The sequence below is a fragment of the Pantoea sp. SGAir0418 genome (assembly GCF_043529865.1).
The window spans coordinates 2,631,349-2,745,302 of sequence record NZ_CP027911.1; the positions used below are offsets into that span (position 1 = coordinate 2,631,349).

Sequence of the window (113,954 nt, forward strand, 5' to 3'; positions counted from 1 at the left end):
GAAAGGCAAGCGTGTGGGCGTGCAGAACGGCACCACGCACCAGAAATATCTCTCTGACAAGCACAGCGACATCACCATCGTGCCTTACGACAGCTACCAGAATGCGGTGCTCGACCTGAAGAATGGCCGTATTGATGCAGTGTTCGGGGATACCGCCGTGGTTAACGAGTGGCTGAAGCAGAACGCCAACCTCGCCGCGCTGGGTGAGAAAGTGACCGACAAAGCCTACTTCGGCACCGGCCTCGGCATCGCCGTGCGTCAGGGCAACAGCGAACTGCAGCAGAAGTTCAACGGCGCGCTGGATAAGATCAAAGCCGACGGCACCTACAAAACCATCTACAACAAATGGTTTCAGCAGTAATTTCTGATGAATGAAATGATTCCACTCGCAAGCGCCGCCGGCATGACCGTCGGCCTTGCCGTTTGTGCCCTGATCGCCGGCCTCGCGCTGGCGATGATTTTTGCTGGCTGGGAATCGCTGCGCTGGAAACCGCTGGCGTGGATCGGTACCGGGCTGGTGACGCTGATTCGCGGCCTGCCGGAAATTCTGGTGGTGCTGTTTATCTATTTCGGTGCCTCGCAGCTGCTGCTGACGCTGTCGGACGGCTTCCAGCTCAATCTGGGCCTGTTCACCTTGCCGGTGCAGATGCAGATTGAGAACTTTGATGTCAGCCCGTTCCTGTGCGGCGTGATTGCGCTGGCGATGCTCTATTCGGCTTACGCTTCTCAAACGCTGCGCGGTGCGCTGAAAGCGGTGCCGTCCGGCCAGTGGGAATCAGGCCAGGCGCTGGGCATGAAAAAGTCAGCGATTTTCTTCCGGCTGATTATGCAGCAGATGTGGCGCCATGCGCTGCCCGGACTCGGCAATCAGTGGCTGGTGCTGCTCAAGGATACGGCGCTGGTGTCGCTGATTAGCGTCAACGATCTCATGCTGCAGACCAAAAGCATTGCGACGCGCACCCAGGAGCCGTTTACCTGGTATCTGGTGGCTGCCGCGATCTATTTAGTGATTACGCTATTCAGTCAGGCGGTGCTGCGCCGTATTGAATCACGTACCACGCGTTTCGAGCGGGGGGCCTGACGCATGCTGGCGTATTTACCTGAGCTACTGAAAGGCCTGCATACCAGCCTGACGCTGACGGCCGCCTCGCTGGTCGCCGCGCTGCTGCTGGCGCTGCTGTGCACCATTGTGCTGGCGCTGAAGCTGCCGCTGCTCAACTGGCTGGTCAAAGGCTATATCACCCTGTTTACCGGCACGCCGCTGCTGGTGCAGATTTTCCTCATCTATTACGGTCCCGGCCAGTTCCCCAGCATTCAGAACGTGCCGTGGCTCTGGCATTTACTGTCGCAGCCGTGGCTGTGTGCCATGCTGGCGCTGTCGCTTAATAGCGCAGCCTACACCACACAGCTGTTCTACGGCGCGGTGCGCGCCATACCGGCCGGGCAGTGGCACTCCTGCGCCGCGCTGGGCATGCGCCGCCGCGATACGCTGCGTATTCTGCTGCCGTACGCGTTTAAGCGCGCCCTCTCCTCTTACTCCAACGAAGTGGTGCTGGTGTTCAAGAGTACTTCGCTGGCCTATACCATTACGCTGATGGAAGTGATGGGCCACGGCCAGCTGCTGTATGGCCGCACCTATGACGTCACCGTATATGCTGCCGCCGGTCTGATTTATCTGGTGGTTAACGGCCTGCTGACGCTGCTGATGCGCCTGGTCGAGAAGCGCGCGCTGGCGTTTGAGCGCCGCAACTGATCGTCTGACGCGGTGCGAAGGAAAGCGCCGCGCCCTTCCTCACTGTATTTGATCATAGCGAAATAAATTTTTAATCATATTTATTGCATACAAATGCATTAACTGGCATCGTGTAAATCGTTTCGCCTCTGGCATGGTTTACAGGAGCCTTATAATGAAAAAATGGATTGTTGCGGCAGTGATGGCAACGCTGGCAATGAATGCTTATGCGGCAGAGAAAATTCGCTTTGCTGCCTCAGCCACCTATCCCCCGTTCGAATCACTCGATCAGAATAACCAGATTGTCGGTTTTGATATCGACCTCGCTAAAGCGCTGTGTCAGCAGATGCAGGCCGAGTGCACTTTCACCAACAATGCCTTTGATAGCCTGATTCCTTCGCTGAAATTCCGTCGCTATGACGCGGTCATTTCCGGCATGGATATCACCGCCGAGCGCAGTAAGCAGGTCGATTTTACCCAGCCCTACTACGCCAATTCGGCAATCGTCATCGCCCATAAAGGTGAATATAGCGACTTTAGCCAGCTGAAAGGCAAACGCATCGGCGTGGAAAACGGCACCACCCATCAAAAATACCTGCTGGAGAAGCATCCGGAAGTAATCGCGGTGGCCTACGATAGCTACCAGAACGCGATCCTCGACCTGAAAAATGGCCGGCTCAACGGCGTATTTGGTGACAGCGCAGTCGTCAATCAGTGGCTGAAGGCCAATGCGGATTTGAGCACGGTCGGCGAGCACATTACCGACAGCGACTACTTCGGCACCGGGCTCGGCATTGCGGTGCGCAAGGGCAACAGCGCGCTGCTGCAACAGCTGAATGGCGCGCTGGCGGCGCTGAAAGCCAACGGTCGCTGGCAGCAGATCAATCAGAAGTGGTTCCCGGAATAAGCATTATGGAGTTGCGTGGCGCCGGGCCTGCCAGGTTCTGCACGTCCTCAGCGCAGCCGGGCGCTACGCGATTCCACCCTTACGACGCAGTAACGTCAGCACCTCGAAATGTGCGGTGTGCGGGAACATATCGAACAGCTGAACGCGGCTGATGTCATAGTCGGCCAGGCGCGCAATGTCCTGCGCCATGCTGGCGGGATTGCAGCTGGAATACAGGATGTAGTCCGGTGCCATGCGGCTCAGCCAGGCGCACAGTTCAGCACCAATACCGCGACGTGGCGGATTGACCAGCACCAGCTGCGGCACGCTCGTATGCCCGGTGGCAAACTGCGTGGAATCCAGCGCGGCAAAACTCACCTGCTCTAACCCCAGCTGTTGCGCCGACTGCTGCGCGCAGGCGATGGCTTCCGCACTGATTTCAATGCCGGTCAGCTGCATCTGCGGCGTGGCGCAGTGCAGGCCAAAGCCGCCAACGCCACAGAACAAATCCCACATGCTGTGCACCGGCAGTTCCGCCACCCAGTCGCGTGCCGTTGCGTACAGCGCAGCCGCCACCTGCGGGTTAGTCTGGAAGAAACTTTGCGGACGGATATACAGCGGCACGCCGTTGAAGCGTTCCGGCAGCGCCTGCTCAGGCGTCAGCGCCATCTCCTCCTCGCCCTCCAGTATCGCCATGTGCACCGGCTGAATATTGGCGGAGATCACCTGCAGCTGCGGCAGCTGCTGTTGCAGCCACGGCAGCGCGGCGCGCAGCTGCGCCAGTTTGCTGTGCGAGCGCAGGACAAAACGCAGCATCATGCCGCCCTGGGTACTCTCCGTCAGCAGCAAAAACTTCAGCTCGCCGCGTTTGCGCGCCACGTTGTACGGCGTCAGACCGGCACGGGCGATAAAGGGTTTCAGCACGTCGAATACCGCCGCGAAGCTGGCGGGATAGAGCGGACAGGCGCAGAGATCCACCGGCTCGCCGTCACGCGCCACCATGCCGAACAGCGGTTTTTCCACGCTGCCGCTCACCACCATCTTGGCTTTATTGCGAAACCCCTGCTGCGCCGAGGTAACCGGCGGCCGCCAGTCGGCGACCGGCATGCCGTCCAGCAGCTGCGTCAACTGCGTCTGCTTGTCGCTCAGCTGTTGCGGATAGGGTTTTTCCAGCCACTGACATGAACGACAGCGACCGGCCTGATAAAGCGCGCAATGCATGGAAAGGCCTGTATTGAGAATCGGGAGCAAAAACGGGGGCCGATTGTATCACCGGCTGCGGAAAAATGCGCGGCTGCTGGCCGGCACAAACAGCAGCAGCAGCACCAGCACATCCGGCAGTTTCTGCAGCAGCGTGTGGTGAATAATCTGCGCGTTATTCTCGCCTGGAATGCTGAAAATCTCCGGATAGATCCAGCCCACCGACGCCATCAGCATGTACAGCAGCACCACGATCTGCGTGGCCACATAGCCCCAGCGCCCGGCATTACTGCCGCGCATCAGGGTAAAGGCACAGCGCAGTTCAAACAGGAAAATTAGCTGGCTGGCGATAAAAATCAGCGTGGAATCCCACGCCTGCGCGCTGCGGTGCACAAAATTGGCGATTTCGTCATAGCCCAGCTCATTGGCCAGCATCAGCACGCTGATACAGCGCGTGGCGATAATGGCGCTGCCGGCAATGGTCACCGGCACGGGCGTGGAGGTTAACACCAGGTTTTTCAACGTTTCCGACATTGCGCGCGCTCCATAAGAAAAGGCTGACAGAGTCAGCCTTGCTTATATTGGCAAATGTTGCGTCACTCAGCCACGTTTTGCTTTCTGAATATCGCGCAATCGCTGTTTTTCTTCGTGCGCCATAAAGCGCCAGGCGATAAAGCCGACCAGCCCGACCACAAACAGAATCAGTGAGGCCAGCGCGTTGATCTCCGGATTGACGCCGCGCCGCACCGTGGCAAAGATCGCCATCGGCAGCGTGGTAGCGCCCGGCCCGGTGACGAAGCTGGCGATCACCAGGTCGTCCAGCGACAGAGTAAACGCCAGCAGCCAGCCGGTAATGATTGCCGGGGCAATCATCGGCACGGTAATCACGAAGAACACCTTCAGCGGCGTGGCGCCGAGGTCCATCGCCGCTTCTTCAATTGAGCGATCCAGCTCGCGCAGCCGCGAGTTGATCACCACCGCCACGTAGGCGGTACAGAACGTGACGTGCGCCAGCCAGATGGTCAGCATGCCGCGATCGCCCGGCCAGCCAAAGGTGTTACCCATCGCCACGAACAGCAGCAGCAGTGACAAACCGGTGATCACGTCGGGCATCACCAGCGGCGCGGTGAGCATGAAAGCAAAGCCGCTGTGGCCGCGAAAACGCCCGAAGCGCACGATAATCACCGCCGCCATGGTGCCGAGCACCACTGCCATGGTGGCCGACAGCGCCGCGATGGTCAGGCTCAGGCCAACCGCATCCAGCATCGCATCATCCTGGAACAGCACGCGATACCAGTGAAACGAGAAGCTCTCCCATACCGTCACCAGCTGCGAGCTGTTGAAGGAGTAAACCACCAGCAGCAGCATCGGCGCGTACAGGAACAGGAAGCACAGCGCCAGAATCGCGGTGCGCCACGGAGAGCGGATTACCGGTAGCTGATTCATCCCTTCTCCCCCATTTCACGGTTTTGATGTTTGTGGAACCAGACGATAGGCAGAATCAGGATCAGCAGGATGATCACCGCCAGCGCCGAGGCCACCGGCCAGTCGCGGTTGTTGAAGAACTCCTGCCACAAAATGCGCCCAATCATGATGCTGTCCGGTCCGCCGAGCAGTTCCGGGATCACGTACTCGCCCACCGCCGGGATAAATACCAGCATTGAGCCAGCAATAATGCCGCCTTTGGTCAGCGGCACGATGACGCTGAAGAAGGTTTTCAGCGGCCGCGCGCCGAGGTCGAGCGACGCTTCCACCAGCGAATAATCAATGCGCGTCAGCGCGGTGTAGATCGGCAGCACCATAAACGGCAGGTAGCAGTAAACGATACCGATATACACTGCCGTGTTGGTGTACAGGATGATCAGCGGATGGTCGATCACGCCAAGCCACATCAGGAAGCGGTTGAGGATCCCGTTGTTGTTCAGCAGTCCCATCCACGCATAGACGCGTACCAGGAACGAGGTCCACGACGGCAGGATCACCAGCAGCAGCAGGATGGTGCGCATGGAGGGCTTGCTGTGCGCCACCGCCCACGCCAGCGGATAACCGATCAGCAGACAGATCACCGTTGAGATCGCCGCCACCTTCAGCGAGGTGAGATAAGCTTCGGCGTACAGCGGATCGTCCGTCAGCGTCAGGTAGTTGCCCAGATTGAGCACCAGGTTGAGCTGGTCGTCCGCCCAGGTCACCAAATCGGTGTACGGCGGAATGGCGCGCGCAATATCGGCGAAACTGATCTTCAGCACGATGAGGAACGGCAGCATAAACAGCAGGATTAGCCACAGATAAGGCAGCGCGATCACCAGCTTGCGACCGTGCTGCATTTTCATGCGCGTGCCCCAGCGCTGCAGCGGTGTGCCCGCTACCTCCGGCTCGCTGCGTTGAGAAATCTGGCTCATAGCGCCTCCTTAAACCGTCAGGACCACACAGCTGTCGGCATCCCAGCACAGGCGCACTTCATCGCCCCAGGTGGGCGCGCCTTTCCGGTAGCGATGCGCATTCTGCAGCTGGGCGCTGATCATCTGGCCGCTGCGCAGCCGTACGTGGTAAATCGACAGATCGCCGAGATAGGCGATGTGCACCACTTCGCCGACGGCAAAGTTGCAGCCGTCGGCCGGCACCTCGTCGCACAGCATGACTTTTTCCGGCCGCAGCGCCACGTGCACCGGCACGTTGTCCACAATCGACACATCAGTCTGCACCTTGAGCGGATGCATCAGTCCCGGACTGTCGATCACCACGCCCTCGTCGCGGCGTTCGCGCAACAGGCCATCAAACACATTCACCGAGCCAATGAATTCGGCGCTGTAGCGGCTGGTCGGGTGCTCGTAAATCTCTTCCGGCTCGCCGATCTGCACAAATTTACCGCGGTTCATGATGGCGATGCGGCCCGCCATGGTCATGGCTTCTTCCTGATCGTGGGTCACCATCACGCAGGTAGCGCCTACGCGCTCCAGAATATCCACCACTTCGTGCTGCATGCGGTCGCGCAGTTTTTTATCCAGCGCGCCCATCGGTTCGTCGAGCAGCAGCAGCTTGGGACGTTTCGCCAGACTCCGCGCCAGCGCCACGCGCTGACGCTGGCCGCCAGAAAGCTGGTGCGGCTTACGTTTGGCGTACTCTTCCATATGCACCAGCGCCAGCATCTCTGCCACGCGGCTGCTGATTTCGCCTTTCGGCAGTTTGTCCTGCTTCAGGCCAAAAGCGATGTTCTGTTCCACCGTCATGTGCGGAAACAGCGCGTACGACTGGAACATCATATTAATGGGCCGCTGATACGGCGGCACATGGGACAGATCCTGACCATCCAGCACAATCTGGCCGCTGCTGGGAATTTCAAAGCCGGCCAGCATCCGCAGCAGCGTGGACTTGCCACAGCCGGAAGCGCCCAGCAGTGCGAAAATTTCGCCTTTGTAAATGGTCAGGCTGACATCATCCACGGCGTGCTGGCCGTCAAACGATTTCGTCAGGTTGCGGATTTCCAGCAGCGGCGTTAACGCCTTAGCCGTTTTATTTTGGGGGCGGGGAATCGCGTCGTTCACTCACATGTCTCCGGCGCTAAGCGGGATAGCGCGGCACAGCCAGCCGCTAAATGACACAACAGAGGCCAGCACCGCGCCTCTGTTGTCGTTTACCGATAAGGGAATCCGTTCAGAACGAATTACTTACCACTTTTTACTTTAGTCCATGCACGGGTACGCGCACGATCCAGTTTCGGATCCTGGACCTTGAGCACAAACAGTTTGGCCATCGCTTCCGGCGTCGGGAAGATACCCGGATTGTTGCGCACATCCGCATTGATCAGCGGCAGCGACGCTTTGTTACCGTTGGCGTAGTTCATCTTGTTGGAGACGTCGGCGATCACTTTCGGATCCATGATGTAGTTCAGCCACTGATAAGCCGCATCCAGGTTTTTCGCGTCTTTTGGAATGGCCATCATGTCGAAGAACGCCAGCGCGCCCTCTTTCGGTACGCTGTAACCGAGATGGACACCGTTGTTGGCTTTCACCGCGCGATCTTTCGCCTGCAGAATATCGCCAGACCAGCCGATGGCGACGCAGATGTTGCCGTTGGCGAGGTCATTGATGTACTGCGAAGAGTGGAAGTAGCGGATATTCGGCCGCAGCTTCAGCAGCAGATCGGTCGCCGCGCCGGTGTAATCTTTCGCGTCAGAGCTGTTTGGATCTTTGCCGAGGTAGTTCAGCACGGTGGCAAAAATCTCTTCTGGCGCATCGAGGAACGAAACGCCGCAGCTCTTCAGTTTTTCCAGGTTCTCCGGCTTCAGCACCAGATCCCAGCTGTTCACCGGCGCATCGGCGCCCAGTGCCGCTTTGACTTTATCGATGTTATAGCCAATACCGGTGGTGCCCCACAGGTAAGGAATGGCGTATTTGTTACCCGGATCGTGCTGGGCCACTTTCGCCATCAGATCGGGATCGAGGTTTTTATAGTTAGGCAGCTTGCTCTTATCCAGCTCCTGGAACACACCAGACTGCAGCTGACGCGCGAGGAAGCTCGACGACGGTACCACCACGTCATAGCCGGTGCTGCCGGCCATCAGTTTGCCTTCCAGCACTTCGTTGGAGTCAAACACGTCGTAGACCACTTTGATGCCGGTCTGCTTTTCAAAATTGGGCACGGTGTCGGCCGAAATATAATCGGACCAGTTATAAACGTGCAGCGTTTTATCCTCTGCCTGAGCGCCCACGGCCGCAGCCATCAGCACACCTGCAACCACACCTGGCAACCATTTTTTTGACTGGTTGATCATGTTTTTCTTCCTCCTGAGCGGGTCATCACAACGCTGCATACACGCGATCCGGTCGTTGCGTTGTCTGTTAAATTACAGCCACACAATGAATCAATATTCAGCGGGAGTTTAATAGCAAAAACCTATAGCTGCGCCGTAGTTGCACGTATCAGACAGCCCCGCAAGAATAGCCCCCCTGATTCCTGCGTGCCAGATCCCAGCTTAAAAAACGCCTTTTTGCGATAAGTTATGCATGTTTCTGCTATGCACTCTGGCACTAGCGGCATAAAGCACGACTAATATCTGGCAATAAAGGGCAAAATGCAGAATAAAAAGTGGTGGGCCTGAAATGAAAACTGCCGCAAAAAGCGGCAGTTAGCAGGAGGGGAAAAATCAGTGCAGCATGCTGTGGCTGCTGACACTCGGCGGACGCTCCTCGTCTTCGCCCATCATCAGCAGATGATTGGCGAACGCTTCCATGATCACCATCGAAATCCCCTCTTCGCTCTGCTTCATGAAGTGGGTGAACTGACCAAAGGTGATGCCGGCGCTTACGCTGATTGACTGGCAGACAATCAGCTTCGGCAGGTTGTCATCCTGTATATCGATAAAGGCTTTCACCGTGAGCGAACTGGCATTGATTTGCGACAGTTCACCAACCAGCGGGATCAGCGCGGTGGGCTTTACTTCTGCCAGCGCCGAGAAGAGGATAACGTTATCCACCAGGTCGATTTTCGCGTCAAACACCCCGTCAAAATTCTGCATATGCGGCAGATGCAAAGCCTGACAGGCGTCGCATTCGAACCAGGTGATATTTTGTTGATCCAGCCAGCGACGCAGCATGTCGATGTCAGGAACGACCAGTGAATCCATCGTTGTATCCTGTGGGGTGAATAAATAAGCGCCTTAGCTTACGGAAAATCAGTCGCAGATGCCACGAAAACCGCGCAAAAGCGCGGTTCAGCCCCCGGTTTTCGGACGATAACCGGGACAGGCGTGCTGCTCTATCCAGCGGATCATCATGGCGGCAATGTCTAAACCGGTGCTGCCTTCAATGCCCTCCAGCCCTGGAGAGGCATTGACCTCCATCACCAGCGGCCCCCGGTTGGCGCGCAGAATATCCACGCCCGCCACGGCTAATCCCAGCGTCGTGGCCGCTTTGACCGCGATCTCGCGCTCCTGATCGGTAATGGTGACGGCGCGGGCGCTGCCGCCGCGGTGCAAATTAGAGCGGAAATCGCCCTCTTTCGCTTCCCGCTCAATCGCCGCCACCACTTCGTCGCCAATCACCAGGCAGCGGATGTCGCGCCCGCGCGCCTCTTTGATGAACTCCTGCACCAGAATATGCGCATTGAGACCGCGAAACGCATCGATCACGCTCTCTGCCGCCTGGCGGGTTTCCGCCAGCACCACGCCGATCCCCTGCGTCCCCTCCACCAGTTTCACCACCAGCGGCGCGCCGCCGACCATGGCGATCACATCCTGCGTGTCATCCGGCGACGAGGCAAAGCCGGTAACCGGCATGTCGATGCCCTCGCGCGCCAGCAACTGCAGCGAGCGCAGCTTGTCGCGTGCACGGGTAATGGCCACTGACTCGTTGAGCGGATAGCTGCCGAGCATCTCGAACTGACGCAGCACCGCCGTACCGTAAAAGGTGGTGGCGGTGCCGATGCGCGGGATCACCGCGTCGAAATGGCCGAGCGCCTCACCGCGATAGTGCACCGCCGGCGAGTCGGAGTTGATATTCATGTAGCAGGAGAGCGGATCGATCATCTGCACCTGATGGCCACGCGCTTCCGCGGCTTCACGCAGGCGTTTACAGGAGTAGAGCGCGCCGTCACGGGTGAGAATGGCCATCTTCATTGCAGCGGTCCCTGTACTTAGCGCGTTGCCCAGCCCTGCTGATGCAGGTAGTCCAGCATAAACGGTCGCGTTTCTTTAATGATCAAACGCTGAATCAGTTCGCTCCAGTTTTCCGAGCGCTGATTGCTGTCGCGCTGCTGATAGTAAGCGGTGATCTGCTGGTCATATTGCGCCAGCACTGCTTTATCCAGCGGCTGGTAGCGGTTTTCGTGCACCAGTATCGCCTGTGGCATGCGCGGCTTGACGTCCGGTGACGCGTCGGGATGGCCGATGCAGAAACCAAACAGCGGCAGCACAAACTTCGGCAGCCCCAGCAGCTCCGTCACCTGCGCGATGCTGTTGCGAATGCCGCCAATAAACACGCCGCCTAAACCGAGCGATTCCGCAGCCACCATGGCGTTCTGCGCCATCAGCGCGGTATCGACACAACCCAGCAGCAGCTGTTCGGCACGGCCCAGCTGGGCCTCAGGGCAGATTTGCTGGTGGCGGTTGAAGTCGGCGCAGAATACCCAAAACTCCGCTGCGGCGCTGACCCACGGCTGGCCGCCGGTGAGCTGCACCAGCTGCTCGCGCAGGGCGCGGTCGGTGATACGGACAATGGAGGAACACTGTAAAAAACTGGAGGTCGAGGCCGCCTGCGCCGCAGCGATAATCGCGCTGCGCTGGGCGTCATCAATCCCCTGCTCAGTAAAGGCGCGAATGGAACGGTGGCTGCAAAGCAAATCAATAGTCGGCGTCATAATCCTCTCCGGTTACTTCTTTTTGTCGGTGTGATTGAACAACTGCGGTGCCATCGCCTTTGCGGTGCGCCACATCATCAGCCACGCTGCCGGCAACATCAGCGCAATGCCGAGGAAAAACAGCAGCGTTGCCAGCGGTTTTTTCGCCATGAATGCCGGTGCCGCCAGCCAGTCGTTGACCAGCAGCAGCGCGCCAATCACTGCCAGCACGCCCAGCGCTTCCAGCAGTAGCACGGGTTTGGGCAATGTCGCCAGATTACGCATGGTTCAGGGCTCCTCAGTGTTCATCTGTTTCTGCTGCAGGTGATACCCGAATACTGTAGTACGGCATTGTGTCCGGGTATAGACAGCGCGCATTAGAGTAACAGGCAATTTCTGCTTTTCTTAAGCAGGATGGGCGGGCATGATGTGACGCATTATTCACGCTGTGATGTGAGACAAGTCACAAAACAGCAGCGGAAGGAGAGAAGCAATGATTGCAGTGATTTTTGGCCGTTCCAGCTGCCCTTACTGCGTACGAGCAAAAGAGTTAGCCACGAAGTTAACCAGCGAGCGCGACGATTTTAATTATCAGTACGTCGATATCCAGGCGACCGGCATCACCAAAGCCGATCTGGAAGCGCGTGCCGGCAAACCGGTTTCTACCGTGCCGCAGATCTTTCTCGACGACCAGCACATCGGTGGTTACACCGAATTTGCTGCGTGGACCAAAGAAAACCTCGGCATCGAAGCCTGACCTGACGGGCCTGCGGGCCCGTCTTCGCTTCACTCAGCTGGTCCGCATCGCCAGCATAATGCGTAACAGGCGCACCAGCAGCGCACCGCACCCCGCCCAGAATAGAGCACTCAGGCTCCACGCCGTCACCAGCAGCAAGCTGTGCGTCATCGGCATCACCAGCCACACCCACATCATGCCCAGCAGCGTCCCGCCCAGCGCGATCCATAGTGTGCCGATCAGCGGACTGTCCGGCTGCAGCAGCGCCATCACGATGCCCGGCAGCAGAAACAGCAGCAGTTCCGGCTGCCCACGCACCGCCTGCGTCGCGGCGGCGGACCAAAAATGATGTGCAAAAATAAACACCAGCGTATAAAGCATCACGCCCAGAACCGATGCTGGCCAGCGATTATTGCGCTGCAACATACCTCTCCTCAACTTTGACGTTAACAATATTGAAACTTTTAACTGCCCTGATGCGCTTACGTGGAAATAAAAAGAAACAGCTGAAGGCAGAAGGAATGAAAACTGCTGATAGCTGAGGGTGTTAATTATGATTAGAATGGCGCCGCTTTATGTGGGTCACAGATTAAGAACATTCGGTGACCGGGCCGTGCGCTGCCATCACAAGATAGCGAAAAAATCCCCTCCCATCAACCCGTTACAGGTAAATAAGAAGTTAAACCGTGAACATTAACGTCGCAGAATTGTTAAGCGGAAATGACGTTCTGTTATTATTTGTCGTATTAGCCCTCGGCCTGTGCCTGGGTAAATTACGCCTTGGCTCCGTACAACTCGGTAATTCTATTGGTGTGCTGGTGGTTTCGCTGATTCTGGGTCAGCAACACTTCGCGATTAATACTGACGCCTTAAGTCTGGGCTTTATGCTGTTTATTTTTTGTGTCGGGGTGGAAGCCGGTCCCAACTTTTTCTCCATCTTTTTCCGCGACGGTAAGAACTATTTCTTTCTGGCGATCGTCATGGTGGTCAGCGCCCTGCTGATTGCGCTGACGCTCGGCAAACTGTTTGGCTGGGATATCGGCCTCACCGCCGGCATGCTGGCCGGCTCGATGACCTCAACGCCGGTGCTGGTGGGCGCAGGCGATACGCTGCGGCAAAGCATCAGCGACACGCAGCTGCTGGGGCGCATGCAGGATAACCTCAGCCTGGGTTACGCCCTCACCTATCTGATTGGGCTGGTCAGCCTGATTTTCGGCGCACGCTACCTGCCGCGCCTGCAGCATCAGGATTTGCCGACCTGCGCCCAGCAAATCGCGCGCGAGCGCGGTCTGGATGCCGACAGCCAGCGTAAAGTGTTCCTGCCGGTGATTCGCGCTTATCGCGTTGGTCCGGAGCTGGTTGAGTGGAGCGGCGGCAAAAACCTGCGCGAGCTGGGGATTCACCGTCAGACCGGCTGCTACATTGAGCGCCTGCGGCGTAACGGCATTCTCGCCAGCCCGGACGGTGATGCCGTGCTGCAGCTCGGCGACGAGATTTCCCTGGTGGGCTATCCGGATGCTCATGCGCGTCTCGACGCCAGTTTCCGTAATGGTAAAGAGGTGTTCGATCGCGATCTGCTCGACATGCGCATTGTCACCGAAGAGATCGTGGTGAAAAACCACAACGCGGTGAATAAACGCCTGAGCCATTTAAAACTGACCGATCACGGCTGCTTCCTCAACCGGGTGATCCGCAGCCAGATTGAGATGCCGATCGACGACAGCATTATGCTCAACAAAGGCGATGTGCTGCAGGTGAGCGGCGAAGCGCGCCGGGTGAAAAGCCTGGCCGATCGCATCGGCTTCATTGCTATTCACAGCCAGATGACCGATCTGCTGGCGTTCTGCGCCTTCTTTATTATCGGCCTGATGATCGGCATGATCACTTTCCAGTTCAGCAACTTCAGCTTTGGCCTGGGCAACGCCGCCGGACTGCTGTTTGCCGGCATCATGCTCGGCTTCCTGCGCGCCAACCACCCGACGTTCGGCTACATCCCGCAGGGCGCACTGACCATGGTGAAAGAGTTTGGCCTGATGGTGTTTATGGCCGGGGTTGGCCTGAGCGCCGGCAGCGGGCTGCAGCACGGTCTCGGCAGTGCAGGCGCGCTGATGCTGCTGAGCGGCCTGCTGGTGAGTCTGTTACCGGTGGTGATTTGCTATCTGTTCGGCGCTTATGTGCTGCGCATGAACCGCGCGCTGCTGTTTGGTGCCATCATGGGCGCGCGCACCTGCGCACCGGCCATGGAGATTATCAGCGATACCGCGCGCAGCAGCATTCCGGCGCTCGGCTATGCCGGCACCTACGCCATTGCCAACGTCTTGCTGACGCTGGCGGGGACGCTGATCGTCATCATCTGGCCGCTTTTGCCTGTTTAAAAATATTTTTACACGCGTCAGAACTAATCGGACGCGATGCAGTCTGAATAAGTGCCACTGCTTTTCTTTGAAATCCCCAAATTGAGGAGCCCGTTAGCCTTCTGCTAGCGGGTTTTTTTATGCCTGCCGCGCGCGCCCTTAAGGTTTCCCTAAGCGTGATTTGCCACCCTGTGACTCTGGCTTCGCTATTTGCAAATATTCATGCAACTTTCATCAAAGTTAAACACTCCAACAACCCGCAGTGAGATTCGGAGCGCGGCTATTTATTCTCTGTCCGCGCGCTTCTACGCTATCAACCTTATTTTGCTGGCAATTCTGGCGCTGGCGTTTCTGTGGTGGTCGCGCCACGAAAGCCTCGACATCGCCATCAGCCAGCGCTGGTTTGATCCGCTCACCCGGCGTTTTCCGTGGCAGCACAACCGCTGGCTGGATCTGATTAACCATCGGCTGATGAAGGATGTGATTATCGCTGGCGCGGTGCTGCTGTTACTGCGCGGCCTGCAACAGCGCGACGCCCGACGTGTGCTGGTGGCCCTGCTGTTTGGCATGGGGCCGCTGGTGGTGGGCATGCTGAAGGCGCACAGCGCGCACTCCTGTCCGTGGGATCTGGCGCTGTTCGGCGGCAATGCCGTGAGCTTTCCGCTGCTGGCGGCGGTACCGGCCAACAGTGGCCCGGGCCAGTGCTTTCCGGGCGGCCATGCTTCCAGCGGCTTTGCGCTGATGGCGCTGTTTTTTTTGTGGTGGCCGGAGCGTCCACGCCGCGCGCTGCTGGCGCTGGCAGTGGGTATCGCCTGTGGCCTGCTGATGGGCTATGGCCAGGTGATGCGTGGTGCGCACTTTTTCTCCCACAATTTGTGGGCGGGCTGGTGGGTGTGGCTCAGCCAGCTGCTGATTTTTGCCGCAATTTCTTTTTGGGTAAACAAGACGAGGACGAGGAAACGTGATGGAAGCTCTTAACCACACCCTCTTTTTATGGATTAACGCCACGCCGGATTCACCCGCGTGGCTGCTCAGCCTGGCGACCTTTATCGCCAAAGATGTGATTGCGATTGTGCCGTTGCTGATTGTCGCCCTGTGGCTGTGGGGACCGCGCGATCAGCTGCAGTCGCAGCGCGCGCTGGTGCTGAAAACCGGCATGGCGCTGATTTATGCGCTGAGCATCTCCTGGTGCGTGGGCCAGCTACTGCCACACCCGCGCCCGTTCGCCATTGGCTTCGGTCACCAGTTCCTGTCACACGCTGCTGATGACTCCTATCCCAGCGATCACGGCACCACGATTTTTACCTTCGCGCTGGCGTTTATTTTCTGGCACCGTCTGTGGTCCGGGGTGGTTTTGCTGGCGATTGGCAGCGCTATTGCCTGGTCACGCGTGTATCTCGGCGTGCACTGGCCGCTGGATATGCTGGGCGGTTTTCTGGTGGGGTTGCTTGGCTGTCTGGCTTCGCATCTGGCGTGGCAGCTGTACGGTCAGCGCATGCTGGCGCTGACGCATCAACTCTACCGCGCCCTGTTCGCGATGCCGATTAAAAAAGGCTGGGTGCGCGGATAAACTGCGCCGGCAGGCGGGTTAGCCACGGGCTGACCCGCCGCCCTGAGATTAACTGAACCACTTACCGAACCAGCCGTTGAATTTCATCATAATGAAATCCCAGATACGGCCAATAAAGCCGGCTTCCGGTACATCCTCCATCGCCACCAGCGGACGCTGCTCAATGGTTTTGCCATCCAGCTGGAAATCGATAGTGCCCACTACCTGATTCTTTTTCAGCGGCGCTTCCAGCTGCGGTGCGTTGAGGGTAAAGCTGGCTTTGAGATTTTTCATCTGCCCTTTCGGGATAGTGATCGCCGCATCCTTCGCCACGCCGAGGTTGACCTGGCTGTTTTCGCCAAACCACACGCGCTGCTGGGCAAACGGTTTATCCGCTTTAATCGGCGTAACGGTTTCATAGAAACGGAAGCCCCACGTCAGCAGCTTCTCACTCTCGCGAAAGCGAATTGCATCGGTCTGCGCGCCCAGTACCACCGAAATCAGGCGCATATCGCCGTCGACTGCTGAAGCAACCAGATTATTGCCCGCCCCCGAGGTATGCCCGGTTTTGATGCCGTCAACCTTGAGGTTGCTGCTCCACAGCAGGCGGTTGCGGTTCATCTGTTTGATATTATTAAAGGTAAATTCTTTTTCGCTGTTCAGCGCATACTCTTCCGGCACATCACCAATCAGGCGCTGGCCGATAATCGCCATATCACGAGCGGTGCTGTACTGGCCTTCGGCGTCCAGACCGTGCACCGTCATGAAGTGGGTGTTTTGCAGGCCAAAGGCTTTAACGTAATTGTTCATCAGGCCAATAAAGGCATCCTGACTGCCGGCGACATAGTCCGCCAGCGCGATACAGGCATCATTCCCCGACTGAATCACCACGCCCTTATTCAGTTCCGAAACCGGGATGCGGTCGCCCGGTTTAAGAAACATCAGCGACGATCCGCGCAGTTTCGGATTGCCGGTGGCCCACGCGTCCTGGCCGATAGTGACCATATCGTTGTTAGTAATTTTGCCGGATTTCAGCGCCTGACCCACCACGTAGCTGGTCATCATTTTGGTCAGACTGGCGGGATCAAGACGCTGGTCGGCATTGGACTCTGCCAGCACTTTGCCGCTGCTGTAGTCCATCAGAATCCAGGCCTTTGCCTCAATCTGCGGTGCCGCCGGTGCCTGCTCGGCCTGAGTGGTGACAGGGACGAAAAGCAACAATAATGAACTGGTCGCCAGTGGCCGCCAGAATGAAGTCAGGGATGTTTTTCTCATGAGCGTGACCCAATTGTCCTTGTAAAATCACGGATTTGTGCAGGTAAGACATGTCTTACCAAACGCTAACGGTTCACGCCGGTGAAAAAAACCGCCAAACCGTAAAGTTTTTTAGAGTTTGTTAGAGTAACCCTGGCATCAAGGCCGCTGCGCTGCCAGTGCGCGGGCGTCAGGGCAGAGGAAAAATTGCGAGAAATTCCGAATTTTCGCAGAACAGTTAAGCCAGTCACAAAATTCCGCTAACCTGATGCCAGTCAGCCCGAGGAGAATCATGATGGACTTAGCCGTTTTCGATCTGGATGAAACCCTGATTTGTGAAGACAGCACCAGCCTCTGGCTGCGCTGGCTGGTTTCGCAGGGGTTTGCACCGGAAGAGATCATTCGTCAGGAGCAGGCGCTGATGGCGCAATACCACGCCGGCAGCCTGTCGATTGAAGAGTACATGCGCACTACGCTCTCACCGCTCACCGGCATGGCGACGCTCACCGTCGCAGGCTGGGTGCGGCGCTTTATTCATCGCGATATCCTGCCGCGCGTCTTTCCCGCCGCGCGCGAACGCATTCAGTGGCATCAGCAGCGTGGCGACACGGTAATGATTATTACCGCCAGCGGCGATCACCTCGCCGTGCCGATTGCGGAACGGCTGGGCGTACACGGTGCGCTGGCGATTGGCGTGGAAGTGGTCGATGAACGCTACAGCGGTGAGATTTACGGCACCGCCACTTACCGAGAAGGCAAAGTTTCACGACTCAGCGACTGGCGAGCGCTGCAGCAGGATCGGCGCTTTGAGCACACCTGGGCGTACAGCGATTCGATGAACGATCTGCCGCTGCTGTCGCATGCCGATCATGCATGGGTGATTAACCCGGACGCGCTGCTGCAGCAGGAAGCGCAGCAGCGCGGCTGGCAGGTGTGTAACTGGGTACGCTGATTAACCGCGCGCGGCGCTGGCGGCCTCCGCCAGCCCGACTTTCAGCAGCTTGCCATTGGCCTCATCGGTCAGCACATACAGATAACCATCCGGCCCCTGACGAACATCGCGGATGCGTTCGCCACGGTCACCCAGCAGCCGCTGCGCCTCTTCGACCTTCTCGCCGTTAATGCGCAGACGGATCAGACTTTTATCTTTCAGCGCACCGATAAACAGCGAGTTTTTCCACTGGGGAAAGCGCGCGCTATTGTAAAACGCCATGCCGCTGATGGCCGGCGATTGCTGCCAGTAAAACAGCGGTTGCTCAGTGCCGGCAACGGCGCTGCCCTGCGCTTCCGGCACTTTCTGCCCGCTGTAATCAATGCCGTATGTCGCCAGCGGCCAGCCATAATTTTTGCCCTTCGCCGCCAGGTTCACCTCATCGCCGCCGCGCGGGCCGTGTTCACTCTCCCACATCTGCTGCGTCCATGGATTGAGCGCCAGCCCCTGCGGGTTGCGTACGCCGTAAGACCAGATCTCCGCGCGTGCGCCCTGACGATGGTTAAACGGATTATCCGCCGGCACCTTGCCGTCCTGCGTCAGGCGGACAATTTTGCCCGACAGTTTGTCCAGCTGCTGCGCGCTACGGCTGGCAAAGTTATCGCCGAACGCGATGTACAGATAGCCCTGGCGATCAAACGCCAGCCGCGTGCCGATGTTGGCACCGCCGGAGAGTTTCGGCGTTTGCTCCAGCACCACCTTAAAATCCTGCAGCTGACGGAGATCTGCGCTGAGCGTGCCGTAACCCACTACGCCGCCCGCGCGGCCGGTGTCATCGGCGGTGGTATAACTTAGCCACACCCGACGGCTTTGCGCGAAGTCCGGCGCCAGCACCACATCCAGCAGACCGCCCTGGCGGTTGGCCCACACGTTGGGTACGCCGCTAATCGGCTGCGATAGCCCCCGGCCCGGCTGCCAGCTGCGCAGCTGTCCGGAACGTTCGGTAATCAGCAGGGTTTGCTGGTCGGGCAGAAACGCCACCGACCACGGATGATCGAGCTTGTCCTGTAACACCTGCACCTGCACATCAGCCGCCAGCGCGGTAAAGGAACCGCTGAGCGCGCCAGCCAGCAGCGCAACACGCCATAAACGCATGGGATTCTCCTTTTCACAGTCTGCCGTTAAGGGTAGTCAGCCAGTAAGAAAGGATGTGCAGGATTTACAAAACATTAAGCCCGGCGCAGTGGCCGGGCTTGTAGCAGGCAGGATTATTCGAAGCAGGTTTCCGGGTTTTCCGACAGTGAAATGAAGGATTCACCGCCTTTGGTCAGGGCAATAATGCCGCCGCTTTCAATATCATAAACCCAGCCGTGCAGGCGCAGCTTGCCTTTACGCAGCGCGACCGAAACGGAAGGATGCGTTTTGATATTGTTGAGCTGGGCAATCACGTTCTCTTTCACCATTTCGTTGAGGCGTTTCTCAACCGATTCGTAGTTGCGCTCTTCCACCACCGCTTTTGCCGCATTGGCGTAGTGCAGCCAGTGATCAACCGCCGGCATGCTCTCGAGATCGGCGTTGGACGCAATCGCGTTCATCGCACCGCAGTTGGAGTGACCACAAATAATAATTTCGGTTACGCCCAGCGCGACCACCGCATACTCGATGGTTGCTGACACGCCACCCGGCTCCGGACCAAACGGCGGGACGATGTTACCGGCGTTACGGATCACAAACAGCTGGCCCGGCTCCGACTGTGTCACCAGCTCTGGCACCAGACGGCTATCCGAACAGGAGATGAATAAAGCTTTAGGATTCTGGTTGGACGCCAGACTCTTGAAAAGATCCTTCCTTTCAGGAAACACATTCTGTTGAAAATTCAGAAAACCTTTGACGATCTCTTGCATTTGTCTGCTCTCACATTATCCACTTCAGCCCCGGCAGAGAAAAACTCACCGCTGGCGCGCTTTAAAATTCTGTAATGTCGATAATAACTTACAATTACCAACCCAATATTTAAGCAAAATCGACCCGCTTGCACAACCCGGATGTCCGCCATGCTCACTAAGCGTACACCAAACAAAATGTTGCGCCAGGTGACCGCCCTGCCCTTATATATAAGATTATTAGATTGACAATATTAGATTTACTCTTTATTTTCTAATTATCCCTTGCAGGGATGGCAGGTGAAAAGAGGTGCATTGTGGTTGAAGTCTCCTGGTCTAAACGTGCCCTGAAACACCTGATGAAGATCGACAAACGCTATCAAAAAAGCATCTTTGAAAAGACATCCCAGCTGATCGCCTTTCCGGCCGTCGCACTGGACATCAGGAAGCTGCAGCAGAGTGATAATCGTTACCGTCTGCGAGTGGGCGATTATCGGGTTATCTTTGCGTTGATAGAGGGAGAGCCTGTCGTTCTTGAGATTGTAGAAGTTGCACGCAGAACCTCTCATACTTACTGATACTCTGCGGGGGAAACCCCGCAGCTATGCACCTGATGACATTGGCCGCGACCTGACGCTACCCGGATAACGTATGTCAAAACAGTATATTTATGATGAAGCAGGCGAACCGCAATTCGTGGTTTTGCCTGTCGCGGAGTATGAAAAGCTGCTTTCAGATGCGGAAAGCAACTGGACAACCCTCGCGATTGAAGCGGATGAACATGATGATGAAACCGTGCCGCATGACGTGGTTGGCATTATGCTCAGCCAGGATATCAGTTTGCAGGCGGCCTGGCGTGTTTACCGTAACCTCTCGCAGCAGTATGTTGCCGAACAATTAGGGACCACGCAAAGCGCAATTTCCCAACTGGAACGCAAAGAGAGTAAACCACAGAAAAAAACGCGCGAGCGCTTAGCCCGACTCTACAGCTGCCGTCCGGAACAATTATTGCTGTAATTCCCCCGGCCACCGTTTGCGTGGCCTTTTTCTCTGATTTCGACAGCGCTTCCCTATACATTTTCCCCGTCAACCTCTGTACAATCGCGCTCCTGTCCACCTTAATTATGATGAATTTTTATCCTTATGAGCCATGTCAAAAATCCGCCGCGTGTAGGCTTCGTCTCTCTCGGCTGCCCAAAAAACCTCGTTGACTCTGAACGCATCCTGACGGAGCTGCGGACAGAAGGCTACGACGTGGTGCCACGCTACGATGATGCGGAGATCGTCATCGTTAACACCTGTGGATTTATTGACAGTGCCGTACAGGAATCACTGGAAGCGATTGGTGAAGCGCTGAACGAGAATGGCAAAGTGATCGTCACTGGCTGCCTCGGCGCCAAAGTGGATCAGATCCGCGAAGTGCATCCGAAAGTGCTGGAGATCACCGGCCCGCACAGCTACGAGCAGGTGCTGTCGCACGTGCACACTTACGTGCCAAAACCCGAGCACAACCCGTTCCTCAGCCTGGTGCCGGAACAGGGCGTGAAGCTGACGCCGCGCCACTACGCTTACCTGAAAATTTCCGAAGGCTGTAACCATCGCTGCACTTTCTGCATCATCCCGTCAATGCGTGGCGATCTGGACAGCCGTCCGATTGGCGCAGTACTCGATGAAGCTAAACGTCTGGTTGAAGCGGGCGTAAAAGAGCTGCTGGTGATCTCGCAGGACACCTCCGCGTATGGCGTCGATGTTAAACACCGCACCGGTTTCTGGAACGGTTCGCCGGTGAAAACCAGCATGGTCAGCCTGTGTGAGCAGCTGGCGAAACTCGGCGTCTGGGTGCGTCTGCACTACGTTTATCCGTATCCGCACGTGGATGATGTGATCCCGCTGATGGCCGAAGGCAAAATCCTGCCTTACCTCGATATTCCACTGCAGCACGCCAGTCCGCGTATCCTGAAGCTGATGAAGCGTCCGGGCGCGGTTGAGCGCACGCTGGAGCGCATCAAACGCTGGCGTGAAATCTGTCCGGAGCTGACGCTGCGTTCCACCTTCATCGTGGGTTTCCCGGGCGAAACCGAAGAAGATTTCCAGATGCTGCTCGACTTCCTGCGTGAAGCACGCCTCGATCGCGTTGGCTGCTTCCAGTACAGCCCGGTTGAAGGCGCCACGGCTAACCAGCTGCCGGATCAGGTCCCGGACGACGTCAAGCAGGCGCGTTTTGACCGCTTCATGCAGCTGCAGCAGCAGATCTCCGCAGAGCGTCTGCAGGAGAAAATCGGTCGCGAGATTCTGGTGATCATCGATGAAGTGGATGAAGAAGGCGCGGTCGGCCGCAGCATGGCCGACGCCCCGGAAATCGACGGTGCGGTGTACCTGAATGGCGATCGCCAGGTGAAGGTCGGCGAGGTGGTGCGGGTCAAAGTCGAACACGCCGACGAATACGACCTGTGGGGCTCGCGCGTTTAACCGTACTTTTGCTGGTGCGCTTTTTTGCGCGCCAGATAATCGTTATCGGCGCGCAGCCGGTCCCAGCACGCTTTGAACACGGCCGCCGCAGCGGCCTTTTCTTTTTCTACCGTCCGCGGCAGCTCTTTGCCGTCGGCACCGTATTTCCGTCCGCCCTGATGATTGCTGTAGCGGCGCGCGCGGGTGTAACCCATCTGAATAAATTTGCGCGCCATATCCATACCGACAAAATCATCCTGCGCGCGATACGCCTCGAACAGCTGCATGATTTTTTCTGATGACTGCTGCGCCAGCTCGACGGTGCGAAAGCGCCAGTGCGGCAGAATTTCGCTCTTATAAGGTTCCACCATCAGCACCCCCTGCTCGCCGCGCCCGACCTGATACAGCTCCGGATGCTGACGGAAGTCGAGCTGTTTAAAATCCTGCTGGTAATTGAAGGGTTTCATCCCCTGGCCTCCTGTCCGTAACCATTACTGCGGTGAATTATTTCGCTGCCGCACTTTAGTGATGCTTTTTTCCACCGATAACATAACTACCGGCTCATTTGCTAAGAGATGCTCACATGTTCAACAAGATGAAAATTGTGACCGCCATTGTGGTTATTCTGGTGGTATTCACAGCCATGCAGGCCATATCCGGCTCGCTCTTTTTCTCCTCGCTGCGCGCGGGACAACATAATTTCACCGCCAGCAATCAGTTGTCTCATCAGCAGCGCGAGCTGGGCGACGGCTGTCAAACGCTGGTGAAAACCCGCGTCACCATCAACCGCGTGGCGATCCGTATTCTGAAAAATCAGACCGACGAGCAGTCGCTGGCGGCGATCAACAAGCTGCTGCTGGCAGCCGGTGCCTCGCTGGAAGCGGCGCAGCAGCACTTCAATCAGTATAGAAGCTATCCGCGCATCGACGGCCAGAGTGCGTCGACCGCCGATCTGATCGACAATAAATTCAAAGCGTTTGCCGCGCTGCTGCAGCAGTCCGCCGTGTTTCTGAAAGCCAATAACTACGCGGCCTACGGCAATCTCGATGCGCAGCAGGCGCAGGATGAACTGGAACAGGCTTATCAGCAGTGGCGCGATGAAAACATGCAGCTGATCAATCAGCGCAGCCTGCAAAATGACAGCAACTATCAGCAGGTGCTGATCATGATTGCCGTCATCGCGCTGGTGGTGGTGCTGATGGTGGCGGCGGTATGGACGCTGGTACGCCGCGTGCTGCTGGCACCGATGCAGCAGGTGCAGCAGCAGATCGAGCGCTTTGCCGAAGGCGATTTGTCAGCCAGCCTGCAGGTGGCAGGCCGCAGTGAAATGGCGGCCATTGCCGCCAGCCTGAATCATATGCAGCAGGCGCTGCTTGGTACCATTAATAACGTGCGCGACAGCGCGGATGCCATATTTGGCAGTGCCAGCGCCATCGCCAACGGTAATAACGATCTCTCAGCGCGGACCGAACAGCAGGCTGCCTCACTGGAAGAGACCGCCGCCAGTATGGAACAACTGACCGCAACCGTGAAGCAGAATGCTGACAACGCGCGTCAGGCTACGCAGCTGGCGAAAACCGCGTCGGACACCGCCGATAAAGGCGGTAACGTGGTGGAAGGCGTGGTGAAAACCATGCGCGACATTGCGGACAGCTCGAAGAAAATCGCCGACATTACCAGCGTTATTGACGGTATCGCTTTCCAGACCAACATTCTGGCGCTCAACGCCGCGGTAGAAGCGGCGCGTGCCGGTGAGCAGGGGCGCGGCTTTGCGGTGGTGGCGGGCGAAGTGCGCAATCTGGCCCAGCGCAGCGCGCAGGCGGCGAAAGAGATCAAACTGCTAATTGAAAACTCCGTGCAGCGCGTGGACCTCGGTTCGCAGCAGGTCAGCAGCGCTGGCGATACCATGCAGGAGATTGTCAGCGCGGTGACGCGCGTCACCGATATCATGGGCGAGATTGCCTCTGCCTCTGATGAGCAGAGCCGCGGTATCGACCAGATTGGCCAGGCGGTGAATGAGATGGATCGCGTGACGCAGCAGAACGCCACGCTGGTGCAGGAATCGGCCAGCGCCTCGGCGTCGCTGGAGCAGCAGGCCAGCCGATTGTCATCGGCGGTGGCGCGTTTCAACACCGGCGCACGCCCGGCCGCTGCGGTAACCGAGCGGGTGGTGAAACCGGTGCTGCCCGCCCCGACCCGCGCCCTGCCCGCGGCGGTGAGCCACGGTAACGACAACTGGGAAACGTTTTGATGCGCTGAAGTGTTAATAAAATCAATGACCTGAATAAGGGTCATGCGCCAGGCATTGCAGTTATCGTAGCGGCGCAATTTATTGCGCGATGAATCGCGCCGCTACAACTGCAATGCGGTGTTCACCCTCAGCTCTTCAGTTTCGGGTCCAGCGCATCGCGCAGGCCGTCACCCAGCAAATTGAACGCCAGCACGGTGAGAAAAATCGCCAGGCTGGGGAAGATCGCCACGTGCGGCGCAATCACCATATCGGCGCGCGCTTCGTTGAGCATCGCGCCCCACTCCGGCGTCGGTGGCTGCGCGCCCAGGCCGAGAAAGGACAGGCTGGCGGCGGTGATGATCGAGGTACCGATACGCATGGTGAAATAGACCACAATCGACGATACCGTACCGGGCAAAATGTGACGCATGATAATGGTCCAGTCGGAGGCACCAATACTGCGCGCCGACTCGATATAGGTCTGATGTTTCAGCACCAGCGTATTGCCACGCACCAGACGGGCAAATGCCGGAATACTGAAAATCGCCACCGCCACAATCACATTGCTCATGCCGCTGCCCATGATCGCCACCACCGCGATCGCCAGCAGGATGCCGGGAAACGCAAACAACACATCGCAGATGCGCATGGTGATGCGATCCCACCAGCCTTCGTAATAGCCCGCCAGCAGCCCCAGCACGGTGCCGATCACCGTGCCAATCGCCACCGAGAAGAAGCCAGCGATCAGCGAAATGCGCGTGCCGACCAGCACCCGACTGAAGATATCGCGTCCAAGGGAATCGACGCCAAACAGATGCATCCACGACGGACCTTCGTTGAGCCGGTCGTAGTCAAAATAGTTTTCCGCATCAAACGGGGCGATCCACGGGGCGATAAACGCCACCACAATCAGCAGCAGTACAAATGCGCCCGCCAGCAGCGCCACATGCTGACGGCGAAAGCGCCGCCAGAATTCACGCCACGGCGTGCGAACCCGGTTTTCCGTCATCAGCGGCAGGGATTTCAGTGCCGCCTCGCGTCGCCAGTTCTTCAATTGCGACTCCTTACCTGTAGCGAATAGCCGGGTTGATCGCCGCGTAAAGCATATCGACGATCAGGTTAATCAGAATGAACTCCAGCGAGAACAGCAGCACCTCGGCCTGAATCACCGGGTAATCGCGCATCTCCACCGAATCCACCAGCAGACGGCCCAGTCCGGGCCAGTTAAACACCACTTCCACCACAATCGAGCCGCCGAGCAGAAAGCCGAACTGCAGCCCCATCATGGTGACCACCGGAATCATGGCATTGCGCAGCCCGTGTTTGACCACCACCAGCGATTCGCGCACCCCTTTGGCACGCGCGGTGCGCATATAATCTTCCTGCATCACCTCAACGAACGAAGCGCGGGTAAAGCGCGCCATCACCGCGGCCACGGCGGCACCGAGCGTAATTGACGGCAGAATGTAGTGCTGCCAGCTGTCGGCGCCCACAGTCGGCAGCCAGCCGAGCTCGACCGAAAAGACCTGCATCAGCAGCATGCCCAGCGCAAACGCCGGAAAAGAGATGCCGGAAACCGCCAGCGTCATGCCGATGCGGTCCGGCCAGCGATTGCGCCATACCGCCGAAACGATGCCGATCGCCATGCCAAACACCACCGCCCACACCATGCTGCTCAGCGTCAGCCACAGAGTAGGAAAAAAGCGCGCGGCAATTTCGGCAGAGACCGGCCGCTTTGACACCATCGACTGACCAAAATCACCCTGCAAGGCATTGAGGATAAAGTGCCAGAACTGCTGAATCAGCGGCTGATCGAGTCCCAGCTCCTGACGCACCAGCGCCACCACTGAGGCATCCGCTTCCGGTCCGGCAATCAGGCGCGCCGGGTCGCCCGGCAGCAGATGCACGAACAGGAACACCAGCACTGCGACAATCAGCAGCGTGGGAATCAGCCCGAGCAGGCGTTTAAGAAAATAGTTGAGCATGCGAAATCCCGCGCAGCATCGGCCAGCCCCGTAAGGCTGGCCGCGTCTGTTACTTCAGATCCGCCTCATCAAAATTGAATGAGGTATCGGGCATGACGTAAAAACCGGTCAGGTTTTTATTGTTCGCAGACAGCAGCTGCTCCACCACCAGCGGAATCCACGGGTGATCGTTCCAGATGCGGTCCTGCGCGTCTTTATACAGTCTGGCTTTCTGGTCGCGATCGGTGGTCTTCAGCGCATCCGCCAGGTCTTTATCCACCTGCGGGTTGCTGTAGAACGCGGTGTTGAAGATCGCCGGTGGCCACGAACTGGTGGCGAACAGCGGCGTCAGCGCCCAGTCGGCTTCGCCGGTGGAGGCTGACCAGCCGGTGTAGAACATGCGCACCCCGCTCTCTTTCTGCCCTTTACTCTCCACTTCCGCCGCGCGCTGGCCGGCATCCATCGCCGTGACTTTCACCTTCACACCCACCTGCGCCAGCTGCTGCTGGGTAAACTGCAGCACTTTCTGCGCGGTGCTGTGGTTATGCGATGACCACAGCGTGGTTTCAAAACCATTCGGGTAGCCCGCTTCCTTCAGCAACTCGCGCGCTTTGGCCGGATCGTATTTGATGGCCGGATAGCTCTGGGCAAAATCAATGCGCGGCGGCACGATGCCGGTGGCTGGCGTGGCGTAACCGGCAAAGGCCACTTTAGCCAGCGCCTGGCGATTGATGGCGTACTCCAGCGCTTCGCGCACTTTCGGGTTATCGAACGGCTTTTGCGTCACGTTGAGGCTAATGTAACGCTGCATGATCGATGGTGTGGTCACCACATCCAGCTTGCTATTGCCCTGCAGCAGTTTGGCCTGCTCTAACGGCACCGGGAAGGCAAAGCTGGCCTCACCGGTTTGCAGCATGGCCGCGCGGGTGTTGTTATCCACCACCGGACGCCAGGTAATGCTGTCGAGTTTCGGATAGCCTGGTTTCCAGTAGCCCGACCACTTTTTCACTTTGACAAAGTCGGTCTGGTTCCAGGTGTCAAAGGTATAAGGTCCGGTGCCTACCGGATGGAAACCGATGTCCTTGCCATATTTTTTCAGCGCGGTTGGTGAGATCATCACCGCAGCCGGGTGCGCCAGATTGTTGATAAACGCTGAGAACGGCTGCTTCAGGGTAATTTTCACCGTGGACGGATCGACCACTTCGGTAGTGGCGATATATTTAAACAGGTTATAACGCTTGAGATGGTTGTCCGGATTGCTGGCGCGGTCGAGGTTGACCTTCACCGCTTCGGCATTGAAATCCGTGCCATCCTGGAATTTCACGCCCGGACGCAGTTTGATGGTGTAAGTCAGCCCATCGCTGCTGGCCTGATAGCTTTCGGCCAGTACGTTGACCAGCTTCATGTCTTTATCGAAGCCGAACAGGCCCTGATAGAAAGACTTGGCCACCGCCTGCGACAGCGTGTCGTTGGCGTCGTACGGATCCAGCGTGGTGAAGGTCGACGCCACGGCAATCACCGCATCTTTGGCCGCCCAGGCGGGCAGCGCCAGCGCCGAACTCAACAACCCGGCAGTGATAACCCCTTTTCGCATGATATGGTGCATCGTTATCGTTCTCCTGTAGTCCCTGTCTTGCGCGCCCTGCACAGAGAGCGCGGTTGGTTGCTGCTCAGGCGCCGCTAATGGCATGGCGGGCGACAAAATGGCCCGGCGCCACTTCCAGTAACGGTGCCACTTCCGGCTCATCACCCAGCGGGCGAATCGGGCTGGGGATCTCATCGACCATCAGCGCCCGCTCGCGATGCCGATGCGCCGGATCGGCCACCGGCACCGCGGCCATCAGTTTTTTGGTATAAGGATGGCGCGGCTGTTCGAATACCGCCTGACGCGGTCCCATCTCCACAATCTGCCCGAGATACATCACCGCAACGCGATGGCTGATGCGCTCCACCACCGCCATGTCGTGCGAAATAAACAGGAAGGCGATGCCAAATTCACGCTGTAAATCCAGCATCAGATTGATGATCTGCGCCTGAATCGACACATCCAGCGCGGAGACGGACTCGTCGGCGATCACCACTTTAGGATTGAGCGCCAGCGCGCGTGCGATGCAGATACGCTGGCGCTGACCGCCAGAAAACTCGTGCGGGTAGCGCTGCGCGTGTTCGGGCAGCAGACCGACGCGTTCCAGAAGCCAGGCGACGCGTTTCTCTGCCTGCGCGCGCCCCATGCTGCGGTGCACCAGCAGCGGCTCCATAATTGAAAAGCCGACGGTAAGGCGGGGATCGAGCGACGCATACGGATCCTGAAAGATAAACTGAATATCTCGGCGCAGCGTGGCCAGCGCCCTGCCCTGCAGTGCATCAATGCGCTGGCCGTCAAAGGTGATGCTGCCGCCCTGGCTGGCGACCAGCCGCAGCAGCGAGCGTCCGGTGGTAGATTTGCCGCAGCCGGACTCGCCCACCAGCGCGAGGGTTTCGCCTGCATAAAGATCGAAACTGACTTTTTCCACCGCGTGGACGCGACGCTTCACCCGATTGAGCAGCCCGCCGCGAATATCAAAGCGCGTAACCAGATCGCGCACCTGTAAAATCGGCGGACGATCGTGACGCACGGTATCCTGCGGCGTGCTGGCCTCTTCGCGGCCGTTGGTATGCAGCAGCGGAAACTTCGCCGGCAGCGGCTGGCCGCTCATCGCCCCGAGCTTTGGCACGGCCGCCAGCAGCGCGCGGGTATACGGCTGCTGCGGCGCATCGAACAGCTGCTGCACCGGCGCGCGCTCAACCACATCGCCGCGATACATCACCTGCACGCGATCGGCCATCTCCGCCACCACGCCCATATCATGCGTAATAAAGATGACGCCCATCTGCATCTCTTTTTGCAGCACGCGAATCAGCTGCAGAATCTGCGCCTGGATGGTGACATCCAGCGCGGTGGTCGGCTCATCGGCAATCAGCAGCGCCGGCTTGCACGACAGCGCCATGGCGATCATCACGCGCTGGCGCATACCGCCAGAGAGCTGATGCGGATAGCGCGACAGCACATTGTGCGCTTCCGGAATGCGCACCAGATCCAGCATGCGTCGCGCTTCGGCCTGCGCCTGCTGGTGACTTTTCCCCTGATGCAAACGAATAGATTCGGCGATCTGTTCACCGACGGTGAACACCGGGTTGAGCGACGTCATCGGCTCCTGAAAGATCATCGCCATGTCCGCACCGCGCACCCGGCGCATCTGGCTGGCGGACGCCCGCATCACATCCAGCACCTCGCCGTTGCGCCGCCGCAGCAGGATTTCACCGCTGACCGCGCCGCCGGCCTGTGCAATCAGACGCATCAGCGCCAGCGACGTCACCGATTTGCCCGAGCCCGATTCGCCCACCAGCGCCAGCGTTTCTCCGCGGTGCAGATCGAGTGAAAGCTGCCGCACGGCGTCCGTCACGCGCCCTTCATGCTCAAAGCGCACGCAGAGATCGCGTACCGCCAGCACCTGCTGCGGCGCAAACTGCTGCTGTAGATCCGTCATGCCTGCTCCTTAGCTGTCGCGGTAAATCGCCACCTCAACTTCGCCGCCCACATAAGCGAATCCGCGGTACATGCCTTCGCTGTTAAACGGCAGCGCCACGTTGCCGTGGGCATCAACGGCAATCAGCCCGCCGCTACCCTCCAGCTCCTGCACTTTGTCATGAATCACGCTGGCGGTGGCCTGTTGCAGCGAACGACCGCCATATTCCATCTGCGCTGAGACATCGTAAGCCGCCAGCGTACGAATAAACACTTCGCCGGTACCGGTACAGGAGACCGCCACGGTGGCGTTGTTGGCATAGCAGCCGGCGCCCGCCAGCGGTGAATCGCCGACGCGGCCCGCCTGCTTGTTGGTCATGCCGCCGGTGGAGGTGGCGGCCGCCAGATTACCCTGCAAATCGAGCGCCACCGCGCCCACGGTGCCAAATTTGCGATCCGGGTCCAGCGGATCGCTCCCCTGCGCCGCGCCATCATGATCCAGCAGCATTTGTTCGCTGCCCAGCGCGCGCTGCAGCTGCTCCCAGCGTTCTGGCGTCGAGAAGAAATCAGGCTCGACTGGCGTCAGCCCCTGTTGCGCGGCAAAGGCTTCCGCCCCGCTGCCAATAAAGAGCACATGCGGACTGGCTTCCAGCACTTTACGCGCGGCAAGAATCGGATTGCGGATACGGCTGACGCCAGCGACGGCGCCGATATCCAGCGTACGGCCATCCATCAGGCTGGCATCCAGTTCATGGGTGCCCTGATGGGTGAACACGGCACCTCTGCCGGCATTGAACAGCGGGCACTCTTCCAGCAGCCGCACCGCTTCGGTCACGGCATCCAGCGCACTACCGCCGCTGGCCAGAATCTGCTGGCCGGCGCTGACAATCGCGGCCAGCTGCTGACGATAGTGCTGCTCTTTTTCGGCGCTCATTGCCGCACGCGTAATCGCGCCGGCGCCGCCGTGAATTGCGATAACTGCTTTAGCCATAACCGTTACCCTGTCAAGGAATCAGAGCCAAAAACACTGATTTAGAATGGTTTTCATCTTTTTTTGGCAATTTTCGACTATAGAAAGCCCCTCCCTGCTTGTAAAGCGGAAAGTGTATCAGCGGTCATAACCTTTTAATGTGGATTATGCTTTTTTGTGAATTAAGGGAGAGAACTCACCAGCTTTAATATTATGGCTGGCGCGCTTACGTCTGGCACCGGCAAGGCAGTGAACAACCTATTTCCCCTTACTTTCTGTGTGCCTTCAGTGCCGGTTAAAAATCGTGCTGACTAAAGCTGGCTGCGTCTTTGTCGGCACTCACAGTCTCGACATGCTTCAGGCCAGCCTGCGCCAGGTATGGACTAGCAGACAGGTCGCTACCGACACGTTTAATTCGGCCGTGGCACTCGCAGAATCGCTCGGCGCTGACCATCAGACCGCCATGAATGTCGGCCTGACGGTAGATATCGCCATTCCGATGGCATTTGCCTTTGCAGCCGGAGCAGAGCGCGTCATCGCGGTGCGTGCCGGGCGGGTCAAAATCGCCGAGCATGAGTCGCTCTCAGGGCGAGCACCCGGTGGGCACACGATTGAGCGACATATCGGCAAAACGCCGGATGAGCTGCGGGAGAGGCTTCGTAACCGGCCTCGTCTCGATGAGGCCAGTAGCTTTAAGTCTCTGAGCGAGGCGGAAGCACTGATCAGTAAGGTGCTGGCAGATAATAAGCATCAAATTCAGATGTGGGTGAAAAATATCCCTCCAGGCTTACAAGCCCGTATGCGCCTGAATCGGCGTTTTTCACATCCGGTTGGTATAGTCGTGAGTAAAGGGCGTGAAGAGGTTGAGACCTGCTACGCCGTTCGCGTCATACTGGATTTTAAGCCCTACAACGGCAAACCTTACTTTATCATTACCGCTTTCCCGGAGTTATGATGGACCGTATCAGTATCAGTGAACTGGATAATTTTATTGGCATCTGGTTTGGGCAGGATTATGACCTGTTTGAACCGGGTGATGAGATCGAGCCCAAAATCGAGGCGTATATCAGAGAAGCGCATAAAGGAAACCTGCACGCCATGCTGGCAGACATCGAGCTGTTTCTGGCAGAGTGCGATGACGTCGAATCTGATTTCCGCGACCGCTATAAAAGAGAGTTTGTTCCGGCCAACTGGGATACCACTGCGGGCGCGTTTCTGTCACTGGTGCATAAGAAAGTATCTGCCGCACTCACATCATAACGTCAGCACCGTTGTTAACATGACTATCACTTTCAGTCTGAACAAAGCATGTTCGTCGGCGGATTCGTCACCGCGCACTAATTTCCATTCCCTTTGATCTCGCATGTGACTCAGCCGACAACAGCCACCATAATAGGCAGCATTCGCCTTTAACCCGACAGAGATGGACATGGAACCTTTTACCGCCGGACTGATTTCCCTTGAAGACGCGCAGCAGAAAATGCTGCAGCAGCTGCAACCGATTAGCGATTGCCTGAGTGTCGCGCTGGCCGATGCCGCCGGGCGCATTACCGCGAAGCCGGTGATTTCGCCGCTGGACGTGCCGCCGTTCGATAACTCTGCGATGGACGGCTACGCGCTGCGCCTGAGCGACCTGTCCGCTGACCGCGTGTTGCCGGTAGCGGGCAAAGCGTTTGCCGGTGCCCCGTTTAATGGCGAGTGGCCAGCCGGCAGCGTGATTCGCATCATGACCGGCGCACCAGTCCCCGCCGGCTGCGACGCCGTGGTGATGCAGGAGCAAACCGAATCGCGTGACGGCGGCATTGTCATCACCGCGCCAGTGCGTGCCGGGCAAAATATTCGCCGCATCGGGGAAGATATTCAGGCCGGTAAGCAGGTACTGGATGCCGGCGTGCGGCTCGGTGCCGCAGAGCTGCCGCTGCTGGCGTCGCTGGGTATTGCGGAGGTCAGCGTGCTGCGTAAGCTGCGCGTGGCCATTTTCTCCACCGGTGACGAACTGCAGGCGGTCGGCCAGCCGCTGGCCGAGGGCCAGATTTATGACACCAACCGCTTCACCGTGGCGCTGATGCTGCGCAAACTTGGCTGCGAGGTGATCGACCTTGGCGTGATCGCTGACAATCCTGCGAAGCTGCGCCAGGCCTTCAGCGAAGCCGATCGCCAGGCCGATGTGGTGATCAGCACCGGCGGTGTGTCAGTGGGCGAGGCGGATTTCACCAAAGCGATGCTCGAAGAGCTGGGCGCGATTACCTTCTGGAAACTGGCGATCAAACCCGGCAAGCCGTTTGCCTTTGGCCGTCTGGCCAACAGCTGGTTCTGCGGGTTGCCTGGCAATCCGGTGTCGGCGGCCGTGACCTTCTATCAGCTGGTGCAGCCGCTGCTGGCCACGCTGACCGGCCAGACCACGCGCATCATGCCGCTGCGCCAGCGCGCGCGCGCAACGCAGCGTCTGAAGAAAGCGCCGGGCCGACTCGATTTTCAGCGCGGCATCCTCAGTCGCGGCGATGATGGCGTACTGGAAGTGCGCAGCACCGGTGCGCAGGGCTCGCACGTGTTCAGTTCCTTTGCGCTGGCCGACTGCTTTATTGTGCTGGAGCGCGATCGCGGTGACGTTGAGCCGGGCGAATGGGTTGATGTCGAGGCCTTCAACAGCCTGCTGGAGGGCTAATGCACACAGAGCTGAGCGATGAAGAGATGCTGCGCTACAACCGGCAGATTGTGCTGCGCGGCTTCGATTTCGACGGCCAGGAACGGCTAAAAGCCTCACGGGTGCTTATCGTTGGCCTGGGCGGACTGGGCTGTGCCGCCGCGCCCTATCTTGCCGCCGCCGGCGTCGGTCATCTGACGCTGCTGGATTTCGATCGCGTCAGCCTGAGTAATCTGCAGCGCCAGATTCTGCACAGCGATGCGCGCATCGGCATGGCAAAAGTCGCCTCGGCCCGTCAGCAGCTGGCGGCGCTCAATCCGCACTGCACGCTGGAGCCGATCGATGCGCAGCTGGATGAAGCCGCGCTCGGCGAACTGATTGCGCGTCACGATGCGGTGCTGGACTGCAGCGACAATGTCACCACGCGCGAACAGGTGAACCGCGGATGTTTTCAGCATCGGGTGCCGCTGATCTCCGGCGCCGCCATTCGTATGGAAGGCCAGCTCAGCGTATTTACCTGGCAGCCCGGCGAGCCCTGCTATCGCTGCATCAGCCGCCTGTTCGGCGAGCAGACGCTGAGCTGTGTCGAAGCCGGCGTAATGGCTCCGCTTGTCGGCGTGGTAGGTGCGATGCAGGCGATGGAAACGCTGAAGGTGCTGAGCGCCTTTGGCCAGCCGGCCAGCGCGCGACTGCTGATGTACGATGCGATGAGCGCCGAGTTTCGCAGCCTGAAAGTGGCGCAGGATGCGCAGTGTGAAGTGTGTGGCCAGCGTGAGGAATAACGTCAGGGCGTGACATAAGCGTCAGGTATTGCTGAGCGGCGCAATTTATCAGGCGATAAGTTGCGCCGCTGATGAGGGCGGCTGCTAAACGGCTACGCCGTTAGACGATGCCCTGGCTGCGCAGGTAATCTTCGTAGTTGCCGGTGAAGTCAACGATGCGATCGCCTTTCATCTCGATGACGCGCGTCGCCAGCGAGCTGACGAACTCACGGTCGTGCGAGACGAAAATCAGCGTGCCTTCGTACATCTCCAGCGCCATGTTCAGTGACTCGATCGACTCCATATCCAGGTGGTTGGTCGGTTCGTCCATCACCAGGATGTTTGGCTTCTGCATCATCAGCTTGCCAAACAGCATGCGGCCCTTCTCACCACCGGACAGCACTTTTGCTGGCTTCTTGATGTCGTCGTGGCTGAACAGCAGACGACCAAGAATACTGCGCACCGCCTGCTCGTCGTCGCCTTCCTGCTTCCACTGGCTCATCCAGTCGAACACGCTCAGGTCGTCAGCAAAATCTTCGGCGTGATCCTGCGCGTAGTAACCAATGCGCGCATTCTCCGACCATTTCACCGTGCCGCTATCCGGCTGCAGTTCGCCAACCAGTGTTTTCAGCAGCGTGGATTTACCAATACCGTTGGCGCCGAGGATGGCAAGTTTCTCACCCACTTCCAGCAGCAGGTTAAGATTTTTAAACAGCGGACCGTTATCAAATCCTTTGGTCAGCGCTTCCACTTCCAGCGCATTACGGAACAGCTTTTTATCCTGCTCGAAACGAATATACGGGTTCTGACGGCTGGAGGCTTTTACCTCATCCAGTTTGATTTTATCAATCTGCTTCGCGCGCGAAGTGGCCTGACGCGATTTTGAGGCGTTGGCGCTAAAGCGGCTAACGAAGGATTGCAAATCGGCAATTTGCGCTTTTTTCTTGGCGTTATCCGCTAATAAACGCTCGCGCGCCTGGGTCGCCGCCGTCATATATTCGTCATAATTGCCGGGATAAACGCGCAGCTCACCGTAATCCAGATCCGCCATGTGCGTACACACCATATTCAGGAAGTGACGGTCATGGGAAATGATGATCATGGTACTGTCGCGTTCGTTCAGCACCTGCTCCAGCCAGCGAATGGTGTCAATATCCAGGTTGTTGGTCGGTTCGTCGAGTAACAAAATATCCGGGTTAGCAAATAAGGCCTGCGCCAGCAGCACACGCAATTTCCAGCCAGGGGCAATTTCACTCATCGGACCGTAATGCTGCTCCACCGGAATGCCCACGCCGAGTAATAATTCTCCGGCGCGTGATTCGGCACTGTAACCGTCCATTTCACCGTAGGCGACCTCAAGGTCGGCGACTTTATAGCCTTCCTCTTCGCTCATTTCCGGCAATGCATATATGCGATCGCGCTCCTGCTTCACCGCCCACAATTCCTGGTGACCCATAATCACGGTATCCAGCACGCTATATTGCTCGAAAGCAAACTGATCCTGGCGAAGCTTACCGATGCGCTCATTGGGGTCGAGGGAAACATTTCCGTTAGTCGGAACCAGGTCGCCGCCCAGTATTTTCATGAAGGTCGATTTACCGCTGCCGTTCGCACCGATTAAACCGTAACGATTACCGCCGCCAAATTTAACGGAGATATTCTCAAACAGTGGCTTACTGCCGAACTGCATAGTGATATTGCTGGAAACTAACACGGCATTGACCTTTGTTACGCAGTGGAGGAAAAAACAGCGGGCATTATGCCAGAAGCGGCCTGGATGAGCCACCTCTGCACCCGGATACGCAGAGGCAAGGCGGAGAACACCTTGTTGCCAGAGGTAAAATAATTGCGACCGTGCCGGACAGGTTATCCACGGCGCGGGAAATGACCCGCCGCCCGTACCCGGAGCGAGGCCAATAAAAAAGCCGGAGACGCTGACGCCTCCGGCTCCCGCTTACAAGGATTGTGCAGATTATTTGATCAGGAAGCTGTCGAGGCTTTTACCTGCATCCAGCGCTTTTTTAATCGCAGCTGGGGTACGGCCCTGACCGGTCCATGATTTCTCTTCACCGTTTTCGTCGGTGTAAGAATATTTCGCCGGACGCGGCGCACGCTTGGCGCGTTTTTTACCGGTTTCCAGTGCACCCAGTAATTCGTTCGGGTCGATACCGTCTGCCAGCAGCATTTCACGGTATTTAGACAGCTTCTCTTCTTTTTCGCGGTTCTGCGCTTCTTCCGCTTCAACTTCGTCGCGGCGCTCAGTCACCACGACGGTTAATTTTTCCAGAATTTCTTCCAGATCGCTCAGTGGCAGTTCACGAGCCTGTGCACGTAATGTGCGAATGTTGTTCAGAACTTTAAATGCGTCACTCATCACAATGTCCTTGCTTAAGGGGGTTAAATAAACTGTAGTGGCAAGATTACCCAATTCAAATAAAAAAATAAATTAATTTTGCAGACCGGATTAATCCGAATGGATTAGCATATTCCTGGCAGGCGCGTTTAAACCCAATGTGCGGCGTGAATTAACGGTGAATTAACATCAGCGGTTCAGTACCACCGGCTGGAACTGGAATCGATTTCATTGCTTATTCACGCGTAGGAAACAAGCGTTTAGCGCTTATTGTGCGCTGAGGCAGTAGTCAGCATAAAGGTAAAAAAACATTAATAGTGTAAGTAAAATCCGTTTTTAACGCGGATGGCATTAGCGTCACAGATGCGAGCAATATCTCATTTTGCCATTAAATAAATAAAAAAAGGCCGGTTGTTCACCGGCCATCATGCAAAAATCGTATGTCTGTGGTTATCCGCTTTTCTTCACTGCCGGTCGCAATAGCTGGGGCACCGACGCATCAGACAGCCGGTCGTGCAAATAATGTTCAATCTGCTCCAGCGAACGATGGCGTGTTTCCGGTACCCAGCGAATAACAAAAATCGCGCCGCCTATGCCAATCAGCGCGAAAATAAAGAACGCGCCGGATAAGCCAACCGACGCCAGCAGAACCGGGAACAGCAGAGAAATAAGAAAATTGGCGATCCACAACGCAAATACCGCGCCGCCCATAAAAATACCGCGTAACCGTGTGGGGAAAATTTCTGACAGCAGCAGCCAGGTGACCGGTGATAACGCGCCCTGCTGGAAACTCAGAAACATCAGCATACCCAGCAGCACCATATAACTGCGCAAGATATCCGGCTGACCGTTAACTGTTTCCGGCATCAGGTAACTGACGGTGCCAATAAACACCAGACAGGCGGTACAACCAAACTGACCTATCATCGTCATGGTGCGGCGACCGATGCGCCCCAGCAGCCAGATCCCCACAAAGGTCATTAATACCGATACCGCGCCATTGGCAATGGTGGCAAACAGCGCAGCGTCATTGCTCATCCCCACCGCTTTCAGCATGGTCGGCGCGTAGTACATGATGGTATTCACGCCGGTCAGTTGCTGGATGGCGGCAATACCGATACCGATCAGAAACAGTTTGATCAGCCATGGCTGGCGCAGTTCCCGCAGACGCGGACGCTGCTGTTGCTCGTCCGATAGCGTCTCTTCGATCTCCATCATCTCCCACTCAACGTCTTCGCGCGCGCGGGTGCGTTCCAGAACCTTGCGCGCCTCAGCGAGACGGCCTTTCATGGCATACCAGCGCGGCGTGTCCGGCATAAACATCATCCCGAACCACAGCAGCACCGCCGGTAGCGTGGCGACCGCCAGCATCCAGCGCCAGGTCGTGTCGCCCCCCCAGGCCGCGTTGAAGCCGGCGTTCGACATATAGGCCAGCATCTGGCCGGAAACGATCATCAGCTCCTGCATGGTCACCAGCTGACCCCGTTTGTTGGCCGGTGCCATTTCGGCGATATACACCGGTACGGTGGCGGACGCACCACCCACGGCCACGCCAAGGACCAGGCGGAAGAAAATCATCCAGCTGACATCGGGTGCCAGTGCTGTACCCAGCGCGCCGAGTGCAAAAATAATCGCCAGTACCAGAATAATTTTTCTCCGCCCGACCGCGGCGGCAAAGTGACCGGAAGCCAGTGCGCCAAACGCCGCGCCAAACAGCAGACTGCTGGTCACCAGCCCGGTGGTAAATGGGGTGAGATGCAGATCGTCGCCCATGAATAACAGTGCGCCGGAGATCACGCCGGTGTCGTAGCCAAACAGCAAACCACCGAGGGTGGCAATCAGCGCAATGACTTTCACAAAAGGCTCGGTGCGCGTGCTGCTGTTTGGCCCTGATGCCGGATTAGGCGTCATCCAGGTTTCGCGGGACATAACCAACTCCTTTCCTGAGATAAGAAGCCTTAAAATAGATTATTTCCACCACAATGAATAAATATGAAATTTAAATTTTGCGCCACGGGTCATTCTCTTTGCCTTTAATTGAGATAACGATCACACAACCTGATTCAGGGCGCAGAGAAGGCAGTGCAAATTTTGCACAACAAACAGAAGGGAGAATATTTATTTCACGGAAGGCGCTGACCGCACGCCGTGGATGCGGTCAGCGATGTCAGATTAATTGACTGCGGTGGCCGGACCAAAAACGTCATAGTCCGGCAGCGTCACCTGCTGATACGGCTCCCAGCCGCCACCCAGCGCTTTATACAGCGCTACCAGGTCCAGCGCGCTTTGCATGCGCGCCTGGGTGAATTGCGCCTGCGACTGTGCCAGCTGACGCTGAGCATCCAGCACCTCAAGGAAGGTAGAGATGCCCTGTTTGTAACTGTCACTGGCGAGGTCAAAGGCGCGCTGCAGTGCGCCAGTGGTCTCATCCAGCGCAGTAACCTGTTGCTGATCGGCGCGGTAGCTGACCAGCGCATTTTCCACATCCTGCAGCGCCGTCAATACCGTCTGGCGATAATCGAGCGCCGCACTCGCCTGCTGCGCGCGCGCCAGTTTCACGCTGGAAACCAGACGTCCGCCCTGAAAAATCGGGATCGACAGCGCCGGGCCGACGCTGAAGAAGTGGCTGCTCCAGTCGTCAAGGTAGCTGGCATCGGTGTTACGCACGCCCAGCTGCCCGGTGAGCGACAGGCTGGGGAACAGGTTCGCGACCGATACGCCGATATTGGCGGTCTGCGCATGCAGATTCGCTTCGGCCTGGCGGATATCCGGGCGACGGCGCGCCAGCGTCGATGGAATGCCCACCGCCACCAGCTTCGGCAACGCCGGCAGCGCTTTGCTGCTCATCAGTTCGTTATCCAGCGCGCCCGGCGTTTTGCCCAGCAGCACTGCCAGCCCGTTCATCGCCTGACGTTCCTGGGCCTGATACTGTGGCAGCTGCGCGTTGAGGGAGGCCAGCTGCGCACGGGCATTCTCAACGTCGGTGAGTGGCGCCAGACCGTTACGCTGCTGGCTCTGCGTCAGCTCCCAGGTTTGCTGCGCCACGTTAATCTGCTGTTGCAGCGTTGCCAGCACCGCCTGCGCGCCGCGCAGCTGCAGATACGCGCGCGCGACCTCGGCTTCCAGCGACACCAGCGCATCGTTACGCTGCTCAATCGCCGCCTGCTGCTGCGCGTCCGCCATCTCCATCTGGCGTCGTACTTTGCCCCATAAATCCAGTTCCCAGCTGGCGTCAAAGCTGCCCTGATACAGCGTGACCGAATGGGTCAGACCGTTGAGCTGATCCGCCACGTCATCATCCACCTGATCGTACACCCCGTTGGATTTCAGCATGCCTTTCAGGCCGAGCTGCTGACGCGTCACTTTGGCGGAACCGTTAAGCGACGGGAACAGCCCGCCACGTGCCTGCGCCAGCTGTTCGCGCGCACCGGCGATGCGCAGCACCGACTGTTGCAGCGTCAGGTTGCCGGCGATGGCGCGCTCAATCAGGCTATCGAGCTGCGGGTCGTTAAAGCTTTTCCACCACGAGGGATTGGTCGCGGACGCCAGCGGTTTTGAGGCTTCCTGAGAGGGCAAATCACGGTAGCTACCGGGCGTGTGCGCCTGCGGCGGCTGATAATCGGGCCCGACGGCACAACCCGCCAGCAGCATGGACAGCGCCAGCAGCGTCAGCGACGGCGTAACGCGCGAAGAGGTGATCATGTTAATGTGCTCCTGCACTGCCTTCGCTCTTGATCGGCGAAAGCAACCAACAAAAAGGAATCAATAGCACGGCGACAATGCTCAGGCCCATGAACACGTCGATGTAAGCCAGAATACGCGCCTGGGCAATCATCTCCTGATAGAGCTGACCGCTGGCCAGCGTCAGCGGATCGCCCACCGCACTGGTAAAGTCACGAATCGCCTGCGCCCAGTGCTGCAGCGTGAGGTTGAACTGCTCATTGAGCGGCGACATGTTGTGCACCATGTGGGCCGATCGCACCTGTTCACGTTCGGTGATGCCAGCAGTGGCCAGCGAAATGCCGATCGAACCGGCCACGTTACGGAACATGGTGAACAGCGCGGAAGCATCCGCATTCAGGCGCTGCGGGACGGTGATAAAGGCAATGGTGGTGAGCGGCACAAACAGGAAGCCGAGGCCAATCGACTGCGCGCTGCGCATCAGCACCAGCGTGGTGAAATCCACGTTGGGCGTCAGGGTGCTGGAATAGAAGAAGGCCAGCGCCAGACAGGTAAAGCCAAAGGCGATGATGTAGCGCGTCTGCACAATCGGCATCAGCTTCAGCACCAGCGGGATGGTAAGCACGATCAGGACCGCGCCGGGCGACAGCACCAGCCCGGACCAGGTGGCGGTATAACCGAGATCCTGCTGCGCCAGCTGCGGTAACACCACCGAGCTGCCATAAAGAATCATCGCCATGCCCGCCATCAGCAGACCGGCCACCCAGAAGTTACGATCCTTCATCACCGTGATATCCACCACCGGCTTGCGTGCATACAGCAGCCAGTAAACCGCACCGACGATGCCGACGGCCGCCAGCATGGCAAACAGGCGAATGAAGTGTGAAGCGAACCAGTCTTCGTCTTCACCGCGATCGAGAAACACCTGCAAACAGCCGAGACCCAGGGTAATCAGGCTGATGCCGATATAGTCGATTTTCAGCCGGCCCTTCTCCCACTTGCGCTCCCACGGCGGATCTTCCAGCAGCTGATAGATCGCCAGCACCGTGAGGATCCCCACCGGAATATTGATAAAGAACACCCAGCGCCAGCTGTAGTTATCAGTGATCCAGCCACCGAGCGTCGGGCCAATGACCGGCGCGACGATAATGGCAATCGATGACAGGCCAAAAGCCTTGCCGCGATCTTCCGGCTTGAAGTAATCCAGCAGCACCGACTGCTGCACCGGTTGCAGCCCGCCGCCGAAGAAGCCCTGCAGCACGCGGAACAGAATGATTTGCCACAGCTCGGTGGCAATGCCGCACAGGAAGGAGCAGATAGTAAACATCACGATGCAGATCAGGAAGAACTGCTTGCGCCCAAACAGGCGGCTGAAAAAGGCCGATATCGGCAACACAATGCCGTTGGCAACCAGATAGGAGGTCAGTACCCAGGTGGATTCATCGTAGCTGGATGACAGCGACCCGGCGATGTGCGGCAGCGCGACGTTAACGATGGTGGTGTCCAGAATTTCCATGAACACCGCCAGCGTTACCGTGATGGCAACCAGCCAGGGATTGCTGGCCGGACGCCAGCTTTCGCTCGCACTCATTCCACCGTCACCTTCGGTTCAACCGACAGGCCAAGCGGCAGCGGATGATTCGGGTCGAGTCCTTTATCAATCACAATTTTCACCGGCACGCGTTGCACAATCTTCACGTAGTTACCGGTGGCGTTCTCGGCCGGGAAGGTAGAAAAGCGCGAGCCGGAGCCCATCTGCACGCTGTCGACGTGCCCTTCCAGCTTCATGTCCGGCCAGGCATCAACGCCAATCTCCACTTTATCGCCCGGATTCATGCGTGCCAGCTGCGACTCTTTGAAGTTGGCGGTGATCCAGATATCCGGCGATACCAGCGAAAACAGCGCGCTGCCGGCCTGTACCAGCGTACCGGGCTGCACGTTGCGTTTGGTGACGAAACCGTCATAAGGCGCGCGGACTTCGGTGTAAGAGAGGTTAAGCTCGGCAGTGTTGAGCTGAGCCCGGGCTTGCTCGACCTGCTGCTGCCGCGCTTCGACATTGGTTTCCTGCTGGCGAATCTGCAACTGCACCTGCGAGGCCACTTCGACCTGCGCTTTGGCGCTTTGCAGCTGCGCTTCAGCCGAGCGTAACTGCGCAGCGGCGGTATCGATATTGCGCTGCGAGGTCGCGCGCGGGTCAACCCCGCGCTGACGACGGTAATCCGCCTGCGCATTGAGTAAATTGGCCTGCGCCCGCGCCTGGTCGGCCAGCGCCTGATCGCGCTGCGCCGGATATTGCACCCGTGCCAGCGCCAGCTGCGCCTGCGCCTGATGCAGCTGCGCCTGCGCCAGACCGAGCTGTGCTTTGGCCTGATCGCGCTGTGCGGCGTTGTCACGCGGATCGATCAGCACCAGCAGATCGCCCTTCTTCACCCGCTGGTTATCTTTTACCAGCAGCTGCACCACGTAGCCCGACGCTTTGGGCGCGATGGTCACGGCATCGCCTTCGGTGAACGCATCGTCGGTGGTTTCAATGTTGCGCGTGCTAAACCAGAACCAGAATCCCACCAGCAGCATAATCACCACCACAATCGCCAGAATGATCAGCGGCTTTTTGCCGGGGCGTTTACGGGGTGATTGCTCGTTATCCTGACTGGAATCTGACGTGTTGTTGTCTTTTTGCTCATCGGCGGATGGCGGATTGTGGTTTTCACTCATAATTTGTCATCACTGGCTGGTAATCCCGATCCCCGGGCGAAACGGTCAACTTAACCTTAGATGGGAAATTGACAAATGCCAGTGTAACTTTACATAAGCTAACATCCGACGCATTTTCTGCCACATCACTTAACGCGCTGATAAATCAGCGCGTCTTGCAAAGGCGGACAGGTTGGTCAGGGTTAGCGCAGCAGCTGTAACAACAGCCAGCCGCACAGCATCGACCAGGCCAGCATCGGCAGGGAAAACAGATGGAAACGCCACCAAACTTTGGCGTCCTGTGCCATGCGCAGCGCAATCAGGTTGGCCAGCGATCCCGGCAGCAGGCCAAAGCCGCCGATATTCACCGCCCAGGCCAGCACTTCGGAAGGCGGGACTTTTTGTAACAGCAGAATAGTGGCCGGCACGTTGCTGATCACCTGCGACAGGCCAATCGCCAGCAAATAGATACCGCCCTCGCCCAGCTGACCGATGGCGGCAAAATGCGGCTGCAGAACTGGCAGGTGCATCAGTAAAAAGACATCAATGAACATCGCCACGAACACCAGCAGCAGGCTCCAGTCGATGGTCGCCAGCACCTGTCGCGCCATCAGCAGAAAACAGCCTGCCACCAGCAGCAGCGCCCAGCCGGTGAGTTTCAGCTCCAGCGCGACGATAAACACCACGTACAGCAGGACGCTGACGATAAACAGCGGTTTCTGCCACTGCTGGTTGCCCGGTGCATCATGCTTCTCAATGCTGCGCGCCGGGAAGCTAAACCACGTCAGCACCACCAGCGTCAGCATCAGCATCGCCGCCAGCGGCGCCATCTGACCGATAAAACCGGCCACGCTGAGCGTGCCGTGGCTCCACAGCAGGATATTTTGCGGGTTGCCGACCGGCGTCAGCAACGAGCCGGCGTTGACCGCCAGCGCTTCAAAGATGATCAGCCGGGAGATGGGCAGGCGCGAGAACTTGCGCAGCGTCAGCGTGAGCGGCACCAGGATAAACAGCGCCACATCATTGGTCAGGAAGGTCGAGAGCAGCGCCGCAGCGCACACCATAAATAGCGCCAGCGTGCGTTCGTGCTGGAAGCCCTGCGCCAGCCGCGCGCCGAGCACATCAAAATAGCCGCTGTTTTCCAGCCCTTTCGTCAGCATCAGCAAACCGGTGAGCGTCATGATGGTATGCCAGTCAACGGCGGCGGGCAGCTGCGGCCAGCGGTAATCCGCCAGCGGCAACAGAATCACGCCCAACAGCAACAGTAAATGCAAAACGCGGTCACGCATTAAGGAACGAAGCACGATGGGCATGATGGCAGAAGGCCTTGTAGGTTAGCGATTCTCGTAAAATTTCTGGAACACGGCGAGGGTTTCATCACTGACGTGATGCTCGAGCCCTTCGGAATCCCGGCGGGCGGTTTCCGGGCTGACGCCTAGCGCCAGCAGAAAGGTTTCAACGATGTGATGGCGCACGCGACTGGCTTCAGCCAGCTTCTCGCCTTCCGGGGTGAGGAACACGCCGCGATACGGCACCTGCTCAACCAGACCGGTGGTACTGAGACGCTTCAGCATTTTGGCCACGGTCGGCTGCGAAACGCCCAGGCGTGCCGCCATGTCGACCTGGCGCGCCTCGCCAAATTCACGAATTAAATCAGAGATTAACTCAACGTAATCATCAATCAGCTCACGGCGATGCGCTTCGCGTACCTGGCGAAATCCTTCGACATGCTCCTCAATATCTTTCAGCGGCCCCTGGGGCATGTGGGTGGCGCTTTTCGCACGACGACTCATTCAGCTTCCTCTTTATTATCTGCCGCACTTTACCTGCGGTGCAGGCTGGCTGCGCTCATTGTAAACCAGGCACAAATAAGCACAAATTTTTCCTGAATAGTGTTGGCTAAAGAGTATAGCCAGTGCTATCTTTGTACATGTTGTAAGCGAATAGCCTACAAAGGAGGCAACGATGAACGAACCCTGGCTGTTGCTGCTCCTTTTCCTGCTGTTTATTGCAGGGCTGTGCTTACTGTTGAGTTACCCGTTTTCCAGGAGGTAAAGATGAGCACGATGAAAAGCTGCCTCGACTGCGGCAAATGCTTCCAGACCGTACAAAGCAAACCGGCTTTTGAGCTCAAGTCGCTGTTGTGTCTGTTTAGCCGCTCGCCTTTTGCCCTGCGCCTGATGCTGCTTGAGAAACTGACCGGCAAAAAAATCGCCGCGCAGCCCTGCCCGAATCTAATCTGGCGCGGCTGAGTTTCCTCAGGGCTTTCCAGACTGACCCGCTGCCTGCAGCGGGTTTTATTTTTCCTGCGAAAAACGCCCTTCACGGCAGTGTTTTCAGGCATAAAAAAACGGCCCGCAAAGGGCCGTTTCTGTGCAACTCTGGTCTAAGCAAAACTTAGAAGCTGTAACCTACGCCAGCAATCCAGGTGCCCACGTCGACGTTACGGATGCGGCTCTGCTCGTAGCCCACGTCCAGAGCAACGTTCTGGATTGGGTTGAACTGCATACCTGCGCCGTAAGAGAAGCCTACGTCGCTGCTGTCGGTTTTAGACTGACCGGCAGTCTGGTTCTGCTGGTATTTGCCGTAGCCGATACCTACTACGCCGTAGATGCTGGCCCAGTCGTTCAGACGGTAAGCCGGACCACCGGTGATGCCGTAGTACTGACCTTTGTTGTACACGCCATCTTCAGTGCGATCTTTTTCGGTGTAGGTGAAAGAACCGATCCAACCCAGTGGGTTAGAACCGTCTTCGTAGCGGTATTTCAGGTTGAAGCCGTTAGCTTTGTTAGCAACGCCCTGATAGTCGCTCTGCGCGTAGCCGGCAGAAACGGTGCTCTGTGCCATGGCGGAACCAGCGGAAACTGCCAGTACACAAGCCAGTGCTGAAAGACATGCAATTTTTTTCATAACCACCTCAAATGTGAATATACTTCTCTCCTGACAACGCTAAAAATATAACAAAACTTAGCAAGAAACTCTGCCCGCATTTTGTTGTCTAACAGATTGTTTGGTGTAACAGAAAGTTAATGAACTTTCGTATGTCATTCATTTTTCTTATAAAAAGCATCATCTTTCTGCAATAATCCTGCGCACAGAAAATTATCGGTTTAAGTAAATTCCTAAACTAACCTGACATTTCTTTACGGAAATGGCCCTGAATATGGCGTTTTTTCAGCCAGTCGCTGGTGCATTTTTTCCACCGTCGCGCTTTATTCGCCGAAATTTCGCCCGAAAAGAGGTGTGAATGAGGCGTCACTGACGCCAGATGATGCGAGGCGGCCGCGCCCGATAAAAAAGCGGCGACAGAAACCCCGCATCATTGCCTCAGCCGCCTCCTTATTTCCCGCCGATTGCTTTACACTGGCTGCCCGTTGCCTGGTTATTCATCATCACAGGAATTGATCACAGGATGTCTGCACCTCTTTCCCACCCCAAACTGGCGCCGGTAGTGCTGCCGGTTGCCGTATTATTGATCGCCATGCTGTCGCTGCAGGGCGGCGCATCGCTGGCGAAATCGCTATTTCCCACCGTAGGTGCGCCTGGCATTACCGCGCTGCGTCTGGGACTGGGCACGCTCATCCTGTGCGCGATTTTCAAACCCTGGCGCCTGCGCTTCAGTGCAAAGCAGCGCAAACCGCTGCTGATGTATGGACTGGCGCTGGGCTGCATGAATTACCTGTTCTATCTCTCGATCCGCACCGTGCCGCTGGGCGTAGCGGTGGGGCTGGAGTTTCTCGGCCCGCTGACGCTGGCGCTGGCCGGCGCACGCCGTCCGCTGGATTTTCTCTGGGTGCTGCTGGCAGTAACCGGCCTGTGGTTCCTGCTGCCGATTGGTCATGGCCTGAGCCATATCGATCCCACCGGCGCGCTGCTGGCCGTGGGTGCCGGTGCCTGCTGGGCGGTCTATATTCTGGCGGGCCAGCGGGCAGGCGCCGAACACGGCCCGGCCACGGTGGCAATGGGCTCGCTGATCGCCTCAGTGATTTTTGTGCCGCTCGGTCTGACCTTTGCCGCGCCCGGTATCTGGCAGTGGGAAATTCTGCCGCTGGCGTTGCTCATCGCCCTGCTCTCCAGCGCCATTCCTTACTCGCTGGAAATGATGGCGCTGACGCGTCTGCCGGCGCGCATTTTCGGTACGCTGATGAGTCTGGAACCGGCGATGGCGGCGCTCTCCGGCATGTTGTTCCTCGGCGAGCTGCTGACGCTGCAGCAATGGCTGGCGCTGCTGGCGATTATCGCGGCGTCTGCCGGCTCGACGCTCACCATGAAACAGAAAGCGGCACATATAAATGAAGTGGATATCAACACGCCGCAATAAGCCGTACAGGTCAGCCGGTTATTTAACCGGCTGTATATAGACACATTCTCATTATCATTTCTTAAATAGCCGCACGGTAAGCTGTTATTATTTTGCAACATGATAGAAAAATAATTAACACATGAAGTAACATATTGATTTTAATGTGTTTTAATAAAGCCGTTATTTTCACGGCTTAACATTAAGCTTTAGCTATTCCTGTCATTGATTTAATCAATCCTGCAGAGTGAAAAACTGCTGCTATACTTATTCCCGTGCTTGATTAGGACAACCATCAATAAGAGGACATTAATGATGAGTACCGCAAAACTGGTTAAAACAAAATCTTCCGATCTGATTTATACCCGCAATGACGTGGCTGATAGCGAGAAGAAAGCTACCATCGAGGTGCTCAACCGTCTGGTCGTGGAATTTATTGACCTGTCGCTGATCACCAAGCAGGCGCACTGGAACATGCGTGGCGCGAATTTCATTGGCGTACATGAAATGCTGGATGGCTTCCGTACCGCGATTACCGATCACCAGGACACCATTGCAGAACGTGTGGTACAGCTGGGCGGCGTTGCGCTGGGCACCACGCAGGTGGTTAACGACAAGTCTCCGCTGAAAAGCTATCCGCTGAATATTCACAGCGTACAGGATCACCTGAAAGCGCTGGCCGATCGTTACGCCGTCGTCGCTAACGATACGCGTAAAGCCATCAGTGAAGTGAAAGACGAAGATACGGCCGATATCTTTACTGCCGCATCACGTGACCTTGATAAGTTCCTGTGGTTTATCGAATCAAATATCGAGTAATGCTCAAACAGGCGGGTTATCCCGCCTTTTTTATGCCTGCTACCCGCCCGGCTTTTTTGACGCCGTTAACAATTCCTTAATCCTTTCTTTCCCTTATTATCACTCTGATGCACACTGTGCCTGCACCACCACAGCACAATGCACCATTTTGGTGATTCATTCTGGTGCAAACTTTTCCCGGCGTGCAGAATCGTGTCAGCCTGCCCCGGCAATCTGTTGATTTCCGCGTTTGAGAAAAGTTGGCATAATTTTTTCATATGATGAGCCGTACATCAGGCCACCAGGCCTGACGGGTAATAAGGAAAAAAATGATGAAGTCGTTGATTAAAGTCTCCGTGGCCGCGCTGGCGCTGGCCTTCTCGCTTTCCTCCACTGCAGCAGACAAAAAACTGGTGGTCGCTACCGACACCGCCTTCGTTCCGTTTGAATTTAAACAGGGCGACAAGTACGTCGGCTTTGATATCGACCTGTGGGACGCTATCGCTAAACAGCTGAAGCTGGATTACACCCTGAAGCCGATGGATTTCAGCGGCATCATTCCGGCGCTGCAAACCAAAAACGTTGACCTGGCGCTGGCCGGCATCACCATTACCGAAGAGCGTAAAAAAGCTATCGAATTCTCTGACGGCTACTACAAAAGCGGCCTGCTGGTGATGGTGCGTAACAACGAAAACGACATCAAAGGCATCGACGATCTGAACGGTAAAGTGGTGGCAGTGAAAAGCGGCACCGGTTCGGTAGATTACGCCAAAGCGCACATCAAAACTAAAGACCTGCGCCAGTTCCCGAACATCGATAACGCGTACATGGAGTTAGGCACTAACCGTGCTGACGCCGTGCTGCACGACACGCCAAACATCCTGTACTTCATCCACACCGCTGGCAAAGGCCGTTTCAAAGCCGTCGGTGACTCCATCGAAGCGCAGCAGTATGGCATCGCTTTCCCGAAAGGCAGCGACGACCTGCGTGAGAAAGTGAATGGCGCGCTGAAAACCCTGCACGACAACGGTACCTACAACACTATCTATAAAAAATGGTTCGGCAGCGAACCTAAATAATTCAGGCCTGACGCCTTTTTATCAGCAGGGAGCTTTGTTCTCCCTGCTTTTTACATTTCCACTGCAACAGATTCTGGAGTCACACCATGGAGTTTGACTGGAGCGTCATCTGGCCCGCCTTACCGATCCTGATCGAAGGCGCCAAAATGACCCTGCTTATCTCGATTCTCGGCCTGATTGGCGGCCTGGTTATCGGCCTGGTGGCCGGTTTCGCCCGCGCCTACGGCGGCTGGATCACCAACAACATCGCGTTAGTGTTCATTGAACTGATTCGCGGCACGCCGATCGTGGTGCAGGTGATGTTCATCTACTTCGCCCTGCCGATGGCCTTCCCGGACCTGCGCATCGACCCGTTCACCGCCGCCGTCGTGACCATCATGATCAACTCCGGTGCCTACATTGCGGAGATCACCCGCGGTGCGGTGCTGTCGATCAACAAAGGCTTCCGTGAAGCCGGTCTGGCGCTTGGCCTGTCGCGCCGCGAAACGCTGCGCTACGTGATCATGCCGCTGGCGCTGCGCCGCATGCTGCCGCCGCTGGGTAACCAGTGGATCGTCAGCATCAAAGACACCTCGCTGTTCATCGTGATTGGCGTGGCGGAACTGACCCGTCAGGGCCAGGAGATCATCGCCGGTAACTTCCGCGCGCTGGAGATCTGGAGTGCCGTTGCCATCATTTACCTGGTTATTACGCTGGTGTTGAGCTTTGTGCTGCGCCGTATTGAGAAAAGGGTGAAAATTCTGTGATTGAATTTAAAAACGTCTCGAAAAACTTCGGCCAGACTCAGGTACTGCACGACATCAACCTGAAAATTAATCAGGGTGAAGTGGTGGTAATCATCGGGCCGTCCGGCTCCGGTAAATCTACCCTGCTACGCTGCATCAACAAGCTGGAAGAGATCAGCAGCGGCGAACTGATTGTCGATGGCATGAAAGTTAACGATCCGAAAGTGGATGAACGCCTGATCCGTCAGGAAGCCGGTATGGTGTTCCAGCAGTTCCATCTGTTCCCGCAGATGAGCGCGCTGGACAACGTAGCCTTTGGACCGATCCGCGTGCGCGGGGCGAAGAAAGACGCCGCACACAAACTGGCGCGTGAGCTGCTGGGCAAGGTCGGCCTCGCCGAGCGTGCGCACCACTTCCCTTCTGAGCTGTCCGGCGGCCAGCAGCAGCGCGTGGCGATTGCCCGTGCGCTGGCGGTGAAGCCGAAGATGATGCTGTTCGATGAGCCAACCTCGGCACTCGATCCCGAGCTGCGTCACGAAGTGCTGAAAGTGATGCAGGATCTGGCGGAAGAAGGCATGACCATGGTGATCGTGACCCATGAAGTGGGCTTCGCACAGAAAGTGGCGTCGCGCCTGATCTTTATCGACAAAGGTACCATCGCGGAAGATGGCAATCCGGACGATCTGATCACTAATCCGCCGAGCGACCGTCTGCGTGAGTTCCTGCAGCACGTCTCTTAATACGGCGTAAAAACAACAAAGCCGCTGCGGATCCCCGTAGCGGCTTTTTTTTTACCTGAGCAGCGCTTAGCGTGCCAGCCGCTGCGCGCGCGTGGCGGGCGGTAAAAATGTCCAGGCGATAAAGCGGCTCTGCTTCTGGCCCTGCGCCATGTCGACGATGCGTACCTGATAAGCGTCGTGCGCCTTCAGCCGGTCGCGCAGTTCAGGCAGATGCTCTTTGCGCGACACCAGCGAGGTAAACCAGACGATGCGATCGCCTAATGCGACGCTTTCATCGATCATCCGGCCGATAAACGCACGCTCACCGCCGTCGCACCACAGCTCGTTATGCTGACCGCCGAAATTAAGCGGCGCCTGCCTGCTCAGGCCGAGATTGCGCACTTTACGCTGACTGCCGGCCGCCGCATCGGCCGCCGAGGCGTGGAACGGCGGATTACACAGTACCGCGTGATAGCGTTCGTTCTTGTGCACCACGCCAGCAAAAATCGCGCTCTCCTGCTTCTGACGGCGCAGGCGAATGGCGCGCTGCAGGCCGGGATTGCTGGCCACAATCTGACTGGCGGCGTTAACGGCGTCCGCGCTGATGTCGGTGCCGGTAAAGCGCCAGCCATACTCCGCGTGACCGATCAGCGGGTAGATGCAGTTGGCGCCGCAGCCAATATCCATCACGTCGAGATCGCGCGGCAGCACGCCACCGTTATCGCTGGCCAGCAGATCCGCCAGCGCATGGATATAGTCAGCGCGGCCTGGTACCGGCGGCGTCAGATAGCCTTCCGGCAGCTGCCAGTTCAGGTTATAAAACAGTTTCAGCAGCGCCTGATTCAGCAGCAGTACCGCGTGCGGATCGGCGAAATCAACCGACAACTCACCGTAACCGTTGGGGCGCACTTTGTCTGCCAGCGGCGGATGCGCGGCAGTCAGGGCAGCAAAATCATAACGGCCCTGATGGCGGTTACGCGGATGAAAGAGCGCGGTAGCGGCAGGCTTGTTCATAGATTCTCCGGACATTAATGCGCGCGTAAGATACGCTGGATGACGGCAGCGCACAATCCGCCAGGAAAATTTAGTGCAACGAATTTAAATCTACTCTCCCTAAAACTGCATCCGCAATACTGCGTCCAGCCGCCAGCGCCGCCGGAACACGCAGTATCCAGGACGAATCAGGAGCGCAAATGCGTCAACGTTACACTTATCAGCCACGCAGTGGACACGGTCTGCCTCACGATCCGCTCAACGCCATCGTCGGCCCGCGCCCGATTGGCTGGGTCAGCTCGCAAAGCGCCAGCGGCCAGCGAAATCTGGCGCCCTATAGTTTCTTTAACTGTTTTAACTACCATCCGCCAATCATTGGTTTTGCCAGCAGCGGCTGGAAAGACAGCGTGCAGAATATCAGTGAAACCGGCGAGTTCGTCTGGAACCTGGCGACGCGTCCGCTGGCAGAAGCCATGAATGAGAGCTCCGCCTCGGTGCCGCCCGATCACGACGAGTTTGCCCTCGCCGGCCTGACGCCGCTGGCCGCTTCCCACGTTAACGTCAGCATGGTAGCGGAGAGCCCGGTCAACTTTGAGTGTCGCCTGACGCAGCTGATTCGCCTGCAGGATGCACAGGGAGGCGAGCTGGAGAGCTGGCTGGTACTGGGCGAAGCGGTGGCGATTCATATCGATGAAGCGCTGCTGGAGAACGGCATCTATCAGACCGCCAAAGCGCAGCCGATTCTGCGCGCCGGCGGTCCTTCCGCCTACTACGCGATCAGCGAAGATCAGCGTTTTGATCTGGTGCGCCCGGACGCGCGCCGCGGTTAAATCAGGACACTGGCGGCGCGTCACCTCGCGCCGCTAGCAGGCCAGCGTCTGTAATACCTTCACCGCCCGGGCTATCTCTGGTGCCAGCCAGCGATCCTCCTGCCAGGTAGCAACCTCAGCACGCAGCGCGCGTAGCGCCCGGCCCGTGCCGCTGGCCAGCTGCGCCTCACCGTGAAAATCCAGCGCCTGCGCCGCCAGCAAGTACTCAATCGCCAGCACCTGCCAGAGATTATTCAGCAGTCTGATCAGCTTGAGCGCCGCGCCGGTACCGAGGCTGAGGTGATCCTCCTGCAGTCCCGAGGTAACGTAATTGTCCAGCACCGCCGGCTGCGCCAGCTGACGATTCTCCGCGCACAGGGAAGCCGCCACGTATTGTGCGATCATCATGCCGGAGTTGACGCCCGGCTGCGCCACCAGAAACGGCGGCAGCCCGCTGACCAGAGGATTGACCAGCCGATCCAGCCGGCGCTCGGCAATGCTACCAATCTCCGCCATGGCAATCGCCAGCAGATCGGCCGCCATGGCAACCGATTCGCCGTGCGGATTGGCCTGCGACACCACGCGCCAGTCGTCCGGCGTGCCCAGCACCAGCGGATTATCGGTGCAGGCATTCAGCTCGATCTCAAGCTGACGCGCCGCGTGGGCGAACTGATCGCGGCTGGCGCCGTGCACCTGCGGCATCGAACGCAGGCTGAGCGCATCCTGGGTGCGTATGCCGCAGCTCGCCGCCAGCAGCGGGCTGTCGCTCAGCAGCGCACGCAGACGCTGGCCGCTGTGCTGCATGCCAGGGCTGGCTTTCAGCGCAATCACCTCGGCATCAAACGCCGCCAGCTGACCGCGCAGCGCTTCGAAGCTCATCGCGCCGGTGACATCCGCGCAATCCAGCAGCCGCGCCGCATCGTCCAGCGCCAGACAGCTCAGCCCGGTCATGCACGGCGTACCGTTGACCAGGCTCAGGCCCTCTTTGGCGCCGGGGCGATACGGCTGCAAGCCAGCCAGCCGCAGCGCCTGCTCCGCCGGCATCACCTGTTGCTGGTACTCAACGTCGCCCACGCCAATCAGCGCCAGCCCGATATGCGCCATGTGGGTGAGATAACCGACTGAACCCTGCGATGGCACCTGCGGCGTGATCTGCTGATTGAGCAGCGCCAGCAGATGCTGCACCAGCGCCACCGAAACGCCGGATTTGCCGTGGCTGTAGTTGGCGATGGCCGCACACAGAATGGCGCGCGTCTGCTCGCGCGTCAGCAGCGGACCGACGCCGCAGGCGTGGCTCAGCAACGTATTGCGTGACAGCTGGCTGAGTTGGTCTTCCGGCAGCGTGATGTTACACAGCGCCCCCAGCCCGGTGTTGATGCCATAGGCAATCTGGCCGCTGGCAACGATCTGTTCGACGATCTCGCGACCGCGCGCAATGCGCTGCCAGGCGGCGGCGCTCAGCGTCAGTTCGGCGTTATGTCGCGCTACCTGTACCAGCGCCTGCCAGGTCAGCGGCGCATCGCCCCAGACGACGGTCATACTGGCTGCTCCGCGTGATGGCTCTGATGGCTGGAGATAAACTGCTTAAAGCGCGATGAACCGCTGGCGCCAAACATCGCTTCCGGCGTGCCCTCGCAATCGATGTTGCCCTGATGCATAAACACCACGCGATTAGAGACGTTGCGCGCGAAGCCCATCTCGTGCGTCACCACCAGCATGGTGCGCCCCTCTTCCGCCAGGCTGCGCATCACCTTCAGCACCTCGCCGACCAGTTCCGGGTCGAGCGCCGAGGTTGGCTCATCAAACAGCATCACTTCCGGATCCATCGCCAGCGCGCGGGCAATCGCCACGCGCTGCTGCTGGCCGCCGGAGAGCTGCGCCGGATAAAAATCCTTGCGGTTAAGCAGCCCGACGCGATCCAGCAACTGCTCTGCCTGGGCGATACAACTCTTTTTGTCGCGCTTCAGCACATAGTGCGGACCTTCAATCACGTTCTGCAGCACCGTCATGTGCGACCACAGATTGAAGCTCTGAAATACCATGCCCAGCCGCGAACGCAGGCGTTCGATCTGCTTAGGATTCGCCGCCAGCTGATGGCCGCGCGCGTGGCGCTTCATTTCAATGGTTTCGCCGCCGACGCTCACCACGCCGGCATCCGGCGTTTCCAGCAGATTGATGCAGCGCAGCAAGGTACTTTTGCCCGAGCCGCTGGCACCAAGAATTGAAATAACATCGCCCTGATGCGCCTGCAGCGAGATGCCTTTGAGCACCTCCATAGCGCCAAAGGATTTATGGATATCAGTGGCGGACAAGGTGACTGGTGAAGTGGAATGCATATTACTCTCCGGCAAGCGGTTTAACGGCGGGCAGCGGCTTTTTTTCAGCGCGGTGCACCGGGGTCAGACGGCGCTCTAGCAGCGCGTACAGCTGGACGATAATAAAGTTGAGAATCAGGTAGATCGCCGCAGCGCAGACAAACACCTCCATGGTGCGATAGGTACGCTGGATGATCTGCTGCGCTACGCCAGTGACATCCCATACCGTGACCAGGCTGGCGAGCGCGGTGGATTTCACCAGCAGAATCGCCTCGGTGGAGTACGCCGGCAGCGCATAGCGCAGCATGATCGGCGCGATGATGCGGCGCAGCAGCAGCCAGCGTGACATGCCGCAGGCCAGACCGGCTTCGACCTGACCTGCCGGCACCGCCAGCAGCGCACCGCGCAGGATCTCAGCGGTGTAAGCGGCGGTACACAGCGACAGCGCCAGCACCGCGCAGATAAACGGCTCGCGCAGAAACGGCCAGACGAAGCTGTGGCGAATCACGCCAAACTGGCCGAGCCCGTAGTAGATGAGAAACAGCTGAATCAGCAGCGGCGAGCCGCGAAACACCAGAATATAGCCGCGGGCAAAACCGCTCAGCAGCCGCCAGTGGCTCATGCGCAGCGCCAGAATGCCCAGCGCCAGCAGCCCGCCGCAGACAAAGGCGCTGATAAACAGCCCGAGCGTCACCGGCAGCGCCGCGCTCAGCTTAAGAAAAGTGTCGGCAAGAAAAGCGAAGTCGATCATGCTGCTGCTCCTTAGTGCTGTGCCGCAGTGCGACTTTGCCATGCGCGGCCGAGGCGCGATTCCGCGCGGCGAAACGCATGGTTCGACAGCAGTGTCAGCAGCAGATAGCAGCCACCGCCAATCAGGTAAAAGGTGAAGTAATCGCGCGTTGACCCGGCCGCCACCTGGCTGGCGCGCATCAGCTCGACGATGCCGGTCACTGACACCAGCGCTGAATCTTTCAGGCTCATCTGCCAGACGTTGGACATCCCCGGCAGCGCGTAGCGCACAATCTGCGGGACGAGGATGCGCTGGGCGATACGCCAGCGCGGCATCCCGATGGCTACCGCCGCTTCGACTTCGCCCTTGGCCAGCGCCAGGCGCGCAGCGCGATACACTTCACCCTGATAGGATCCTGAGATGAGCCCGATAGCCAGCGCGCCAATCAGGAACGGCGGCGCTTCAATAAAGCCGTCAGCACCAAACAGCTGGCCGACCAGCGTGATCAACCCCGATCCACCGAAGTAGAACAGGTAGATCACCAGCAGTTCCGGGATGCCGCGAAACACCACCGAATAGCTTTCACCCAGCCAGCGCAGCCAGCGCTGGTGCGAGAGTTTCGCCGCCGCCACGCCGGAACCGACCACGGCGCCAATCATCAGCGCCGCCAGCGACAGCAGCAGCGTGGTACCGGCGGCGCTCAGAATCAGGCGACCCCAGCCATCTGCACCAAAACTCAGCAGGCTCATCATCTTTCACCTCACTTACGGCGTTACGTCAGTTTTAAACCACTTCTCGCTCAGCTTTTTCACCGTGCCGTCCGCCAGCGCAGCGTGAATGGCGGCATCGAGTTTGGCCTTCAGGTCGTTATCAGCCATGCGCACGCCCATCGCTTCGCCTTCCCCCCAGATCGGACCGCCCAGCTGCGGGCCGCTGAACGTCAGGTTGCTGTTCTCTTTACGCGCCAGCATCGACTGCGCGAAGGTCACGTCATCAAACACCGCATCAATGCGGCCCGCCTGCAGATCGAGAATCGCATCCGCCGAAGCGGTGTATTCGCGCACGTCGGCAACGTCTTTGAAGTATTTATCGATAAACGGCGTATACACGGTGCCGGAGGCAATGCCGATGGTTTTGCCCTTGAGCGCCGCCTTCAGCGGGGCGATGGCCGCATTGATGGCCGCCTCGTCGTCGTGCAGTTTGATGATGTTCTTATCGGCCGGCAGCAGCGGGTTATCTTTGCTGGTGATGAAGGTCGCCGGCGTTGACGCGTACGGCGTGGTGAAGTTGACCACTTTTTTCCGGTCCGGCGTAATCACAATCGCATCCATGATGACGTCATATTTCCCGGCGTTCAGTCCGGCAATCATCCCGTCCCAGTTCTGCACCACCAGCTTGCACTGAATGCTCATGCGCTTGCACAGATCTTCCATCAGTTCAGGTTCGAAGCCGCCCAGCTTGCCGCCCGGCAGCGTCAGGTTCCACGGCTCATAGCTGCCTTCAGTGGCGATGGTGATGGATTTCCACTCTTTAGCCTCGGCAGCCACGCCGGCCAGCATCAGGCTGGCAAACAGCGTGGTAAGGCAAAAACGGCGAAACGGGGCACGGTGTGTCATACGTCTTCTCCTGGTGGTTAACAAATCTGGCTGTCTCTGTTGGCTGATACAGCGCAAATGACATTTCATGTATATACAAGTTAGCTTGCGGCAGATCATTGTCGGCATAAGCTTTTTGTGAGCCAGCCAGAATAAATAGTCATCATTGCCGCGCGGTCTTTACTTGTACATACAAGCTAGCAAGGGCTGTGCCAGATCGGCAAAGACGGTAAACGGAGGGGATCGGCGTCAGACGGAACGCGTCGTGCACCCTTTCAGGGCAGGGGTTGCACAGCATTGGGGAGTGAGGCAGCGGATGTACATCCACCACATGAGAAACGGGGTCACCGTGATGGCGACCCGCATCAATTAAACGGCTTTCCCCGCCTGCAGAAACGCCTGCAGCAGCGGCTTCAGCACGTGCTGCAACCGCGTGGCGCGATTCTGCTGCCAGGCAAACGGCGGCGCCTCATCCATGTAATTCAGCTGCGCCAGCTCCAGCTGCACCGCCTGCACTCCCTGCGCTGGCTGGCCGTAAGCGCGCGTGATGTAGCCGCCTTTGAAGCGTCCATTCACCACCCAGCTGTAGTCGCTTTGCGCGGCGCACACCTGCTCAATCGCCGCGATGCTGGCCGCCGAACAGCTGGCGCCATCGTTGGTGCCGATGTTCAGGTCCGGCAGCTGGCCGTCGAACAGGCGCGGAATCACCGAAGCGATGGAGTGCGCATCAAACAGCAGCGCATAGCCATGTTCGGCTTTTAACCGCGCCAGCTCCTGCTGAATCTGCTGATGATAGGGTTGCCAGATAGTCTCGAGATAGCGCTGGCGCGCCGCGCTGTCCGGCGTCATGCCGGGTTTGAAGGTCGGCGTGCCATCAAACAGCGTCTCCGGATAGAGCCCGGTGGTGGCCGTGCTGTACAGCGGCTGGTTGTCCGGCGGACGGTTGAGATCGATCACGAAGCGCGAGTAGTGCCCAATCAGCACGCTGGCACCGAGGTCGCGCACAAAGTCGTACAGCAGCGGAATATGCCAGTCGGTATCCGGCAGGCCGCGCGCGGCCTCGCTCAGCCCGGCGTCAACCTCCGGCGTCAGTTGGGTACCGGCATGCGGAATACTGACCAGCAGCGGCAGCTTACCGGCGGTGAAATGAAAAGGGGTCATTGCGCTTCTCCACGATAGATAACCTGGCACGGCAGTTCGCCGCCCAGCCAGTAAACCAGCTCAGCCGGGCGAGCCAGCGGCCAGTGGACAAAATTGGCTACTTTGCCTGGCTCCAGCGAGCCGTGCGTGGCCTGCAGGCCAAGCGCCTTCGCGCCCCACAGCGTGACGCCGGCCAGCGCTTCCTCCGGCGTCAGGCCAAACAGCGTACAGCCCATGTTCAGCATCAGCCGCAGCGACAGCGCCGGTGACGTGCCCGGATTGGCATCGCTGGCCAGCGCCATCGGCACGCCGTGCTGGCGGAACAGTTCGACCGGCGGACGCTGCGTCTCGCGCAGCAGATAGAACGCTCCGGGCAGCAGTACCGCCACCGTGCCATGCTCCGCCATCGCGCGCGCATCCTGTTCGGTGGCATATTCGAGGTGATCGGCAGAGAGCGCACCATAGCGCGCCGCCAGTGCGGCACCGCCGAGTGCCGACAACTGTTCAGCGTGCAGCTTTACCGGCAGGCCGAGCGCTGTGGCGGCATCAAATACCGCGCTCACCTGCTGCGGTGACAGCGCCAGGTGTTCGCAAAACGCGTCGACCGCATCCGCCAGCCCCTCCGCTTTCACCCGCGGCAACAGGCGCTGGCAGATAATATCGATCCAGCCCTGCGGGTTATCCCTGAACTCTGGCGGGAAGCCGTGCGCCGCCAGGCAGGTGGCCTGCACATCGGCAGGCACCGACTGCGCCAGCTCGCGGATAGCGCGCAGCAGAGTAAGCTCGCTCTCTTCATCCAGCCCGTAACCGGATTTAATCTCCACCGTGGTCACGCCCTCAGCCAGCAGGCGATCGAGCCGCCAGCGCGCCGACGCCACCAGCTGCTGCTGACTGGCCGCGCGCGTGGCGCGCACCGTCGACAGGATGCCGCCGCCCTGCGCGGCGATCTCCGCGTAGCTCACGCCGTTGAGCCGCTGTTCGAACTCCTGGCTGCGATCGCCGCCAAACACCAGATGCGTGTGGCAATCCACCAGACCGGGCGTAATGATGCCGCCGTCAAACTGCTGCTGCCGGCGCGGGGCAAAGTCCGGTAACGCACTGCGCGGGCCGACCCACACCAGCTCGCCGTTATCCACCGCCACGGCGCCATCCTCAATCAGGTTATAGCGACCGTCACGCATGGTGACCACATCGGCCCCCAGCCACAGGCTGTCGATCTGTTTACTTGCCATCCCACTCCCCTTTTGTCTGGCGATTTACACTGCGCCTCAAAGTATGTATATGTATATACAACTTTCCGCCATTGAGGATCAACCATGGCAGTTTATTTTGCCCCACGCGCACGCCTGGCCGACGGCTGGCAGGAAAACGTGCTGATCGCAACCGACGATCAGGGATCTATTCGCGCCCTTACCGCCGACAGTACGCCCGGTGACGCCGTGCGCCTGGCCGGACCGGTGATTCCGGCGATGGCCAACCTGCATTCCCATGCCTTCCAGCGCGCCATGGCCGGGCTGGCGGAAGTGGCAGGCGATCCGCAGGACAGCTTCTGGACGTGGCGCGATCTGATGTACCGCATGGTGCAACGCCTGTCGCCTGAGCAGGTCGGCGCCATCGCCACCCATCTCTACATTGATATGCTCAAGGGCGGCTACAGCCAGGTGGCGGAATTTCACTATCTGCATCACGATCCGCACGGCCAGCCGTATGCCGACGATGCGATGCTGCAACAGCTGATGCAGGCAGCGCACACCGCCGGTATCGGCCAGACGCTGCTGCCGGTGCTGTACAGCTACAGCGGCTTCGGTGCGCAGCCGGCCAGCGACGGTCAGCGACGCTTCATTCAGCACACCGATGCCTATCTGCAACAGCAGCAGCGCGTCGCGCAGTGGAGCGCGCAGCAGCCGCTGATCAACCACGGCCTGTGTTTCCACTCGCTGCGCGCGGTGAGCGAAGCCCAGATGCATGAGGTGCTGGCCGCCAGCGCTGCGCATCTGCCGGTACACATTCACGTTGCTGAGCAGGAAAAAGAGGTTAATGACAGTCTGGCATGGAGCGGCGAACGGCCGGTGGCGTGGCTGTATAATCGCTTTGCCGTTGATGCGCGCTGGTGCCTGATTCATGCCACCCATCTCGATCAGCAGGAGATGGCGCGCATGGCGGACAGCGGTGCCATTGCCGGGCTGTGTCCCACCACCGAAGCCAATCTCGGCGACGGCATCTTCCCGGCGGTGGAGTACATCTGGCGCGGCGGGCGCTGGGGCATTGGCTCCGACAGCCACGTTTCGCTCAGTGCGCTGGAGGAGCTGCGCTGGCTGGAGTATGGCCAGCGGCTGCGCGATCGTCGCCGCAACCGCATCACGCTAACCGATCAACCCTCGGTCGGCGATCTGCTGTGGCAGCAGGCGGCGCAGGGCGGCGCGCAGGCCTGTGGCATTGCCAGCGGTGAGCTGGCGGTGGGCAAACGCGCCGACTGGCTGGTGCTGGAGGAGGATGCGCTGCTGGCCAGCGTCAGTTCCGCCGCGCTGCTCAATCGCTGGCTGTTTGCCGGCAGCAGCCAGCAGATTCGTGACGTGTTTGTTGCCGGACAGCCGGTGATTCAGCAAGGCCATCACGCGGCGGAAGAAGCGGCCGCCGCTGGCTTTGCCCGGGCGATGCGGGCGCTGCAATGAACGCGCGCTTTGACTACGCGCAGCTGCCGGTCAGCCGCTGGCGCAACGGCGGCGGGGAAACGCGCGAAATTATCAGCTATCCGCCGGGCGCAGCAGAGTTCCAGTGGCGCGCCAGCATCGCCACCATCGACGCCGACGGGCCATTCTCGCCCTTCCCCGGTGTCGATCGGGTGATCACTTTGCTGCATGGCGATAGCGTGCTGCTGCGCTGTGAACAGGCCGAACAGACGTTACTGCCCCATCAGCCGTGGGCCTTTCCCGGCGAATGGGCGATAGAGGCGCAGGTCAGCGGCAGCTGTCAGGACTTCAATATCATGACGCGGCGCGACGCATGGCGCGCGGCGGTAAGCGTGGAGCAGCTGGCGGTCAGCAGCCTGCATGGCGTGGCGTATGTGCTGGCCGGTACATGGCGCAGCAGTGCGGGCGAGACGCTGCAGGCGCAGCAGGGAATGTGGTGGCTGCAGGAGCAGCAGCTGGTGCCGCAAACGGCAGAGGCCAGCCTGCTGTGTATCGCGCTTAGCCGTGTCCCCTGAAGCGGCCCAGCAATTTGTAGCGTGAGCCTGGATAGAGCAGGCGCGCATAGGTGACGATTTTGTTGTCGCTCCACGTCTGGCGACGGATAAGCAGGCACGGCTCGTGCTCGTCCAGCGCCAGATGCTTACGCTGGCGCAAATCCGGCAGTACCGCTTCAACGATATGCTCACCGGCGGTCAGCGGGGCGACGCGCATCAGATAGGTGTACGGCGTCAGGCTGTGGTAATCCTGGCTGAGGTAGTCAGGCGCGACCAGCGGATTGACCAGACGATCTTCCAGCTGCACCGGCAGCTCATTTTCATAGTGCACGATCAGCGAATGATACAGCGTCTGGCCGGTGGAGAGTCCCAGCACCGCCGCCTGTTCCGGATCGGCCTTCATCTGACCTATCGAGAGAATTTTGCAGCTGTGCGTATGGCCGCGCTGGGCAATTTCATCGGCGATGTTATGCACTTCCAGCATTGCGGTGTAGCCCTTCATCTCCGCGACAAAGGTCCCGACGCCCTGCATGCGCACCAGAAATCCTTCGCTGGTGAGTTCGCGCAGCGCGCGGTTGATAGTCATGCGGCTGACGCCCAGTTCATTGACCAGCTCGCTCTCCGACGGCACCCGCTGGTTGGCTTTCCAGTGACCTTCGCGGATCTGGCTGACGATTGCCTGCTTAACGCGCTGGTAAATGGGCGCGGGTTCATCCCCCATCGCTGCCGCCAGCTGTGCGATTGCCGTTTGCTCCGCCATTTCCTGTTCCTTTTCCAAATGATGTGTGAAGTTTACTGTCTCGCCGCCTAAATGTATATACATCCAATGGTGCAAAGCCTGCCCGTGTGGTGCAACCGCCGCCCGATTTTGGTGCAGCGTACCAGGCTGAGGGTTGCCGCGCCCGCATTGCGGCACGTTTCACAGAATACGATCAATCTGGCACAGCGCTTGCTACTTGTATAGACAAGATTAGACACTTATGCTTCACTCACAACACTTATAGCGTCTCTGGCGGATGCCATCGCATCTTGCGCACCGCCACAACGTGGCAGATCACTTGTATAGACAGGAGTAGACTATGTCAGGTTCGGTTCAGGCAATTCGCCTCGTTCCCGGTGAAGTGGACCTCGCCACCTTACGCCGTATTTATCAGGAGAAGGTGACGCTGCAGCTGGCAGAGGAAGCGCGGGCGGATATTGACCGCGCACGTGAAACCGTCGAGGCCATCGTCGCCTCGGGCAAGGTGGTGTACGGCATCAACACCGGCTTCGGCAAGCTGGCGCAAACGCAGATCCCCGCCGAACGCCTGGCGGAACTGCAGCGTAACCTGGTGCTGTCACACAGCGTCGGCCTCGGCGATCTGCTGCCGGACAACGTCACCCGCCTGGTGGTCGCCAGTAAAATCATCAGCCTGGCACGCGGCCACTCGGGCATCCGCATGGAACTGATTGACGCGCTGCTGGCGCTGTTCAACGCCGGCGTGATGCCGTGCATCCCGGCAAAAGGATCGGTTGGCGCGTCCGGCGATCTGGCGCCGCTGGCGCATCTCTCCCTGATGCTGCTCGGTGAAGGCCAGGTGCGCATTGACGGCCAGCTGCTACCGGCCCGCGAAGGACTGGCCCACGTCGGCCTGCAGCCGATTGTGCTGGGACCGAAAGAAGGTCTGGCGTTGCTCAACGGCACCCAGGTCTCTACCGCGCTGGCGCTGCGTGGGCTGTTTGAAGCCGAAAATCTGTTTGCCGCCGGGCTGATGGCCGGCGCGCTGTCGCTGGAAGCAATTAAAGGCTCGGTTAAACCGTTTGATGCGCGCATTCATCAGGCGCGCGGTCAGCACGGGCAGATTGCCGTTGCCGCTGCGGTGGCGACGCTGCTCGAAGGCAGCGAAATTCTCAGTTCGCACAGCAACTGCGGACGCGTGCAGGATCCCTACTCGATCCGCTGCGTGCCGCAGGTGATGGGCGCCTGTCTCGATAACCTCAGCCACGCCGCGCGCGTGCTGCAGATTGAAGCTAACGCCGCTTCTGACAACCCGCTGGTCTTCAGCGACAGCGGCGACGTGATCTCCGGCGGTAACTTCCACGCCGAGCCGGTGGCCTTTGCCGCCGACATCATCGCGCTGGCGATTGCCGAAGTCGGTGCCATCTCCGAACGCCGCCTGGCGCTGCTGCTCGACACCGGTCTCTCCAGCCTGCCGCCCTTCCTGGTGCGCGACGGCGGCGTGAACTCGGGCTTCATGATTGCGCAGGTTACCGCTGCCGCGCTGGCCTCGGAGAACAAATCGCTGGCGCACCCGGGCAGCGTCGACAGCCTGCCGACCTCAGCCAATCAGGAAGATCACGTATCGATGGCCACCTACGCAGCACGGCGTCTGGGCGAGATGTGCTTCAACACCGCTGCCGTGGTCGGCATTGAAGCGATGGCGGCGGCGCAGGGCATCGACTTCCACCGCCCGCTGCAAAGTTCTGCCGCGATCGAACAGGAGATGAGCCGCATTCGTGCGCAGGTCGCCTTCCTCGATCAGGACCGTTTACTGGCGCCGGACATTGATGCCATGCGCCTGTGGGCCAGCAGTTACGTCTGGCCTGAAACCCTTACTGCGCTGCTGCCAAGCCAGCGTTCTACTGCTAATTAAGGAACCGATGATGAGCGAAACTTTGACTCAGGCTGTTGCCCGTGAAATCCGTGCGCCGCGCGGTAATGAACTGCACTGCGCCAACTGGCTGATTGAAGCGGCATACCGCATGATTCAGAACAACCTCGATCCTGACGTGGCCGAACGCCCGGAGGATCTGGTGGTGTATGGCGGAATCGGCAAAGCCGCGCGCAACTGGGCGTGCTTTGAGCAGATTCTGCGCTCGCTGCGTGCGCTGCAGCCGGAAGAGACGCTGCTGATTCAGTCCGGCAAGCCGGTCGGTGTGTTCCGCACCCATGCCGATGCGCCGCGCGTACTGCTGGCCAACTCCAACCTGGTGCCGCACTGGGCAACGTGGGATCACTTCCACGAACTGGATAAGGCCGGGCTGATGATGTATGGCCAGATGACCGCCGGTTCATGGATCTATATCGGCGCGCAGGGCATCGTGCAGGGTACCTTTGAAACCTTCGCCGAAGCCGGTCGCCAGCACTACAACAGTGACCTGACCGGCCGCTGGATCCTCACCGCCGGTCTGGGCGGCATGGGCGGCGCGCAGCCGCTGGCGGGCGTGCTGGCCGGTGCCTGCGTGCTGGCGATTGAGTGCCAGGAGTCGCGCATCGATTTCCGTCTGCGCACCCGCTACCTCGACCATAAAGCCTACAGCCTGGATGAGGCGCTGGCGCTGATCAAAGACGCCACCGAAGCCGGCCAGGCGATCTCCGTGGGCCTGCTGGGCAACGCGGCCGAGCTGGTCCCGGAACTGGTGCAGCGCGCGAAAGCGGGCGGCATGAAGCCTGACATCGTGACCGATCAGACCTCCGCGCACGACCCGATCAATGGCTATCTGCCGGTGGGCTGGGACGTGGCAGGCTGGGAAACCGAGCGCGTCAGCAATCCGAAAGCGGTAGAGAAAGCGGCACGCGCTTCCATGGCGCAGCACGTGCAGGCGATGCTCGACTTCCACCACATGGGTGTGCCGACCGTGGATTACGGCAACAACATTCGTCAGGTGGCACTGGATGAAGGGGTGAAAAACGCCTTTGATTTCCCGGGCTTCGTGCCGGCGTATATCCGTCCGCTGTTCTGCGAAGGCAAAGGCCCGTTCCGCTGGGTGGCGCTGTCTGGCGATGCGGAAGATATCTATAAAACCGACGCCAAACTGAAAGAGCTGTTCCCGGATCACAAAAACCTGCACCGCTGGCTGGATATGGCGCAGGAGCGCATCGCCTTCCAGGGCCTGCCGGCGCGTATTTGCTGGCTGGGGCTGGGCGAGCGTCATAAAGCCGCGCTGGCATTCAATGAGATGGTGCGCAACGGCGAGCTGAAAGCGCCGATCGTGATCGGCCGTGACCACCTCGACTGCGGCTCGGTGGCGTCACCTAACCGTGAAACCGAGGCGATGAAGGATGGCTCGGATGCGGTGTCGGACTGGCCGCTGCTGAACGCGCTGCTGAACACTGCCGGCGGGGCCACCTGGGTGAGCCTGCACCACGGCGGCGGCGTCGGAATGGGCTTCTCGCAGCATTCCGGGGTGGTGATCGTCTGTGACGGTACGGCTGAAGCGGATGCGCGCCTTGGTCGCGTGCTGTGGAACGACCCGGCCACCGGCGTGATGCGTCATGCCGATGCGGGCTACGAGCTGGCGCAGTCCTGCGCAGAGCAGCACGGTCTCAATTTGCCGATGCTGAAGTAGTTCCAGGTGCGCATCAATGCGCACCCTACGGTAGGTTACCCCGGCTGAGCAATGCCGCAATGTGGGTCTGTTAAGCCTTAACACTGTTCCCAAAGGTTGCACTGTACAAGGTCGGCATTGATGCCGACCGCGTGCAGCACCAGCACGGCGGTATCCTATCGCGCCCTGTAGGGTCGGCATGAATGCCGACCGCGTGCAGCGCCAGCACGGCGGTATCCTATCGCGCTCTGTCGGGTCGGCATTGATGCCGACCGCGTGCTGCGCCAGCACGACGGTTTCCCATCGCGCCCTGTAGGGTCGGCATTCATGCCGACCTTGCCCCCATCCGCTTATGCCAATCCGCTATAGCCTATAGCCAAATTATTCCTTTCCACGATAGACGCCCCCTGCGCTTGCCACTACAGTGGACACTTAACTTCCCGCGTCGGAGATTGCGCAGCTGACGCTGCTGATGGAGCCTTACCTTATGAGCCTGCCTGCTGTCCTGCTGGAAAACGCCCTCACCTGGCGTCGTCAGTTACATCAACACCCTGAACTGGGTTACCAGGAGCAGCAGACCAGCGAGCTGGTGGCCCAGGTGCTAACCGATGCCGGACTGCAGGTGTTTCGCGGTCTCGCCGGCACCGGCGTGATCGGCACACTGGAAAACGGTCCCGGTCCGGTCATCGGGCTGCGCGCCGATATGGATGCCCTGCCAATCACCGAAAAAGGCGAGCCGCAGTGGAAATCGAGCCGGCCTGGCGTGATGCACGCCTGCGGTCACGATGGCCACACCGCGATACTGCTGGCCGCAGCCTGTCAGTTGGCTGCCACGCGCAACTTTAAGGGCACCGTACATTTCCTGTTTCAGCCGGCCGAAGAGAATCTTGGTGGTGCGCGCAAAATGGTGGAAGAAGGTCTGTTTCAGCGCTTCCCGATGGATGCCGTGTACGCGATGCACAACTGGCCGGGATTACCGGTGGGATCGCTGGCGGTGAATCCGGGCGCGATGATGGCATCGCTGGATTCGTTTGAGATTACGCTGCACGGCAAAAGCTGCCATGCGGCGATGCCGGAAAGCGGTGCCGACCCGATGGTGGTCGCCGCCGAGCTGATCCTGGCGCTGCAAACCATCCCGTCGCGCCGCCTGTCACCGCTGGCGTCGGCGGTGGTCAGCGTCACCCAGATTCACGGTGGCGAGGCCATTAACGTCATTCCGGAGCAGATCACGCTGCGCGGTACGGTGCGATGTCTGCAGACCGACGTGCGCAATCGCGTGCGCGGTCTGATTGAAGATTTTGTTACCACCCTGCCGCGCCCGTTTGGCGTCAGCGGCGAGATTCACTGGTATCCCGGCTATCCGGTTACCGCCAACCATGTCGCCCCGGCGGAGCAGGTGCGTGACGTGGCGTGCCAGTTGCTGGGCGAACAGCAGGTGCACTGGCAGGTTAACCCGTCGATGGCGTCTGAAGATTTCGCCTGCATGCTGGAAGCCTGTCCCGGCGCCTATTTCTGGCTCGGCGCTGACGGTGCCACGCCTTCAGCCCCGCTGCACAATGCGAACTATGATTTCAACGATGCGCTGCTGCCGATTGGTATTACGTTCTGGCAGCAACTGGTGGAGAGCGTACTGATTAAACGCTGATGGCGCTGCTCAGCAAGCCATTTCAGCTGCGCAGGCGTGCACCCCCTGCGCAACCGCTGCGGTGACCGCCGTCACCGCCCGGTTTTTTCGTGCATGGCCAGCCGGGCAGCCCGGTTAAATTCCCACCTGCTGTAACCGTGTTTCGGCATCGGCCATCGTTGCGGCTTCGCCGGTCGCCACCAGACAGCACGCCAGCTGCAGGCGCAGCGCCTGCGGCACCGCGCGTTCACCGGCCAGCACCTGACGGATCCACGCTGCGGTATCCTGGGCCCCTTTGCTCTCTGCTAACGCCAGCGCGACCTCTGGCTGCCGCTCAACCCACACTTCCGCTTCTGCGCCGGCACCGCGAATATAATTAATCGCCGGGCAGCGCTGCGGATTGGCATAGACCTCACCTTCAGTGCCGTTCAGCAGAATGGCCGGTGCATCGATATCCTGGAAGAATTTCCCCACGCGCGGCACATATTCCGGATGCGACACGCTCGCCAGCCGCAGCGCGGCGCGTTCGGCAAACGGCGTCGCCAGCTTGGCCAGCGTGTGCGCGCTGTTGCGCACGCCCATGCGCCAGCGCAGCGCCAGCTGTTTAGCCATTGGCGCACATAAATTATCGATGGTGATGAACGCCAGCTCGCCAGCGTCGAGTTTCGCCTGCGCCTGCTGTGCACTGGTCACCGGCGCAATATCCAGCGCCGCCAGCACCGCTTCGCTGGTCACGCGGGTTGGGTCGTCGCTGACGCCGTGCAGCAACACCGGAAAACCGAGCTTCACCAGCAGCAGCGCCAGCAGCGGCGTCAGGTTGCCCTGGCGACGCGCGCCGTTATAGCTGGGGATGACGATGGGCATCGGACGCTGTGCCGGGGCCTGCAGCCGCATCATGCGCTGCTGCATCGCGTGGTAGAAACCGCGCATCTCCGCTTCCCCTTCGCCTTTGATGCGCAGTGCAATCAGCACGCCACCCAGTTCGAGATCCGGCACCTCGTCCGCCAGCATCGCGCTGTAAAGCGCCACGGCAGTGTCAAAGTCGATATCGCGTGCGTGATTCTTGCCGCGGCCAATCTCTTTAATGATCTTATTCAGTTCCATCATACTTTCCCGCTTCCAGGGCGCGCCGTCACCCGGCGGCCAACAATCGTGCATCCGGCTGTTGCCGCATACTCAGGATTTCTTGCTGCGCTTCGCCGGTTTGTCCGCTTCCGGCACCGGCGGTTGTTCAATCGGAAACACCGGCAGCGCGGCCAGCAGGCGGCTGCCGTAGGTTTTGCTCAGCAGCCGGCGATCGTAAATGACGATTTCACCAAAACACTGATGGCTGCGGATCAGACGCCCGACCTGCTGGATCAGCGTAAACGATGCGCTGGGTAAACTTTGTACTTCAAACGGGTAGCGTTTGAGGCTCTTCAGCCACTCCCCTTCGGTCAAAATTACCGGACTGTCCACCGGCGGAAAAGCAATTTTATGGATGTGCACTTGCGACAACAGATCGCCTTTCAAATCGAGCCCTTCGGCAAAAGATTGCAGGCCAACCAGAATGCTGCTTTGTCCGGCGGTCACCCGTTGCCGGTGAAGCTCCACCAGCCGTGAACGCGGCTGATCGCCCTGCACCAGCATCGACAGACGCAGCTCCGGCACCAGGCTGACAAACTGCTGCATCGCCCGTCCGCTGGCAAACAGCACCAGCACGCCTTTATGCTGCTGCGCCTGCATTTGCTGGCGGAAGAAGCGCGCCATCTCAGCGATGTGCTCCGCTTCATTGGCCAGCAGCGGCTCATAGCGCATTTGCGGGATGATCAGCTTGCCCTGATCGACATGATTAAACGGCGAGTCGAGTGCCACAAAGCGGTCGCCGGCCTTTTGGTTCAGGCCGGACATCTCCTGCAGGCGATTAAAGCTGTTCAGCGAACGCAGCGTAGCCGAGGTCACCACCACGTGCGGGATTTTGCGCCACAGCAGCTTTTCCAGCTGGTCGCTGACGCGAATCCCGGCGCAGTGAAACAGCAGATGCGCCTGGCCGTCACGAATTTCACGCGTCACCCATTTCGACACCGGCGCGTTGGACGCTTTTTCCATCGCCGCCAGCCGCCACAGTTTGCTGATGGATTCAAACCAGCCGAAGTGGCGATTGAGCTGCAGGATGGCTTTGTGCAGCCGCATGATATCGGCCTTGCCGGTCTGTTCGCCCAGCTCGTTGAGCAGCCCTTCGCTCAGGCCACGCAGCGCATCACTCAGCTTAAACAGCCGCGCGCACAGGGTCAGCAGTTCTGGCGGCAGCTCACCGAGCACAAAGCGAAACTCGCCAGGCTGATTGTCGCGCGGCAGCAGAGGATTGAGCGCGTTGCACAGCGTCTGCAGCTGCTCGCGCATCTCATCACAGTGCCCTTTCAGACGCTCGGGATTGCTCAGCGGCGGCGGGGATTTCGGCCGGAACTGCGCCATGATGGTCTCCACCAGCCGCACAAACAGATCGAGCTGCAGGCTGCTCCAGCCCGGCGTGATCTCCGCGCTCATCTCCAGCGCATCACGCGCCACTTCCGGCAGATGGTGCCCTTCATCCAGTACCAGCATCAGGTGTTTGGCCGGCGGCAGCACCGACTCATTCTCCATTGCCGCCATCACCAGCGCATGGTTCGCTACTACCACATCGGCCTGCTCGATTTCGCGTCGCGCCACAAAGAACGGGCATTCGCGGTACCAGCGGCAGTGGTGTGCCAGGCAGTTCGCTTTATCAGTGGAGAGGCGCTGCCACAGGCTGTCGTCAATCGCCACGTCGCTGTGATCGCGCAGGCCATCCCACTTATAGCTGCTGAGGTCTTTCTCCAGACGCGCGCATAATTTCTGCTCCTCTTTCGAACCGGTCACCGCCTGTTCGTCGAGATACAGCAGCAGATCGCCCTGCTGATCGTCCGTGGCTGCCAGCGCGGTCAGGTTGCGCGGACAGACATAGCGCCCGCGACCAAAAGCCGCGGTGAAGGTGAGGTCAGGAATAATTTTCTTTAATAGCGGCAGATCTTTGCTGAAGATCTGATCCTGCAGCGCCACGTTGGCGGTGCTGATGACTAAACGTTTCTCTTCGGCGCGGCTGACCGCAATGCCGGGAATCAGGTAGGACAGGGTTTTGCCGACGCCGGTGGGCGCCTCAATGGCCAGATGGCGACCCTCGTCACCGGCCAGACTCTTCGCCACTTCGGCGATCATCTGGCGCTGCGGCGCGCGTGGGATAAAGTCAGGAACCTGCTGCTGCAGCGCCTTATACCATTGCGCAATCTGGCTTTTTATCGCTGCTGTCAGGGCCATAGTAAATACTGTTGGTTAAACCGGCCTGTATTTTTACACAGTATTGCCGCAGCGTCAGCTTTCGCGCTCAGTTTTTCGCGCTGGATTCAGAATTTCGCGCATCGCGCGGATCAGCGGCTCGCGCGCGCGGCCGCGCCGGAAGGCAAACGAAAACGGCGCACGAAAGTGAAAATGGTGGGGCAGCAGGCGCAGCAACTGGCCCTGCTGCTCGCGGCTGCGCGCGTAATGCTCGGGCAAAAAGCCGATATAGCGCCCGGAGAGAATCAGCGTCAGCTGCGCTTCAATGCTCTCCACCGAGGCGGTGCTATGGCGGAAACCGCGCTTGTTCAGCTCCTGCTGGTTCCAGTAGCGCCGCGTTACCATACCGGTCTGCTGCACGCGACGCACATCCGCATCGCCCTGCGCCAGCGCATGTTGCAGACTGCAGTACAGCCACTGCTGCTCCTCGTAGAGCGACAGCGTCACCAGATTGCTGGCGCGCAGCGGAAAGTGTCCGATGGCCAGGTCGAGCCGATCTTCCAGCACCTGCTGCTGCAGTTCGTTGGGCTCGCACACGCTAAGGGTGAGAAACACCGCCGGAAAGCGCTGGTTAAAACGGGCGATAACCGCCGGCAGATCCAGCGTGCTGTCGGTGACGGTGGCGTCGACCACGCCGAGCGCAAACGTGCCGCCCTGCGCGCTTTTCAGCGTCTCCACCTGCGACTGCCAGCCGCTCAGGGTGGCCAGCATTTCCCGGGTATAGGCGTAGAACTGTTCGCCTTTGCTGGTCAGCGCAAAGCCTGCGCGCCCGCGCTGGCACAGGATAAAGCCCAGCTGACTTTCCAGTTCACTCATGTAGGCGCTGATGGCCGGTGTGGTCATGTTCAGCGCCTGCTGCGCACGCGAATAGCCGTGGTTTTCCACCACGCTGGCGAACACCTGCAGCAGTTTCAGATTGGGTAAGGTTGGCACCGCACTTCCTTCAGGGATTGCTGACAATAGTTAACGAATCGCTGAAGTGATTATCGGCTGACAGGGATTTTTTCTGCAAGCCGCTTTGGTGATGATGCAGTCATTCCCTGAAAAAGAGAGCTTTCGCTATGTCGCAACAAAATTTGCTGTTCCCGGCGCGCGTGCTGCGTGGTGCGGGTGTGATTAACCAGCTGGGGGCCATCTGCGCCGGGCTGGGCCAGCGCGCACTGCTGATTGGCGGCCAGCGCGCGATGCAGGCGGTGGCGACGCAGGTGAAGACCCAACTCGACGCCGCTGGCGTCACGCTGCTGGCACCGGTGTGGTTTGGTGGCGAAACCTCGCTTAACCATATCGAACGGCTGGCGGCGTTAGCGATTGAACAACAGGCAGAGGTGCTGATCGGTGCGGGCGGCGGCAAGGCGCTGGACACGGTTAAAGCGGTGGGCGCACAGCTCGGGCTGCCGGTGATAACCGTCCCGACAATTGCCGCCACCTGCGCTGCGGTGACCCCGCTGACCATTCGCTACGACGATAACGGCAACTTCTTTGATATTTTCCCGCTGCCACAGGCGCCGGCGGCGGTGATCATCGACAGTGAACTGCTGGCAGCCGCCCCTGCCCGCTGGCTGGCCGCGGGTCTCGGCGATACGCTGGCTAAATGGTATGAGTTCCGCGCGGTAAGCACGCGCCATCCGGCACGCACCGGCAATGCGCTGTCATCGCTGGCGCACAGCCAGATCTGCTATGAGGTGATCGCAGAGCACGGTCCGGCGGCTTACGCAGCGGTGTTGCGCGGTGAGAGCGGCACTTCGCTCGATCAGGTGCTGGACGCGATTTTTACCTGGGCCGGTCTGACCTCGCTGATGAGCAATGGCGCCCACGCCGCCGCTGCGCATGCCATTTACGAAGGTTTCACCTTCTGCGACAAAACGCGCGAGTTTGGTCACGGCCTGCTGGTGGGTTACGGCAATTTGTGCCTGCTGGCGCTGGAGGATCGCAGCGACGAAGAGCTGGTGGATGAGATGCGCCTGGCGCGCGACTGCGGCGTACCGTTGACGCTGGCCGAGATTGCCGCGCTGGAGGAGAGCGAGCTGGCGTTGATTATACGTGAATCTGCCCACGCGCCGGATATGGCCAACATGGCCGAACCGGTCAACGAAGCGCGGTTGCGGGCGGCGATGGCGCGGATTGAAGGGCTGGCGGAACGGGTTTGATTAAGGAAACCGCGAATCGCACCCTGGTCGTAGCGGCGCGATTCATCGCGCAATAAATTGCGCCGCTACGAAAAGTGCCCTTGTTTTGAATGTATTTAAACGTTAACAGACACGCATTACGCCATGACTGGCGCCCCACTGTTACCTGGTCGCCAGCATCGCCGCGACTTGCCGCACATCCGCCACGTTATCCAGCGTCAGACACAGCGTTTCCAGCTGCTGCACCTGTGCCGCCGGCAAGACGCGCGCGGCGAGGCTGCGGTATTTGGCGTGCAGCGCCGCGTCGCTCAGCGGATTCGCCGGCGATCCGGACGGCACCGCGACGTGCTGCTGCCACTGCTGGCCCTGCACCGTTTCCAGCCGGACCCACGGCTCATCATCGCGCCCCTGCTGGTGGTCAATCTCCAGCTCAATACGCGCCATCAGCGCGGCAGCTTCCGCACTCAGGCGACGGCTGTCGTCATAACTCGCCAGCTCCGCAGAGCCGAACAGCGCTCGCGCCGTCAGCGCATACGGCAGGCTCATTTGCGCGGCGGCGAGGCTGGTGAGCTCACGCGTGCCGCACATCTCCAGCAGGAACGGATTGAGCCCGACCACAATGCGCGCGATGTCCCCGGTCGCCACCGCATGCTGCTCAAGCAGCAGACCCAGCGCATCGATCGCCGCATGCGTACCGCGACAGGCGGCGTACGGCTTGATGGAACAGCGCGCCAGTTTCCACACCTCGCCCAGTTGGGCCGTGAGCGCGGCGGGCTGTTGCGTTTCACCGGCCAGCGTTTGCAGAAAGCCGCCCCAGCGCGCCTCAAATACCGCGGCCGGTCCGCTGATGCCGCGCTGTGCCAGCAGCGCCGCCTGTACGCCCCCTTCCGCCGCGCGCGCCGCGTGCAGCTTTTTGGTGTGTGAGCCATCATGAATAAAGCCCCACAGGCCACCACTGAAGCTGGCAGCGATGCCCAGCGCTGAGGCACACTGCGCGGCCGACAGCCGCAGTAAACAACTGACGGCGGCCGCCGCGCCAAAAACGCCACAGCTGGCAGTTGAGTGCCAGCCCGCACCGTTGTGCGCCGCATACCCCCCGCAGGCTTCCAGCACGCGGCGGCCGATGTCATAACCGACGACCATCGCGGTGAGAAACCCCCGGCCGTCGACCGGCTGCGTCGCCAGCGGCAGTGCCGCCAGCAGCGCCGGTAACACCACGGCACCGGAGTGATCGCAGCCGCCGGTGTCGTCCAGTTCATACATGTGCGCCGCCACGCCGTTGAGCCACGCCGCCTGGCGCGGGGAAGCTTGCTGCGCACAGCCCCACAGCTGCGCCACGGCGCTGCCGCCCTCTTCGGCCACCAGCGCCCGGCATTCGCGCCAGATCGGGCTGTCACAGCCCGCCAGCGCCGCGCCGAGCGTATCCAGCAGATGGCGCTTCGCCTGCGCTACCAGCGGTTCCGGCAGCTGGGCAAAGCGGGTGGCCGCGATGAAGTCCGCCAGCCGATCAAGCGTGGTGTCCATGTTCGCCTCCGCTGAGCCGGGCAAACACCTCTGCCGGATGATCGGCATCATTATCCGGCTGCGTCTGCCAGTGCGCGGCCACCTGGCCGGCAGTAGCGATCCACACGTCATGCTGCTGCAGCGTCTCCAGCAGCTGACGCAGCAGGCCAATGCGTCCGGCGGTGCCGATAATTTCCGGGTGCAGCCGCAACAGGTAGCACAGGCCGAAACGGTGAAAACCGTGGAAATCCTGCGTCAGGTTAGCCAGCGTTTCGCCATAGGGCGCGATGCGCGACTGTCCGGGCGGAATCGCCGGGCTGAGGTTGAAGGCAAAATAGGGCGCATCCTCCAGCGTGTAGTGCATGGGCAGCTCCACCAGTCGGGTGCCGGGGTGAAAATAGGGTAAGTCATCACCGCGCCAGCTGGAGGACCAGCGGATGCCGTGCGTTGCCAGCGCCGCAGCAAGGCCCGGTTTCCACTGGCCGGCCGGCGTGCGAAACCCTGCAATCGGCTGGCCGGTCAGCTGCGCCAGCCGCTCGCAGCCGCGCTTTACGCTGGCAATCTGCTGCGCCAGCGTCAGCGCCGAGAAGTCTTCGTGTCGCTCACCGCTGCAGGCGATCTCATGCCCGGCGGCGACAATACGCTGCAGCACCTGCGGCTGCTCTTCGGCGACGATGGCCGGCAAGCACCAGCTGGCCAGCAGCTGTTTCTCCGCCAGCAGATCCAGCAGACGATCAACGCCGCGCAGCGTGCCATAGCGCCACACCGACAGGGTTTTATCGCGCCCGGCGACCGCAGGCGCCTGCGTCAGGATGCCGTGAATATCGTGATAGTCGATGGTAATGATGGCCGCCGATTGTTTGCCCGACGGCCAGCGTGAATGTTCAGTCATGTTGCTGCTCCTGCAAATACCACGCGGCCACCGCATCACAGCGCGCAAACCACACATCGTCGCGCGCCGTCATGTGGGCAAACAGCTGCTCCAGCAACAGCAAACGGCCGGGCTGCCCGGATATTTTCGGGTGGAACAGCGTGGTCAGGCACAGTCCTTCGGCCATCGCGCCGTCAAATTCGCGCTGCCAGTTATCACCGGTGTGCGCATAGCTGGCGATGCGATCGCCGCCCTGTGGAAAATCCGGCTGGCGCGTGTAGGCCAGCGAGGCGTAATCATCCATCTCCCATTTGCCGGGAATCTCCACCAGCGGCGTATGCCCGGCGACGGCAATGCTGTACGGCCGATCGTCACCACGCATGCTGCTGGAGTAAATCACCCCGGCTTCCCGCAGAATCTGCGGCGTTTCGGCGTGCCAGTCGCCGGAAGGAGTGCGGAAACCGCAAGCGCGGATACCAAGATGTTGCTGAAAGATGGCGGCAGAGCGCGCCATCACGGCGCGCTGTTCATCTGGCGTAATCGCCCAGAACGATTCGTGGCGATAACCGTGATAGGCCACTTCGTGGCCCTGTTCGATAATCGCCTGGCACTGCCGCGGCCACTGCTCCACCACCCACGCCGGGACAAAAAACGTGGCCGGCAGTTGAAAGGCGCGCAGCAGATCCAGCAGCCGACCGAGCGCGCGAAACGGCCCGTAGGCGCCAAAGGTGAAATACTCTGGTGTTGACCACAGGCTGCCATTGAGCATGGCATCGCCAGTGGGACCATCAAGATCAAACGCCAGCGCCATACAGCCACGCTTGCCCTGCGGCCAGCGCACTGCGCCCGGTTGTTGCATACGCCCGCTCCTTAGCCCTGATTTACCGTGGCTTCGGCAATGCCGTTGTCGCTCAGGCCCCATTTGCTGAGGATTTTCTGGTAGCTGCCATCGGCAATCATGGCATTGATAGCTGCCTGAATCGCCGTGGTCAGCTCACCGGCATCTTTACCCAGCGCCATGCCGGTGTACTGGAAGGAGAAGGCTTTATCCAGCGGCTTAAAGGTGCCTTTTTCCAGGTTCATGATGTACGGCAGGGTTTCGCTGCCCTGTACCGCGCCATCCAGACGACGCTGACGCAGCTGCGTGCGCGCATCGGCGGTGCCTTCCGCGCCCACCACGATAATCGCGGGTTTACCGGCCGCTTCGCAGTGCGCTTTTGACCAGGTCGCAATCTCCTGCGGGAAGGTGGTGCGGCGGCTGGTACCTACTTTTTTGCCGCACAGATCGGTGGCGCTGTTGATGTCGCTACGCGCCGCCAGGGTGTAGAACTGCGGGCCGGTTTTGAAGTAGTCGATAAAGTTAACCACCTTCTGCCGCTCTTTGGTGTCGGTCATGCCGGACATCACCAGATCGACGCGTTTGGTCACCACCGCGTTGACCATCTGTTCAAACGCGATCTCCTGCCAGTTAACCTTCACGCCGAGCTTCTCGCCAATTGCCTGGCCCAGCTCATAATCGACGCCGCTCAGCTGATTGGTGGCCGGATCTTTAAAATCCATCGGCGGGTAGTTCGGCATGATGGCGACGGTCAGCCCTTTCTCTTTGATACTGGCCGGTACGGCAATCTCCGCCCAGGCAGAGGATTGCAGCAGCAGCGCGGCACTGATGGCACTCAATAACAATTTTTTCATCTATTCACCCCGGTCACGTTAAAGAAGAATCGCGTTGATAAAGTTTTTCATCCGTGGGTTTTGCGGGTTCAGCAGAATCTCTTCCGGTGCGCCCTGCTCAATAATGCGTCCCTCATCCATAAACACCACCTGGTTGGCGACCTCACGCGCAAAGCCCATTTCGTGGGTCACCACCAGCATGGTGGTGCCTTCTTTTGCCAGCTGGCGCATTACCGCCAGCACTTCACCGACCATCTCCGGATCGAGCGCCGAGGTCGGTTCGTCAAACAGCATCAGTTTGGGTTTCATCGCCAGCGCGCGGGCAATCGCCACACGCTGCTGCTGCCCGCCGGAAAGCGACTGCGGATAGTCGTGCGCTTTGTGCGCCAGTCCGACGCGATCCAGCAGCGCCATCGCCTCTTCGCTGGCCTCGCGTTTCGGGCGCAGCAGCACGCGACACGGCCCCTCAATGATGTTCTCCAGCGCGGTCTTGTGCGGAAACAGGTTGAAGCGCTGAAATACCATGCCGGTCTGCAGCCGCTGGCGCGCAATCTGTTTGTCACTCAGCGGATGCAGCTTGTTGCCGGCAATGCGATAGCCCGCCAGCTCGTTGTCGACCCAGATGCCGCCCTGATCCACTTTCTCCAGCTGGTTGATACAGCGCAGAAAGGTACTTTTACCGGAACCCGACGGGCCGAGAATGCACATCACCTCGCCGTAGTTCACTTCCAGGCTGACGTCCTTCAGCGCGTGGAACTGATCGAAATATTTGTTCACCTTGACGGCGCGCACGATGTTTCTCATCTCTCACTCCCGGTTACTGGCGACGACGATGGCCGCGTGAGAAGTAGCGTTCCAGCTGGCTCTGCCCGAACGACAGCAGCGTCACGATAATCAGGTACCAGATGCCCGCCACAAACAGCAGCTCCATCACGCGCGCGTTGGCGAAGTAGATGGTTTGTGCGTTGTACAGCAGCTCGGAGTACTGAATCATGCTGGCCAGACTGGTGGTTTTGATCATGCTGATGAACTCATTGCCGACCGGCGGCAGAATCACCCGCATCGCCTGCGGCAGAATGATGCGCTGCAGCGCCTGCAAACGTGGCATGCCGATGGCTTTGGCGGCTTCATACTGACCGGTATCCACCGATAACAGCCCGGCGCGCACCACTTCTGAGGTGTACGCGCCCTGATTGATGCTCAGGCCGAGCAGCGCGGCGAGAAACGGCGTCATCACCGTGACGGTTTGCACGCTGAACAGACCGGGAATGCTGATGGTGGGAAACACCAGCGCCAGGTTGAACCACAGCAGCAGTTGCAGAATCAGCGGCGTGCCGCGAAAGATCCACGCATAGCCCACCGCGATATAGTGCAGCACCGGATTGGGCGACATGTACATGATGGCGGTGATGACGCCAAACAGGATGCCCAGCGCCATCGCCATCACCGACATAATCAGCGTGTTAACCACGCCGTTAAGGATTGCCTGCGCGGTAAAGAACTGGCCGACGAATGACCACTCAATATTGCCGTGCGCAAAGGCGTTAACCAGCAGCGCCAGCAGCACGAGGATCACTGCCGATGCGGTGATGCGGCCATAATAGCGGCGCGGCACCACCTGATAGCGATCGAGATCGTAATGGGGCTGGACGCGGCCATTGTTGACCGACGGTTCAACCGGTGTGGTGTGTGACATAGGCTCTCCTCAGGCGCGCGGTCCGGCGTAATCATCGGCCCAGCGCTGCTGGTCCTGCATCAGGGTTTGCAGACGGGCCAGCTGCTCGCGCACCCGTGCCGGTGCGGTGCCGCCGTAGCCGCTGCGGGCTGCCAGCGCCGCTTCCAGCGTTAATGCCTGACGCACCTCGGGCGTGAGCCGTGCATCGACGCCGTGCAGCTGCGCATCGCTAAGATCGGCCAGGCCGCAGTTTTCGCGTTCACACAGCTGCACCAGCTGGCCGGTAATCTCGTGCGCCTCGCGGAATGGCACGCCGCGCATTGCCAGCCAGTCGGCCACTTCGGTCGCCAGCGTAAAGCCATCCGGCGCCTGCCCGCGCATCACCGCAGTATTGAATTTCAGCGTCGCCATCATGCCGGCCATGGCAGGCAGCACCATCAGCAGCGTGTCGACCGCATCAATCACGTTACGTTTGTCGTCACTGAGATCGCGGTTGTAAGAGAGCGGCATGGCTTTCATGGTGGTCAGCAGCGCCATCAGGTTACCGACCAGCCGGCCGCTGCGGCCGCGCGTCAGCTCTGCAATGTCCGGATTTTTCTTCTGCGGCATGATCGAACTGCCGGTGGCATAACTGTCGTGCAGCTCCACCCAGCTGAACTGCCGTGACGCCCACAGGCACACCTCTTCACACAGCCGGGACAGGTTGATGCCGATCATGCTGGTGACGAACAGGAATTCCGCGGCGTAGTCGCGGCTGGCGACTGCATCGATCGAGTTTTCGCACGGTGCCAGATAAGCGAGATCGGCGGCGGCCAGCTCTGGCTGACGCGCAATCGCCGAACCGGCCATCGCCGCCGCGCCCAGCGGACAGCGCGCGCTGCGGCGATCCCAGTCCTGCATACGCTCAATGTCACGCGCGAAGGATTGGGCATGCGCCAGCAGCTGATGGCCAAACACAATCGGCTGCGCCTGTTGCAGATGGGTGAAGCCGGGCGCGACGCTGTCGGTGTGTTGTGCGGCCTGCGTCACCAGCGCCTGCTGCAGCTGCAACAGCGCGCTCACCAGCTTGCGGCCGTTATCCCGCAGGTAGAGACGCAGATCGTTGACGGTCTGATCGTTGCGTGAACGGCCGGCACGCAGCTTGCCGCCCAGCGCGCCGAGGCGTTCTGTCAGCGCGCGTTCGATGAAAGTATGCACGTCTTCATCGGCGGCAATCGGCTGCAGCTGGCCAGCGCGATAATCGGCGTCCAGCGCGTCAATCGCCGCCAGCATGGTATCCAGCTCGTCAGCACTCAATAGCCCGGCACGCGCCAGCTCGCGCGCATGGGCGCGGCAACCGGCGAGGTCGTACGGCGCCAGCGCAAAGTAATAATCCGGGCTACGCGACAGCGCGGTTAAACTGGCTGCCGGAGCCGCTTTAAAACGTGCGCCCCATAACAGTTCGGCATTCTCAGACATGCTATTTCCCTCACAAATCAGCCGCAGCAATATGAAAAAGTTTGGATTCAGCCGGCAGCGATAATAAAAACTTATTTTATTGCCACGCTGGCAAATAGGTGGTATTTCAGATTCACTGTACTTTCACCGCAATTATTCCGGAGTTGAATAGCAAAAATGGAAAGTAAAGTTTCCCAGTCTGGAAACAATGCGAATAATCGCGGTGATAATGCGGTTCTGGCGCTGAGTAATATCGACTTAAAATTGCTGCGGGTATTTAAATGCGTGGTGGAAGCCGGCGGATTAACCGCCGCCAGTCACGAATTAAATATTGGCCTGGCGGCGATCAGTAAACAGGTTTCTGACCTGGAGATTCGGCTGGGCATGACGCTGTGCAGCCGCGGCCGTGAAGGTTTTGAGCTGACGCAGTACGGCATCAATGTTTATCAGGCCACGCTGGAGCTGTTCGTATCGCTCAACCTGTTTCGCGAGCGGCTGCACAATAGTCGCAACGAGCTGCTGGGCGACATCGCAATTTGCGTGGTGGATAACACCATTAGCGATCCGCACTCGCCGGTCACCAGTGCGGTGCAACAGTTGCACCAGAAAGCGCCAAAGGTGCAGATTCGTCTGCAGACCGCACAGCTGGATGATATTGAACGCGGCATAAGCGAAGGGCGTTTTCATTGCGGCATTGCGCCCGTGTATGAAATGAAAAATGAGTTTGATTACTTCGAACTTTATAAAGAATACGCAAAATTATATTGCGCTGCGTCACATCCTCTCTATTGCGGATCTTGCGATAAAAATATTTCGGTGGATGTATTACGTCAGCAGAAAATTATTAATCATTTATATGTTACTCCGCGCGATGAACGCCGCCTGATTCCGGTGCAGGAGAGCGGTGTGCAGGCGGTGCAGGTGGAATCGGTGGCCATGCTGATTTTAACCGGTCACTTTATTGGATATTTACCGGAACATTATGCCGCTCCGTTTATTGCCCGCGGACAACTGTGTGAGCTGGGCGATGACACGCTGCGGCGCGAAACCGCATTTTGTCTGGTAATGAAGAAAGGCCGGAAAATAAATCCGATCATCCGGCTGTTTATGCAGGCGCTGGGGTTGAGCGATGCGGCGGCGGCGCACTGATTTGGTGCGCGTGACCGGGTTTCTGCTGGCACGGGATGAGAATGTGCACGCTGATGCCCTCACCCCGGCCCTCTCCCACTGTACAGTCCGGGGACATCGTGAACACTTGTTCGGGGACATGGTAGACACTTACAACTTAGGCATAAGAACCCGTTTATGGAGTCGCTTATGCCCTGGGATGCGAGAGATACCATGTCATTACGTACTGAGTTTGTTCTGTTCGCCTCGCAAGACGGGGCGAACATCCGCGAGCTGTGCCGCCGCTACGGCATATCTCCCGCCACCGGCTACAAGTGGCTTCGCCGCTGGGAGGAGGAAGGACCGTCCGGCCTTCAGGACCGCTCCCGCGCGCCCCGTCACTCACCCAGCCGCTCATCTGACGACATCACTGACCTTCTGCGTATGGCGCACGAGCTTCATCAGCACTGGGGGGCCCGCAAGATTAAGCGCTGGCTCGAAGACCGCGGGCACCGCATGCCGGCCTTCAGCACCGTCCACAACCTGATGGCCCGCCACGGCCTGCTGCCGGGCGCAGCGCCGGACGTCCCGGCCACCGGCCGGTTTGAGCATACGGCCCCGAACCGGCTCTGGCAGATGGATTTTAAGGGCCACTTTCCCTTTGGCGGCGGCCGCTGCCACCCGCTTACCCTGCTGGACGACCACTCCCGGTTCTCGCTGTGCCTGGTACACTGCGCCGACGAACGGCGTGAGACGGTACAGGAGCAGCTGGTCAGCGTCTTTGAGCGCTACGGCCTGCCGGACCGGATGACGATGGACAACGGCTCGCCGTGGGGCGACACCACCGGCACCTGGACGGCAGTGGAGCTGTGGCTGATGCGCCACGGCATCCGGGTGGGACACTCGCGGCCGTATCATCCGCAGACGCAGGGCAAGCTGGAGCGCTTTCACCGCAGCCTGAAGGCGGAAGTGCTGCAGGGGAAGTGGTTCGCGGACAGCGGTGAGCTGCAGCGCGCCTTCGACCACTGGCGGACGGTCTACAATCTCGAGCGCCCGCATGAGGCGCTGGAGATGGCGGTGCCGGCGTCGCGCTATCAGCCCTCATCGCGGCAGTACAGCGGGCGCGTAGCGCCACCGGAATACGACGAGGGCGTGATGGTCAGGAAGGTGGATATCAGCGGGAAGCTGAGCGTAAAAGGACTCAGCCTGAAGGCGGGCAAGGCGTTCAGGGGAGAGCGTGTGGGGCTGAAGGAGACGGGGGAAGACGGTTATTACGAGGTGTGGTGGTACAGCACAAAAGTGGGGGTGATCGACCTGAAGAAAAAGTCGATCACCATGGGTAAAGGATGTTAAAAAGTGTTCACTATGTCCCCGAACACCTGTCTGCCATGTCCCCGGACTGTACACCCACCGGGAGAGGGAGACGCAGCCTGCGGACAAGGAAGAGGCAGCCTGTGGACAAGGGAGAGGCGGCGTCCGGTAACAGTACCAGAACGCTTACGTCAGCCGCTTATACATCACCGTAGTGGCATCCAGCTCGCCGGCCGTGGATTCGGCATAGCACGGAATCGAACCCGCCACCTGCCAGCCGAGCGACAGATAGAGCGCGCTGGCAACATCGCCGCTGCGCGTATCCAGCACCAGCAGCGTTTTTCCCAGCTGCTGCGCCAGCTGCTCGGCACGTAACATCAGACGGCGCGCAATGCCCTGACGTCGCGCACGCGGATGCACCAGTAGCTTGCTGATCTCCGCGCGATGGCGGCCGTTGGGCATACTGCTGAAGCCCAGCATCACCGTGGCCACTATCTCGCCCGCTTGCCAAGCCACCAGCAGCTGGTTATCGCCGCTCGCCAGGCTGTAAATTTTGTCCTGCCAGAAACGCGCCATCACTGCGCGATCGTCTGCGTCAATGAAGCCGACGCTGGCACCGTCTGCCACGCAGCCGTGCAGCACCTCACACAGTGATGCCAGCTGCGCCTGCGCCTGGGTGGCGCTGAGAGAGTCGATTTCAATCATGGTTTACACACCACCAGAATGTAGCGCGCGCCGCCTTCGGCATGCGCCTGAAAAGAGGAACGTCCGCTGAGGTGGAAGCGCAGGCAATCGCCGGCCTGTAGCGTCCAGCTCTGCGTCTCCATGGTGATGGTCAGCTCGCCCGACTGCAGCCAGATATGCTGTTCCAGACCCTGTACCGGCGGCGCATCATAATCAATGCGCGCGCCCGGACGCAGCACGCCCTCCACCAGCTCCGCTTTAAACTGACTGGCCGGCGGCGAGACGTTGCGCCGCTGGAAGCCGCTGAGCGTGTCCTGCCAGACCGGCTGCTGCTCCGCTTTCAGCAGCAGCGCCGCTTCTTCTTCTACTTCGCTGAGCAGTCGCGACATGGTTAAACCGTAGGCCACGCACAAGCGATTAAGCAAAGCGGCGGTAGGGCTGGTCTCGGCGCGCTCAATGCGCGACAATGATGCCCGGCTAATGCCGGTTGCCAGAGCCAGTTCATCCAGCGACCAGCCGCGCTGCAGGCGTAATTCCGCCAGACGTGCCGCAAGCCGATCTTCCGTATTTAGAGCAGACATCTTTAACCTCTCATTTTCGGGAAATTAATCTCACATAAGAGATAAAGCCCGAAATCGTGCAGTGGGTCAAGTTGTACAATAAAATAATCATTGTACAAGCTCACTCTGGCGGTTAAGGTGTTGTTATGCAGGTCAGAATTTTAGAGGATGCCATGGCCTTATACAGTATCGGTGATGTTGCCGAGCGCTGTGGAATTAACCCGGTAACCCTGCGCGCCTGGCAGCGTCGTTATGGATTGTTAAAGCCGCAGCGCACTGAGGGTGGTCATCGACAATTTGATGATGAAGATGTTCAGCGGATCGAAGAGATCAAACGCTGGATAGAGAGCGGTGTGCCTGTTGGCAAAGTCAAAGCCCTGCTTGAAGGAGAGACCTTCAACGTGCATGACGGCTGGACGGCGCTGCAGGAAGAGCTGATGAGCGTGCTGCGCCACGTACGCGCCTCCAAACTGCGCACCAAAATCGCCACCATTGGCCGTGAACACCCGGTCGATGCGCTGATTGACCACGTTTTTGTACCGGTACGCCAGCGTCTCGGGCTGGATCAAAATACCGCCCGCACCATGTGCAGTCTCTTGGACGGCGCGCTGATTGATTATGTCGCGTTCTGTCTGGCAGGCGCGCGTAAAAAAGCCGGCAAAGATGCCTTAATGATTGGCTGGGGCGTAGAAGATCGCACCCGCATCTGGCTGGAAGCCTGGCGCTTAGCGCAGCAGGGCTGGCGCATTGATGTGCTGGCAGAACCACTGGATATGCCGCGTCCGGAGCTGTTTCCCGGCCAGCATCTGTTTATCTGGACCGGTAAAAAGCCGACGCGCCGCCAGCTGGAGCAGTTCGAACACTGGCAGGCTCAGGGCTTCTCGATTCACGTCCACGAACCCACCTGAAAAATCGCACATGCGGCCTTTGCCTTACCGCATGTGCGCGTTATCATGCCGCACTTCATGACTTTTCTCAGGTTTACCTATGAACTGGAATAAAATTCTCATTGGCACCCTGTTTGCCATCATGGCGATTGGCGGCATGGGCGGCATGATGCTGGTTGGCTACAGCCTTATTCTGCATACCCACTGAGTGCGTGCTGCAACCGCTCCAGCAGCCGGTCGCAGATCAGCGCCAGCAGCGCCACCAGCAGCGCGCCCTGAATCACATAAGCGGTATTGAAGCCGCTCAGACCGATAATCACCGGCGAACCCAGACTCTCCGCCCCGACGGTTGAGGCGATGGTCGCGGTGCCGATGTTGATCATCACAGAGGTGCGCACGCCTGCCATAATCACCGGTGCCGCCAGCGCCAGCTCTATCTGCCACAGACGCCGCCACGGCCCCATTCCCAGACCGACGGCGATCTCACGGCTGCTGGCCGGAACGCTGTCCAGTCCCGCCAGCGTGCCTTGCAGAATCGGCAACAGCCCATACAGAAACAGCGCCATCACCGCCGGCGCAGCGCCAAAGCCCATGACCGGCACGGCAATCGCCAGCACCGCCACCGGTGGAAAGGTCTGGCCGGCAGCCGCCAGCGTCTCCAGCAGCGGGCGGAACGCCCTGCCGCCGTGACGGGTAGCGAAGACCGCACAGCCAACGCCCACCACTATTGCCAGCGCGCTGCCGCTGATCACCAGCAGCAGATGGGCCAGCGCCAGCTGCCAGAAACTCTCCTGCTGGTACAGCGGACGCTCCAGCTGTGGAAACCAGTGCGCAAACAGCGGCGCACTGTGCGGTAACCCCCACAGCAACAGCAGAAATATCCCCAGCAGCCAGTAGAGCGGATCGCGCAGCACTCGCATCAGCCCGCCTCCTGCTGTCGCAGCAAATCGCTAAAGTGCAGCACGCCCAGCGGCTGCTGATGCTGATCGACAACCGGTAATTTGTCGGTGCGGCGCGCAATAAACTGCGACAGCGCCTCGCGCAGCGTCAGCCCGGCGGCGATCGGTTCCGCCTCCAGCCACTCACCGCGTCGTGCCGCACTGCCGGCCCGCCCCAGCGCCAGCAGACGCACGCCCAGCTCGCTGCGGCCAAAGAACTGGCGCGCGAAATCACTGGCAGGCTGCGTCAGCAGGTCAATCGGCCGTCCCTGCTGCACAATCTCTCCGCCGTCCATCAGCACCAGCTGATCGGCGAGAGTTAACGCTTCGTCGATATCGTGCGTCACCAGCACCACGGTGCGCCCCGACAGCTGCTGAATGCGCAGCATCTCCTGCTGCAGCGCCTGCCGGTTGACCGGATCGAGCGCGCCGAACGGTTCATCCATCAGCAGCAGTTCCGGATCGGCCGCCAGCGCGCGCGCCACGCCAACACGCTGCTGCTGACCGCCGGAGAGCTGGTGCGGATAGCGCGACGCCAGCTGACTGTCGAGATTGAGCAGCGCCAGCAGCTCCTCAACCCGTGCGGCAATTTTTTCCCGCGGCCAGCCGAGCAGCGACGGCACGGTGGCGATATTTTTGGCCACATTCCAGTGTGGAAACAGGCCGATGGACTGAATGGCATAGCCAATGCGCCGCCGCAGCGCGCGCGCATCCATCTGCTCGATCGGCTCACCGGCAAAACGGATTTCGCCGCTGTCATGCTCAACCAGCCGGTTAATCATCTTCAGCGTGGTGGATTTACCCGAGCCGGACGTGCCAATCAGCACGGTAAAACTGCCCTTCTCAATCTTCAGCGAAAGGTTGCGAATCGCCTCTTTACCGGCGAACGCTTTGCTTACCTGATGAAATTCAATCATGTCCTCTCTCCAGCAGCGCCGACAGCAATCGCAGCAGCGCATCGAATATCACCGCCAGCGCCACCACCGGAATCACGCCCAGCAGCACCAGATCCAGCGCGCTACTCAGCAATCCCTGAAACACAATGGCGCCGAAGCCGCCGGCCCCAATCAGTGCGGCGACTACCGACAGCCCGACGGTTTGCACCACCACCACGCGCAGTCCGGAGAGCCACACCGGCAGCGCCAGCGGCAGCTCGGCGTGCCAGAACTGCTGCCAGCCGCTCATGCCCATGCCGCGCGCGGTTTCACGCACCTCCTGCGGCACCTGCTGTAGCCCCGCGACCACGCTGCGCACCAGCGGCAGCAGTGCATACAGCACCAGCGCAATCAGCGCCGGCGCGACGCCAATCCCGCTGATACCGAGGCGCGCCAGCTGCGGAAAATGCGCCGCCAGTCCGGCCAGCGGTGCAATCAGCAGGCCAAACAGCGCCACAGACGGCACGGTCTGGATCAGATTCAGCACGCTGAAGGCGGCATGTTGCCAGCGGGCACGACGCGCGATGGCAAGTCCCAGCGGCAGACCAATCAGCAAGGTGGGCAGCAGCGTGCCGCCCAGCAGCAGCAGATGCTGGCTGAACGCGGCGTTAAAGACGGCGGTGCGATTGCTGTACTCTTTCAGCAGCGACAGCGCGTCCAGCTGACCACTCAGCAGCAGTATCAGCGGCGGCAGCCATAGTTGCAGATTAAGCAGAATACGCAGCGGCGTCTGCTGGCTAAGCTGGCGAATCGCTTCGGCGGCCAGCAGCAGCGCTAATCCTGCCGCACACCAGAGGCCGCTGCCCAGCGCGGTGCGCGCCAGCGGGCTGCCGCTGCGGGCCAGCTCACTGGCGGCGTGGCCGCCGATGCCAATCAGCAGGGCGAACAGTAGCTCCGCGCCCAGCAGCTGCGCCAGCGCCGCGCCGCGACCTGGCGGCCACCACAATCCCAGCCATAGCCATAAGAGCGGCAGCAGCAGCAGCCAGCCCGCCGTTACCTGCCAAAGCATCAGCGGCTGTCCGGAGACCAGCCGGTTAGCCGCGTAGCTCAGCAGCGGTAGCGCTCCCAGCGCCAGCGTAATCAGCAGCGTCAGCACCAGCAGCACCGGCTGCTGGCGCGGTCGGTTTATCCGTGACAGCACCGCTTACAGCAACTTATTCTGCTGCAGCCACTGCTGCGCCACCTGGCTGGCGTCCTGACCGTCAACGGCGATTTGCGCGTTGAGCTGCTGCAGGGTTTTCTCATCCAGCTTGCTGAACACCGGCTGCAGCCAGTCGGCAATCTGCGGGTACTGTTGCAGCACGCTGGCGCGGATCACCGGCGCGGGCGCGTAAATCGGCTGTACGCCCTTCGGGTCGCTCAGGGTTTGCAGGCCGAGCGCCGCGACCGGGCCGTCGGTACCGTAAGCCATCGCCGCATTGACGCCGGACGTTTGCTGGGCGGCCGCTTTGATAGTAACAGCGGTGTCCCCGCCAGCCAGCGACAGCAGCTGTGACTGGCCCAGCTTGAAGTTGTAGGCTTTCTCAAACGCTGGCAGCGCATCGCTGCGCTCGATGAACTCCGCCGACGCCGCCAGCTTAAAGGTGCCGCCTTTTTTCAGGTAAGCGCTGAGATCGTCGAGGGATTGCAGGTTATTCTGCTGCGCAACATCGCCGCGCACTGCAATGGTCCAGGTGTTGTTGGCCGGTGCTGGCGTCAGCCACACCAGATGATTTTTCTCTGCATCGAGCTTTTTCACCTTCTCATAGCCCTGCTGCGCGTTTTTCCACGCCGCGTCCTTCTCATCATTGAAGAAGAACGCCCCGTTGCCGGTATATTCCGGATAGATATCCAGCTCACCGGCGGTAATTGCGCCGCGCACCACCTGCGTGGTACCGAGCTGGATTTTATTCACGGTTTTTACCCCATGCTGGTTCAGCACCTGCAGAATGATGTTGCCGAGCAGCGAACCTTCAGTATCAATCTTGGAACCTACCTTGACCGGGTCCGCTGCCTGCACGGCCCCGACACTCATCGCGAATGCGATCATCCCCAATAAACCCTGCTTAATCATGGCGCTTTCCTCAGCATTATTTTCTTTCAGTGATTATCAAGCGTAGCCTGGCGAAACGGGATGGGTGCGGTCAAGCGGCGCAATTCGTTCTTTTTCTGCTATCCGTTGCCGGTTTTATAGAACGCTTTGGTTGCACTTATAACCAAATAGAATTTTTCACATCCGTGGCGCGGCTTATGCTCATAGCCCCACTCTTTACAATAAATCACACAACATCATGTCTGACTTAACTTCTTCGGCGCACGTGGCGCTGGCAGGGAATACGCCGCAGGGCGAGACGCAGTGGATTCGCAGTGCAGCCGACGTGACGCGGCTGGTCAACAACAGTAATGCCTCGCGCAGCAATGCGCGCATCGTCATCGCCATTGCGCTGGGCGGGGTTTTTCTCGATGCCTACGATCTCGGTGCGCTGGCCTTCGGTATTAAGGATGTCACGCGCGAATTCAATCTGACGCCCGCCGGCACCGGCATGGTGGCGTCGGCTATCACCTTTGGCGCGATTGTTGGTGCGCTGATCGGTGGCTATCTCACCGATAAAATTGGCCGCTATCGGGTCTTTATGGCCGATATGTTCTTCTTCGTGGTGGCGGCACTGGCCTGTGCCTTTGCGCCGAACGAGTACGTGCTGGCGGCGGCGCGCTTTGTGATGGGGCTCGGCGTCGGCATCGATCTGCCGGTGGCGATGGCGTTTCTGGCGGAGTTTTCCCGACTGCGCGGTCAGGGCAATAAGGCCGCCAGCGTCGCGATGTGGTGCCCCACCTGGTACGCGGCGATCAGCATCTCCTATCTGCTGGTGCTGCTGCTGTATGCGGTGCTGCCTGAGAGCCATACTGACTGGCTGTGGCGGCTGATCCTCGGCTTTGGCGCGGTACCGGCGCTATTGATCATCGCCATCCGCAGCCGTTATATGAGCGAATCACCGATTTGGGCGGCAAATCAGGGCAACCTGCAGGGTGCAGCGGCAATCCTGCGGCGGTCGTATAACATCAACGCGGAGGTCGCGCAGGATGCCGAGCTCACTGCCGCACAGCCAGTACGTAAAGCCAGCTGGCGCAACTACGGCGCGCTGCTGCAGGGCGTTTACCGCCGCCGTACGCTGCTGGCAACGATAACCTCGATTGCCTCGTCGTTCGCCTATAACGCCGTGGCCTTTGGCCTGCCGGTGATCATCTCCAGCTTTCTCGCGCAGTCGATGCTGACCACCATTCTGGTCTCGCTGGCGCTTAACCTGCTGTTTGCCTTTGTTGGCGGCCTGCTGGCGGTGCGGCTGGTGCCACGGCTGGGCGCGTGGAAGATGTCGGTGGCCGGTTACGCCTGCCAGTGTGCGGCGCTGCTGGGCCTGGCGCTGATTGGTCGCCCGGCCGGCGGCGAGGAAGCGGCCCTGGCGATTGCCATGCTGGCGCTGTTCCTGTTCGGTCAGGGGTTTGGGCCGGGTTCGCACACCATGACGTTTGCCTCACTGAGCTATCCGGCTTCGCTGCGCGGCGTGGGCGTCGGCTTTAACCAGACGCTGATGCGCGCCAGTTCGACGGTATCCCTGTTTGTGTTTCCGCTGCTGGTGGCGGCGTTCGGCACCGGCGTGTTCTGGGTGATCCTGCTCGCACCGCTGGCCGGATTACTGGCGCTGCTGGCGATTCGCTGGGAACCGTCAGGCTATGATGTCGATGCGGAAGATTTTCAGTAAGCGGATAACGCCTCAGCGATGAGGCGTTGGCTCAGGCGGTGAGGCGGAAATCGCCCAGCGTGTTGGGGATGCGCGGAAAAGTGTGCAGGAACCACGGCGTGAATTTTGCCGGATTATCGCGCATCTCCTGCTGAATCTGTTCGACTGAGCGGTAACACCAGTCGTCAGCCTCATCAAGGTTGAGCACCGGCACTTCGTCACTGATGGCGAAAAACACGTGACCGTACTCATGTTCGATCAGACCGTTGCTGAGCGGCAGGTTATAGCTCAGTTCAAACACCGGCGTTAACGCCAGATCCAGTCCCATCTCTTCACGCAGGCGGCGCTCAGCCGCATCGCGCGTCGGCTCCTGCGGGTAGGGATGGCTGCAGCAGGTATTGCTCCACAAACCGCCGCAGTGATACTTGCTTTGCGCCCGGCGCTGCAGCAACAGTTCATGGCGCGAATTGAACACGTAAACCGTTACCGCACGATGCAGCAATCCTTTCTCATGCACTTCCAGCTTTTCCATCTTGCCGGTGGGACGATCGAGGTGGTCAACGAGGATAACTTCAATGGCGGGCATGACAACTCCTTCGGAAAAATCCCCACTATTGTACACAATAGCGGAAGCGGCAGCGGAGAAAATCGCGCACATTCCGTGCGCTGGCGCGATAAGCAGTAAGCTTAGCAGCCAGCAGATAATTCAGCAGAAAAAGGCGGGAAAAAGCGTGACAGCGGCGCAAAAAACGCGCCGCTGTGCTCTCTGACGGGATGAATTACAGTTTGAAGCCGTGCACCACCTGCTCAAGCTGCACGCTCTGCTCTTCCATGGCGCGCGCCGCTGCCGAGACCTGCTCCACCAGCGCCGCGTTCTGCTGGGTGCTGCCGTCGAGCTGGGTAATCGCCACGTTCACCTGTTCGATCCCCATGCTCTGCTCGCGGCTGGCGGACATGATTTCGCTCATCAGCGTTGTGACGCTGCTGACGCCCTGCATCAGCTCGTCCATGGTTTGTCCGGCCTGCTCCACCAGCTGGCTGCCGGTGTCGATATTGGCCACCGACTCCTCAATCAGCTTCTTGATTTCGCGCGCGGAGTTGGCGGAACGCTGCGCCAGATTGCGTACCTCCGATGCCACCACGGCAAACCCGCGTCCCTGTTCACCGGCGCGTGCCGCTTCTACCGCCGCGTTGAGCGCCAGAATGTTGGTCTGGAAAGCGATGCTGTCGATGACGCTGATGATATCCACCACCTTACGCGAGGAGTGATGGATTTCACCCATGGTGCTGACCACCTGACGCACTACTTCACTGCCGCGCGCCGCGACCTGAGACGCGCCATCTGCCAGCTGGTTAGCGTGCGTGGCGTTGTCGGCGTTCTGACGCACCGTGCCGGTCAGCTCTTCCATCGACGCGGCGGTTTGCACAATGGAACTCGCCTGCGATTCCGTCCGCGCCGAGAGATCGGCGTTGCCGCTGGCGATTTCACGTGAAGCCGCGGTAATCGCCAGTGCGCTGTCGCCCACCTGGCGCATCAGCCCCTGCAAATGGGCGATGAACTGGTTAAAGCTTTGCGCCACGGCGTTGAACTCCGGGCTATTGCTGGCCGGCAGACGCTGCGTCAGATCTGCACCGCCGGTCGACAGCGCTTCGATGTTTTGATGCAGCAGATTCAGGCGTTTCATCATCGCGCGAACAAAGCCAAGCAGCACCAGCAGCAGCAGAATCGCCAGCGGGATCTGGACCAGGCCGAGACGGGTCAGCATGCTGTGCGTCTGCGCATCCAGCAGCGCGGACGGCACGTCGCTGGCCAGATACCACGGGCTGCCGGGAATGGCCTGCAGGAACAGCGTGTGCTCACCATCTTCTCCGCTGAAGGTGGTTTGCGACGGCTGAGAACCGGCCTGTGCCAGCAGCCCTTTCAGCGCCGCCGCCATTGGCAGCTGGGTATCAGCCAGATTTTCCAGCTTCGGTGTACCCTCCAGCAGCGCGGCATTACCGACCACTTTGCCGTCCGCTTCGACAATCAGTACGCGGCCATGAATCGCCTCACCCATCTGCTGCGCCAGCTGGTTGAAAAAGCCGAGCGTGACGTCAATGGTTGAGACGCCCCAGACAGTGCCGTTACGGTAAATCGCCATGGCGCAGTTGGTGCGCGGCTGCGGGCTGGCGGCATCCTGATAAGCCTTCGCCCACGCGCACTGGCCTTTTTCTGCGGCCATGCCATCTTTGTACCACGGCTGCTCCCAGTATTTGTCGGCAGCATCGGAGTTCCAGTAGGTGTTGACCTGCAGCTGGTTGCTGGCGTTACGCGCAAAGAACGAGCTATCTTTCTCTTTCGCCGGATCGCGCCGGTTGGGTAACGGCCAGATACCGCCGCCGAACACGTTGCTGTCCTGATACTGGTTAACCAGCGCCGGCAGCAGCGTATCAATGGCGGCGCTGTCCATCACGCCCGCCGCTTCGGTAATCGCACGCTGCTGCGCCTGCACGCGGTTCATCTGCTCGACGATACGTCCGGCGAGACCATCCACCTCATAGCGCACCAGCCGGCTTTCGTTCTGGCTAAGCTGCGGCGCGATGAACTGGTTGATCACCAGGACGGTGACCAGCATAAGAACAACGAAGAATGCGACTAAAGTCGCGGTGAAACGGGATTGTGTGGTTTTTAACATCGGTGTGCCCTTACCCTGGTGTGGCGAGTTGCCTGATCGAGGTTAACGGCTTGTTACAGAGGAACTTGAGGTGCGCGAGATCACAAAATGGTTAACTGATTGAATAGCGTGATCATAAGAGCGCTTATTGTCACTGGCCTTACCCTGCTGTTCCTCAGCAATGAAGAGAGTGCAAAGAATGAAACGTAACTTTATGGTGCTCCTGACCAGGCATTAACGATTAATCCTGCGCCGGAAATAAACAGAATGACGTCTATCAGCACGGCAAATTGTGTGACTGACAGTCTCTGGACTATCACCTTCGTGCTCAGGGTGCCCAGCATAATGCCACTGCCCACTAACACACCGGTGAGCACAATCTGCATTGAGAGCGCCTGCTGGAAGGCAAACGTACTGACCTTGCTGAAATATAACAGCAAGGCGCTCGATGCTTCCGTGCCAATAAATGCGCCACGACTCAATCCATAGGCGGTAAAAATCAGCACGCTCACCGGTCCGGTGGAAAGAACCAGTCCGGTCAGAAAACCCACCACGCCACCACAAAGCCCTAACTGCTTTATCGAGAGCGTCCAGTGACTGTTTTTCAGGCTGCGTCTGACCAAAATCATCACCCAGAAAAACAGACCCAGCGCGCCATCAATGATCCAGGCAGGTAAAGAGAGCAGCACATGTGCGCCTAACGACGCAGCTGGTACGCAAGGCAGGCTATAGGCCAGAGTGGCGCGCCAGTCGATTTCACGCCACCAGACCGCGATGCGCGAGAGATTTCCCAGGATTGCGGCGATAGCCATGACCGGCATCGCCACTCTGGGGCCGAAATTGCTGACCATCAGCGGCAGCAGCAGTAACGAAGAACCGGTGCCGATGATGCCACTCAGCGCCCCGGAGAGGATCGCGATCAGCGTCACAAAGAGATAATCACCCACTGACTTTCCTCATTTTCAACGGCAAAGCACGCATCTTAATGAGGGCAATTCGATCATAATATCGATAAATATTGCCCATCACTGATACTAAAAGTCACAGATGAAAAAACGTAACCTGCCGCCGTTGAATGCATTGCGGCTGTTCGAAACGGCCGCACACGCCAACAGCCTGAGTGACGCGGCTGAGGAATTAGGGATGACTCACGGTGCCGTTAGCCGCCAGATCAAATTGCTTGAAGAGTGGCTGGGACAACCGTTATTTGAACGCCAGGGACAGCGCAGCGTGGCGGCGGAACATGCCCGGGCTTTTGCCGCAGAGATCAGCACCGCTTTTGACATCATCAGCGATGCTGCGGTGCGCTTTGGCAAAACACCCAACACCCGCACGATACGCGTCAATGCGCAAACCACCTTTGCGATGCACTGGTTGATCCCGCGCCTGCCGGCATTCCACCGCCAATATCCTGACATTGAAATCTCGGTATCCACCTCAAACAGTTCGGAGGTGAAAGGGCTATCTGGCTTTGACGTATTGATTCGCCGGGATGCGCTGAACAAACCTGAATGGCGTTACTTTGAGAAGAAAGCGTTATTTGAGGAAAAGCTCACCCTGATTGCCGCGCCGAAACTGTTAGCCACAAAAGCGCTGAACACCCCTGCAGACCTGGCAACCCACGTTGTCGTGTTATCCAGTACGCGGTCAGGCGAGTGGGAACGGTGGATGAAGCAGGCTGGCGTCGGCGAGGTGCGTCCGGAACGTTTTCAGCGATTCGAACACAATTATATTAGTCTGCAGGCGATTATTGATGGCGTCGGTGTGGGTATCGGTGGAATACAAATGCTGGGACATGATCTGCAGGGCAACCGGCTTGTCACCCCGTTAGCTTTTGAGGCGAAGGGGAGCCGCTACGTGGCGTTAATTGCGCCTGACGTGGATAAATCATCCTCGCTAAACCGCTTTGTCGCATGGCTGGAACGGGAAGCATCCGCTTAATACCCGCCTGGTCGCTGCCAGAGGGGTATGTCGGGGCTTTTTCGGCAGGCACTACGGTGCGGACTCCACCACTTCCTGGCGCGGACGGAACACATGATCGCTGCCCTGCGCCAGCAAACGCTGCAGCAGCTGCTGGCCGCCGCGATCGTCCGCCTGGGCAAACAGCCGCTCGGCTTCGGTGATCGGCGTCGCCCACAGCAGATTTGGCCGATCGCCGTCGCGCTTCGGCAGCCGCAGTTGCGCGTTTTCGCCCGCCAGCCCGTTGGCCAGCAGGAAGCTTTCAAAGCCGACCGGCGCAACTTCCGACGCCAGCGTGTGCCCTTCGCCAATCCACGTCAGCCGCGCCCACGGCAGATGAGCAAACTCCGCCAGCGCGCTGGCCATCTGCACCGCGTTGGCCTCGGTCATCACTTCGCCATCCACCGCCATCGCCAGCTCTACACGCCGGTACTGCGGTGCCAGCTCGTCAAACAGGTAATCCACCTGCGGCATCGGCCGGATACTCATGCCGAGCGTGAAGAAATACCACACGCCGTTATGCCAGTGCTGTGAAATCGCCATCGGCGGCCAGTTGCCCTGATCGATGGCGTAATATTTTACCGACTCACCAAACTGCGCCTGGTAACGTTGCAGCAGCTCGCTCTGCACGCGATCCCACTGCTGGCCATCGTGCCAGTCACGCCAGAAATGACGCTGCTGTTCGGCGCGCGCGTAGTAATCGTTGGTGGAGGCTGAACCGAGCGGCGCGGTGAGACGGTTCTCTTTGATGCAGCCCGCCGAGAAGCTGACCTGCTTGTCCTGATACAGGCTCCAGCCGGGGATCACCGCCAGCAGCTGGCCGTAATACCACAGCGCGGCACCGTCGTCGCTGGGCTCCCACAGAATCTGCAGGCCGGCCGGATCGAGCATCGGCTCCGCTTCCAGCGTGCGGCAATAGCTGGCGCTGAGCAGCGGCGCAATACCCTGCTCCATCGCTTCGCGATCTTCCTGCGCCGGTGCCGGCAGCAGATTGCGCAACCAGCAGCCGCGCACGGCGTACTGACTGCGGAACAGGTCGTTCGGCCAGATATAAAAATAGGCGGTACGCGCATCCTGTTCGACGATGGCGGTTAAAGTGTGTTGCTGATTCGGCACCTCAGCAATCAGAGGTTGGTGTGTCATAACGCCTCGACAATGCCTGGAGGGATCCATTTTCCCCGAGAATAGAGCAGGATCGGCACTCGCGCCATGTGACACAAGGGTAAAACTCTCAAAGTGCGCCAGGCCATCGTTCAGCCCGGCTTAAGAATGGCGGGGGCAGCGGCGGCGAAGCTTCAGATTTTTTTGCGATTCTTTTACCGCTTCGCATGCTATTGTCAGCGCACTCTTCTGTTGCGGAGCTGTCGTCATGGTGCTGCAAACCCTCGATCTCAATCTGCGCGAAATCGTGATTCTCGCCCTGCTGCTGTGGCTGTTTGTCCGCTATACGTGGGTGATGGCAGCCCTGACGCTGATCGTCGGTGCCATCGCGCTGCTGGTGCTGCTGCCGCTGGATATCTACTACACGCTGGTGCCGCTGGCGCTACTGGGCGTTGGCCTGGGCATGCTGCTGCATCACTATCAGCAGCGCCAGCTCCTGCTGAAACGCGAGGCGCGCACGCCGCGTAGCTACACCAGCAAGCAGGATGAATTTCACCTGTAACGCGGATCGCGCCCCATGCGCTGCATGGCACGCGCCCAGGCGCCACGCTGGATTGACCAGCGCAACAGGGCGGCAATCAACGCGATCTGCTTATCAATCCGCCATTGCGCCACTGGCCCGATCGGCTGTTGCATCAGCTGTTGCGCCCAGTCGGGCAGCAGACCACAGCCAGCCCGCAGCATGACGCGCATCGCCGGTTTCGCCTGCCAACTGGGTGCTGGCGCATTAAGCAGCAGCTGCATCACTTCGTGAGTGCGCGCATCGTAAACCAGCTCTGCCCGCATCGTCTGTAAATAGGCCTCAACCGCCTCTACGCTTTTCGGCACCTGCTGCGCACCAAGCGCTTCCGCCACACGCGCCGCTTCGGCGTAATAACGATCGCGATCGGCGAGGCTGAGCTGCGGATTTTTGTAGCGCAGATGCGCGGCCAGGAAGCGGCTGGTTTCTGCAACGTGCACCCAGGTAAGCAGATGCGGATCGCTGGCGGCATAGGGTTTGCCGGTGTTATCGATGCCGGTGACGCGCAGATGGATGCGTTTGACCCGCTCAATCAGCGTATGCGCATCGGCGGTGTTGCCGAAGGTGGTGACCGCGATGAACTGGCTGGTGCGCCGCAGCCGGCCGAGCATATCCTGGCGGAAACTGGAGTGATCCCACACGCCCGCCAGCGCCGCCGGATGCAGCATCTGTAGCATCAGCGCGCTGATGCCGCCGCACAGCATCGCGGGAAAGTCGCCGTGCACCTGCCAGATGATGTGGTCAGGGCCGAACAGGCCGGGATCGCCCGGCGGTTGAGAGATGTCAAACTCGTTGAGCGACAGGCCGTTAAGGCGAAAGACCTGCTGTTCGATGCGGTGGCGGAGATTCATTTGTTCGTTCTTGCGCTAATGACCTTTTCCCTCACCCCAGCCCTCTCCCGCGCGCGGGAGAGGGGGCAGTTCGCTGAAGCGGGCAGGTCAGAGGATAATATCCGCTAAAAGTCGGTTTGATCGGTTCCCTCTCCCGCCGGGAGAGGGTGAGGGAAAAATCAGGATAACAAACCCTCAATTACAAATAATCGAACTGCGCATCCTGGGTTCTGACTGAATCCAGACCGATCATCACGTTGAATTTGCCCGGCTCGGCGACGTGCTGCATCTTCTGATTCCAGAACTTCAGCGCATCGACATCAATCTTAAAGCGCACGGTCTGCGACTCGCCGGCCTTCAGCATAATGCGCTGGAAGCCGCGCAGCTCCTGCACCGGACGGCTGATACTGGCGACCGGATCGTTCAGGTACAGCTGCACCACCGTGGCACCATCGCGTTTGCCGGTATTCGTCACCGTCACGCTGGCTTCCACCGTGCCGTTACGCGGCATGGTCGGCGCAGACATCTTCACCGGCGACACGCTGAACTGGGTATAGCTCAAACCGTAACCAAACGGATAGAGCGGACCGTTGACCGCGTCGTAGTAGTGCGAGGTGTACTTGTTCGGCTTCTCGAAATTGTACGGACGGCCGGTTGGCAAATGATTGTAATAAATCGGAATCTGACCGACCGAGCGCGGGAATGACACCGGCAGTTTGCCCGATGGGTTGTAATCACCGAACAGCACATCGGCGATGGCGTTACCGCCCTCGGTACCGCTGAACCAGGTCTCCAGCATCGCATCCGCCATGCGGTCCTCATTCACCAGCGCCAGCGGACGGCCATTCATCAGCACAATCACCAGCGGTTTCCCGGTGGCTTTCAGGGCCGCCAGCAGCTTCTGCTGGCTCGGCGGGATCACCAGGTCGCTGCGGCTCGACGCTTCATGCGCCATGCCCTGCGCCTCGCCCACGGCCGCCACTACCACGTCCGCTTTTTTCGCCTGCGCGACCGCTTCGTCAATCAACTGCTGTGGCGAACGGGCATCGACGCTGACCGCCTGCTCATACAGGTTGAGGAAGTTCTGGATACCTTTGTTATCAGAAATATTGGCCCCTTTGGCATACAGCACGGTGCCTTTGCCGGCCATGGCGCTGCGCATGCCCTGCAGCAGCGAGACAGATTGCTTCGCCACGCCCGCAGCCGACCAGCTGCCCATGATATCGCGCTGGCTATCGGCCAGCGGTCCCACCAGCGCCACGGTCGCTTCTTTCTTCAGCGGCAGGGTTTCATGCCAGTTTTTCAGCAGCACCATACTGCGGCGCGCCACGTCGCGCGCTTCCGCCCGGTGCAGGCGGCTTTCCGCATTGGTGTCCTGCGGATCGCTGCCTTTCGGACCGAGATGGCTGTACGGGTCGTTGAACAGGCCCATGTCATATTTAACGTTGAGCACGTGACGGGCCGCATCGTCGATTTCCGCCATGCTCACCGCGCCGCTTTTCACCAGCCCCGGCAGGTATTTGCTGTAATACTCGTCGCTCATACTCATGTCGATGCCGGATTTCAGCGCAATACGCACGGCATCCTGCGGATCGCTGGCGACGCCGTGTTTGATTAACTCTTTGATGGCACCGTGATCGCTGATGGTGATGCCTTTGAATTTCCAGTCGTTGCGCAGAATATCTTTCAGCAGCCAGCTGTCGGCGGTGGCCGGGGTGCCGTTCAGCGAGTTGAGCGCCACCATCACGCCGCCGCTGCCGGCATCCAGCGAAGCTTTATACGGCGGCAGATAATCCTGGAACAGGCGCTGCGGGCTCATGTCGACGGTGTTGTAATCGCGACCGCCTTCCACTGCGCCGTAAGCTGCAAAGTGCTTAACGCTGGTCATGATGGCGTAGCGGTCGGCGGCGCTCTTGCCCTGCATGGCTTTGACCATCGCACTGCCCATCTGCGAAGTGAGATAGGTATCCTCGCCAAACCCTTCAGAGCCGCGGCCCCAGCGCGGTTCGCGCGACACATCCACCATTGGCGCCCAGGTCATGTTGAGGCCATCGTCTGCCGCTTCATAGGCCGAGATGCGCCCCACTTCGCTAACGGCTTGCAGATCCCAGCTGGCGGCGAGGCCGAGCGGAATCGGGAAAATGGTGCGCTGGCCGTGCACCACGTCATAAGCAAAGAACAGCGGCACCTTCAGGCGGCTGAGCTGCATGACCTGATCCTGCATGGCGCGGATATCCGGACGCGTTACCGTATTGAAAATCGCCCCGACCTGGCCGTGCTGAATCATGTCGCGAATCGCCTCTTTTGGCGTATCCGGACCGACGCTGATCAGGCGCATCTGCCCAATCTTTTCATCCAGCGTCATTTTGCTCAGCAGCTGATTAACAAAGGCGTCGCGCGCCTGTTCCGTCATTGGATGGGGGCCGAACAGGTCATCCGCAAACGCGGGTTGCACGGCAAGGGAAACAGCGAGGCTAACAGAGTAAATCCATTTCATCAGGTCGGGTTCTCTTAAGTAACTGCGCAATATCGAAATAACCGGGGCAGTGTGCCACAAGATGAGGATAGCAGGTAGCCGCCATTGTCACACTGCGCCCCCGTGGCCGACGCGTGCTACAGTAGAAACGCCACGTTAACGACAAGGATAGGCTAATGAATAACAACACCTCACACCCTGCCCTGCTGTCCGAGCTGCGCCGTCTGGTCGGCGCATCACAGCTGCTGACCGACGCGGAGCAGACCGCGCGCTATCGTAAGGGTTTCCGTTCCGGCGAGGGCGATGCGCTGGCGGTGGTTTTCCCCGGCTCGCTGCTGGAGCTATGGCGCGTGCTGCAGGCGCTGGTACAGGCCGATGCCATCGTGCTGATGCAGGCCGCCAATACCGGTCTGACCGAAGGTTCAACGCCCAACGGCAACGATTACGATCGCCCGGTGGTGATCATCAGTACCCTGCGTCTCGACAAACTGCAGCTGATCGACGGCGGCAGGCAGATCCTCGCCTTCCCCGGCAGCACGCTGTATCAGCTGGAGAAAACCCTTAAACCGCTGGGGCGCGAGCCGCACTCGGTGATTGGCTCCTCGTGCATCGGCGCCTCGGTGCTGGGCGGCATCTGCAATAACTCCGGCGGCTCGCTGATCAAACGCGGCCCGGCCTACAGCGAAATGGCGCTGTTTGCGCAGGTGGACGCCGACGGCAAGCTCCGGCTGGTCAACCATCTGGGCATCGACCTCGGTCATTCGCCGGAAGAGATTCTCGGCCGGCTGGACGACGAGCGCTGGCAGCCGGATGATGTGCGCTGGGATGCGCGCCACGCGTCCGACCACGAATACGCCGAGCGGGTGCGGGACATTCATGCCGATACGCCGGCGCGTTTCAACGCCGACCAAAGGCGCCTGTTTGAGGCGTCAGGCTGCGCCGGCAAACTGGCGGTGTTTGCCGTGCGGCTCGACACCTTCCCCACCGAGCCGAAGCAGCAGGTATTTTACATTGGCACCAACGACCCAGCGACGCTCGGCGAGCTGCGTCGCCACATGCTGGCGGAGTTTACCCATTTACCGGTCGCCGGTGAGTACATGCACCGCGATATATTCGACATCGCCGAGGTCTACGGCAAAGACACCTTTGTGATGATTGATAAACTCGGCACCGACAAGATGCCGCTGTTTTTCACCCTCAAAGGCCGGGTTGATGCCTGGCTCAGCAAGCTGAGCTTCGTTAAGCCGCACCTGACCGATCGCCTGCTGCAACGCATCAGCCGCTGGTTCCCGGCGCACCTGCCGAAGCGCCTGAAGCAGTATCGTGACAAATACGAGCACCACCTGATGCTGAAGATGTCCGGCGACGGCGTGGCCGAAGCGCAGGCGTATCTGCAGGAGTATTTCCGCGAAGGCGGCGGTGAGTTCTTTGCCTGCGACGCCAAAGAGGGCGCGCACGCCTTTCTGCATCGTTTTGCCGCAGCCGGTGCCGCCGTGCGCTATCACGCGGTGCACGCTGACGAAGTGGAGGATATTCTGGCGCTGGACATTGCGCTGCGCCGCAACGATCAGGAGTGGTTTGAGCGCCTGCCGCCGGAGTTTGATAACGATCTGATTCATCGCCTTTACTACGGCCACTTCTTCTGTCACGTGTTCCATCAGGATTACATTGTGAAGAAAGGCGTAGATGCCCATGCGCTGAAGGAGAAGATGCTGGCGATCCTCGCGGCGCGCGGCGCGGAGTATCCGGCAGAGCATAACGTTGGCCATCTGTATGCGGCCAAACCGCAGCTGCAGGCGTTTTACCGCCAGCTCGATCCGACCAATACCTTTAACCCGGGCATCGGGAAAACCAGTAAGCACAAAGGCTGGGCGGTGAAAGCCTGAGTCAGATCTGCCGGACCCGTAGCGGCGCGATTTATCGCGCGGGTTTGCTGCATCAGAGGCAAACCTTAGCGCAATGAATTGCGCCGCTACGGTCTCATGCCATTATGGCAACGCTTCACCTTCATTCTGCGTCGCCGGCAGCGCGCGGCGTTCGATAATCATGGTCTGCGGCGTCGACAGCACGATGCCCTCTTTACGCAGGCGCGTCAGGATATCGAACAGCAGGTCGCTTTTCGCACCGGAAATCTGGCGCTGGCTGGCGACGTTGCCGGTCACGCTCAGCACAATACCGGCCGGCGTCAAATCTTTAAACGAAACTGACGGCTCCGGCGTTTCGAGAATACGCTCGTTCTCGCGGTACACGTCCAGCAACAGCTCGCGCACCTGCACCGGATCGATATCCAGCGGAAAGGTCAGCTGAATCGTCACCACGCCCTGCGCATTGCCCATGGTGGCGTTACGCACGTTCTGCGAAATCAGCTGCGAGTTCGGCACAATCACCGTGGATTTATCGCCCAGCTGAATCTCAGTCGCACGCACGTTAATACGGCGAATATCCCCTTCGATGCCACTGATGCTCACCAGATCGCCGACCTTCACCGGACGCTCGGTCAGCAGGATCAGACCGGAGATAAAGTTCTTCACGATCTCCTGTAAGCCGAAACCGATACCCACCGACAGGGCGCTGACGATCCACGCCAGCTTGTTCCATTGCAGCCCCATAATCGACAGCGTCAGCAAAATAATCAGCACGTAGCCGATATTACTGAACAGCGTCACCAGCGATACGCGCATGCCGATATCCATGGTGGTCTTCGGCAGGAACTCTTTGTCCAGCCAGCGCCGCACCGAGCGCAGCACGTAAATACCCACCACCAGACACAGAATGGCGTTCACCATGTGCGCCGGCACAATGTTGAGCGACTCCAGCCCTTTGCCACCCCAGAACTCAATGACTTTCTGGATCAGCTCAATCGGCGTGGACGAGGCAAATGTGCCGTTGAGCAGCGCCAGCGCGACAAATGCCACCAGCAGAGTTTTACCCACGGCGCTGAGCAGCGTTGCGGCCTGCTGCAGATAGCGCTCGTCAATATTCAGCGAGGTCTGCAACCGCTTGCCGGTCGCGTTGTTGGTGGAGAACAGGCTTTCACAACCGTCGTTGATCAGATGACTGAGGAAGTAGAACGAGCCAAACAGGATGCCGCACCAGATCACTTCATAGCTGAGGAAGCGCGCCAGCGTGACGTAGCCGACAATCAGCGAAACCAGAATCGCCACGGCGGTGACCGTCAGCGCGAGCTGCACCAGGCCGACGATTGTCGGACGCGCTTCCGGCGGATTGCCGGCCTGCGCCATGCGACGACGCACGCGATTGGTGCGCATGCTGATCGCCAGCCCGGTGCTGCCAATCAGCAGCGCCGTCAGGCCGTTAGCAAAAATGGTGGTGTTCAGGCTGGTGCCGACCGTGTAGTTAAACGACTCGGCGGTCTGGAAGATAAACACCAGCGCGGCGGTAATCGGCGGGAACGGCTTCAGCGCCAGCGCCACTTCACTGGAGATGCTCGGCAGACGCCAGCTCGGGCGGCGCGTTGACAGAAATGCGCGGCCGAGACCGGCGATCAGTCCGCAGTAAACGCTGAGCTGCACCAGACGGCTGATAAAATCCTGCACGTCGCTGGACACTTCATCGCGGCGCACAAACGCCAGCGAGAGAAAGTTAAAGGTCAGCACCACGGCCGCCAGCGTGGTCAGCGCAATCGCCGCCGCGAGGAAGCTGCGGCGCAGCCGCCCTTCCGGCAGTTTGTGAATGCTGACCCACGCCAGAAACTCTTCGCTGTAACGCCGGCCCAGCGTCATCACCAGCAGCGCCGCCAGCAGCCAGCCGACCGTGCCCACGCGCCAGCCCGGCTCCCACGACAGCGCGGCGGTATCCTGCAGCTCGCTGATAAAGTCGCCAATTTTTTCGCCATCCAGGTCCTGACGGCTGAACAGCGGTGACCAGAAGCGTGGCCCTAAAATACTGCCGGAGTTGAGCGCCAGCTGGCTTTTCAGCTGATCGCGCCGCAGGTTGACGATCTGTGAGGACAGTACCAGCGCCCCGTTTTTGATGCCGTCGGCCTGCTTGATCTGATCATCCAGCTTGCCCTTCTGATTCTCCAGCGCGGCGCGTTTGCGCGTCACTTCCGGCGTCTCTCTCACGCCGCTGTCCGCCTTCGGCGCCGGGCCGAGCACCGCCAGCTGCGCATCCAGCTGCTGACGCTGCGGAATCAGCGCCTGGCCGAGGGTTTCCGCATTACCTGACAGCTCCAGCGCCATCTCATTGAGCTGGTTGAGCTGGTTTTCGTTGGTATCGCCAGACACCTGGCCCTTAATTTTGTCGAGGATCTTCTGCATCTTCGGCAGTTCAACCGCCGGATTGACCTTCGGTGCCGCGTCTTCTTCCTGCTGCGCGGGCGCGGCGTTGTCATCCGCATAGCTGAGCGCCGGCATGAATAACACCAGTAGCAGCAGGAACGGGGTAAACAGAGAACGAAACTTGAACATATGAGTGAGATTCCAGCGCAATAACAGCCTATAAACGCAAGGTTGACCGTGAATGGTCGCCAGTGTAGGACTTTGCCGTCAGGGAAACTATAGGAATGGTGGCGTAAAACATTGGTGCTAACGATAAGAAATTTTGTTCATTTAAGCGCCGTTGACCGTCAGCCACGCGCCACCACGACACACGGCGCACTCCCTTGCGCCGCTACGCTGAGTAACAGGTTGCGTTACTCCACGTCCGCACTGCTGGCAAGCTGCGACGCTTTCTGCTTTTTGTACGCCAGCGCGGCCGCCGGCACCGGCGCCGCCTTGCCGGTTTCCAGCCAGTCGCGCAGGCGGTTGGCATCGGCAAAGTGGGTATATTTGCCAAACGCATCCAGCACCACCAGCGCTACCGGGCGGTTATTAATCATGGTACGCATTATCAGGCAGTGACCGGCCTCGTCGGTGTAACCGGTTTTGGTCAGTTGTATGCGCCAGTCATTTTTGTACACCAGGTGGTTAGTATTGCGGAACGGCAGCGCGTAGCTGGGGTGTTTAAACACCGCCGTCTCCTCTTTGGTGGTGCTCAGCTGACCAATCAGCGGATACTGGCGCGTGGCCTTGAGCAGCTTCACCAGATCTTCCGCACTGGAAACGTTATGCAGCGACAAACCGGTCGGCTCTACGTAGTGGGTGTGCGTCATGCCGAGCGCGCGCGCTTTGGCGTTCATAGCGCGGATAAAGGCGTCGTAACCGCCGGGATAGTGATGCGCCAGGCTGGCCGCCGCGCGGTTTTCCGAGGACATCAGCGCCAGCAGCAGCATGTTGCGGCGGCTGATTTCACTGTTGAGCTTCACGCGCGAGAATACGCCGCGCATTTCGGGCGTCTGGCTGATATCCACAGACAGCATTTCGTCCATCGGCAGCCGGGCATCCAGCACCACCATCGCAGTCATCACTTTGGTGATCGACGCGATAGGCCGCACCCGATCCGGATGGCTGGAAAACAGCACTTTGTTATTATCGAGATCGACAATCAGCGCGCTGCCGGAGGCGATTTGCGGCTGGGCAATCGGCGCCAGATCGGCCAGTTTTGCTGCGGCGGCGAGCGCCGGAGTCATCGCAGCTGGCGCGGCGACAAACAGCGCCAGCGACAGCAAAGAAATACGCATTTTTACAGACATCGTGTCAAAAAAATCCGGTGAGGAGGTTTGCGCTGTGTTGTAACACAGGCCGCCGGCGTCAGGCCTGATGCGACGCGGGCTGGCTGCGCTATCATACGCGCTCGTCTGCGAAATTTCTTAGGGAGATTGTTTCCGGGCGTTAAAAAAGGCGGGCATAACAAACGCTGTCAGGCGCAGCGGGATCAGTCAGGTCGCCATGGCTGACGACCTGACCCCTCTCACGGTCAGAACAAGCGTGGTCCGTAACCCCACAGAATCACCGTCAGCGCCAGCAGCACCTCGAACACCAGCACGCCAATCGCCAGCGTCGAGCCGGAGAAGCGCAGGCTCTCTTCACGGTCAATGTTAAGGAATACCGGGATGCCGACGTACAGCAGATAGCCGGTGTACATCAGCGCTAACGCTCCGGCCAGTACGCACAGCCACACCAGCGGATAGAGCGCCACCAGCCCGCTGATGAACAGCGGCGTTGCCACATAGCCGGCAAACACGGTGCAGCGCTGGATGCTGGGACGCTGCGGATAGTCGCGCGCCATCCAGTGAATGACGCGGCCCATCACCGCCACACCGCCTAAGATGATTAGGTAAAACAGAATGCCGAGACCAATACCGGTCAGCATGTTGAGTTGCACGAACTGCCCTTCGCCCAGATTCCAGCCCAATTGCGTGGTGCCGATAAAGGCGCAGATCACCGGGATCGCCGCCATCAGCAGAACGTGATGGGTGTAGTGGTGCGAAACGCTCTCGTTTTCCTGCTTGATATCACGCATCTCCTGATTGGGATGCGCCAGAAGACCCCAGACATGATTCATACAATCACTCCTCTGATGCGACGGGCTGCCCCAGCGATCAGGCTGTCCAATGCAGGCAGCTTCAGTTCAAGTATAATCGGCGCGGCTGTTTTTGCGGCCAGCGGCACAAAAAAAGCCGCAGCCAGCTAGACTGTTAGCTGTATCGCTTACCCAGGGAGGAGCAATTGCACATCGATATCAATGGATTAATCACCCAGTACGGTTACCTGGCACTGCTGATTGGCTGCATTGCCGAAGGGGAAACCTTTACCCTGCTGGGCGGCGTCGCGGCGCACGAGGGCCTGCTGCACTTCAGCGGCGTGGTGCTGGCGGCGATGGGCGGCGGCATTATTGGCGATCAGCTGCTGTTCTGGCTTGGCCGCCGCTATGGCACGCGCATTCTGCGGCGCTTCCGCAAACATCAGGACACCATTAAAAAAGCTAACCGGCTGATTCAGAAGCACCCCAGCCTGTTTGTGATTGGCGTGCGCTTCATGTACGGCTTTCGCCTGATTGGACCGATTATTATTGGCACCAGCCGTCTTAAGCCGCTGCGCTTTTTCGTGCTTAACGTCATTGGCGCCGCGCTGTGGGCGCTGATTTTTGTCACCCTCGGCTACTTCGCCGGTGAAATCATCACGCCGTGGCTGCACAAGCTTGATCAGCACCTCAAGCACTTCATCTGGCTGGCGGCGGCAATTGTGTTCGGCATCGTGCTGCGCTTTGTGATTCGCCGCTGGAACCGCCGCCGCGCCGGTTAACTGTGGTAACCCTTGAACTGCGGGTTGGCCAGCATAAAGCCGCCGTCGACCACGAATGATTGTCCGGTGGTGTAGGTGGCCCATTCCGAGCACAGCCACGCCACCAGACTGGCGATTTCGCGCGTGTCGCCAGGGCGGCCAATCGGGATTTCCGGCATGCGCCGGCTGTGCGCCTCGCTGTTGCTCATGTCGTTCATCGGCGTAGCGATGGCGCCCGGCGCCACGGCATTCACCAGAATGTGATGCGGCAGCAGGCTCAGCGCCATCGATTTGGTCAGCCCGCCAAGCGCATGCTTGGCCGCGGTATAGGCAGCGGCGTCCGGTAGCGGCGTATGCTCATGCACCGAGGTGATGTTGATGATGCGCCCGCCGTCGCCCTGATCGACCATATGACGCGCGGCAATCTGTCCGCAGACAAAGGCGCCGTCTACGTCAACGGTAAAGACTTTGCGCCAGTCCTCAAAGGTCACATCAAGAAAATCGGCTTTGGTCATCACGCCGGCATTGTTCACCAGCACATCGATGCGGCCCAGCGAATTGATCAGCTGCGCCAGCTGCTGCCCGCCAGCCTGCGGATCGGATAGATCGAGCTGCCGCACCTGGGCCAGCTGGCCTTTACTCTCCACCAGCCGCGCGGTCTCCTGCGCGCCCTCTTCATCCGAGCGCCAGGTAATGCCGACGGTGTAGCCGGCCTCGGCCAGCATCACGGCGCAGCTGCGTCCAATCCCCGAATCTGAAGCGGTCACTACGGCGACTTTCTGTTTGCCCAGTGTCATAACGTTCTCCTGCCTGATGGGTGTCTTCACAGTATAGAAGTTATCGTTCTGTGCCACGTCGCAGCCGATTCTGCCGTTTCGTCTATAGTTAACAATCGGATATCGTTCAGGAGGCAGGATGAGCAAGATTAAACGCAGAATTGACGACCACGGCGTCATCGGTGATTTACGCACCTGTGCCCTGATCGCGAACGACGGCACCATTGATTATCTCTGCTGGCCCGAACTCGATAGCCCCTCCGTGTTTGCCGCCCTGCTCGACAGCGACGAAGCCGGCCTGTTTTCGCTGGCACCGCAGTGGCAAAACGCGCGCCAGCAGCAGCTCTACCTGCCCGATACCAACATTCTGCAAACCCGCTGGCTTGATGAGGCCGGCGTGGCGGAAATTACCGATTACATGCCGATCTGCGATGAGCGCAGCAAAGTGCCGCGCCTGGTGCGGCGGGTAAAAATGATCCGCGGCACCGCCACCTTTGATCTGCGCTGCGCGCCGCGCCACGACTATGCCCGTGCCGAAACGCGCACCGAGACGCGCCCAGGCGGTATCGCCTTTGTCGCCGAAGGCCAGCCGTCGCTGCGCCTGAGCGCCACGGTGGTGATGACGCGCGAACCGGACAGCGCGGTGGCGCAGTTTACCCTGCAGGCCGGTGAGCACGCCGAATTTGTGTTTGGCAACGATGACGATCCGCAGGTGCAGCATATCGCGACCGAGCGCTGCTTTCGCGATACGGTGGATTACTGGCGGCGCTGGAGCAGCCACAGCTCCTATCGCGGTCGCTGGCGTGAGATGGTGACGCGCTCGGCGCTGGCGCTCAAGCTGCTCACCTCGCACCAGCACGGCTCGATTGCGGCTGCCGCCACCTTTGGCCTGCCGGAAGAGCTGGGCGGCGAGCGTAACTGGGATTACCGCGCCTCGTGGATCCGCGATGCCTCGTTCAGCATGTACGCGCTGATGCGGCTCGGCTATGTGGAAGAAGCGCGTGACTTCACCCATTGGGTAGGCCGCTGCGTTGAGCACAGCCACGACGATACGCCGCATTTGCAGGTGATGTACCGTCTCGACAGCGGCACCGAGCTGCACGAGACCGAACTGCTCAACCTCTCCGGTTACGCCAACTCGCGCCCGGTGCGCATCGGCAATGATGCCTGGCGTCAGACGCAGCTGGATATTTATGGCGAGCTGATGGATGCGGTCTACCTTGCCAATAAATACGGCGAAGCCATCTCGCAGCGCGGCTGGCGCCATGTGTCCAGCATGATTGACTACGTCTGCGTTAACTGGAACCAGCCGGACGCCGGTATCTGGGAGATGCGCGGCGAGCCGGAGCACTTTCTGCATTCGCGCCTGATGTGCTGGGTGGCGCTGGACCGCGCACTGCGGCTGGGTATGAAGCGTTCGCTGCCAATGCCGTACGATCGCTGGGACCGGGTGCGCAGCGAGATCCGCGACGACATCTGGCAGAACTTCTGGAACGATGAACTCGGCCACTTCACCGCCACGCGCGGCGGTAAATACCTGGATGCGTCGATGCTGCTGATGCCGCTGGTGCGCTTTGTCAGCTCGACCGATCCGGAGTGGATCGCCACGCTGGATGCCATTAAAACCCATCTGGTGAGCGACGGTTTAGTGCGGCGTTATAACATCAGTGAGACGCCCGCCGATGCGCTGACCGGCGGCGAAGGCGCGTTTGCCGCCTGTTCGTTCTGGTATGTGGAGTGTCTGGCGCGCGCCGGGCGGGTGCATGAGGCGCACTTTGAGTTTGAAAAGCTGCTGAGTTACGCCAATCCGCTGGGATTGTACGCCGAGGAGTTTACCTCGCACGGCAACGCGCTGGGCAACATGCCGCAGGCGCTGACCCATCTGGCGTTGATCAGTGCCGCGTTTTTCCTCAACCGTAAACTGAGCGGCGAAGTGACGCTGTGGCAACCGTAAGAAAATTCACATTTTGGGCGGCGTGGCAAAGAGAATAGTCTGTGAAACGCCGCGTTTTGCGTAAAGTATCTTCAACCAGCGAAAATCCTGATTCCCATCATTGCGCCTATGCACATATAATGCGCAGCGGGTTATTCTGACCCTGATGGGTTCGACACACTGACAAGCCATGAAAATGGCCATAACGACTTGTAAAAACATGAAAAAAAGCATTCGCGCGTTCGCTTCACTCGCCCTCGTACTGGCGGCGTTCAGCCAGTCGGCCTTTGCAGTCGTCTATCCGCTGCCTCCAGCGAATAGCCGCCTGATTGGCGAAAATATTGAAATCACCGTGCCAGACGACAGCAAACTGCCGCTGGAAGCGTTTGCGGCGCAGTACCAGATGGGCCTCAGCAACATGCTGGAAGCCAATCCGGGCGTGGACGTTTACCTGCCGAAAGCAGGCACTAAAATGGTGATCCCGCAGCAGCTGATTCTGCCTGACGCACCGCGTGAAGGCATCGTGATCAACAGCGCCGAGATGCGTCTGTATTACTACCCGAAAGGCACCAAAACTGTCGTGGTGCTGCCGATCGGTATCGGCGAGCTGGGTAAAGATACGCCGGTTAACTGGACCACCGCGGTTGAGCGCAAGAAGAATGGTCCAACCTGGACGCCAACCAAAGCGATGCACGCAGAGTACGCGGCGCGCGGCGAGAGCATCCCGGCTGTGTTCCCGGCAGGTCCGGATAACCCGATGGGCCTGTACGCGCTGTACATTGGCCGTCTGTATGCGATTCACGGCACCAACGCCAACTTTGGTATCGGCCTGCGCGTGAGCCACGGCTGCGTGCGTCTGCGTGCGGACGACATCAAATGGCTGTTCGACAACGTGCCGGTCGGTACGCGCGTGCAGTTCATTGACCAGCCGGTAAAAGCCACCGTTGAGCCAGACGGTTCGCGCTACATCGAGGTTCACAACCCGCTGTCGACCACCGAAGAGCAGTTCAACTCACGTGAACTGGTGCCAATCAGCCTGACGTCCGCTGTGACCAAAGTGGTGGCCGATGCCAGCACCAATCAGGATGCCGTGAACAATGCTATCCAGGCACGTACCGGTATGCCGACCAAAATCAACGGTCAGCCGGGCGAAGCCCAGCCTGCGCCGGTGATGGTACAGGAGTCTTCTGACGCGATGCCGAAAGAAGAACCGATGACGCCGCAGGGTGCCACCGCCGTCGCGCCACAGGCCGATGCGCAGCAGCCCGCTGAAGCCGCTCCGGTTGAGCAGGCCGCGCCGGCACAGCCTGCCAGCAACGGCAACAGCCTGTAAGGGTTTGCTGTCGATGATCAAGCCAGCCGCAGGGCTGGCTTTTTTATTGCCCGATCGCCGGGATCATTGTGCGGTTGTGTCGCGGCGCAGTTGCGCGCTCAATCGTACGGTCGGCGTAACGCCAGCCAGCCCGCCACCAGAGTAAACACCAGCACCACCAGCACTAACAGCAGAAAGCCGTGCGGATTGTTCGCCAGCGGAATGCCGCCCACGTTCATGCCAAAAAAACCGGCTACGATATTGATGGGCAGCGCCAGCACGGTGATTGAGGTGAGCAAAAACAGCGTTCGGTTGCTCTGCTCCATCAGGCGGGCAGCGATCTCCTCCTGCAGCAGGCGAATGCGCTCCATCAGGCTGGCAAGGTCGTTAAGCGCTACGCTGAACTCCTCGGTGAAAATCCGCAGCTCACTGAGCGGTTCCCGGTTGAGCCAGTTTGGCGGCCGGTTAAGCAGGCGAAACAGCGCGGCCGGCTCCGGCGCCAGCAGCCGCTGGACGCGCAGCAGCATGCGGCGCAGATGGCCCAGCTCGCTGCGGTTGGCTTTGATCGCCGCGCTCAGCAGCCGCTCTTCTATCGCATCCACCGCCTGGCTGGAGCGCCGCACCACCTGCTCCAGCTGCGCTTCCTGTTCGCCGAGCAGCCACAGCAGCATCGCATCCGGCGCGCTGAAGCACAGCCGATCAATCTGCTGATGCATACGTTCAATCATGCCAACCGGGCGATAGCGCGCGCTGACCATCACCTGCGGCCGGCACCAGATCCACAGCGTCGCATTTTGCGTGCTGCGTTCCTCCTTACTGAAGGTGACGTCATTCAGCACCGCCAGCAGCGCATCGTTTTGCTGTGCCAGCCGGGTGCGCGGCGAGGCTGAATGAATCTCATCGAAAAAATCGTCATCTACGCTGAAGTGGTCCTGAACCCAGCGCTCGGCGCGGGCATGATTCAGGTTAATGTGCAGCCAGAGAAAGCAGCCGTCGGGTAAGGTGTGCCGCGCCAGCTGCGCGGCCTCGCGGGCGTTGAGGCGCTGTGGCGGCGCATCTGGGTTGAACAGGTAACCGTGAATCAGTCCGGCGACTTCGTTATTGAAGTCGGGCAGCGAGGCAAGCGGCAGGACAGGCTGGAGCATAGCGGCGTGAAGATCCCAGAGCGGTCAGATCCACAGCCTGCGACAGGCCTGTTACAGCATGATGACAGCCCGCGCTGTCATCATCATTCTGTCATACAAAACCCGTATCACACTGCAGTTAACGGGTGCCATTTGTGCATCGTTAATTCACCCCGGGGGGTGTGTTATGGCTGAAAACAGTTTCCCTGCATCATCGTCCGCCAGCGGACGGCCCAATCTGCACCCGCGCAGCGGTCGCGCGTCGCGCGTGCTGTTTCTGCTGCTGCTGGTGGCCGGGCTGCTCTTTTCCGGCATCAACCTGTTTAACGACGTAGAAGAGACCGGCGCAGTCGTCACCAGCTATACGCCGTTCCTGCTGCTCGGCGTGGCGCTGCTGATTGCACTCGGCTTCGAGTTTGTTAATGGCTTCCATGATACCGCCAACGCCGTCGCCACGGTGATCTACACTCACTCGCTGTCGCCGGGCGTGGCGGTGGTCTGGTCCGGCTTGTGTAATTTCCTTGGCGTACTGCTCTCCAGCGGCGTGGTGGCGTTTGGCATTATTTCGCTGCTGCCGGTGGAGCTGATTCTGCAGGCGGGCAGCGGTCACGGCTTTGCTATGGTGTACGCGCTGCTGTGCTCGGCGATTGTCTGGAACCTCGGCACCTGGTATTTCGGCCTGCCCTCTTCCTCCTCGCACACGCTGATCGGCTCGATTATCGGCGTAGGCGTGGCGAATGCGCTGCTGCACGGCCGCAGCGGCACCAGCGGCGTCGACTGGGATCAGGCGGTTAAAGTCGGTTACGCCCTGCTGCTGTCGCCGGTGATTGGCTTCATCTGCGCCGCCGTGCTGCTGCTGGCCATGAAGGCATTGGTGCGCAATCGCCAGCTGTATCAGGCGCCGGAAGGCAATCAGCCGCCGCCAGCGTGGATTCGTGGCCTGCTGATCCTCACCTGTACCGGCGTTTCGTTTGCCCACGGCTCGAACGACGGTCAGAAAGGCATGGGGCTGATTATGCTGATCCTGGTTGGCACCATGCCGATCGCCTATGCGCTCAACCGCTCGCTGCCGCCGGAGCAAATTCCGCGCGTGGCGGCGTTAACTCAGGTGACCGAACAGCAGCTGCTGACGCTGCAGCCGCCGCCCGCCGCGATGCCGGCAGCGCGTGAGGTGCTGACGGAATATGTGCGCACCAGCCAGAACCGGCCGCAGGTGCTGCCGGCGCTTGGCATGATGCTCGGCGATATCGGCGAACAGATTCGCCAGTACGGTTCGGTAGAAAATATCCCGGCGCAGGCGGTCACCAACACGCGCAACGATATGTATCTCGCTTCGGAAACCATCAAGCATCTGCAATCGGCCAACGTCGCGCTGCCGGAGGAGACGGCGCGCAACCTGACGGCGGTGAAGCACGAGCTGGACGCGGCTACGCGCTTTATCCCGATGTGGGTCAAAGTGGTGGTGGCGATTGCGCTGGGTCTCGGCACCATGGTCGGCTGGCGCCGGATTGTGGTTACGGTGGGTGAGCGCATCGGCAAAACCCATCTCACCTATGCGCAGGGTGCCAGTGCGGAGCTGGTGGCGATGGCCACCATTGGCGCAGCCGATGCCTTTGGTTTACCGGTGTCGACCACCCATGTGCTGTCGTCCGGCGTGGCCGGTACCATGGCGGCCAACCGATCCGGCCTGCAGCTCGCCACCCTGCGTAATCTGGCGCTGGCGTGGGTGCTGACGCTGCCGGTATCGGTGCTGCTGTCAGGGCTGCTGTATGCGCTGTTTATTCATCTGGCCTGATAGGCTCTGAAGACTGCTGGTGCAGGCGCAGCGTAATCAGGAACGCGCCCAGCACCATCAGTGCTGCCGCCAGATACACCGACTGCATCCCCCAGTGGCCGATTAACAACCCC

Annotated in this window: 107 protein-coding genes (2 of these 107 only partly in view); 41 read left to right on the forward strand and 66 right to left on the reverse strand. The window is 59.4% G+C overall.

The features are described from left to right. The 4 genes from artJ to C1N84_RS12240 all read left to right on the forward strand — a co-directional run. Window positions 1–361, forward strand: the 3' portion of a protein-coding gene (artJ, locus tag C1N84_RS12225) for an arginine ABC transporter substrate-binding protein (RefSeq protein ID WP_021508372.1). The gene continues 371 nt to the left of window position 1, outside the view; 361 of the gene's 732 nt are visible here — the last part of the coding sequence; its start codon lies beyond the left edge, outside the window; the stop codon is at window positions 359–361. A 6-nt stretch (window positions 362–367) separates the two neighbouring features. Then, entirely contained in the window at window positions 368–1,081 is a 714-nt protein-coding gene (gene artQ, locus C1N84_RS12230; RefSeq protein WP_264441473.1) for an arginine ABC transporter permease ArtQ, read from the forward strand. Between the two features lie 3 nt (window positions 1,082–1,084). After that, on the forward strand, window positions 1,085–1,753 hold the full coding sequence (artM, locus tag C1N84_RS12235; RefSeq protein ID WP_104092760.1) for an arginine ABC transporter permease ArtM: 669 nt from the start codon (window positions 1,085–1,087) through the stop codon (window positions 1,751–1,753). Window positions 1,754–1,907: 154 nt separating this feature from the next. Beyond that, the gene (locus tag C1N84_RS12240) at window positions 1,908–2,639 is read left to right on the forward strand and encodes an arginine ABC transporter substrate-binding protein (RefSeq protein ID WP_058757783.1); all 732 of its coding nucleotides are present in this window, start codon (window positions 1,908–1,910) and stop codon (window positions 2,637–2,639) included. A 63-nt stretch (window positions 2,640–2,702) separates the two neighbouring features. Here the strand turns inward: C1N84_RS12240 and rlmC are convergent, their stop codons facing one another. The 10 genes from rlmC to C1N84_RS12290 all read right to left on the reverse strand — a co-directional run bounded on the left by rlmC (window position 2,703) and on the right by C1N84_RS12290 (window position 11,435). After that, on the reverse strand, window positions 2,703–3,839 hold the full coding sequence (gene rlmC, locus C1N84_RS12245) for a 23S rRNA (uracil(747)-C(5))-methyltransferase RlmC (RefSeq protein ID WP_141496501.1): 1,137 nt from the start codon (window positions 3,837–3,839) through the stop codon (window positions 2,703–2,705). Window positions 3,840–3,887: 48 nt separating this feature from the next. Further along, window positions 3,888–4,352, reverse strand: coding sequence for a YbjO family protein (locus tag C1N84_RS12250; RefSeq protein ID WP_021508377.1), 465 nt, complete (start codon window positions 4,350–4,352; stop codon window positions 3,888–3,890). A 66-nt stretch (window positions 4,353–4,418) separates the two neighbouring features. Continuing rightward, window positions 4,419–5,264, reverse strand: coding sequence for a putrescine ABC transporter permease PotI (gene potI, locus C1N84_RS12255; protein ID WP_058757786.1), 846 nt, complete (start codon window positions 5,262–5,264; stop codon window positions 4,419–4,421). Continuing rightward, window positions 5,261–6,217, reverse strand: coding sequence for a putrescine ABC transporter permease PotH (gene potH / locus C1N84_RS12260; RefSeq protein WP_021508379.1), 957 nt, complete (start codon window positions 6,215–6,217; stop codon window positions 5,261–5,263). The genes potI and potH overlap by 4 nt, the downstream gene beginning before the upstream one ends. A 9-nt stretch (window positions 6,218–6,226) precedes the next feature. After that, window positions 6,227–7,360, reverse strand: a complete 1,134-nt coding sequence (gene potG, locus C1N84_RS12265; RefSeq protein WP_021508380.1) for a putrescine ABC transporter ATP-binding subunit PotG — start codon at window positions 7,358–7,360, stop codon at window positions 6,227–6,229. Between the two features lie 119 nt (window positions 7,361–7,479). Further along, window positions 7,480–8,589, reverse strand: coding sequence for a spermidine/putrescine ABC transporter substrate-binding protein PotF (potF, locus tag C1N84_RS12270; RefSeq protein ID WP_021508381.1), 1,110 nt, complete (start codon window positions 8,587–8,589; stop codon window positions 7,480–7,482). Window positions 8,590–8,961: 372 nt separating this feature from the next. Continuing rightward, the gene (locus tag C1N84_RS12275; protein WP_021508382.1) at window positions 8,962–9,441 is read right to left on the reverse strand and encodes a type III secretion system chaperone family protein; all 480 of its coding nucleotides are present in this window, start codon (window positions 9,439–9,441) and stop codon (window positions 8,962–8,964) included. A gap of 87 nt (window positions 9,442–9,528) precedes the next feature. After that, on the reverse strand, window positions 9,529–10,431 hold the full coding sequence (gene rimK / locus C1N84_RS12280; protein WP_021508383.1) for a 30S ribosomal protein S6--L-glutamate ligase: 903 nt from the start codon (window positions 10,429–10,431) through the stop codon (window positions 9,529–9,531). 17 nt (window positions 10,432–10,448) lie between these two features. After that, window positions 10,449–11,171, reverse strand: a complete 723-nt coding sequence (gene nfsA / locus C1N84_RS12285) for an oxygen-insensitive NADPH nitroreductase (protein WP_264441474.1) — start codon at window positions 11,169–11,171, stop codon at window positions 10,449–10,451. A 12-nt stretch (window positions 11,172–11,183) separates the two neighbouring features. Then, entirely contained in the window at window positions 11,184–11,435 is a 252-nt protein-coding gene (locus tag C1N84_RS12290; protein ID WP_059008991.1) for a DUF1418 family protein, read from the reverse strand. A 208-nt stretch (window positions 11,436–11,643) separates the two neighbouring features. Here C1N84_RS12290 and C1N84_RS12295 point away from each other — a divergent pair, with 208 nt between their 5' ends. Beyond that, window positions 11,644–11,907 carry a GrxA family glutaredoxin gene (locus tag C1N84_RS12295; protein WP_010618314.1) on the forward strand — a complete coding sequence of 88 codons (264 nt, stop codon included), beginning with the start codon at window positions 11,644–11,646 and terminating at the stop codon, window positions 11,905–11,907. Between the two features lie 33 nt (window positions 11,908–11,940). Here C1N84_RS12295 and ybjM read toward each other — a convergent pair whose 3' ends face one another. Next, the gene (gene ybjM / locus C1N84_RS12300; protein ID WP_021508386.1) at window positions 11,941–12,312 is read right to left on the reverse strand and encodes an inner membrane protein YbjM; all 372 of its coding nucleotides are present in this window, start codon (window positions 12,310–12,312) and stop codon (window positions 11,941–11,943) included. Between the two features lie 260 nt (window positions 12,313–12,572). Between ybjM and C1N84_RS12305 the strand changes: the two genes are divergently transcribed. The 3 genes from C1N84_RS12305 to ybjG all read left to right on the forward strand — a co-directional run bounded on the left by C1N84_RS12305 (window position 12,573) and on the right by ybjG (window position 15,810). Beyond that, window positions 12,573–14,261, forward strand: a complete 1,689-nt coding sequence (locus C1N84_RS12305; RefSeq protein ID WP_021508387.1) for an aspartate:alanine antiporter — start codon at window positions 12,573–12,575, stop codon at window positions 14,259–14,261. A 201-nt stretch (window positions 14,262–14,462) separates the two neighbouring features. Continuing rightward, window positions 14,463–15,218: a phosphatase PAP2 family protein gene (locus C1N84_RS12310; RefSeq protein WP_211726436.1), complete on the forward strand. Its 756-nt coding sequence runs from the start codon at window positions 14,463–14,465 to the stop codon at window positions 15,216–15,218. After that, window positions 15,205–15,810, forward strand: coding sequence for an undecaprenyl-diphosphate phosphatase (gene ybjG, locus C1N84_RS12315; protein ID WP_021508389.1), 606 nt, complete (start codon window positions 15,205–15,207; stop codon window positions 15,808–15,810). Before C1N84_RS12310 ends, ybjG begins: the two co-directional genes overlap by 14 nt. 48 nt (window positions 15,811–15,858) lie before the next feature. On the opposite strand, the gene C1N84_RS12320 is transcribed toward ybjG, so the two are convergent. Beyond that, a complete protein-coding gene (locus tag C1N84_RS12320) occupies window positions 15,859–17,064 on the reverse strand; it encodes a serine hydrolase (protein ID WP_264441475.1) in 1,206 nt (401 codons plus the stop codon). Window positions 17,065–17,338: 274 nt separating this feature from the next. Here C1N84_RS12320 and C1N84_RS12325 point away from each other — a divergent pair, with 274 nt between their 5' ends. Continuing rightward, complete coding sequence (locus C1N84_RS12325; RefSeq protein ID WP_264443726.1) at window positions 17,339–17,995, forward strand: HAD family hydrolase; 657 nt, start codon at window positions 17,339–17,341, stop codon at window positions 17,993–17,995. Here the strand turns inward: C1N84_RS12325 and C1N84_RS12330 are convergent, their stop codons facing one another. Then, window positions 17,996–19,129 (reverse strand): PQQ-dependent sugar dehydrogenase, encoded by a 1,134-nt coding sequence (locus tag C1N84_RS12330; RefSeq protein WP_264441476.1) that lies wholly within the window; start codon window positions 19,127–19,129, stop codon window positions 17,996–17,998. 113 nt (window positions 19,130–19,242) lie between these two features. Beyond that, window positions 19,243–19,878: a carbonic anhydrase gene (locus C1N84_RS12335; protein WP_021508393.1), complete on the reverse strand. Its 636-nt coding sequence runs from the start codon at window positions 19,876–19,878 to the stop codon at window positions 19,243–19,245. 296 nt (window positions 19,879–20,174) lie between these two features. On the opposite strand from C1N84_RS12335, the gene C1N84_RS12340 reads away from it, so the two are divergent. From C1N84_RS12340 to rimO, 3 genes are all read left to right on the forward strand, one after another. Continuing rightward, on the forward strand, window positions 20,175–20,435 hold the full coding sequence (locus C1N84_RS12340; protein ID WP_031279864.1) for a type II toxin-antitoxin system RelE family toxin: 261 nt from the start codon (window positions 20,175–20,177) through the stop codon (window positions 20,433–20,435). 73 nt (window positions 20,436–20,508) lie between these two features. Continuing rightward, window positions 20,509–20,874 (forward strand): helix-turn-helix domain-containing protein, encoded by a 366-nt coding sequence (locus C1N84_RS12345; protein WP_021508395.1) that lies wholly within the window; start codon window positions 20,509–20,511, stop codon window positions 20,872–20,874. A 126-nt stretch (window positions 20,875–21,000) separates the two neighbouring features. After that, window positions 21,001–22,326, forward strand: a complete 1,326-nt coding sequence (gene rimO / locus C1N84_RS12350) for a 30S ribosomal protein S12 methylthiotransferase RimO (RefSeq protein WP_104187018.1) — start codon at window positions 21,001–21,003, stop codon at window positions 22,324–22,326. Here the strand turns inward: rimO and C1N84_RS12355 are convergent. After that, the gene (locus C1N84_RS12355) at window positions 22,323–22,772 is read right to left on the reverse strand and encodes a DUF4385 domain-containing protein (protein WP_021508397.1); all 450 of its coding nucleotides are present in this window, start codon (window positions 22,770–22,772) and stop codon (window positions 22,323–22,325) included. The genes rimO and C1N84_RS12355 overlap by 4 nt on opposite strands. Before the next feature lie 116 nt (window positions 22,773–22,888). Between C1N84_RS12355 and C1N84_RS12360 the strand changes: the two genes are divergently transcribed. Beyond that, complete coding sequence (locus C1N84_RS12360; RefSeq protein WP_264441477.1) at window positions 22,889–24,556, forward strand: methyl-accepting chemotaxis protein; 1,668 nt, start codon at window positions 22,889–22,891, stop codon at window positions 24,554–24,556. A gap of 127 nt (window positions 24,557–24,683) precedes the next feature. On the opposite strand, the gene gsiD is transcribed toward C1N84_RS12360, so the two are convergent. The 5 genes from gsiD to C1N84_RS12385 all read right to left on the reverse strand — a co-directional run bounded on the left by gsiD (window position 24,684) and on the right by C1N84_RS12385 (window position 30,995). After that, window positions 24,684–25,589 (reverse strand): glutathione ABC transporter permease GsiD, encoded by a 906-nt coding sequence (gene gsiD, locus C1N84_RS12365; RefSeq protein WP_058757796.1) that lies wholly within the window; start codon window positions 25,587–25,589, stop codon window positions 24,684–24,686. A 10-nt stretch (window positions 25,590–25,599) separates the two neighbouring features. After that, the gene (gene gsiC / locus C1N84_RS12370; protein WP_021508400.1) at window positions 25,600–26,520 is read right to left on the reverse strand and encodes a glutathione ABC transporter permease GsiC; all 921 of its coding nucleotides are present in this window, start codon (window positions 26,518–26,520) and stop codon (window positions 25,600–25,602) included. 49 nt (window positions 26,521–26,569) lie between these two features. After that, complete coding sequence (gene gsiB, locus C1N84_RS12375) at window positions 26,570–28,105, reverse strand: glutathione ABC transporter substrate-binding protein GsiB (protein ID WP_058757797.1); 1,536 nt, start codon at window positions 28,103–28,105, stop codon at window positions 26,570–26,572. Between the two features lie 64 nt (window positions 28,106–28,169). After that, a complete protein-coding gene (gsiA, locus tag C1N84_RS12380) occupies window positions 28,170–30,026 on the reverse strand; it encodes a glutathione ABC transporter ATP-binding protein GsiA (protein WP_104092748.1) in 1,857 nt (618 codons plus the stop codon). Window positions 30,027–30,035: 9 nt separating this feature from the next. Continuing rightward, window positions 30,036–30,995, reverse strand: coding sequence for an isoaspartyl peptidase/L-asparaginase family protein (locus C1N84_RS12385; RefSeq protein WP_058769516.1), 960 nt, complete (start codon window positions 30,993–30,995; stop codon window positions 30,036–30,038). Window positions 30,996–31,278: 283 nt separating this feature from the next. Here C1N84_RS12385 and C1N84_RS12390 point away from each other — a divergent pair, with 283 nt between their 5' ends. From C1N84_RS12390 to moeB, 4 genes are all read left to right on the forward strand, one after another. Continuing rightward, window positions 31,279–31,929 (forward strand): RNase A-like domain-containing protein, encoded by a 651-nt coding sequence (locus C1N84_RS12390; RefSeq protein ID WP_264441478.1) that lies wholly within the window; start codon window positions 31,279–31,281, stop codon window positions 31,927–31,929. Continuing rightward, the gene (locus C1N84_RS12395) at window positions 31,929–32,234 is read left to right on the forward strand and encodes a contact-dependent growth inhibition system immunity protein (RefSeq protein ID WP_021508405.1); all 306 of its coding nucleotides are present in this window, start codon (window positions 31,929–31,931) and stop codon (window positions 32,232–32,234) included. The genes C1N84_RS12390 and C1N84_RS12395 overlap by 1 nt, the downstream gene beginning before the upstream one ends. 169 nt (window positions 32,235–32,403) lie before the next feature. Beyond that, window positions 32,404–33,639 (forward strand): molybdopterin molybdotransferase MoeA, encoded by a 1,236-nt coding sequence (gene moeA, locus C1N84_RS12400; protein WP_276557000.1) that lies wholly within the window; start codon window positions 32,404–32,406, stop codon window positions 33,637–33,639. Continuing rightward, a complete protein-coding gene (moeB, locus tag C1N84_RS12405) occupies window positions 33,639–34,400 on the forward strand; it encodes a molybdopterin-synthase adenylyltransferase MoeB (protein WP_058775343.1) in 762 nt (253 codons plus the stop codon). Before moeA ends, moeB begins: the two co-directional genes overlap by 1 nt. 100 nt (window positions 34,401–34,500) lie before the next feature. On the opposite strand, the gene C1N84_RS12410 is transcribed toward moeB, so the two are convergent. From C1N84_RS12410 to mntR, 8 genes are all read right to left on the reverse strand, one after another. Continuing rightward, the gene (locus C1N84_RS12410) at window positions 34,501–36,093 is read right to left on the reverse strand and encodes an ABC-F family ATPase (protein ID WP_031279866.1); all 1,593 of its coding nucleotides are present in this window, start codon (window positions 36,091–36,093) and stop codon (window positions 34,501–34,503) included. A gap of 258 nt (window positions 36,094–36,351) precedes the next feature. After that, entirely contained in the window at window positions 36,352–36,753 is a 402-nt protein-coding gene (locus C1N84_RS12415; protein ID WP_021508409.1) for an H-NS family histone-like protein, read from the reverse strand. A 429-nt stretch (window positions 36,754–37,182) separates the two neighbouring features. Next, window positions 37,183–38,661 (reverse strand): sugar porter family MFS transporter, encoded by a 1,479-nt coding sequence (locus C1N84_RS12420; protein WP_264441480.1) that lies wholly within the window; start codon window positions 38,659–38,661, stop codon window positions 37,183–37,185. Window positions 38,662–38,904: 243 nt separating this feature from the next. Beyond that, complete coding sequence (locus tag C1N84_RS12425; protein ID WP_264441481.1) at window positions 38,905–40,434, reverse strand: efflux transporter outer membrane subunit; 1,530 nt, start codon at window positions 40,432–40,434, stop codon at window positions 38,905–38,907. Window position 40,435: 1 nt separating this feature from the next. Then, window positions 40,436–42,004 (reverse strand): DHA2 family efflux MFS transporter permease subunit, encoded by a 1,569-nt coding sequence (locus tag C1N84_RS12430; RefSeq protein ID WP_058775341.1) that lies wholly within the window; start codon window positions 42,002–42,004, stop codon window positions 40,436–40,438. Continuing rightward, window positions 42,001–43,128, reverse strand: coding sequence for an HlyD family secretion protein (locus tag C1N84_RS12435; protein WP_021508413.1), 1,128 nt, complete (start codon window positions 43,126–43,128; stop codon window positions 42,001–42,003). The genes C1N84_RS12430 and C1N84_RS12435 overlap by 4 nt, the downstream gene beginning before the upstream one ends. Window positions 43,129–43,310: 182 nt before the next feature. Beyond that, window positions 43,311–44,420: an SLC13 family permease gene (locus C1N84_RS12440; protein WP_058757804.1), complete on the reverse strand. Its 1,110-nt coding sequence runs from the start codon at window positions 44,418–44,420 to the stop codon at window positions 43,311–43,313. A gap of 21 nt (window positions 44,421–44,441) precedes the next feature. Next, complete coding sequence (gene mntR / locus C1N84_RS12445) at window positions 44,442–44,900, reverse strand: manganese-binding transcriptional regulator MntR (protein ID WP_021508415.1); 459 nt, start codon at window positions 44,898–44,900, stop codon at window positions 44,442–44,444. A 264-nt stretch (window positions 44,901–45,164) separates the two neighbouring features. Between mntR and C1N84_RS12450 the strand changes: the two genes are divergently transcribed. Continuing rightward, window positions 45,165–45,359: a hypothetical protein gene (locus tag C1N84_RS12450; protein WP_021508417.1), complete on the forward strand. Its 195-nt coding sequence runs from the start codon at window positions 45,165–45,167 to the stop codon at window positions 45,357–45,359. A 145-nt stretch (window positions 45,360–45,504) separates the two neighbouring features. Here the strand turns inward: C1N84_RS12450 and ompX are convergent, their stop codons facing one another. Next, a complete protein-coding gene (gene ompX / locus C1N84_RS12455; RefSeq protein WP_031279869.1) occupies window positions 45,505–46,017 on the reverse strand; it encodes an outer membrane protein OmpX in 513 nt (170 codons plus the stop codon). Between the two features lie 502 nt (window positions 46,018–46,519). Here ompX and rhtA point away from each other — a divergent pair. From rhtA to glnQ, 5 genes are all read left to right on the forward strand, one after another. Next, window positions 46,520–47,428, forward strand: coding sequence for a threonine/homoserine exporter RhtA (gene rhtA, locus C1N84_RS12460; protein ID WP_031279870.1), 909 nt, complete (start codon window positions 46,520–46,522; stop codon window positions 47,426–47,428). A 294-nt stretch (window positions 47,429–47,722) separates the two neighbouring features. Next, a complete protein-coding gene (gene dps, locus C1N84_RS12465) occupies window positions 47,723–48,226 on the forward strand; it encodes a DNA starvation/stationary phase protection protein Dps (RefSeq protein WP_021508421.1) in 504 nt (167 codons plus the stop codon). Between the two features lie 311 nt (window positions 48,227–48,537). Next, entirely contained in the window at window positions 48,538–49,284 is a 747-nt protein-coding gene (glnH, locus tag C1N84_RS12470; protein ID WP_021508422.1) for a glutamine ABC transporter substrate-binding protein GlnH, read from the forward strand. Window positions 49,285–49,370: 86 nt separating this feature from the next. Further along, window positions 49,371–50,030 carry a glutamine ABC transporter permease GlnP gene (gene glnP / locus C1N84_RS12475; protein ID WP_021508423.1) on the forward strand — a complete coding sequence of 220 codons (660 nt, stop codon included), beginning with the start codon at window positions 49,371–49,373 and terminating at the stop codon, window positions 50,028–50,030. Further along, window positions 50,027–50,749, forward strand: a complete 723-nt coding sequence (gene glnQ / locus C1N84_RS12480) for a glutamine ABC transporter ATP-binding protein GlnQ (protein WP_021508424.1) — start codon at window positions 50,027–50,029, stop codon at window positions 50,747–50,749. Before glnP ends, glnQ begins: the two co-directional genes overlap by 4 nt. Before the next feature lie 66 nt (window positions 50,750–50,815). Here glnQ and rlmF read toward each other — a convergent pair whose 3' ends face one another. After that, on the reverse strand, window positions 50,816–51,742 hold the full coding sequence (gene rlmF / locus C1N84_RS12485; RefSeq protein ID WP_127833848.1) for a 23S rRNA (adenine(1618)-N(6))-methyltransferase RlmF: 927 nt from the start codon (window positions 51,740–51,742) through the stop codon (window positions 50,816–50,818). A gap of 179 nt (window positions 51,743–51,921) precedes the next feature. On the opposite strand from rlmF, the gene C1N84_RS12490 reads away from it, so the two are divergent. Continuing rightward, window positions 51,922–52,551: a flavin reductase family protein gene (locus C1N84_RS12490; RefSeq protein ID WP_021508426.1), complete on the forward strand. Its 630-nt coding sequence runs from the start codon at window positions 51,922–51,924 to the stop codon at window positions 52,549–52,551. A gap of 33 nt (window positions 52,552–52,584) precedes the next feature. Here the strand turns inward: C1N84_RS12490 and hutH (C1N84_RS12495) are convergent, their stop codons facing one another. The 7 genes from hutH (C1N84_RS12495) to hutI all read right to left on the reverse strand — a co-directional run bounded on the left by hutH (C1N84_RS12495) (window position 52,585) and on the right by hutI (window position 59,542). Then, the gene (hutH, locus tag C1N84_RS12495; RefSeq protein WP_264441482.1) at window positions 52,585–54,069 is read right to left on the reverse strand and encodes an HAL/PAL/TAL family ammonia-lyase; all 1,485 of its coding nucleotides are present in this window, start codon (window positions 54,067–54,069) and stop codon (window positions 52,585–52,587) included. After that, complete coding sequence (locus C1N84_RS12500; protein ID WP_021508428.1) at window positions 54,066–54,866, reverse strand: ABC transporter ATP-binding protein; 801 nt, start codon at window positions 54,864–54,866, stop codon at window positions 54,066–54,068. The genes hutH (C1N84_RS12495) and C1N84_RS12500 overlap by 4 nt, the downstream gene beginning before the upstream one ends. 1 nt (window position 54,867) lies before the next feature. Beyond that, window positions 54,868–55,596 carry an ABC transporter permease gene (locus C1N84_RS12505; protein ID WP_104187034.1) on the reverse strand — a complete coding sequence of 243 codons (729 nt, stop codon included), beginning with the start codon at window positions 55,594–55,596 and terminating at the stop codon, window positions 54,868–54,870. 11 nt (window positions 55,597–55,607) lie between these two features. After that, entirely contained in the window at window positions 55,608–56,327 is a 720-nt protein-coding gene (locus C1N84_RS12510; protein ID WP_031279871.1) for an ABC transporter permease, read from the reverse strand. A 12-nt stretch (window positions 56,328–56,339) separates the two neighbouring features. Beyond that, window positions 56,340–57,191, reverse strand: coding sequence for a transporter substrate-binding domain-containing protein (locus C1N84_RS12515; RefSeq protein ID WP_058769505.1), 852 nt, complete (start codon window positions 57,189–57,191; stop codon window positions 56,340–56,342). Window positions 57,192–57,539: 348 nt separating this feature from the next. Then, window positions 57,540–58,331 carry an N-formylglutamate deformylase gene (gene hutG / locus C1N84_RS12520; protein WP_059009038.1) on the reverse strand — a complete coding sequence of 264 codons (792 nt, stop codon included), beginning with the start codon at window positions 58,329–58,331 and terminating at the stop codon, window positions 57,540–57,542. Beyond that, window positions 58,328–59,542, reverse strand: a complete 1,215-nt coding sequence (hutI, locus tag C1N84_RS12525; RefSeq protein WP_058780839.1) for an imidazolonepropionase — start codon at window positions 59,540–59,542, stop codon at window positions 58,328–58,330. Before hutI ends, hutG begins: the two co-directional genes overlap by 4 nt. A gap of 84 nt (window positions 59,543–59,626) precedes the next feature. Between hutI and C1N84_RS12530 the strand changes: the two genes are divergently transcribed. Further along, a complete protein-coding gene (locus tag C1N84_RS12530) occupies window positions 59,627–60,982 on the forward strand; it encodes a formimidoylglutamate deiminase (protein WP_264441483.1) in 1,356 nt (451 codons plus the stop codon). Then, the gene (locus C1N84_RS12535; protein WP_264441484.1) at window positions 60,979–61,515 is read left to right on the forward strand and encodes a HutD/Ves family protein; all 537 of its coding nucleotides are present in this window, start codon (window positions 60,979–60,981) and stop codon (window positions 61,513–61,515) included. The genes C1N84_RS12530 and C1N84_RS12535 overlap by 4 nt, the downstream gene beginning before the upstream one ends. Here the strand turns inward: C1N84_RS12535 and hutC are convergent. Beyond that, a complete protein-coding gene (hutC, locus tag C1N84_RS12540; RefSeq protein WP_021508436.1) occupies window positions 61,499–62,254 on the reverse strand; it encodes a histidine utilization repressor in 756 nt (251 codons plus the stop codon). The two genes, C1N84_RS12535 and hutC, sit on opposite strands and share 17 nt — an antisense overlap. Window positions 62,255–62,573: 319 nt before the next feature. Between hutC and hutH (C1N84_RS12545) the strand changes: the two genes are divergently transcribed. The 3 genes from hutH (C1N84_RS12545) (at window position 62,574) to C1N84_RS12555 (ending at window position 67,447) form a co-directional block, all read left to right on the forward strand. After that, entirely contained in the window at window positions 62,574–64,127 is a 1,554-nt protein-coding gene (gene hutH, locus C1N84_RS12545; RefSeq protein ID WP_264441485.1) for a histidine ammonia-lyase, read from the forward strand. Window positions 64,128–64,137: 10 nt separating this feature from the next. Further along, on the forward strand, window positions 64,138–65,823 hold the full coding sequence (hutU, locus tag C1N84_RS12550; protein ID WP_264443731.1) for a urocanate hydratase: 1,686 nt from the start codon (window positions 64,138–64,140) through the stop codon (window positions 65,821–65,823). Window positions 65,824–66,289: 466 nt separating this feature from the next. Then, complete coding sequence (locus C1N84_RS12555) at window positions 66,290–67,447, forward strand: M20 aminoacylase family protein (protein ID WP_021508439.1); 1,158 nt, start codon at window positions 66,290–66,292, stop codon at window positions 67,445–67,447. A 114-nt stretch (window positions 67,448–67,561) separates the two neighbouring features. On the opposite strand, the gene ybiB is transcribed toward C1N84_RS12555, so the two are convergent. The 3 genes from ybiB to C1N84_RS12570 all read right to left on the reverse strand — a co-directional run bounded on the left by ybiB (window position 67,562) and on the right by C1N84_RS12570 (window position 71,689). Beyond that, the gene (gene ybiB / locus C1N84_RS12560) at window positions 67,562–68,530 is read right to left on the reverse strand and encodes a DNA-binding protein YbiB (RefSeq protein ID WP_141496553.1); all 969 of its coding nucleotides are present in this window, start codon (window positions 68,528–68,530) and stop codon (window positions 67,562–67,564) included. 72 nt (window positions 68,531–68,602) lie between these two features. Then, on the reverse strand, window positions 68,603–70,738 hold the full coding sequence (gene dinG / locus C1N84_RS12565) for an ATP-dependent DNA helicase DinG (RefSeq protein WP_264441486.1): 2,136 nt from the start codon (window positions 70,736–70,738) through the stop codon (window positions 68,603–68,605). Window positions 70,739–70,792: 54 nt separating this feature from the next. Then, window positions 70,793–71,689, reverse strand: coding sequence for a LysR family transcriptional regulator (locus tag C1N84_RS12570; protein ID WP_264441487.1), 897 nt, complete (start codon window positions 71,687–71,689; stop codon window positions 70,793–70,795). 128 nt (window positions 71,690–71,817) lie between these two features. On the opposite strand from C1N84_RS12570, the gene C1N84_RS12575 reads away from it, so the two are divergent. Continuing rightward, a complete protein-coding gene (locus C1N84_RS12575; protein WP_264441488.1) occupies window positions 71,818–72,903 on the forward strand; it encodes an iron-containing alcohol dehydrogenase family protein in 1,086 nt (361 codons plus the stop codon). 141 nt (window positions 72,904–73,044) lie between these two features. On the opposite strand, the gene C1N84_RS12580 is transcribed toward C1N84_RS12575, so the two are convergent. The 7 genes from C1N84_RS12580 to argH are packed head-to-tail and all read right to left on the reverse strand — an operon-like array spanning window position 73,045 to window position 80,060. Next, window positions 73,045–74,406, reverse strand: a complete 1,362-nt coding sequence (locus tag C1N84_RS12580) for an MmgE/PrpD family protein (RefSeq protein WP_264441489.1) — start codon at window positions 74,404–74,406, stop codon at window positions 73,045–73,047. Further along, window positions 74,390–75,277, reverse strand: coding sequence for a polysaccharide deacetylase family protein (locus C1N84_RS12585; RefSeq protein ID WP_264441490.1), 888 nt, complete (start codon window positions 75,275–75,277; stop codon window positions 74,390–74,392). Before C1N84_RS12585 ends, C1N84_RS12580 begins: the two co-directional genes overlap by 17 nt. Further along, window positions 75,270–76,115 carry a polysaccharide deacetylase family protein gene (locus C1N84_RS12590; RefSeq protein WP_021508446.1) on the reverse strand — a complete coding sequence of 282 codons (846 nt, stop codon included), beginning with the start codon at window positions 76,113–76,115 and terminating at the stop codon, window positions 75,270–75,272. The genes C1N84_RS12585 and C1N84_RS12590 overlap by 8 nt, the downstream gene beginning before the upstream one ends. A gap of 11 nt (window positions 76,116–76,126) precedes the next feature. Further along, the gene (locus tag C1N84_RS12595) at window positions 76,127–76,948 is read right to left on the reverse strand and encodes an ABC transporter substrate-binding protein (RefSeq protein WP_021508447.1); all 822 of its coding nucleotides are present in this window, start codon (window positions 76,946–76,948) and stop codon (window positions 76,127–76,129) included. Window positions 76,949–76,966: 18 nt separating this feature from the next. Next, window positions 76,967–77,731, reverse strand: a complete 765-nt coding sequence (locus tag C1N84_RS12600; protein ID WP_021508448.1) for an amino acid ABC transporter ATP-binding protein — start codon at window positions 77,729–77,731, stop codon at window positions 76,967–76,969. A 13-nt stretch (window positions 77,732–77,744) separates the two neighbouring features. Further along, entirely contained in the window at window positions 77,745–78,623 is an 879-nt protein-coding gene (locus tag C1N84_RS12605; RefSeq protein ID WP_264441491.1) for an amino acid ABC transporter permease, read from the reverse strand. 9 nt (window positions 78,624–78,632) lie between these two features. Beyond that, window positions 78,633–80,060, reverse strand: a complete 1,428-nt coding sequence (gene argH / locus C1N84_RS12610; RefSeq protein WP_264441492.1) for an argininosuccinate lyase — start codon at window positions 80,058–80,060, stop codon at window positions 78,633–78,635. A gap of 156 nt (window positions 80,061–80,216) precedes the next feature. On the opposite strand from argH, the gene C1N84_RS12615 reads away from it, so the two are divergent. Together C1N84_RS12615 and C1N84_RS12620 are read left to right on the forward strand one after the other, a co-directional pair. Then, window positions 80,217–81,188, forward strand: a complete 972-nt coding sequence (locus C1N84_RS12615) for a LysR family transcriptional regulator (RefSeq protein ID WP_021508451.1) — start codon at window positions 80,217–80,219, stop codon at window positions 81,186–81,188. 156 nt (window positions 81,189–81,344) lie between these two features. Then, window positions 81,345–82,499, forward strand: coding sequence for an IS481 family transposase (locus C1N84_RS12620; RefSeq protein ID WP_264441493.1), 1,155 nt, complete (start codon window positions 81,345–81,347; stop codon window positions 82,497–82,499). A gap of 144 nt (window positions 82,500–82,643) precedes the next feature. Here C1N84_RS12620 and C1N84_RS12625 read toward each other — a convergent pair whose 3' ends face one another. Together C1N84_RS12625 and C1N84_RS12630 are read right to left on the reverse strand one after the other, a co-directional pair. Continuing rightward, window positions 82,644–83,162 (reverse strand): GNAT family N-acetyltransferase, encoded by a 519-nt coding sequence (locus tag C1N84_RS12625; protein WP_264441494.1) that lies wholly within the window; start codon window positions 83,160–83,162, stop codon window positions 82,644–82,646. Then, window positions 83,159–83,722 carry a helix-turn-helix domain-containing protein gene (locus tag C1N84_RS12630; RefSeq protein WP_058775322.1) on the reverse strand — a complete coding sequence of 188 codons (564 nt, stop codon included), beginning with the start codon at window positions 83,720–83,722 and terminating at the stop codon, window positions 83,159–83,161. Before C1N84_RS12630 ends, C1N84_RS12625 begins: the two co-directional genes overlap by 4 nt. 152 nt (window positions 83,723–83,874) lie before the next feature. Between C1N84_RS12630 and C1N84_RS12635 the strand changes: the two genes are divergently transcribed. Next, window positions 83,875–84,609: a MerR family transcriptional regulator gene (locus C1N84_RS12635; protein WP_031279872.1), complete on the forward strand. Its 735-nt coding sequence runs from the start codon at window positions 83,875–83,877 to the stop codon at window positions 84,607–84,609. 167 nt (window positions 84,610–84,776) lie between these two features. On the opposite strand, the gene C1N84_RS12640 is transcribed toward C1N84_RS12635, so the two are convergent. The 4 genes from C1N84_RS12640 to C1N84_RS12655 are packed head-to-tail and all read right to left on the reverse strand — an operon-like array spanning window position 84,777 to window position 88,514. Further along, a complete protein-coding gene (locus C1N84_RS12640) occupies window positions 84,777–85,508 on the reverse strand; it encodes an ABC transporter permease (RefSeq protein ID WP_021508456.1) in 732 nt (243 codons plus the stop codon). Beyond that, window positions 85,508–86,443 carry an ABC transporter ATP-binding protein gene (locus tag C1N84_RS12645; protein WP_021508457.1) on the reverse strand — a complete coding sequence of 312 codons (936 nt, stop codon included), beginning with the start codon at window positions 86,441–86,443 and terminating at the stop codon, window positions 85,508–85,510. Before C1N84_RS12645 ends, C1N84_RS12640 begins: the two co-directional genes overlap by 1 nt. Then, the gene (locus tag C1N84_RS12650; RefSeq protein ID WP_264441495.1) at window positions 86,436–87,602 is read right to left on the reverse strand and encodes an ABC transporter permease; all 1,167 of its coding nucleotides are present in this window, start codon (window positions 87,600–87,602) and stop codon (window positions 86,436–86,438) included. Before C1N84_RS12650 ends, C1N84_RS12645 begins: the two co-directional genes overlap by 8 nt. Window positions 87,603–87,605: 3 nt before the next feature. Beyond that, window positions 87,606–88,514, reverse strand: coding sequence for a glycine betaine ABC transporter substrate-binding protein OsmF (locus tag C1N84_RS12655; protein ID WP_058780854.1), 909 nt, complete (start codon window positions 88,512–88,514; stop codon window positions 87,606–87,608). A gap of 217 nt (window positions 88,515–88,731) precedes the next feature. Between C1N84_RS12655 and C1N84_RS12660 the strand changes: the two genes are divergently transcribed. Further along, window positions 88,732–90,198, forward strand: a complete 1,467-nt coding sequence (locus C1N84_RS12660; protein ID WP_021508460.1) for an MFS transporter — start codon at window positions 88,732–88,734, stop codon at window positions 90,196–90,198. 31 nt (window positions 90,199–90,229) lie between these two features. On the opposite strand, the gene idi is transcribed toward C1N84_RS12660, so the two are convergent. The 3 genes from idi to C1N84_RS12675 form a co-directional block, all read right to left on the reverse strand. Beyond that, the gene (idi, locus tag C1N84_RS12665; RefSeq protein ID WP_058757829.1) at window positions 90,230–90,763 is read right to left on the reverse strand and encodes an isopentenyl-diphosphate Delta-isomerase; all 534 of its coding nucleotides are present in this window, start codon (window positions 90,761–90,763) and stop codon (window positions 90,230–90,232) included. Between the two features lie 193 nt (window positions 90,764–90,956). Then, window positions 90,957–92,852, reverse strand: a complete 1,896-nt coding sequence (locus C1N84_RS12670; RefSeq protein WP_058769488.1) for a methyl-accepting chemotaxis protein — start codon at window positions 92,850–92,852, stop codon at window positions 90,957–90,959. A 191-nt stretch (window positions 92,853–93,043) separates the two neighbouring features. Next, complete coding sequence (locus tag C1N84_RS12675; protein ID WP_394541634.1) at window positions 93,044–93,778, reverse strand: sulfite exporter TauE/SafE family protein; 735 nt, start codon at window positions 93,776–93,778, stop codon at window positions 93,044–93,046. Between the two features lie 100 nt (window positions 93,779–93,878). On the opposite strand from C1N84_RS12675, the gene C1N84_RS12680 reads away from it, so the two are divergent. Then, window positions 93,879–94,772: a LysR substrate-binding domain-containing protein gene (locus C1N84_RS12680; RefSeq protein WP_211725766.1), complete on the forward strand. Its 894-nt coding sequence runs from the start codon at window positions 93,879–93,881 to the stop codon at window positions 94,770–94,772. A 51-nt stretch (window positions 94,773–94,823) separates the two neighbouring features. Here the strand turns inward: C1N84_RS12680 and C1N84_RS12685 are convergent, their stop codons facing one another. Then, window positions 94,824–95,933 carry a suppressor of fused domain protein gene (locus C1N84_RS12685; RefSeq protein WP_021508468.1) on the reverse strand — a complete coding sequence of 370 codons (1,110 nt, stop codon included), beginning with the start codon at window positions 95,931–95,933 and terminating at the stop codon, window positions 94,824–94,826. Window positions 95,934–96,159: 226 nt separating this feature from the next. Here C1N84_RS12685 and C1N84_RS12690 point away from each other — a divergent pair, with 226 nt between their 5' ends. Next, a complete protein-coding gene (locus C1N84_RS12690; protein ID WP_058757834.1) occupies window positions 96,160–96,453 on the forward strand; it encodes a hypothetical protein in 294 nt (97 codons plus the stop codon). Here the strand turns inward: C1N84_RS12690 and C1N84_RS12695 are convergent. Next, window positions 96,444–97,322, reverse strand: coding sequence for an oxygenase MpaB family protein (locus tag C1N84_RS12695; RefSeq protein ID WP_211725767.1), 879 nt, complete (start codon window positions 97,320–97,322; stop codon window positions 96,444–96,446). The two genes, C1N84_RS12690 and C1N84_RS12695, sit on opposite strands and share 10 nt — an antisense overlap. A gap of 178 nt (window positions 97,323–97,500) precedes the next feature. After that, window positions 97,501–99,798: a beta-glucosidase BglX gene (bglX, locus tag C1N84_RS12700; protein WP_031279874.1), complete on the reverse strand. Its 2,298-nt coding sequence runs from the start codon at window positions 99,796–99,798 to the stop codon at window positions 97,501–97,503. A gap of 155 nt (window positions 99,799–99,953) precedes the next feature. On the opposite strand from bglX, the gene dld reads away from it, so the two are divergent. Next, window positions 99,954–101,663 (forward strand): D-lactate dehydrogenase, encoded by a 1,710-nt coding sequence (gene dld / locus C1N84_RS12705; RefSeq protein ID WP_104092722.1) that lies wholly within the window; start codon window positions 99,954–99,956, stop codon window positions 101,661–101,663. A 102-nt stretch (window positions 101,664–101,765) separates the two neighbouring features. Here the strand turns inward: dld and C1N84_RS12710 are convergent, their stop codons facing one another. The 3 genes from C1N84_RS12710 to C1N84_RS12720 form a co-directional block, all read right to left on the reverse strand. Beyond that, the gene (locus tag C1N84_RS12710) at window positions 101,766–104,207 is read right to left on the reverse strand and encodes a DUF3772 domain-containing protein (RefSeq protein ID WP_264441498.1); all 2,442 of its coding nucleotides are present in this window, start codon (window positions 104,205–104,207) and stop codon (window positions 101,766–101,768) included. A 224-nt stretch (window positions 104,208–104,431) separates the two neighbouring features. Beyond that, a complete protein-coding gene (gene pbpG, locus C1N84_RS12715) occupies window positions 104,432–105,370 on the reverse strand; it encodes a D-alanyl-D-alanine endopeptidase (protein WP_058769479.1) in 939 nt (312 codons plus the stop codon). Between the two features lie 224 nt (window positions 105,371–105,594). After that, the gene (locus C1N84_RS12720; RefSeq protein WP_021508475.1) at window positions 105,595–106,182 is read right to left on the reverse strand and encodes a Yip1 family protein; all 588 of its coding nucleotides are present in this window, start codon (window positions 106,180–106,182) and stop codon (window positions 105,595–105,597) included. Window positions 106,183–106,346: 164 nt separating this feature from the next. On the opposite strand from C1N84_RS12720, the gene C1N84_RS12725 reads away from it, so the two are divergent. Then, on the forward strand, window positions 106,347–106,922 hold the full coding sequence (locus C1N84_RS12725; RefSeq protein WP_021508476.1) for a DedA family protein: 576 nt from the start codon (window positions 106,347–106,349) through the stop codon (window positions 106,920–106,922). Here C1N84_RS12725 and C1N84_RS12730 read toward each other — a convergent pair. After that, window positions 106,919–107,698 carry an SDR family oxidoreductase gene (locus tag C1N84_RS12730; RefSeq protein WP_058757839.1) on the reverse strand — a complete coding sequence of 260 codons (780 nt, stop codon included), beginning with the start codon at window positions 107,696–107,698 and terminating at the stop codon, window positions 106,919–106,921. The two genes, C1N84_RS12725 and C1N84_RS12730, sit on opposite strands and share 4 nt — an antisense overlap. Before the next feature lie 118 nt (window positions 107,699–107,816). On the opposite strand from C1N84_RS12730, the gene C1N84_RS12735 reads away from it, so the two are divergent. Together C1N84_RS12735 and C1N84_RS12740 are read left to right on the forward strand one after the other, a co-directional pair. Then, a complete protein-coding gene (locus C1N84_RS12735) occupies window positions 107,817–109,631 on the forward strand; it encodes a glycoside hydrolase family 15 protein (RefSeq protein ID WP_021508478.1) in 1,815 nt (604 codons plus the stop codon). A 199-nt stretch (window positions 109,632–109,830) separates the two neighbouring features. After that, window positions 109,831–110,943 (forward strand): L,D-transpeptidase family protein, encoded by a 1,113-nt coding sequence (locus tag C1N84_RS12740; protein ID WP_058775308.1) that lies wholly within the window; start codon window positions 109,831–109,833, stop codon window positions 110,941–110,943. Between the two features lie 98 nt (window positions 110,944–111,041). Here the strand turns inward: C1N84_RS12740 and C1N84_RS12745 are convergent, their stop codons facing one another. Continuing rightward, a complete protein-coding gene (locus C1N84_RS12745) occupies window positions 111,042–112,067 on the reverse strand; it encodes a transporter (RefSeq protein ID WP_264441499.1) in 1,026 nt (341 codons plus the stop codon). 166 nt (window positions 112,068–112,233) lie between these two features. Between C1N84_RS12745 and C1N84_RS12750 the strand changes: the two genes are divergently transcribed. Further along, the gene (locus C1N84_RS12750) at window positions 112,234–113,841 is read left to right on the forward strand and encodes an inorganic phosphate transporter (RefSeq protein ID WP_264441500.1); all 1,608 of its coding nucleotides are present in this window, start codon (window positions 112,234–112,236) and stop codon (window positions 113,839–113,841) included. Here C1N84_RS12750 and C1N84_RS12755 read toward each other — a convergent pair. Next, a protein-coding gene (locus tag C1N84_RS12755; protein ID WP_021508482.1) for an MFS transporter crosses the window boundary here: on the reverse strand, window positions 113,825–113,954 show its final stretch. The gene runs 1,070 nt beyond the window's last position; the window shows 130 of its 1,200 coding nt (coding positions 1,071–1,200); its start codon lies off the right edge, out of view; its stop codon occupies window positions 113,825–113,827. The two genes, C1N84_RS12750 and C1N84_RS12755, sit on opposite strands and share 17 nt — an antisense overlap.

Coding starts and splice junctions, on each gene's coding strand:
- artQ (WP_264441473.1), top strand. CDS start 368: ATGAATGAAATGATTCCACTCGCAAGCGCCGCCGGCATGACCGTCGGC.
- artM (WP_104092760.1), top strand. CDS start 1,085: ATGCTGGCGTATTTACCTGAGCTACTGAAAGGCCTGCATACCAGCCTG.
- C1N84_RS12240 (WP_058757783.1), top strand. CDS start 1,908: ATGAAAAAATGGATTGTTGCGGCAGTGATGGCAACGCTGGCAATGAAT.
- rlmC (WP_141496501.1), bottom strand. CDS start 3,839: ATGCATTGCGCGCTTTATCAGGCCGGTCGCTGTCGTTCATGTCAGTGG.
- C1N84_RS12250 (WP_021508377.1), bottom strand. CDS start 4,352: ATGTCGGAAACGTTGAAAAACCTGGTGTTAACCTCCACGCCCGTGCCG.
- potI (WP_058757786.1), bottom strand. CDS start 5,264: ATGAATCAGCTACCGGTAATCCGCTCTCCGTGGCGCACCGCGATTCTG.
- potH (WP_021508379.1), bottom strand. CDS start 6,217: ATGAGCCAGATTTCTCAACGCAGCGAGCCGGAGGTAGCGGGCACACCG.
- potF (WP_021508381.1), bottom strand. CDS start 8,589: ATGATCAACCAGTCAAAAAAATGGTTGCCAGGTGTGGTTGCAGGTGTG.
- C1N84_RS12275 (WP_021508382.1), bottom strand. CDS start 9,441: ATGGATTCACTGGTCGTTCCTGACATCGACATGCTGCGTCGCTGGCTG.
- rimK (WP_021508383.1), bottom strand. CDS start 10,431: ATGAAGATGGCCATTCTCACCCGTGACGGCGCGCTCTACTCCTGTAAA.
- nfsA (WP_264441474.1), bottom strand. CDS start 11,171: ATGACGCCGACTATTGATTTGCTTTGCAGCCACCGTTCCATTCGCGCC.
- C1N84_RS12290 (WP_059008991.1), bottom strand. CDS start 11,435: ATGCGTAATCTGGCGACATTGCCCAAACCCGTGCTACTGCTGGAAGCG.
- C1N84_RS12295 (WP_010618314.1), top strand. CDS start 11,644: ATGATTGCAGTGATTTTTGGCCGTTCCAGCTGCCCTTACTGCGTACGA.
- ybjM (WP_021508386.1), bottom strand. CDS start 12,312: ATGTTGCAGCGCAATAATCGCTGGCCAGCATCGGTTCTGGGCGTGATG.
- C1N84_RS12310 (WP_211726436.1), top strand. CDS start 14,463: ATGCAACTTTCATCAAAGTTAAACACTCCAACAACCCGCAGTGAGATT.
- ybjG (WP_021508389.1), top strand. CDS start 15,205: ATGGAAGCTCTTAACCACACCCTCTTTTTATGGATTAACGCCACGCCG.
- C1N84_RS12320 (WP_264441475.1), bottom strand. CDS start 17,064: ATGAGAAAAACATCCCTGACTTCATTCTGGCGGCCACTGGCGACCAGT.
- C1N84_RS12325 (WP_264443726.1), top strand. CDS start 17,339: ATGGACTTAGCCGTTTTCGATCTGGATGAAACCCTGATTTGTGAAGAC.
- C1N84_RS12330 (WP_264441476.1), bottom strand. CDS start 19,129: ATGCGTTTATGGCGTGTTGCGCTGCTGGCTGGCGCGCTCAGCGGTTCC.
- C1N84_RS12335 (WP_021508393.1), bottom strand. CDS start 19,878: ATGCAAGAGATCGTCAAAGGTTTTCTGAATTTTCAACAGAATGTGTTT.
- C1N84_RS12345 (WP_021508395.1), top strand. CDS start 20,509: ATGTCAAAACAGTATATTTATGATGAAGCAGGCGAACCGCAATTCGTG.
- rimO (WP_104187018.1), top strand. CDS start 21,001: ATGAGCCATGTCAAAAATCCGCCGCGTGTAGGCTTCGTCTCTCTCGGC.
- C1N84_RS12355 (WP_021508397.1), bottom strand. CDS start 22,772: ATGAAACCCTTCAATTACCAGCAGGATTTTAAACAGCTCGACTTCCGT.
- C1N84_RS12360 (WP_264441477.1), top strand. CDS start 22,889: ATGTTCAACAAGATGAAAATTGTGACCGCCATTGTGGTTATTCTGGTG.
- gsiC (WP_021508400.1), bottom strand. CDS start 26,520: ATGCTCAACTATTTTCTTAAACGCCTGCTCGGGCTGATTCCCACGCTG.
- gsiB (WP_058757797.1), bottom strand. CDS start 28,105: ATGCACCATATCATGCGAAAAGGGGTTATCACTGCCGGGTTGTTGAGT.
- gsiA (WP_104092748.1), bottom strand. CDS start 30,026: ATGACGGATCTACAGCAGCAGTTTGCGCCGCAGCAGGTGCTGGCGGTA.
- C1N84_RS12385 (WP_058769516.1), bottom strand. CDS start 30,995: ATGGCTAAAGCAGTTATCGCAATTCACGGCGGCGCCGGCGCGATTACG.
- C1N84_RS12395 (WP_021508405.1), top strand. CDS start 31,929: ATGGACCGTATCAGTATCAGTGAACTGGATAATTTTATTGGCATCTGG.
- moeA (WP_276557000.1), top strand. CDS start 32,404: ATGGAACCTTTTACCGCCGGACTGATTTCCCTTGAAGACGCGCAGCAG.
- moeB (WP_058775343.1), top strand. CDS start 33,639: ATGCACACAGAGCTGAGCGATGAAGAGATGCTGCGCTACAACCGGCAG.
- C1N84_RS12415 (WP_021508409.1), bottom strand. CDS start 36,753: ATGAGTGACGCATTTAAAGTTCTGAACAACATTCGCACATTACGTGCA.
- C1N84_RS12420 (WP_264441480.1), bottom strand. CDS start 38,661: ATGTCCCGCGAAACCTGGATGACGCCTAATCCGGCATCAGGGCCAAAC.
- C1N84_RS12425 (WP_264441481.1), bottom strand. CDS start 40,434: ATGATCACCTCTTCGCGCGTTACGCCGTCGCTGACGCTGCTGGCGCTG.
- C1N84_RS12430 (WP_058775341.1), bottom strand. CDS start 42,004: ATGAGTGCGAGCGAAAGCTGGCGTCCGGCCAGCAATCCCTGGCTGGTT.
- C1N84_RS12435 (WP_021508413.1), bottom strand. CDS start 43,128: ATGAGTGAAAACCACAATCCGCCATCCGCCGATGAGCAAAAAGACAAC.
- C1N84_RS12440 (WP_058757804.1), bottom strand. CDS start 44,420: ATGCCCATCGTGCTTCGTTCCTTAATGCGTGACCGCGTTTTGCATTTA.
- mntR (WP_021508415.1), bottom strand. CDS start 44,900: ATGAGTCGTCGTGCGAAAAGCGCCACCCACATGCCCCAGGGGCCGCTG.
- C1N84_RS12450 (WP_021508417.1), top strand. CDS start 45,165: ATGAGCACGATGAAAAGCTGCCTCGACTGCGGCAAATGCTTCCAGACC.
- ompX (WP_031279869.1), bottom strand. CDS start 46,017: ATGAAAAAAATTGCATGTCTTTCAGCACTGGCTTGTGTACTGGCAGTT.
- rhtA (WP_031279870.1), top strand. CDS start 46,520: ATGTCTGCACCTCTTTCCCACCCCAAACTGGCGCCGGTAGTGCTGCCG.
- dps (WP_021508421.1), top strand. CDS start 47,723: ATGAGTACCGCAAAACTGGTTAAAACAAAATCTTCCGATCTGATTTAT.
- glnH (WP_021508422.1), top strand. CDS start 48,538: ATGAAGTCGTTGATTAAAGTCTCCGTGGCCGCGCTGGCGCTGGCCTTC.
- glnP (WP_021508423.1), top strand. CDS start 49,371: ATGGAGTTTGACTGGAGCGTCATCTGGCCCGCCTTACCGATCCTGATC.
- rlmF (WP_127833848.1), bottom strand. CDS start 51,742: ATGAACAAGCCTGCCGCTACCGCGCTCTTTCATCCGCGTAACCGCCAT.
- C1N84_RS12490 (WP_021508426.1), top strand. CDS start 51,922: ATGCGTCAACGTTACACTTATCAGCCACGCAGTGGACACGGTCTGCCT.
- hutH (WP_264441482.1), bottom strand. CDS start 54,069: ATGACCGTCGTCTGGGGCGATGCGCCGCTGACCTGGCAGGCGCTGGTA.
- C1N84_RS12500 (WP_021508428.1), bottom strand. CDS start 54,866: ATGCATTCCACTTCACCAGTCACCTTGTCCGCCACTGATATCCATAAA.
- C1N84_RS12505 (WP_104187034.1), bottom strand. CDS start 55,596: ATGATCGACTTCGCTTTTCTTGCCGACACTTTTCTTAAGCTGAGCGCG.
- C1N84_RS12510 (WP_031279871.1), bottom strand. CDS start 56,327: ATGATGAGCCTGCTGAGTTTTGGTGCAGATGGCTGGGGTCGCCTGATT.
- C1N84_RS12515 (WP_058769505.1), bottom strand. CDS start 57,191: ATGACACACCGTGCCCCGTTTCGCCGTTTTTGCCTTACCACGCTGTTT.
- hutG (WP_059009038.1), bottom strand. CDS start 58,331: ATGACCCCTTTTCATTTCACCGCCGGTAAGCTGCCGCTGCTGGTCAGT.
- hutI (WP_058780839.1), bottom strand. CDS start 59,542: ATGGCAAGTAAACAGATCGACAGCCTGTGGCTGGGGGCCGATGTGGTC.
- C1N84_RS12530 (WP_264441483.1), top strand. CDS start 59,627: ATGGCAGTTTATTTTGCCCCACGCGCACGCCTGGCCGACGGCTGGCAG.
- C1N84_RS12535 (WP_264441484.1), top strand. CDS start 60,979: ATGAACGCGCGCTTTGACTACGCGCAGCTGCCGGTCAGCCGCTGGCGC.
- hutC (WP_021508436.1), bottom strand. CDS start 62,254: ATGGCGGAGCAAACGGCAATCGCACAGCTGGCGGCAGCGATGGGGGAT.
- hutH (WP_264441485.1), top strand. CDS start 62,574: ATGTCAGGTTCGGTTCAGGCAATTCGCCTCGTTCCCGGTGAAGTGGAC.
- hutU (WP_264443731.1), top strand. CDS start 64,138: ATGAGCGAAACTTTGACTCAGGCTGTTGCCCGTGAAATCCGTGCGCCG.
- C1N84_RS12555 (WP_021508439.1), top strand. CDS start 66,290: ATGAGCCTGCCTGCTGTCCTGCTGGAAAACGCCCTCACCTGGCGTCGT.
- ybiB (WP_141496553.1), bottom strand. CDS start 68,530: ATGGAACTGAATAAGATCATTAAAGAGATTGGCCGCGGCAAGAATCAC.
- dinG (WP_264441486.1), bottom strand. CDS start 70,738: ATGGCCCTGACAGCAGCGATAAAAAGCCAGATTGCGCAATGGTATAAG.
- C1N84_RS12575 (WP_264441488.1), top strand. CDS start 71,818: ATGTCGCAACAAAATTTGCTGTTCCCGGCGCGCGTGCTGCGTGGTGCG.
- C1N84_RS12580 (WP_264441489.1), bottom strand. CDS start 74,406: ATGGACACCACGCTTGATCGGCTGGCGGACTTCATCGCGGCCACCCGC.
- C1N84_RS12585 (WP_264441490.1), bottom strand. CDS start 75,277: ATGACTGAACATTCACGCTGGCCGTCGGGCAAACAATCGGCGGCCATC.
- C1N84_RS12590 (WP_021508446.1), bottom strand. CDS start 76,115: ATGCAACAACCGGGCGCAGTGCGCTGGCCGCAGGGCAAGCGTGGCTGT.
- C1N84_RS12595 (WP_021508447.1), bottom strand. CDS start 76,948: ATGAAAAAATTGTTATTGAGTGCCATCAGTGCCGCGCTGCTGCTGCAA.
- C1N84_RS12600 (WP_021508448.1), bottom strand. CDS start 77,731: ATGAGAAACATCGTGCGCGCCGTCAAGGTGAACAAATATTTCGATCAG.
- C1N84_RS12605 (WP_264441491.1), bottom strand. CDS start 78,623: ATGTCACACACCACACCGGTTGAACCGTCGGTCAACAATGGCCGCGTC.
- argH (WP_264441492.1), bottom strand. CDS start 80,060: ATGTCTGAGAATGCCGAACTGTTATGGGGCGCACGTTTTAAAGCGGCT.
- C1N84_RS12615 (WP_021508451.1), top strand. CDS start 80,217: ATGGAAAGTAAAGTTTCCCAGTCTGGAAACAATGCGAATAATCGCGGT.
- C1N84_RS12620 (WP_264441493.1), top strand. CDS start 81,345: ATGGAGTCGCTTATGCCCTGGGATGCGAGAGATACCATGTCATTACGT.
- C1N84_RS12625 (WP_264441494.1), bottom strand. CDS start 83,162: ATGATTGAAATCGACTCTCTCAGCGCCACCCAGGCGCAGGCGCAGCTG.
- C1N84_RS12630 (WP_058775322.1), bottom strand. CDS start 83,722: ATGTCTGCTCTAAATACGGAAGATCGGCTTGCGGCACGTCTGGCGGAA.
- C1N84_RS12635 (WP_031279872.1), top strand. CDS start 83,875: ATGGCCTTATACAGTATCGGTGATGTTGCCGAGCGCTGTGGAATTAAC.
- C1N84_RS12640 (WP_021508456.1), bottom strand. CDS start 85,508: ATGCGAGTGCTGCGCGATCCGCTCTACTGGCTGCTGGGGATATTTCTG.
- C1N84_RS12645 (WP_021508457.1), bottom strand. CDS start 86,443: ATGATTGAATTTCATCAGGTAAGCAAAGCGTTCGCCGGTAAAGAGGCG.
- C1N84_RS12655 (WP_058780854.1), bottom strand. CDS start 88,514: ATGATTAAGCAGGGTTTATTGGGGATGATCGCATTCGCGATGAGTGTC.
- C1N84_RS12660 (WP_021508460.1), top strand. CDS start 88,732: ATGTCTGACTTAACTTCTTCGGCGCACGTGGCGCTGGCAGGGAATACG.
- idi (WP_058757829.1), bottom strand. CDS start 90,763: ATGCCCGCCATTGAAGTTATCCTCGTTGACCACCTCGATCGTCCCACC.
- C1N84_RS12670 (WP_058769488.1), bottom strand. CDS start 92,852: ATGTTAAAAACCACACAATCCCGTTTCACCGCGACTTTAGTCGCATTC.
- C1N84_RS12680 (WP_211725766.1), top strand. CDS start 93,879: ATGAAAAAACGTAACCTGCCGCCGTTGAATGCATTGCGGCTGTTCGAA.
- C1N84_RS12685 (WP_021508468.1), bottom strand. CDS start 95,933: ATGACACACCAACCTCTGATTGCTGAGGTGCCGAATCAGCAACACACT.
- C1N84_RS12690 (WP_058757834.1), top strand. CDS start 96,160: ATGGTGCTGCAAACCCTCGATCTCAATCTGCGCGAAATCGTGATTCTC.
- C1N84_RS12695 (WP_211725767.1), bottom strand. CDS start 97,322: ATGAATCTCCGCCACCGCATCGAACAGCAGGTCTTTCGCCTTAACGGC.
- bglX (WP_031279874.1), bottom strand. CDS start 99,798: ATGAAATGGATTTACTCTGTTAGCCTCGCTGTTTCCCTTGCCGTGCAA.
- dld (WP_104092722.1), top strand. CDS start 99,954: ATGAATAACAACACCTCACACCCTGCCCTGCTGTCCGAGCTGCGCCGT.
- C1N84_RS12710 (WP_264441498.1), bottom strand. CDS start 104,207: ATGTTCAAGTTTCGTTCTCTGTTTACCCCGTTCCTGCTGCTACTGGTG.
- pbpG (WP_058769479.1), bottom strand. CDS start 105,370: ATGTCTGTAAAAATGCGTATTTCTTTGCTGTCGCTGGCGCTGTTTGTC.
- C1N84_RS12720 (WP_021508475.1), bottom strand. CDS start 106,182: ATGAATCATGTCTGGGGTCTTCTGGCGCATCCCAATCAGGAGATGCGT.
- C1N84_RS12730 (WP_058757839.1), bottom strand. CDS start 107,698: ATGACACTGGGCAAACAGAAAGTCGCCGTAGTGACCGCTTCAGATTCG.
- C1N84_RS12735 (WP_021508478.1), top strand. CDS start 107,817: ATGAGCAAGATTAAACGCAGAATTGACGACCACGGCGTCATCGGTGAT.
- C1N84_RS12740 (WP_058775308.1), top strand. CDS start 109,831: ATGAAAAAAAGCATTCGCGCGTTCGCTTCACTCGCCCTCGTACTGGCG.
- C1N84_RS12745 (WP_264441499.1), bottom strand. CDS start 112,067: ATGCTCCAGCCTGTCCTGCCGCTTGCCTCGCTGCCCGACTTCAATAAC.
- C1N84_RS12750 (WP_264441500.1), top strand. CDS start 112,234: ATGGCTGAAAACAGTTTCCCTGCATCATCGTCCGCCAGCGGACGGCCC.